Source organism: Pontibacter sp. Tf4 (genome assembly GCF_014212495.1).
In the GTDB taxonomy this organism is placed as follows: Bacteria; Bacteroidota; Bacteroidia; order Cytophagales; family Hymenobacteraceae; genus Pontibacter.
This window is the reverse complement of sequence record NZ_JACKZC010000004.1, coordinates 115,343-229,321: the sequence shown is the minus strand read 5'-3', so window position 1 is coordinate 229,321 and position 113,979 is coordinate 115,343. Positions and strand designations below refer to the sequence as shown.

General features: G+C 48.0%; 111 protein-coding genes and 1 pseudogene (1 of these 112 running past the window's edge). 58 read left to right on the top strand and 54 right to left on the bottom strand.

Features of this window, described 5'->3' with window-relative positions:
* From H7F15_RS08315 to H7F15_RS08295, 5 genes are all read left to right on the top strand, one after another.
* Positions 1-153 carry the end of a zinc ribbon domain-containing protein YjdM gene (locus H7F15_RS08315; RefSeq protein ID WP_185196509.1) on the top strand. It extends 198 nt beyond the left edge of the window, so the window shows 153 of its 351 coding nt (coding positions 199-351); the start codon falls outside the window, past its left edge; the stop codon is at positions 151-153.
* A 27-nt stretch (positions 154-180) separates the two neighbouring features.
* Complete coding sequence (locus tag H7F15_RS08310; protein ID WP_185196508.1) at positions 181-564, top strand: hypothetical protein; 384 nt, start codon at positions 181-183, stop codon at positions 562-564.
* 52 nt (positions 565-616) lie between these two features.
* Positions 617-1,459, top strand: a complete 843-nt coding sequence (locus tag H7F15_RS08305; protein ID WP_163915580.1) for a 1,4-dihydroxy-2-naphthoyl-CoA synthase — start codon at positions 617-619, stop codon at positions 1,457-1,459.
* A gap of 222 nt (positions 1,460-1,681) precedes the next feature.
* Complete coding sequence (locus H7F15_RS08300; RefSeq protein ID WP_185196507.1) at positions 1,682-2,899, top strand: OmpA family protein; 1,218 nt, start codon at positions 1,682-1,684, stop codon at positions 2,897-2,899.
* Positions 2,900-3,117: 218 nt separating this feature from the next.
* Positions 3,118-3,588 (top strand): hypothetical protein, encoded by a 471-nt coding sequence (locus tag H7F15_RS08295; RefSeq protein WP_185196506.1) that lies wholly within the window; start codon positions 3,118-3,120, stop codon positions 3,586-3,588.
* Positions 3,589-3,684: 96 nt separating this feature from the next.
* Here H7F15_RS08295 and H7F15_RS08290 read toward each other — a convergent pair whose 3' ends face one another.
* The 7 genes from H7F15_RS08290 to H7F15_RS08260 form a co-directional block, all read right to left on the bottom strand.
* Positions 3,685-4,986 (bottom strand): PAS domain-containing sensor histidine kinase, encoded by a 1,302-nt coding sequence (locus H7F15_RS08290; RefSeq protein WP_185196505.1) that lies wholly within the window; start codon positions 4,984-4,986, stop codon positions 3,685-3,687.
* Positions 4,970-6,349 (bottom strand): sigma-54 dependent transcriptional regulator, encoded by a 1,380-nt coding sequence (locus tag H7F15_RS08285; RefSeq protein WP_185196504.1) that lies wholly within the window; start codon positions 6,347-6,349, stop codon positions 4,970-4,972. Before H7F15_RS08285 ends, H7F15_RS08290 begins: the two co-directional genes overlap by 17 nt.
* A 281-nt stretch (positions 6,350-6,630) precedes the next feature.
* Positions 6,631-7,809 carry an ABC transporter permease gene (locus tag H7F15_RS08280; protein ID WP_185196503.1) on the bottom strand — a complete coding sequence of 393 codons (1,179 nt, stop codon included), beginning with the start codon at positions 7,807-7,809 and terminating at the stop codon, positions 6,631-6,633.
* Positions 7,806-9,050: an ABC transporter permease gene (locus tag H7F15_RS08275; RefSeq protein WP_185196502.1), complete on the bottom strand. Its 1,245-nt coding sequence runs from the start codon at positions 9,048-9,050 to the stop codon at positions 7,806-7,808. Before H7F15_RS08275 ends, H7F15_RS08280 begins: the two co-directional genes overlap by 4 nt.
* Before the next feature lie 3 nt (positions 9,051-9,053).
* A complete protein-coding gene (locus H7F15_RS08270) occupies positions 9,054-9,752 on the bottom strand; it encodes an ABC transporter ATP-binding protein (protein ID WP_185196501.1) in 699 nt (232 codons plus the stop codon).
* Positions 9,753-10,269: 517 nt separating this feature from the next.
* Complete coding sequence (locus tag H7F15_RS08265; protein ID WP_221627017.1) at positions 10,270-11,748, bottom strand: TolC family protein; 1,479 nt, start codon at positions 11,746-11,748, stop codon at positions 10,270-10,272.
* Positions 11,749-11,785: 37 nt separating this feature from the next.
* Positions 11,786-13,033 (bottom strand): efflux RND transporter periplasmic adaptor subunit, encoded by a 1,248-nt coding sequence (locus H7F15_RS08260; RefSeq protein ID WP_185196500.1) that lies wholly within the window; start codon positions 13,031-13,033, stop codon positions 11,786-11,788.
* Between the two features lie 285 nt (positions 13,034-13,318).
* On the opposite strand from H7F15_RS08260, the gene H7F15_RS08255 reads away from it, so the two are divergent.
* The 6 genes from H7F15_RS08255 (at position 13,319) to H7F15_RS08230 (ending at position 19,162) form a co-directional block, all read left to right on the top strand.
* Positions 13,319-13,978 carry a hypothetical protein gene (locus tag H7F15_RS08255; protein WP_185196499.1) on the top strand — a complete coding sequence of 220 codons (660 nt, stop codon included), beginning with the start codon at positions 13,319-13,321 and terminating at the stop codon, positions 13,976-13,978.
* Between the two features lie 102 nt (positions 13,979-14,080).
* Positions 14,081-15,121 (top strand): alpha/beta fold hydrolase, encoded by a 1,041-nt coding sequence (locus tag H7F15_RS08250; RefSeq protein WP_185196498.1) that lies wholly within the window; start codon positions 14,081-14,083, stop codon positions 15,119-15,121.
* 58 nt (positions 15,122-15,179) lie between these two features.
* Complete coding sequence (locus tag H7F15_RS08245; protein WP_185196497.1) at positions 15,180-15,458, top strand: hypothetical protein; 279 nt, start codon at positions 15,180-15,182, stop codon at positions 15,456-15,458.
* Positions 15,459-15,536: 78 nt separating this feature from the next.
* Positions 15,537-15,749 carry a hypothetical protein gene (locus tag H7F15_RS08240; protein WP_185196496.1) on the top strand — a complete coding sequence of 71 codons (213 nt, stop codon included), beginning with the start codon at positions 15,537-15,539 and terminating at the stop codon, positions 15,747-15,749.
* Positions 15,750-15,848: 99 nt separating this feature from the next.
* On the top strand, positions 15,849-17,441 hold the full coding sequence (locus tag H7F15_RS08235; RefSeq protein ID WP_185196495.1) for a hypothetical protein: 1,593 nt from the start codon (positions 15,849-15,851) through the stop codon (positions 17,439-17,441).
* Between the two features lie 104 nt (positions 17,442-17,545).
* Complete coding sequence (locus H7F15_RS08230) at positions 17,546-19,162, top strand: hypothetical protein (RefSeq protein ID WP_185196494.1); 1,617 nt, start codon at positions 17,546-17,548, stop codon at positions 19,160-19,162.
* 86 nt (positions 19,163-19,248) lie between these two features.
* On the opposite strand, the gene H7F15_RS08225 is transcribed toward H7F15_RS08230, so the two are convergent.
* The 6 genes and pseudogenes from H7F15_RS08225 to H7F15_RS08200 form a co-directional block, all read right to left on the bottom strand.
* Complete coding sequence (locus H7F15_RS08225; RefSeq protein ID WP_185196493.1) at positions 19,249-19,734, bottom strand: hypothetical protein; 486 nt, start codon at positions 19,732-19,734, stop codon at positions 19,249-19,251.
* Between the two features lie 112 nt (positions 19,735-19,846).
* Positions 19,847-20,602 (bottom strand): annotated as a pseudogene (locus tag H7F15_RS08220) (SDR family NAD(P)-dependent oxidoreductase).
* A 7-nt stretch (positions 20,603-20,609) separates the two neighbouring features.
* Complete coding sequence (locus H7F15_RS08215; RefSeq protein ID WP_185196492.1) at positions 20,610-21,383, bottom strand: porin family protein; 774 nt, start codon at positions 21,381-21,383, stop codon at positions 20,610-20,612.
* Entirely contained in the window at positions 21,332-22,054 is a 723-nt protein-coding gene (gene ubiE / locus H7F15_RS08210) for a bifunctional demethylmenaquinone methyltransferase/2-methoxy-6-polyprenyl-1,4-benzoquinol methylase UbiE (RefSeq protein ID WP_185196491.1), read from the bottom strand. The genes H7F15_RS08215 and ubiE overlap by 52 nt, the downstream gene beginning before the upstream one ends.
* A gap of 139 nt (positions 22,055-22,193) precedes the next feature.
* Positions 22,194-24,149, bottom strand: coding sequence for an OmpA family protein (locus H7F15_RS08205; RefSeq protein ID WP_185196490.1), 1,956 nt, complete (start codon positions 24,147-24,149; stop codon positions 22,194-22,196).
* Positions 24,150-24,586: 437 nt separating this feature from the next.
* Complete coding sequence (locus H7F15_RS08200) at positions 24,587-25,819, bottom strand: tetratricopeptide repeat protein (protein WP_185196489.1); 1,233 nt, start codon at positions 25,817-25,819, stop codon at positions 24,587-24,589.
* A 213-nt stretch (positions 25,820-26,032) separates the two neighbouring features.
* Between H7F15_RS08200 and yihA the strand changes: the two genes are divergently transcribed.
* The 4 genes from yihA (at position 26,033) to H7F15_RS08180 (ending at position 28,082) form a co-directional block, all read left to right on the top strand.
* Positions 26,033-26,638, top strand: coding sequence for a ribosome biogenesis GTP-binding protein YihA/YsxC (gene yihA, locus H7F15_RS08195; protein ID WP_185196488.1), 606 nt, complete (start codon positions 26,033-26,035; stop codon positions 26,636-26,638).
* 96 nt (positions 26,639-26,734) lie between these two features.
* Complete coding sequence (locus H7F15_RS08190; RefSeq protein WP_185196487.1) at positions 26,735-27,139, top strand: energy transducer TonB; 405 nt, start codon at positions 26,735-26,737, stop codon at positions 27,137-27,139.
* 21 nt (positions 27,140-27,160) lie between these two features.
* Positions 27,161-27,706 (top strand): DUF5606 domain-containing protein, encoded by a 546-nt coding sequence (locus H7F15_RS08185; protein WP_185196486.1) that lies wholly within the window; start codon positions 27,161-27,163, stop codon positions 27,704-27,706.
* Positions 27,707-27,770: 64 nt separating this feature from the next.
* Positions 27,771-28,082 carry a hypothetical protein gene (locus H7F15_RS08180; RefSeq protein WP_185196485.1) on the top strand — a complete coding sequence of 104 codons (312 nt, stop codon included), beginning with the start codon at positions 27,771-27,773 and terminating at the stop codon, positions 28,080-28,082.
* Between the two features lie 15 nt (positions 28,083-28,097).
* Here the strand turns inward: H7F15_RS08180 and fbp are convergent, their stop codons facing one another.
* Positions 28,098-29,102, bottom strand: a complete 1,005-nt coding sequence (fbp, locus tag H7F15_RS08175; RefSeq protein WP_185196484.1) for a class 1 fructose-bisphosphatase — start codon at positions 29,100-29,102, stop codon at positions 28,098-28,100.
* A gap of 100 nt (positions 29,103-29,202) precedes the next feature.
* On the opposite strand from fbp, the gene H7F15_RS08170 reads away from it, so the two are divergent.
* The 5 genes from H7F15_RS08170 (at position 29,203) to H7F15_RS08150 (ending at position 33,417) form a co-directional block, all read left to right on the top strand.
* A complete protein-coding gene (locus H7F15_RS08170) occupies positions 29,203-30,462 on the top strand; it encodes an aspartate kinase (RefSeq protein WP_185196483.1) in 1,260 nt (419 codons plus the stop codon).
* 203 nt (positions 30,463-30,665) lie between these two features.
* Positions 30,666-30,818 (top strand): hypothetical protein, encoded by a 153-nt coding sequence (locus H7F15_RS08165; RefSeq protein ID WP_185196482.1) that lies wholly within the window; start codon positions 30,666-30,668, stop codon positions 30,816-30,818.
* Positions 30,819-30,907: 89 nt separating this feature from the next.
* Entirely contained in the window at positions 30,908-31,681 is a 774-nt protein-coding gene (locus H7F15_RS08160; protein WP_185196481.1) for an enoyl-CoA hydratase-related protein, read from the top strand.
* 609 nt (positions 31,682-32,290) lie between these two features.
* A complete protein-coding gene (locus H7F15_RS08155) occupies positions 32,291-32,758 on the top strand; it encodes a Fur family transcriptional regulator (protein ID WP_185196480.1) in 468 nt (155 codons plus the stop codon).
* A 29-nt stretch (positions 32,759-32,787) separates the two neighbouring features.
* Positions 32,788-33,417 (top strand): peroxiredoxin, encoded by a 630-nt coding sequence (locus H7F15_RS08150; protein ID WP_163915208.1) that lies wholly within the window; start codon positions 32,788-32,790, stop codon positions 33,415-33,417.
* 77 nt (positions 33,418-33,494) lie between these two features.
* Here H7F15_RS08150 and H7F15_RS08145 read toward each other — a convergent pair whose 3' ends face one another.
* Entirely contained in the window at positions 33,495-34,406 is a 912-nt protein-coding gene (locus tag H7F15_RS08145) for a ClpXP adapter SpxH family protein (protein WP_185196479.1), read from the bottom strand.
* 122 nt (positions 34,407-34,528) lie between these two features.
* Between H7F15_RS08145 and H7F15_RS08140 the strand changes: the two genes are divergently transcribed.
* Complete coding sequence (locus H7F15_RS08140; protein WP_185196478.1) at positions 34,529-34,843, top strand: helix-turn-helix domain-containing protein; 315 nt, start codon at positions 34,529-34,531, stop codon at positions 34,841-34,843.
* 3 nt (positions 34,844-34,846) lie between these two features.
* Here H7F15_RS08140 and crcB read toward each other — a convergent pair whose 3' ends face one another.
* From crcB to H7F15_RS08125, 3 genes are all read right to left on the bottom strand, one after another.
* Entirely contained in the window at positions 34,847-35,218 is a 372-nt protein-coding gene (gene crcB, locus H7F15_RS08135) for a fluoride efflux transporter CrcB (protein WP_185196477.1), read from the bottom strand.
* A 13-nt stretch (positions 35,219-35,231) separates the two neighbouring features.
* Positions 35,232-35,663, bottom strand: a complete 432-nt coding sequence (locus H7F15_RS08130) for a VOC family protein (RefSeq protein ID WP_185196476.1) — start codon at positions 35,661-35,663, stop codon at positions 35,232-35,234.
* An 82-nt stretch (positions 35,664-35,745) separates the two neighbouring features.
* Positions 35,746-36,375, bottom strand: a complete 630-nt coding sequence (locus H7F15_RS08125) for an HAD family hydrolase (RefSeq protein WP_185196475.1) — start codon at positions 36,373-36,375, stop codon at positions 35,746-35,748.
* A gap of 116 nt (positions 36,376-36,491) precedes the next feature.
* Here H7F15_RS08125 and H7F15_RS08120 point away from each other — a divergent pair, with 116 nt between their 5' ends.
* Positions 36,492-37,736, top strand: coding sequence for a 3-deoxy-D-manno-octulosonic acid transferase (locus tag H7F15_RS08120; RefSeq protein WP_185196474.1), 1,245 nt, complete (start codon positions 36,492-36,494; stop codon positions 37,734-37,736).
* Between the two features lies 1 nt (position 37,737).
* Positions 37,738-38,661 (top strand): ribosome small subunit-dependent GTPase A, encoded by a 924-nt coding sequence (gene rsgA, locus H7F15_RS08115; RefSeq protein WP_185196473.1) that lies wholly within the window; start codon positions 37,738-37,740, stop codon positions 38,659-38,661.
* Positions 38,662-38,681: 20 nt separating this feature from the next.
* Here the strand turns inward: rsgA and H7F15_RS08110 are convergent, their stop codons facing one another.
* Positions 38,682-39,107 (bottom strand): hypothetical protein, encoded by a 426-nt coding sequence (locus H7F15_RS08110; protein WP_185196472.1) that lies wholly within the window; start codon positions 39,105-39,107, stop codon positions 38,682-38,684.
* A 215-nt stretch (positions 39,108-39,322) separates the two neighbouring features.
* Between H7F15_RS08110 and H7F15_RS08105 the strand changes: the two genes are divergently transcribed.
* The gene (locus H7F15_RS08105) at positions 39,323-40,024 is read left to right on the top strand and encodes an SDR family oxidoreductase (protein ID WP_185196471.1); all 702 of its coding nucleotides are present in this window, start codon (positions 39,323-39,325) and stop codon (positions 40,022-40,024) included.
* Between the two features lie 63 nt (positions 40,025-40,087).
* On the opposite strand, the gene H7F15_RS08100 is transcribed toward H7F15_RS08105, so the two are convergent.
* Complete coding sequence (locus H7F15_RS08100; protein ID WP_185196470.1) at positions 40,088-40,717, bottom strand: fasciclin domain-containing protein; 630 nt, start codon at positions 40,715-40,717, stop codon at positions 40,088-40,090.
* 124 nt (positions 40,718-40,841) lie between these two features.
* On the opposite strand from H7F15_RS08100, the gene H7F15_RS08095 reads away from it, so the two are divergent.
* Positions 40,842-41,300: a peptidylprolyl isomerase gene (locus tag H7F15_RS08095; RefSeq protein ID WP_185196469.1), complete on the top strand. Its 459-nt coding sequence runs from the start codon at positions 40,842-40,844 to the stop codon at positions 41,298-41,300.
* A gap of 280 nt (positions 41,301-41,580) precedes the next feature.
* Positions 41,581-42,885 carry a dicarboxylate/amino acid:cation symporter gene (locus H7F15_RS08090; RefSeq protein WP_185196468.1) on the top strand — a complete coding sequence of 435 codons (1,305 nt, stop codon included), beginning with the start codon at positions 41,581-41,583 and terminating at the stop codon, positions 42,883-42,885.
* Positions 42,886-43,020: 135 nt separating this feature from the next.
* Here the strand turns inward: H7F15_RS08090 and H7F15_RS08085 are convergent, their stop codons facing one another.
* Both H7F15_RS08085 and H7F15_RS08080 read right to left on the bottom strand, forming a co-directional pair.
* Positions 43,021-44,538, bottom strand: a complete 1,518-nt coding sequence (locus H7F15_RS08085) for a sigma 54-interacting transcriptional regulator (RefSeq protein WP_185196467.1) — start codon at positions 44,536-44,538, stop codon at positions 43,021-43,023.
* A gap of 180 nt (positions 44,539-44,718) precedes the next feature.
* The gene (locus H7F15_RS08080; protein ID WP_185196466.1) at positions 44,719-45,819 is read right to left on the bottom strand and encodes a VWA domain-containing protein; all 1,101 of its coding nucleotides are present in this window, start codon (positions 45,817-45,819) and stop codon (positions 44,719-44,721) included.
* A gap of 156 nt (positions 45,820-45,975) precedes the next feature.
* Between H7F15_RS08080 and H7F15_RS08075 the strand changes: the two genes are divergently transcribed.
* Complete coding sequence (locus H7F15_RS08075) at positions 45,976-46,350, top strand: endonuclease domain-containing protein (protein ID WP_185196465.1); 375 nt, start codon at positions 45,976-45,978, stop codon at positions 46,348-46,350.
* Between the two features lie 135 nt (positions 46,351-46,485).
* Here the strand turns inward: H7F15_RS08075 and H7F15_RS08070 are convergent, their stop codons facing one another.
* The 4 genes from H7F15_RS08070 to H7F15_RS08055 form a co-directional block, all read right to left on the bottom strand.
* Positions 46,486-47,466 carry an acyl-ACP desaturase gene (locus H7F15_RS08070; RefSeq protein ID WP_185196464.1) on the bottom strand — a complete coding sequence of 327 codons (981 nt, stop codon included), beginning with the start codon at positions 47,464-47,466 and terminating at the stop codon, positions 46,486-46,488.
* Between the two features lie 194 nt (positions 47,467-47,660).
* Positions 47,661-48,605, bottom strand: coding sequence for a glycosyltransferase (locus tag H7F15_RS08065; protein WP_185196463.1), 945 nt, complete (start codon positions 48,603-48,605; stop codon positions 47,661-47,663).
* A gap of 667 nt (positions 48,606-49,272) precedes the next feature.
* Complete coding sequence (locus H7F15_RS08060; protein WP_185196462.1) at positions 49,273-50,376, bottom strand: DegT/DnrJ/EryC1/StrS aminotransferase family protein; 1,104 nt, start codon at positions 50,374-50,376, stop codon at positions 49,273-49,275.
* A gap of 2 nt (positions 50,377-50,378) precedes the next feature.
* A complete protein-coding gene (locus H7F15_RS08055; RefSeq protein ID WP_185196461.1) occupies positions 50,379-50,786 on the bottom strand; it encodes an FdtA/QdtA family cupin domain-containing protein in 408 nt (135 codons plus the stop codon).
* Positions 50,787-51,024: 238 nt separating this feature from the next.
* Between H7F15_RS08055 and H7F15_RS08050 the strand changes: the two genes are divergently transcribed.
* Positions 51,025-51,624, top strand: a complete 600-nt coding sequence (locus H7F15_RS08050; RefSeq protein WP_185196666.1) for a YigZ family protein — start codon at positions 51,025-51,027, stop codon at positions 51,622-51,624.
* Positions 51,625-51,850: 226 nt separating this feature from the next.
* On the opposite strand, the gene H7F15_RS08045 is transcribed toward H7F15_RS08050, so the two are convergent.
* The gene (locus tag H7F15_RS08045; RefSeq protein WP_185196460.1) at positions 51,851-54,580 is read right to left on the bottom strand and encodes a hypothetical protein; all 2,730 of its coding nucleotides are present in this window, start codon (positions 54,578-54,580) and stop codon (positions 51,851-51,853) included.
* A 36-nt stretch (positions 54,581-54,616) separates the two neighbouring features.
* Between H7F15_RS08045 and H7F15_RS08040 the strand changes: the two genes are divergently transcribed.
* The gene (locus tag H7F15_RS08040; RefSeq protein ID WP_185196459.1) at positions 54,617-55,579 is read left to right on the top strand and encodes a universal stress protein; all 963 of its coding nucleotides are present in this window, start codon (positions 54,617-54,619) and stop codon (positions 55,577-55,579) included.
* A gap of 7 nt (positions 55,580-55,586) precedes the next feature.
* Here the strand turns inward: H7F15_RS08040 and H7F15_RS08035 are convergent, their stop codons facing one another.
* The gene (locus H7F15_RS08035) at positions 55,587-56,471 is read right to left on the bottom strand and encodes a RimK family alpha-L-glutamate ligase (RefSeq protein WP_185196458.1); all 885 of its coding nucleotides are present in this window, start codon (positions 56,469-56,471) and stop codon (positions 55,587-55,589) included.
* 134 nt (positions 56,472-56,605) lie between these two features.
* Between H7F15_RS08035 and H7F15_RS08030 the strand changes: the two genes are divergently transcribed.
* The 4 genes from H7F15_RS08030 (at position 56,606) to H7F15_RS08015 (ending at position 59,785) form a co-directional block, all read left to right on the top strand.
* Complete coding sequence (locus H7F15_RS08030) at positions 56,606-57,238, top strand: hypothetical protein (protein WP_185196457.1); 633 nt, start codon at positions 56,606-56,608, stop codon at positions 57,236-57,238.
* A 765-nt stretch (positions 57,239-58,003) separates the two neighbouring features.
* Entirely contained in the window at positions 58,004-58,456 is a 453-nt protein-coding gene (dtd, locus tag H7F15_RS08025; protein ID WP_185196456.1) for a D-aminoacyl-tRNA deacylase, read from the top strand.
* Positions 58,457-58,533: 77 nt separating this feature from the next.
* Positions 58,534-59,448 (top strand): hypothetical protein, encoded by a 915-nt coding sequence (locus H7F15_RS08020; RefSeq protein WP_185196455.1) that lies wholly within the window; start codon positions 58,534-58,536, stop codon positions 59,446-59,448.
* A gap of 10 nt (positions 59,449-59,458) precedes the next feature.
* A complete protein-coding gene (locus tag H7F15_RS08015) occupies positions 59,459-59,785 on the top strand; it encodes a nucleotide pyrophosphohydrolase (RefSeq protein ID WP_185196454.1) in 327 nt (108 codons plus the stop codon).
* A 320-nt stretch (positions 59,786-60,105) separates the two neighbouring features.
* On the opposite strand, the gene H7F15_RS08010 is transcribed toward H7F15_RS08015, so the two are convergent.
* From H7F15_RS08010 to H7F15_RS07990, 5 genes are all read right to left on the bottom strand, one after another.
* On the bottom strand, positions 60,106-60,840 hold the full coding sequence (locus H7F15_RS08010; RefSeq protein ID WP_185196453.1) for a 2-phosphosulfolactate phosphatase: 735 nt from the start codon (positions 60,838-60,840) through the stop codon (positions 60,106-60,108).
* Between the two features lie 94 nt (positions 60,841-60,934).
* On the bottom strand, positions 60,935-62,023 hold the full coding sequence (gene gcvT / locus H7F15_RS08005; RefSeq protein WP_185196452.1) for a glycine cleavage system aminomethyltransferase GcvT: 1,089 nt from the start codon (positions 62,021-62,023) through the stop codon (positions 60,935-60,937).
* Between the two features lie 875 nt (positions 62,024-62,898).
* Positions 62,899-64,605 carry a sodium:solute symporter gene (locus tag H7F15_RS08000; protein WP_185196451.1) on the bottom strand — a complete coding sequence of 569 codons (1,707 nt, stop codon included), beginning with the start codon at positions 64,603-64,605 and terminating at the stop codon, positions 62,899-62,901.
* Positions 64,602-64,748: a hypothetical protein gene (locus H7F15_RS07995; RefSeq protein WP_185196450.1), complete on the bottom strand. Its 147-nt coding sequence runs from the start codon at positions 64,746-64,748 to the stop codon at positions 64,602-64,604. The genes H7F15_RS08000 and H7F15_RS07995 overlap by 4 nt, the downstream gene beginning before the upstream one ends.
* 87 nt (positions 64,749-64,835) lie before the next feature.
* On the bottom strand, positions 64,836-67,376 hold the full coding sequence (locus H7F15_RS07990; protein WP_185196449.1) for a PIG-L family deacetylase: 2,541 nt from the start codon (positions 67,374-67,376) through the stop codon (positions 64,836-64,838).
* Between the two features lie 463 nt (positions 67,377-67,839).
* Between H7F15_RS07990 and H7F15_RS07985 the strand changes: the two genes are divergently transcribed.
* On the top strand, positions 67,840-68,535 hold the full coding sequence (locus H7F15_RS07985) for a hypothetical protein (protein WP_185196448.1): 696 nt from the start codon (positions 67,840-67,842) through the stop codon (positions 68,533-68,535).
* 124 nt (positions 68,536-68,659) lie between these two features.
* Positions 68,660-69,046: a DUF3221 domain-containing protein gene (locus H7F15_RS07980; RefSeq protein WP_185196447.1), complete on the top strand. Its 387-nt coding sequence runs from the start codon at positions 68,660-68,662 to the stop codon at positions 69,044-69,046.
* Between the two features lie 175 nt (positions 69,047-69,221).
* On the opposite strand, the gene H7F15_RS07975 is transcribed toward H7F15_RS07980, so the two are convergent.
* Complete coding sequence (locus H7F15_RS07975) at positions 69,222-69,413, bottom strand: hypothetical protein (RefSeq protein ID WP_185196446.1); 192 nt, start codon at positions 69,411-69,413, stop codon at positions 69,222-69,224.
* A 246-nt stretch (positions 69,414-69,659) separates the two neighbouring features.
* Between H7F15_RS07975 and H7F15_RS07970 the strand changes: the two genes are divergently transcribed.
* From H7F15_RS07970 to H7F15_RS07930, 9 genes are all read left to right on the top strand, one after another.
* Positions 69,660-71,138: an APC family permease gene (locus tag H7F15_RS07970; protein WP_185196445.1), complete on the top strand. Its 1,479-nt coding sequence runs from the start codon at positions 69,660-69,662 to the stop codon at positions 71,136-71,138.
* 56 nt (positions 71,139-71,194) lie between these two features.
* A complete protein-coding gene (locus H7F15_RS07965) occupies positions 71,195-71,836 on the top strand; it encodes a vitamin K epoxide reductase family protein (protein WP_255481142.1) in 642 nt (213 codons plus the stop codon).
* 1 nt (position 71,837) lies between these two features.
* The gene (locus H7F15_RS07960) at positions 71,838-72,224 is read left to right on the top strand and encodes an SPW repeat protein (RefSeq protein ID WP_185196444.1); all 387 of its coding nucleotides are present in this window, start codon (positions 71,838-71,840) and stop codon (positions 72,222-72,224) included.
* A 148-nt stretch (positions 72,225-72,372) separates the two neighbouring features.
* Positions 72,373-73,320, top strand: coding sequence for an alpha/beta fold hydrolase (locus tag H7F15_RS07955; RefSeq protein ID WP_185196443.1), 948 nt, complete (start codon positions 72,373-72,375; stop codon positions 73,318-73,320).
* A 64-nt stretch (positions 73,321-73,384) separates the two neighbouring features.
* Positions 73,385-74,083 carry an alpha/beta hydrolase gene (locus tag H7F15_RS07950; RefSeq protein ID WP_185196442.1) on the top strand — a complete coding sequence of 233 codons (699 nt, stop codon included), beginning with the start codon at positions 73,385-73,387 and terminating at the stop codon, positions 74,081-74,083.
* Entirely contained in the window at positions 74,035-74,283 is a 249-nt protein-coding gene (locus H7F15_RS07945; RefSeq protein ID WP_185196441.1) for a hypothetical protein, read from the top strand. The genes H7F15_RS07950 and H7F15_RS07945 overlap by 49 nt, the downstream gene beginning before the upstream one ends.
* On the top strand, positions 74,231-75,427 hold the full coding sequence (locus H7F15_RS07940) for an FAD-binding oxidoreductase (RefSeq protein WP_255481141.1): 1,197 nt from the start codon (positions 74,231-74,233) through the stop codon (positions 75,425-75,427). The genes H7F15_RS07945 and H7F15_RS07940 overlap by 53 nt, the downstream gene beginning before the upstream one ends.
* 86 nt (positions 75,428-75,513) lie before the next feature.
* Positions 75,514-76,110 (top strand): DUF2975 domain-containing protein, encoded by a 597-nt coding sequence (locus H7F15_RS07935; protein WP_185196440.1) that lies wholly within the window; start codon positions 75,514-75,516, stop codon positions 76,108-76,110.
* Complete coding sequence (locus tag H7F15_RS07930) at positions 76,110-76,328, top strand: helix-turn-helix transcriptional regulator (RefSeq protein ID WP_185196439.1); 219 nt, start codon at positions 76,110-76,112, stop codon at positions 76,326-76,328. Before H7F15_RS07935 ends, H7F15_RS07930 begins: the two co-directional genes overlap by 1 nt.
* Before the next feature lie 68 nt (positions 76,329-76,396).
* Here the strand turns inward: H7F15_RS07930 and H7F15_RS07925 are convergent, their stop codons facing one another.
* From H7F15_RS07925 to H7F15_RS07905, 5 genes are all read right to left on the bottom strand, one after another.
* Positions 76,397-76,606: a hypothetical protein gene (locus H7F15_RS07925; protein WP_185196438.1), complete on the bottom strand. Its 210-nt coding sequence runs from the start codon at positions 76,604-76,606 to the stop codon at positions 76,397-76,399.
* A 518-nt stretch (positions 76,607-77,124) separates the two neighbouring features.
* Positions 77,125-77,640 carry a hypothetical protein gene (locus H7F15_RS07920; RefSeq protein WP_185196437.1) on the bottom strand — a complete coding sequence of 172 codons (516 nt, stop codon included), beginning with the start codon at positions 77,638-77,640 and terminating at the stop codon, positions 77,125-77,127.
* A 10-nt stretch (positions 77,641-77,650) separates the two neighbouring features.
* Positions 77,651-79,318: a Zn-dependent hydrolase gene (locus tag H7F15_RS07915; RefSeq protein ID WP_185196436.1), complete on the bottom strand. Its 1,668-nt coding sequence runs from the start codon at positions 79,316-79,318 to the stop codon at positions 77,651-77,653.
* Positions 79,319-79,505: 187 nt separating this feature from the next.
* Complete coding sequence (locus H7F15_RS07910) at positions 79,506-80,459, bottom strand: hypothetical protein (protein WP_185196435.1); 954 nt, start codon at positions 80,457-80,459, stop codon at positions 79,506-79,508.
* A gap of 169 nt (positions 80,460-80,628) precedes the next feature.
* Positions 80,629-81,243, bottom strand: coding sequence for a deoxynucleoside kinase (locus H7F15_RS07905; protein ID WP_185196434.1), 615 nt, complete (start codon positions 81,241-81,243; stop codon positions 80,629-80,631).
* 181 nt (positions 81,244-81,424) lie between these two features.
* Here H7F15_RS07905 and H7F15_RS07900 point away from each other — a divergent pair, with 181 nt between their 5' ends.
* On the top strand, positions 81,425-81,601 hold the full coding sequence (locus H7F15_RS07900; protein ID WP_185196433.1) for a hypothetical protein: 177 nt from the start codon (positions 81,425-81,427) through the stop codon (positions 81,599-81,601).
* Positions 81,602-81,697: 96 nt separating this feature from the next.
* On the opposite strand, the gene H7F15_RS07895 is transcribed toward H7F15_RS07900, so the two are convergent.
* On the bottom strand, positions 81,698-82,327 hold the full coding sequence (locus H7F15_RS07895) for a hypothetical protein (RefSeq protein WP_255481140.1): 630 nt from the start codon (positions 82,325-82,327) through the stop codon (positions 81,698-81,700).
* Between the two features lie 235 nt (positions 82,328-82,562).
* Here H7F15_RS07895 and H7F15_RS07890 point away from each other — a divergent pair, with 235 nt between their 5' ends.
* From H7F15_RS07890 to H7F15_RS07875, 4 genes are all read left to right on the top strand, one after another.
* Positions 82,563-84,998: a GAF domain-containing protein gene (locus H7F15_RS07890; RefSeq protein WP_185196432.1), complete on the top strand. Its 2,436-nt coding sequence runs from the start codon at positions 82,563-82,565 to the stop codon at positions 84,996-84,998.
* A 271-nt stretch (positions 84,999-85,269) separates the two neighbouring features.
* A complete protein-coding gene (locus tag H7F15_RS07885) occupies positions 85,270-86,073 on the top strand; it encodes a hypothetical protein (protein WP_185196431.1) in 804 nt (267 codons plus the stop codon).
* A gap of 134 nt (positions 86,074-86,207) precedes the next feature.
* Positions 86,208-86,435: a CDGSH iron-sulfur domain-containing protein gene (locus tag H7F15_RS07880; RefSeq protein ID WP_185196430.1), complete on the top strand. Its 228-nt coding sequence runs from the start codon at positions 86,208-86,210 to the stop codon at positions 86,433-86,435.
* A 20-nt stretch (positions 86,436-86,455) separates the two neighbouring features.
* Entirely contained in the window at positions 86,456-86,899 is a 444-nt protein-coding gene (locus H7F15_RS07875; protein WP_185196429.1) for a DUF2007 domain-containing protein, read from the top strand.
* 50 nt (positions 86,900-86,949) lie between these two features.
* Here the strand turns inward: H7F15_RS07875 and H7F15_RS07870 are convergent, their stop codons facing one another.
* The 3 genes from H7F15_RS07870 to H7F15_RS07860 form a co-directional block, all read right to left on the bottom strand.
* Positions 86,950-88,281, bottom strand: a complete 1,332-nt coding sequence (locus H7F15_RS07870) for a RagB/SusD family nutrient uptake outer membrane protein (protein ID WP_185196428.1) — start codon at positions 88,279-88,281, stop codon at positions 86,950-86,952.
* A gap of 17 nt (positions 88,282-88,298) precedes the next feature.
* Positions 88,299-91,265, bottom strand: coding sequence for a SusC/RagA family TonB-linked outer membrane protein (locus H7F15_RS07865; protein WP_185196427.1), 2,967 nt, complete (start codon positions 91,263-91,265; stop codon positions 88,299-88,301).
* Positions 91,266-91,561: 296 nt separating this feature from the next.
* Positions 91,562-91,819, bottom strand: coding sequence for an acyl-CoA-binding protein (locus H7F15_RS07860; RefSeq protein WP_185196426.1), 258 nt, complete (start codon positions 91,817-91,819; stop codon positions 91,562-91,564).
* 154 nt (positions 91,820-91,973) lie between these two features.
* On the opposite strand from H7F15_RS07860, the gene H7F15_RS07855 reads away from it, so the two are divergent.
* Entirely contained in the window at positions 91,974-94,169 is a 2,196-nt protein-coding gene (locus H7F15_RS07855; RefSeq protein ID WP_185196425.1) for a S9 family peptidase, read from the top strand.
* Positions 94,170-94,313: 144 nt separating this feature from the next.
* Here the strand turns inward: H7F15_RS07855 and H7F15_RS07850 are convergent, their stop codons facing one another.
* Together H7F15_RS07850 and H7F15_RS07845 are read right to left on the bottom strand one after the other, a co-directional pair.
* Entirely contained in the window at positions 94,314-94,943 is a 630-nt protein-coding gene (locus tag H7F15_RS07850) for a hypothetical protein (RefSeq protein ID WP_185196424.1), read from the bottom strand.
* 77 nt (positions 94,944-95,020) lie between these two features.
* Positions 95,021-96,019: a zinc-binding dehydrogenase gene (locus H7F15_RS07845; RefSeq protein ID WP_185196423.1), complete on the bottom strand. Its 999-nt coding sequence runs from the start codon at positions 96,017-96,019 to the stop codon at positions 95,021-95,023.
* Between the two features lie 117 nt (positions 96,020-96,136).
* On the opposite strand from H7F15_RS07845, the gene H7F15_RS07840 reads away from it, so the two are divergent.
* Positions 96,137-96,637 (top strand): GNAT family N-acetyltransferase, encoded by a 501-nt coding sequence (locus H7F15_RS07840; RefSeq protein ID WP_185196422.1) that lies wholly within the window; start codon positions 96,137-96,139, stop codon positions 96,635-96,637.
* Between the two features lie 62 nt (positions 96,638-96,699).
* Here H7F15_RS07840 and H7F15_RS07835 read toward each other — a convergent pair whose 3' ends face one another.
* Positions 96,700-97,920, bottom strand: a complete 1,221-nt coding sequence (locus tag H7F15_RS07835) for a S8 family peptidase (protein ID WP_185196421.1) — start codon at positions 97,918-97,920, stop codon at positions 96,700-96,702.
* A 410-nt stretch (positions 97,921-98,330) separates the two neighbouring features.
* Here H7F15_RS07835 and H7F15_RS07830 point away from each other — a divergent pair, with 410 nt between their 5' ends.
* Entirely contained in the window at positions 98,331-99,086 is a 756-nt protein-coding gene (locus H7F15_RS07830; RefSeq protein WP_185196420.1) for a peptidylprolyl isomerase, read from the top strand.
* A 59-nt stretch (positions 99,087-99,145) separates the two neighbouring features.
* Here the strand turns inward: H7F15_RS07830 and H7F15_RS07825 are convergent, their stop codons facing one another.
* Positions 99,146-101,233 carry a M13 family metallopeptidase gene (locus tag H7F15_RS07825; RefSeq protein WP_185196419.1) on the bottom strand — a complete coding sequence of 696 codons (2,088 nt, stop codon included), beginning with the start codon at positions 101,231-101,233 and terminating at the stop codon, positions 99,146-99,148.
* A gap of 173 nt (positions 101,234-101,406) precedes the next feature.
* On the opposite strand from H7F15_RS07825, the gene H7F15_RS07820 reads away from it, so the two are divergent.
* Positions 101,407-102,288 (top strand): zinc-dependent peptidase, encoded by an 882-nt coding sequence (locus tag H7F15_RS07820; protein WP_185196418.1) that lies wholly within the window; start codon positions 101,407-101,409, stop codon positions 102,286-102,288.
* Between the two features lie 56 nt (positions 102,289-102,344).
* Here H7F15_RS07820 and H7F15_RS07815 read toward each other — a convergent pair whose 3' ends face one another.
* Positions 102,345-104,801: a S9 family peptidase gene (locus H7F15_RS07815; RefSeq protein WP_185196417.1), complete on the bottom strand. Its 2,457-nt coding sequence runs from the start codon at positions 104,799-104,801 to the stop codon at positions 102,345-102,347.
* A 142-nt stretch (positions 104,802-104,943) separates the two neighbouring features.
* Here H7F15_RS07815 and H7F15_RS07810 point away from each other — a divergent pair, with 142 nt between their 5' ends.
* Positions 104,944-105,723, top strand: coding sequence for a hypothetical protein (locus H7F15_RS07810; protein WP_185196416.1), 780 nt, complete (start codon positions 104,944-104,946; stop codon positions 105,721-105,723).
* Positions 105,724-105,857: 134 nt separating this feature from the next.
* Positions 105,858-106,148 carry a ferredoxin gene (locus H7F15_RS07805; RefSeq protein WP_185196415.1) on the top strand — a complete coding sequence of 97 codons (291 nt, stop codon included), beginning with the start codon at positions 105,858-105,860 and terminating at the stop codon, positions 106,146-106,148.
* 53 nt (positions 106,149-106,201) lie between these two features.
* On the opposite strand, the gene H7F15_RS07800 is transcribed toward H7F15_RS07805, so the two are convergent.
* Both H7F15_RS07800 and H7F15_RS07795 read right to left on the bottom strand, forming a co-directional pair.
* Positions 106,202-106,738 carry a ferritin gene (locus H7F15_RS07800; RefSeq protein WP_185196414.1) on the bottom strand — a complete coding sequence of 179 codons (537 nt, stop codon included), beginning with the start codon at positions 106,736-106,738 and terminating at the stop codon, positions 106,202-106,204.
* Between the two features lie 181 nt (positions 106,739-106,919).
* Positions 106,920-107,303 carry a hypothetical protein gene (locus tag H7F15_RS07795; protein ID WP_185196413.1) on the bottom strand — a complete coding sequence of 128 codons (384 nt, stop codon included), beginning with the start codon at positions 107,301-107,303 and terminating at the stop codon, positions 106,920-106,922.
* A gap of 67 nt (positions 107,304-107,370) precedes the next feature.
* Between H7F15_RS07795 and H7F15_RS07790 the strand changes: the two genes are divergently transcribed.
* Positions 107,371-107,742 (top strand): cupin domain-containing protein, encoded by a 372-nt coding sequence (locus H7F15_RS07790; protein ID WP_185196412.1) that lies wholly within the window; start codon positions 107,371-107,373, stop codon positions 107,740-107,742.
* Positions 107,743-108,617: 875 nt separating this feature from the next.
* Here the strand turns inward: H7F15_RS07790 and H7F15_RS07785 are convergent.
* The 3 genes from H7F15_RS07785 to H7F15_RS07775 all read right to left on the bottom strand — a co-directional run bounded on the left by H7F15_RS07785 (position 108,618) and on the right by H7F15_RS07775 (position 111,791).
* Entirely contained in the window at positions 108,618-109,667 is a 1,050-nt protein-coding gene (locus H7F15_RS07785) for a hypothetical protein (RefSeq protein ID WP_185196411.1), read from the bottom strand.
* A gap of 287 nt (positions 109,668-109,954) precedes the next feature.
* Positions 109,955-110,683, bottom strand: a complete 729-nt coding sequence (locus H7F15_RS07780; protein WP_185196410.1) for a LytTR family DNA-binding domain-containing protein — start codon at positions 110,681-110,683, stop codon at positions 109,955-109,957.
* A complete protein-coding gene (locus H7F15_RS07775) occupies positions 110,673-111,791 on the bottom strand; it encodes a sensor histidine kinase (protein ID WP_185196409.1) in 1,119 nt (372 codons plus the stop codon). The genes H7F15_RS07780 and H7F15_RS07775 overlap by 11 nt, the downstream gene beginning before the upstream one ends.
* Before the next feature lie 204 nt (positions 111,792-111,995).
* On the opposite strand from H7F15_RS07775, the gene H7F15_RS07770 reads away from it, so the two are divergent.
* The gene (locus tag H7F15_RS07770; protein WP_185196408.1) at positions 111,996-112,694 is read left to right on the top strand and encodes a tol-pal system YbgF family protein; all 699 of its coding nucleotides are present in this window, start codon (positions 111,996-111,998) and stop codon (positions 112,692-112,694) included.
* 76 nt (positions 112,695-112,770) lie between these two features.
* Here H7F15_RS07770 and rlmH read toward each other — a convergent pair whose 3' ends face one another.
* Positions 112,771-113,244, bottom strand: coding sequence for a 23S rRNA (pseudouridine(1915)-N(3))-methyltransferase RlmH (gene rlmH / locus H7F15_RS07765; protein ID WP_185196407.1), 474 nt, complete (start codon positions 113,242-113,244; stop codon positions 112,771-112,773).
* A 303-nt stretch (positions 113,245-113,547) separates the two neighbouring features.
* On the opposite strand from rlmH, the gene H7F15_RS07760 reads away from it, so the two are divergent.
* Positions 113,548-113,940 carry a hypothetical protein gene (locus H7F15_RS07760; RefSeq protein ID WP_185196406.1) on the top strand — a complete coding sequence of 131 codons (393 nt, stop codon included), beginning with the start codon at positions 113,548-113,550 and terminating at the stop codon, positions 113,938-113,940.
* Positions 113,941-113,979 lie beyond the last annotated feature (39 nt).

Genomic DNA, 113,979 nt, shown 5'->3' with positions numbered 1-113,979 from the left:
AAAGACCTGCCCGTGAAAGGCGCTCCGAAACCTGTAAAAGCCGGCACCAAAGTGAAGAACATCCGCCTGACAGATGGTGACCATAACATTGACTGCAAGATTGATGGCTTCGGCTCGATGGGCCTGAAGTCTGAATTTGTAAGAAAGGCGTAGGTTCACGCTCCTAAACTGTAAAAGCGAATGGCTTGGTATAACCTGATCTTCTTCCACGTTTTCAAGCGCTACTACAAAAATGGAAGGTATAAAAATGATATACCCTGGCTGACTGCTTCTGTTATAATAGGTGTGTCGGGTGTGTTATACCTTTTTACAATTACCGATATAATTTATTTCTATGCTAATGGAGAGATGCCTGAATCTGATGAAAAGTATTTACGTCCATTAGGCCTTTTCTTTGTAGCTCTCAACTGGATATGGTTTACTGGTGGCAAAAGATACCTGAAGATATTTGACAATTTTAAAGAAAGATACTTAAGGGATAAGTTAACCGAGACGCTATCATGGGCATACGTTTTTGGTGCTTATGTTGCATTTATTTTAATGATTGTTACGCTGAGAATGTAATATCAATTGAGCCTGAACCTATAAAAAGCTAACTTGCAGCAAAAGTAATGTTATGAGCAAAGCTAACTGGAAAACCGTAAAGGAATACGAAGATATAACCTATAAAAAAGCAGACGGCGTAGCCCGTATCGCTTTCAACCGACCAAACGTGCGCAACGCCTTCCGCCCGAAAACGGTGTTTGAGCTGTTCGATGCGTTTCTGGATGCCCGTGAAGATACCTCGATTGGCGTAGTGCTGCTTTCTGCCGAAGGGCCGTCTACCAAAGATGGCGTTTATAGTTTCTGCAGCGGTGGCGACCAGAATGCGCGCGGCTTCCAGGGCTATGTTGATGAAAGCGGCATTCCGCGCCTGAACATACTGGAAGTGCAGCGCCTGATCCGTTTTATGCCGAAGGTGGTAATTGCCGTAGTACCGGGCTGGGCAGTTGGCGGCGGCCATAGTTTGCACGTTGTCTGCGACCTTACGCTGGCCAGCAAAGAGCACGCAATTTTTAAGCAAACCGATGCCGATGTTACCAGCTTTGACGGCGGTTACGGCTCGGCGTACCTGGCCAAAATGGTAGGCCAGAAACGCGCCCGCGAGATCTTCTTCCTGGGCCGCAACTACTCTGCACAAGAGGCTTACGATATGGGCATGGTGAACGCCGTTATCCCGCACGATGAGTTGGAAGACACTGCTTACGAGTGGGCTCAGGAAATACTGGCTAAATCGCCGACATCCATTAAAATGCTGAAGTTTGCCTTTAACGCCACGGACGATGGCATGGTGGGTCAGCAGGTTTTTGCCGGCGAAGCAACCCGCCTGGCTTACATGACCGAAGAAGCCAAAGAAGGTCGAAACGCGTTCCTGGAGAAACGTAAACCTAACTTCAAGAACATCCCTTGGATCTCTTAAACTATAGTTTTCATACTATACGGAAGCCCGCTACTACAGCGGGCTTTTTTGTTGCCTTCCCTTTCTTCAGTACAACTCCAGCTTTAACACCCTTCACCCCATCAAACTATAGTTTCACTAATCAGCCAGCCATAGTTTACGGATTACCACTACACAAATTTTTATTACTATAGTTATATTATTTACATTTGTAGTTCAATCATCTAATCTTAATTACCCACTATGAAAAAAGTGTTTGCTTCTATGGCCGGTATGTTGCTGCTGGCCCTTTTCCATTTGCCAGCCCATGCCCAGTTCGACATCGGCAACAAGATCAAGAACAAGGTTAATCAGAAGATAGACCAGAAGATCGATCAGAAAATTGATAAGACTGTTGATGATGCGGTGGATGGGAAAAAGAAAATCGGCGGCAATAAAGTAGCTAAAGCAGAAACTGCAGAAAGCGGTGGTACTTCGGAAGGAACCGAAGCGGGTAAAATGAAAGCCTGGTCTAAGTTCGATTTTGTGCCCGGTGATAAAGTAATTTTTGCAGACAACCTTGCCAGCGAAGAGTTAGGCGAGTTCCCGTCGCGCTGGGACCTGAACGATGGAAATGCGGAAGTAGCTAACTTCGGGGGTGAGCAGGTAATTAACCTGGTGCGCTCTACCACCAGCATTAAACCGCTCATGAAAAAAGACCAGTACCTGCCCGAGACCTTTACAGTGGAGATGGACCTGTTCTTTGATGATGACAACCCAAACGTGGCCTACTACATTTATTTTGTAGACGACAACTCCAACTATAAGCAGGAACTGCACGGCGATTTCTGGAACGGCATTGAGATACGCGCCAACCTGGCCAGGTTTAAGACCTTCGGTTCGGAGTCGGAAGAGCTGGCAGCACAAAATATAAAGAATAAGTGGCGCCACGTAGCCATAGCTTTTAACAAGCGCAGCATGAAGGTGTACCTGGATAACCAGCGCCTTGTAAACATACCAAACGTTACCGGCAAGCCAACCAGCATGCGCATAGAAGTAGATAAACGCATAGATGCCAACACCATGGTAAAAAATGTGCTGATAGCCGAAGGGGGCAAGAAACTATACGACCAGGTTATGGCCGACGGCAAAATTGTAACCTATGGCATTAAGTTCGATGTGAACCAGGCAACTATACGCCCGGAATCTACAGGGACGCTGGCAGGTATAGCCAAACTGATGAACGAACAGCCAACACTTAACTTCACCGTAGAAGGCCACACCGACAGCGACGGCGACGAAAAAGCCAACCAGAAGCTAAGCCAGCAGCGCGCCGAAGCCGTGAAAACCTACCTGGTAGAGCAAGGCATTAAAGCCGACCGCCTGGAAGCCAAAGGTATGGGGGAATCGAAACCGATAGATAAGAACAGCACCCCGGAAGCCAAAGCCAACAACCGCCGCGTGGAGTTTGTGAAACGGTAACTATAGATCTCTGCTTTAGAGCATACACAAGCACCGCCTGCAGCTTTATAGTTGCAAGCGGTGTTGTTTTATAAAAAAACAATTTAGTATTGGATTTATAAAATATTAAGCTAACTTCATACTTGCCACCTGTATTGTGTGCTACTATAGTTGCACTACCAGAGGTACGGCCTTTATACATACTCAACAAAAGAATTTCTAATCTAAAGCTGAAAACAATGAAATACCTAACTTCCCTTCTCTTCGTGTTTCTACTGCTTACTTCCTGCAAATCCGATGACCCAGAGAAAGCTATAGTTGATACCAAGATAGAAATGTCTGTTAAAGATGCATCCGGCGCAGACATGCTTGACCCAACCAATGCGAATGGCTACAATGCCGAAGAGATCGAAATATTTTATGTTGTTGATGGAGTAAAGCAGAAAGTTAACAACACGGATATGGATCATCCAAAGGGCTTCCACATTTTTAAGCAGGGAGATACATATAGGATACGAATATTCCCGAATGCGGATTTCCATAGCAGTTTTCCGGTTACCATTGTAAAATGGAACGAAACTAACTCGGATACAATAAAATGCAATATCGAGCGCACCGACAACTCACAGATCTGCAAACAGGTTTGGGTGAACGACGAACTTGCGTGGGAAGGTTACGAAACAGAGAGGTTCATTGAGTTAGTAAAGTAGCACTTAATATAAAATCTTACAGAACGCCTGCAGTTTTATAGTTGCAGGCGTTCTGTTTTATGAGAGATTCTAAATACCGAAGCATTATTCCAGTTCTTAAAACCTAATCCAAAAAGTTGTCACTCTCTTCTCCTGATCACTTTCAAGTGAGAACGGGAAGCCATGGTTTACAAGAATTTCCCGGATCATCGTTAAGCCAATGCCTTGCCCGTACTCTTTGGTGCTGAAAAAGGGTGTGAACAGCAAGCTTCTTACACTTTCCGGTATGCCGGAGCCTGTGTCGGTTATAGTTAGTTGTGCGGGGTTGGTTTGGGTAGCTATCGTTATCTCGCCGGTATCGCCAATTGCTTCCACGGCGTTTTTAAGCACGTTTAGCAGTACCTGCTCCATCTGCTGCTGATCAAGCAATATTACCAGTGGCTGCGGTGCTAACTGAAGGGTACAGCTTATAGTTCGGCGCTGAAACTCCGGCTGCATGAGCAGGGCCAGATTGCGAAGCAAGGCGTGCAGGTCAGTTGGTGTTTTTTTAGGTTTGGGCAGGCGTACCACATTGGCAAAGTTGGCCATAAAATGACTCAGGTTGGTGTTGCGGTCTATGGCTACCTGCAGGGCATTATCAAAATCTTCGCGGTGCTCATCAGTAAGCTGTGGCGCGTAATACTGCAGCGAACCCAGTATAGAGTTTACAGCCCCCGCCGAGTTGTTCACTTCATGCGACATCATCCGGATCACCTTTTCGTAAGCCTGCCGTTCGTTCTGCAAAATCGCTTCGGTCAGTTCTTCTATTAATACAAAGTAATGCTGAAAGCCACGATCCAGGAAATGGGCGCGGTGGCAGCGATACGTCCGGATGCCATTTACCCGAAACGTAATGGAGCTGCCGGTTTGTAGTTGCGTGAGCTGTTCGGCCCATACTTTGGGCAACTGGCTTACGTGCTTGCCCAGCAAACTATTGGCAGGTTGTTGCAGGTATAGTTCAGCTGCCGGGTTTACGTGCTCTACCTGGTTATCAAAACCCAGCAACAAGATACCAGCCGGCGATGCCTGTATCAGCTTCTCCAGGAAGTAGTGCTTCTCGGCCTGTGCCACACGCTCGTGCCGCAACTGTTCAATCATGCGGTTGTACACATTTATCAACTCGTCCAGCTCCTTCTGCCCCACGCCCATAAACTTGGTGGAGAAGTCTTTGTCTTTTATGGATTGGATGCCTGCCCTGATAAGGCTGAGCGGCTTAAAGAAGGTAACGTATAGTTGCGATGTGATGTAGATAGAGCCCAGTATTAGCAACTCCATGCCAAGGAACAGGTACACGTTCTCCTGCAGCAGGAAATAAGCCATGGCCGCCAGCAGCAGGTGTATTACTGTGGCAAAAAGGATGAACTTAGTCCTGAGACTCATACGGGATGTTAAACTTATCTAACCGGCGGTAAAGGGCGGCACGGCTCAGGCCAAGAGCGCGGGCTACTTTGCTGATGTTGTTGTGATAATAATCCATCGACTTCCGGATCATGCTGGCTTCCATTTCGTCCAGGGTCATGGCACCCACGGCTGGCAGGGCTTTATCAGCGGGTTTGGAGGCACTGCGCTGTGCCTGCGCCTGGAAATCTTCGGCTTCTAGCACATCACTATCGCTTCCCAGCACCGTACGCTCCACCAGGTTTTTCAGCTCGCGGATATTACCTGGTAGCGGCTGCTCGCGTAGCCACTGCAAAGCGCTTTTGCTTATAGTTAGCCCCGGGCGGTTGTATACTTTTTTCAGGTTGTTCAGGAAGTACTGCACCAGCAACGGAATATCGTCGGCACGCTCGCGCAGGGCCGGCAGCTTTACGGTAATCAGGTTGATGCGGTAGAACAGGTCTTCGCGGAATTTACCATCGGCTACCATTTCTTCCAGGTTACGGTTGGTAGCGCACACGACGCGTATGTCAAGTTTCCGAGAGCGACTGTCGCCCAGCACTTCGTAGGTGCGGTCCTGCAACACGCGCAGCAGTTTTACCTGGCTGTTCATATCCAGTTCACCGATCTCATCCAGGAAGATAGTGCCCTTGTTTGCCATTTCAAAACGGCCTACCCTGTCGCCTTTGGCATCGGTAAAAGCACCGCGCTTGTGTCCAAACATCTCACTTTCAAACAAACTAGCCGAAATGCCACCAAGGTTCACTTTAATAAATGACTGGTTACGGCGGGCGCTGTTCTGGTGTATGGCTTCGGCAATCAGTTCTTTTCCCGTTCCGCTCTCTCCTTCTATCAGCACCGACGCATCTGTGGCCGCAATCTGCCCTATCTTTTTAAGCACTTTCAACAGGTCCGGGTCCTGGCCAACTATATTTTTGAAATCATACTGCTGATCCAGCTTCTTGCGCGTCAGGGCTTCGTCGGAACTATGGTTTTGCACTGATAAGCTGAGTGCTGTTTTAATAGCCTGTAGCAGGTACTCATTGCTCCAGGGCTTGGTAATAAAATCGGCAGCTCCCAAACGCATGCCTTCTACGGCCAGGCTAATAGAGCCCCAACCTGTGATCAAAATAACCGGCAGATTCGGGTACTGCTTCTTAAACTGTCCCAGCAGTGCCAGCCCGTCGTGGCCGGTGGTTTCTATGGAAAAGTTCATGTCCATGAGCACGAGCTCGAACGGCTGCAGCTCCGCCAGTTGAAGTGCCTCGCGTGGGTTTGCCGCTTCTTTGGTTTTAAAGCCGTTCTGTTTCAGCATCAGGCCCAGCGAAGCCCGCACCGCTGCATCGTCGTCTATGATCAGGATCATGTGTGGTGTGTTCAGAAGTATAAATATACGGTATTCTGGTGTCAGTTTTAGTTGCTATAGTTGTAACCCACCCCTTACCCCTCCAGGGAGGGGAATTTCGGTTCATGCTATAGTTTGAGCTATTGTTCTATAGTTAGCTTTGGTCATCTCCCTGCCCCCTTCAAAGGGGGACTTTTTCAGACAACGTAAACAAAATTAGAATTTCACGCATTGCTGAATGTCCCCCTTTGAAGGGGGTAGGGGGATGATTACATCAGTTGATAATTTCACCAAACTATAGTTTACTCTTCGTGCAAAGCGATGGCCGGGTGAATGGCTGCAGCCTGGCGGCTTGGCTGAAAGGCGCAAACGATGACCAGCAGGTAGATCACAAGGATAGAAATGCCCAACGCATAGTAATACACTTCCGGCTGCAGGCCCATCACATCAAGCAACACAAACTGTATGGCAAAGAAGCTTCCCAGCACCAGCCCCAGGGTAGCCAGCACCAGTATCTCCCCTAAAAACTGCTTGTAGATCTGGTTAGCTGTTGCCCCCAGCGCACGGCGCAGGCCAATTTCTGAGTAGCGTTTGTTAATGTTGTACCACAGCACCCCAAATATGCCCAGGGCCACGTTCAGGATCAGGAAAGCGCAGATAATGGCAAAAGCAACTATAGGCGTCAGGTATTCTTTCAGGTAATTGGAGCGCATCTGGTCCATGTATTTCACATCGAATTTCCAGCCAGTAGCAACGGCACCCGCTTCTTTCAGCAGTTTTTCCTCAAAGCCAGATGTTACACCCGGTTTCATGCGCAGGTATAATGTACTTGCTATTACCTGAGTAGTATCATTCAGCGATGTTGCCCTGAAGAAAGTACCATCATCTGAGTTCAGTTCACCATTAGTACGGTAATGATCTACCACCCCAATCACCGTTAATTCTGATTGCCCGGTACTTAACTTTTTACCAGTCGCAGGTTCCTCTCCGAAAAAGAACTCTTTCACATCCTGGGTTATCAGAACCGGGTTCTGGTTTGACTGTGCATCACCATCCTGAAACCAGCGGCCTTCCGTCAGGTTAAGGTCCATTGTTTTCTGGAAATCGCCTCCTTGCACAGTTACACTGTTTACGCCCCGTTCCAGGTTCTTGTACTGCAACCCAGACACAGACGACCAACCAGAATAAGCAGCGTTTCCGCTGGCTAACGCAACACTTTCGATCTCAGGCAAGGTTTGCAGCCGGCGCACCAGCTGTTCGGTTATCGTTCTGGCTTCATCTTTCGGGGTCTGGAAAGATTGAATGTTTACGTACCAGATGCGCTCTGCCTCAAAACCCATTGGTTTGTTATAGTTACGCCAGCTGTTAACCAGCACGCTTATAGTTCCGAACAGAACGATAAAAGAGAAGAAGATCGCCAGGATCATCAGGAAATTGGCTCGTCTTCGGTTCCAGACAAGTTTAAACAGATGCTTTATCATTTTGCGCCTCCTTTCAGCACTGATGCCGGGTGAAGTTTAGACATTTTAAAAGCCGGATAAACTCCGGAAAGTACACCAAAGAACAGACAGATGAGCACGCTGAACAGTAACACATACAGGTTTAACTCCAGCTGCGCATAAGGTATAAAACCACTGTTGTTGATCAGCTGCAGGGCTCCGGTCGCTAAGAGTATACCTATAGCACCTCCAATAATGGTAAGGAAAATATTCTCGAAAAGAAACTGAAAAACCAATGTATTGGAAGATGCGCCAAATGCTTTGCGAACACCAATTTCGGAAGCACGCTCCATAATGCGACTGATGTTGATGTTTACCAGGTTAAGCGTTGGGATCAGCATAAAGAAAAACATGGCCCCAAACACCAGTGTGTACAGCAAGGCAACATTTACTTCATTTTCTACAGATGATGTTATCTCCCGCACAAACCCTTCCAGGTGGGTATCTGCAAATACCTTTAACTCTGTAAAGTTCTCGCCCGGCATTAATGGAATTTTAGCCGCAGTACTATAGAACTCCTTCTTTATGTCATCAAGGTCGTCAGCATCTTTAGCCAGCAGCACAGCACAAAAGGAACCGCTATAGTTTGCATTGCCCAGGTCATCTTTACTTGTTGTATAAGGAATCCAGACATCTGAATAGGTGCTGGGCCGGATGGCCGAAACGTTCTCTACCACGCCAACTACTTTATAGCTTCTGTTGTCCAGTTCCAGCATTTTGCCAACGGCCTTTACAGTTCCAAAATTATTCAGGCTGGTGGCCTCGTTAATAACGGCTACCAGTTGTGCACCCTCAACTGCGGCATCGCCATAGGCACCGCCCTCCAGAAAATTAAAATTCATGATGCGCCAGAATTCGCTGTCGGTGTAGCGTGTCTTCATTTCCAGCTTGCGGCCACTTGTAAAATTTATTGAAGTATAGTTGCTGTTGGAGTAAATGCTGATCTTTTCGGGAGATTTGAGCGGCTTTATAAACCTGTTCAGAAAATAATAACTGGGAGCGCTGTTCATCTGAGTGCCATCTCCTGTCATGTGCAGCCTTGTTACATACAGCATCCGGTCCATGTTTTTTTCCGGCGCATGTGCCCCAAACATATAGTTTACCAAAGCAGTTACAACCATCAGCACCATAAGCGTAACACTGATGCCGAACAAACTGATGAAGGTGAAAAACTTGCGCCGCAAGAGTACCTTCCAGGCTATTTTAAAGTAATTTTTGAGCATGGCTTAAACAGTCTGTAGGTCGAAAACTTTAGAGTCGGAAACCTGCTGCCCGTCAAAGAAACGCACAAGGCGTTCGGTCTTATGCGCCATGTTCTCGTCGTGCGTTACCATCACTATAGTTGCGCCGTCCTGGCGGTTCAGGTTTAGCAGGATGTTTATCACTTCTTCTCCCATCACCGAGTCCAGGTTACCTGTTGGCTCATCGGCCAGTATAATAGCAGGGTTACCGATAAGCGCGCGGGCAATGGCCACACGCTGGCGCTGTCCGCCCGATAGTTGGTTCGGAAAGTGTTTGGTACGGGCGCTCAGGCCCACCTTATCCAGAGCTGCTTTGGCCAGTTTGGTGCGCTCTGAACCCGATACACCGCTGCGGTAAAGCAACGGCAACTCCACGTTATCGAGCACGCTCAGGTCGTTAACCAGGTGGTAGCTCTGGAACACAAACCCGATCTTCTCGTTGCGGATGTGCGCCAGTTCTTTGTCTTTGTAAGATGTAATAGATTGCCCATCAATCGTTACTACACCGGATGTAGGCACATCCAGCAGACCCATGATGTTAAGCAACGTAGATTTTCCGCAGCCCGATGGCCCCATAATGGATACAAATTCTCCCTTCGGAACCGTCAGGTTTACGCGCTGCAAAGCCACCGTTTCGATTGTCTTCGTCTGGTAAACTTTTTCGATGTCTGATAGCGTGATCATAGTTTTTAAATATCGTTATTAATTGGTAGTTATTCGTTGTTTACCCCTTCCCAGCCTTCCCCTTTTAAATAGGGCCCCTACCCCAAAAACAGGAGAAGGAGCTTGGCTATAGTTATATAGTTTCAGTTGCTATTAACCCTCTCTTTGCTGGCGCGAGTCTCCAGACTCGTGCCTTATTATGGTGTTGCGTCTCCTGACTCAACCGGCCCGGCAGGGACAAGCATGACAAAGGCTGTGGCTATAGTTTCATAGCATTCCAACCACCCTTTGCCCCTCAGAGCTACGCTCGCTACCTCCGAAATCGCTTCTCGGTAGTCTAAGGCGGAAGTTTTTCTGCTACTACTATAGTTTCAGCTATAGTTCTATAGTTGCTGCAATCCAACCACCCCTAACCCCTCCTTGTCTATGGCGATAAGCTAATCCTGTCTATGCTATAGTTATAGTTTTATAGTTACTGTTGGTCATCCCCCTACCCCCTTCAAAGGGGGACTTCTCTGTTGCTCTCCCTCCCCTGTTTTTAGGGGAGAGTTGGGGTGGTGTCAACCACCAATACCTGCTGCTTTTCAAAATCAAAAAGGGTTAACTGCCTTAAACTATAGTACGCGGACCAGAACTGGCTGAGCGCGGAGATGTAGGCGCGACGGGCCTGGTCTTTCTCTGCCAATGCAATATTGAGTTCTGTTATGCTGATGCGGCCAACGATGAAAGTACTTTTGGTAATGTTGTAGCGCTCCTGGGCAATGGCATCGGCAGCAGCAGTAGTTTCTAACCGACGTTTTAATGTGATGTACTGGTTAGCCTGCGATAGTACGGCCTGCTCAAAGGTAGCTTCTTCCTGGGCAACGGTGTGTTGCACCAACTGGCGGTTCAGGTCGGCTACTTTATAGTTGGAGCGTTGGCGGCCCCAGTCCATCAATGGCATGTTAAAGCCTACCCGTGCGCGCTGCAGGTTCTCTGGCCGGGCATACACATCCGAGAAATTTTCGGCACTGTTCGATAAACCAAAAGTGGCGAAAACACTCATGTTCAAGCCATTGTCGCCTTTGGCTTTTGCTACCAAGCTTTCAGCTTCCAGTAGGCGGCGTTTAAAGCTCACAGCTTCTTTGCGGTTCTTCTTGGCTTCGGCCAGGGCCAGCTCCGCCGAAACTATAGTTTCCGGTATGCTGTCCGGTATAGTTAGCTGCAGGGCATCGTTGTCTTTTAAGCCTACAAAAGTTTTTATAGCTAAAGTGGCGTTTTGCTCATCCAGGCTGGCCTGGTCCTGGGCAAGGCGGGCGTTCAGTACAGCCAGCTGCATTTGTAGCAGGTCGTTTTTAGACAGGCGGCCCAGTTTATACTTTTCTTCAGCAATGTGGTAAAGGGTATCGTTGTTAGCCAGATTTTGTGTAGCGATGCGTTGGTTTACCTGTGCCAGCAACAACTCAAAGTATAGTTGCGTGGCCTGCACGGCTATAGTTTCCTTGTCTTCCACGAACTGGCGCTGCGACTCCTGGTAACGCAGGGGCTCCACTTTTTTAGCCCAGGCAAATGGGTTGTAAGCGAACAGCGGCTGCTCAAAACCAACTATAGCCGGGTTGCCATTGTAGCGGGTAATCTCGCGGTCAAAATCATCGAAACGCTGCATCAGCGATGTGACAAATACGCTGCCACCCGTGGGGCTGATAAGCTGCCGCAGGGTTAAGCCAACATCCGAGCTGTTTATAGTTACAGGCTTAAAATCGGTAGTCCCGTCGGGCTGAATAACCGGTGTGTAGCTTCTGCTGAAGTCGGGTAAGGTGCCGCTCAGGCTCAGTTGCGGGCGGTAATCAGATTTGAAGCTGCGCCACTGCCAGTAACTGCTTTCCTGGTTTACGTCGGCCTGCTTTGCTGCTGCCGACTGCTGCTGCGCCAAAGAGATAACGTCCTGCAGGTGCAACACACGCACACCAGGCTGGGCTATACTTTGGCCGCAACAGAGCAGCATCACAAACACTAAACAGGTAAAAACACATTTCATAGTTTTAGTTTTATAGGTAGATAGGTTAGCGCAATTCTTAATTCTTAATTCTAATCTTCTCCGCGTGTTGGTACTCCGCCATATCCGAGATCACGATTACATCGCCAGGCTGCACGCCATTTTCCAGCTCCACAAAATCCACGTTGCTTATGCCTATAGTTGCCGATTTTCGGATGGCTTTATCGCCCTGCACCACGAACACCTGCTGGGCGGCCGTGTTGTTAAAGTAAGGTCCGTTCTTTACCCGCAGCACATCAGTTTTAGAAGCCAGTTCCACGTACACGTCCGCACGCAGATTAGGGCGAAGCAGCTGGTGGGCTTTGTCCTGCAGAGCCACATAAAAGGTAACAATGCCATTCGTAACCGTAGGCTCCACCGACGACACCACGCCCTGCATATCGGTGTTGTTGATGCGAACGATGGCGCTGCCACCCGGCTTTAACTGCCCCGCGTAAGTATCTGAAATGGTGGCTTTTACTTTGTAGCTGCTCAGGTCGGCGAGGCGGGCAATAATGTCGCCGGCGTTTACAGTGCTACCCGTTTCGTTCTTCACCCAGGTGATCACCCCGTTGTGGGTGGCGCGTACTTCGGCCTGCTCCATTTTGCGCTGCAGCTCTTCTATAGACCGGCCCTGCATGGCCAGCGTAAAGCCCAGTTCCTGCTCGTCGGCTTTCAGAAGTTCGCGCTCGGTGGCCATGTCGTGTTCAATTTCCTGAAGCTCCTGCTGCGCTATTTTTAGATTCAGTTCGGCCTGCTTCACGCTTTCTTGGGTAGTGCCGCCAATCTTTAGCAGGTACTTTTCGTCTTCGAGCTGCGCCTGCAAGCTTTTCACCCGCATCTGTTTTATAGTTAGCTGCGATGCCAGCTGGTTCAGTGTTTTGCGAAGGTTCAGGCGCAGCTGCACGCTTTTGTGCTGGTTCAGTTGCTGTTCGTCTTTCAGCTTTTCGTATGCCAGTTGGGTGTAGGCTCTATCGAGTAGCAGGATCTGGTCACCGGGTTTTACCTGCTCGCCGGCTTTTAGCAGCACCTGCTCAATGCGCGCCTGTATGGGGCTGGTAATTACCAACTCGTGCTCAGGCACCACCACTCCGCTCGCCGAAATAGTAGCTACCACCGGGCCACGCTCTACCACTGCCGTGCGCACTTTGTCGCGGCTAAGCGATGGCGTGAGTAGGCTTCGGAAACCAACTATAGCAAAGGCCAGCACCGCCAGGGCAATCCCGATTTGCCAGTAGCGGCGGCGTTTGTTGGCTTGTTTGGTAGTGGCAGATAATTCGCGGTCCATAGTTTTATAGTGTACTTTTCACCAAAACTTAGCCAACTTATATGCCAGTTATGTATATTATTGATTTACTGATAGTTACATCTTAAAACTATAGTTTTTAGCTTCTAAAAGGTGTTCAGTATTGAACAGGTGTGTTCGGTTTTGTGAACTATAGTTTGAGGTGGAGTTTAACTATAGCAGGAACTGTATTTTACTTTTACTATATTGAAGTTTGAAGTGCTATAGTTGGGTGATATCGAAGTGTAAAAGCTATAGTGCAAGTAAAAGGAAACAAAAAATTCTTCTATGGGATTTCACAAAATATCCATACCAGCCTTAACACTTTTACTTTTCAGCTGCAATCATATCACTGAGAAAAATGAAAGCATTCGAATTCCTAATAAACAGGACCAGAATGTTCAATATATTCTTAATGGTGATCAGCTAAAAAGCTTAGAAGAAAACTGCAGAAACTTCATATACTTTCTTTCCAATTCTGCTTCTTTTGATAGCACTTATAATTTAAGCTCAGAGCCTTATTTATTATATCTAACCAGCAATAAAGGTAGACCCATTATTAGTAGAATGAGTGAGCTTGAAATCAACGATTTCATAGAATTCGTGGGAGTTGATCAGAAAGAGTATATACTTAGTCAATTCAAATCAGTAGATGCTTGCTCATTCAATAATCAAAACATTGGGAGACCTATTTTAATCTCTCAAGACTCAATGGCTTTAGCATTAGATGAAGTAGGCAGGTTTAATTTCGGAAAGTTTCATAATCACTTTAAGGGTTGGCTTTATTACATTTCTCCGCCAATTTTCTCAAAAGACCAGAAGTATGTTTTAGTTAGTCATGGCTTCACTTGTGGCTCACTTTGTGGTGGTGGCTATGCTGAAATCTATGAGAAAATAAATGAAGAAGAATGGAAGAAGGTAAAAACAGTTATTGAGACCTTCTATTAAATCTTAACAAAGTAAACTAAACTTATTTTAGTTTAATATATACAACTGTCCATTTAAACTTACCTAAAAATCGCGACCCAACATACAACGATCTTCCGCCCCATGAAACACACCTTACTCCTCATCTTCCTTCTTTCTATAGTTTCAAACCTATTCGCCCAGGCAAAGCCCATTAATGAAGAAAGCTTTATAACGATTGGCGGTATAGAGCAATGGGTAACTATAAGCGGCGAAGACAGGAGCAAGCCAGTTATTTTGTTTCTGCATGGCGGGCCGGGCAGCACCATGAGCCAGTACGACGATGCCATTTACGGCCACTGGAAAAAAGAATTTGTACTGGTGTACTGGGACCAGCGTGGCGCAGGCAGAACCTTCGGCCGTAATGCCCCCGCCGAAGTAACCGAAGATTACTGGATAGAAAACCCACTGACCTTGGCACAAATGACAGCCGACGGCATCGAGCTTTCGGAGTACCTGCGCAAGCACCTGGGCAAGAAAAAGATAACCCTTATTGGTACTTCATGGGGCTCGATATTGGGCGCTAACATGGCGCTTGCCCGCCCCGATCTTTTCACGGCTTACGTTGGCCACGCACAAATTGTAAACTATACAGCCGGGTTTATAAATGCATACAACATGGTGCAGCAAATGGCACAGAAAGCTAACGACCAGGAGTCGCTGGAAAAGTTGGCTGCACTGGGAGCACCGCCTTACGAGGACGCCCGAAAAGAGGGACAGCTAATGCGCATCATTAAAAAGTATGAGAAGCAAAACTCAGTAGCAGCGCCACCAACCTGGTGGAAGCTAAAGCCTGAATACGATAATGAGAAAGATGCCCAAGACCGATATAACGGCGACGATTATTCGTTCCTGCACTTTGCCGGCCACAAACAAATGGGCATTAAACCAATGGCCGCTGATGTAGACTTTATAAAAAATGGCTTGCACTATAAGATACCAGTGTACTTTATACAAGGCGATAAAGACATCTTAACTGCACCAGCGCTAACCAAAGCCTATTTCGATAAAGTGAAGGCTCCGAAGAAAGAGTATATTCTGGTTCCTGGCGCCGCCCACGGCCACAACCAGGCGGTGATTGATGCACAATATAAAGCAGTGAAAAAGGGGTTAAAGCTTCGGTAGTAAACTATAACGAAGAAGAAAATTAACCGGCTTAGCCGAGGGATAAAGCTATCTTAAAATGCAAAATATAAGCTTTGAATTTCTTCAGATCCTGCTCTTTATTCTCATAGTTGCCGGAAATATTCTGGGGTATAAGATAAAAGCTATCTTAAGAAATAAAGGGTATGAAGTCAGTTATTGGATTCACCGTAAGGACGGTTCTAAATTTCGTGAACTGATAAAGCAGGAAGCTGACCCGACTCTGAAATCTAAATACAGGCTAATGTATTGGTCAGAGATAGCGGTGTCTATAGTGTTTGTAGCCGTTTTCATTTTGATGATCTATAACCTGCCATAACAGATTTGAATGTACAGGACTGAATTACAACTATAGATTACTTAAGTAATTACTATACCCAACTATAAACTATAACCCATGAAAGACAACTTACCAACCATTCCCCTGCTTATCGCCACTTATATCATTGTTAACCTGACGCATTACCTGGTAGGCTTTGAGTACAAACTGCATGAAGAAGGCGTATTTACCTATAAGTTTATAGTTGATGTGCTGTCGTGGGCTATAGTTTATTCTGCCCTGCAGCTCTTATATAAGAAATTAATATTCCGCAGAAACATTTCACAATAGCAGGATTCTTCCTTTCGTACAACTTTATAGTTAGCGCTGCCTGTAAACATTATATCGGAATTACGTTAGATAGCATCAGAGTTATATTCTGAACTACCTATGAAACCGATATACCTGCAGGCACTGCTTGCACTCATATTTATAAGCACCACCGGCTGCGCCCGGAAAAACTTCTACGCCAAAACGCCCCTTGTAAACCCGGCTGTTTACAAGAAATTAGAACAGGATCCGAATGCTGTTGACAGTGTAACGGTACAGGCGGGCAAACACTATAAACGCGGCTTTCTGCACCGGTTGTTCTGGGGCACGCACTACCGCAATGCCTGGAATGCCGAGGTTACCTTACCTGTATTGCACCTGAACGAAGTAAAAGGTGGCCTGAAGTTCGAGAAACTGGGCGGTGGCTTCCAGACGACCAGCATGACCCTGTCGGATAGCACGGGCTTTACTTATGCCCTGCGCTCTATCGATAAAGACCCCGTAAGCGTGGTGCCCGGCGTGTGGCGCAAAACCTTTGTAGCCAACATTCTCCGCGACCAGACATCGGCTATAAACCCCTATGGCGCCCTTATAGTACCGCCCCTGGCCGAGGCAGCCGGCATACCGCATTCTATGCCCAAATTATACTACGTAGCCCCCAACGACACCACTTTTGGCGAGCACAGCGAGCGCTTCAGCGACAACATTTTTATGCTGGAGGAAAAGTACGATGGCAAAGAAGCCATAACCCCGGCACTGGGCGATGCCGTGGATATTGTGAGCTCCAAAAAGATGCTGAACAAGCTGTTTGAAGAAGACGACCATTTTATAGATCAGCCGACCTTTGCCAAAGCCCGCCTGCTGGACATACTGATGAACGACTGGGACCGCCACGAAGGGCAGTGGGAATGGGCTGAGTACAAAAAAGGCGACAACACCATTTACCGCCCCATCCCCAAAGACCGCGACAACGTGTTCTACCGTTTCCAGGACGGCATCATTCCCTGGATCTTCAGCCGCAACTGGGCCATCCGCAAATTCGAGTCCTTTGACGAAGACATAAACGATGTGTACGCCCTGGCCATGAACTCCGAGTTTCTGGACGAGCGGGCACTGGCACAGGTAACGCGCGCGCAGTTCGATTCGGTGGCTGTGCTGTTGCAAAAGAAGATCACCGATGAAGTGATACAGAAAGCGGTAAGTCAGCTTCCGCCTTCGGTTTATGCGCTGGAAGGAGAAGATACCGCCAAAAAACTGCGTAGCCGCCGCGACCAGCTACGTGAAGCAGCTGCAGAATTTTACGAGATACTCGCCAAAGAGCCGCTTGTAATTGGCACCGACGAAGAAGATGAGTTTAAAGTAAAACGCCTGAATGATAACGAGACCGAAGTAATTGTAAAACGAAAGTCGGATGATGCCATCATTTACCGGAGAACCTTTTTCACCAACGAGACCAAAGAGATCAGACTATACGGCCTGGCCGAGGACGATGAATTTAAAGTAGAAGGTGAGGTAAACAAAGGCATTAAAGTAGTTATAGTTGGCGGCCGCGGCGAAGACGAGATAAAAGATACATCGAAAGTAAAACATGGATCTAAAAAGACCTGGGTATACGATACCGCACGCGGCACCGAAATAGAAGCCGGCCCCGAAACCAAAGACAAGACCACGAAGGATATCCGGGTGCATGCCTTTGACAGGGAAGGATTTTAGAAAGTTAGAAAGTCTTAAAGTTTGAGAGTTAAGAAGTTTTGACCTTCTGACACTTACCTTAAAATATAATGGTTTACAATACTGCTGTTTCAATAACTAAAACGTTGCAGGTACCTCGTTTGCTTTTCGGAGTGTTGTTTGCTTTGCTGTTTAGCAGTTGTCAACGCTACCCACATACCGTAAAGCAGGTAGCCTCGGCACCTGCAAACGCCGACACTATTACCAACTATAGCGATAGCACCATTACCCTGGCGGCGGGCATGCACTACAAGCGTGGCACGTTGCACACGCTGTTGTATGGCAAACATTACCGCCCGGCCTGGTACACGCCTGTGCCCGTAAAAGTGCTGGATATCGGGACTGCACATGGCGGACTGACTCCCGCGAAAATGGGCGGCAGTCGCCAGACGATGAGCCTGCGTGTTTACGACCCGGATAGCGTGGAGTATGTACTCCGCTCCATCGATAAAGAACCGGCCGGTGCCCTGTCGCCGAGATGGCAGAAAAGTTATGTTGCCAACATTGCCCGCGATGCTACCTCTGCCACCCATCCGTATGCAGCCCTTGTACTGCCCGACATGGCCAAGGCAATTGGCATTTACCATACCACTCCGGAAGTAGTGTACATTCCGCACGACCCCAGGCTAGGCGAGTTTACAGAGCAGATAGGCGGCACCGTGGCACTATTGGAACGCAGGCCCGCGGGCAACCAGCAGGATAACCCGGATATGGGCCACGCCAGAAAAGTAAAAAGTACCCGCTCTATGCTCACCGAACGCTTATCAGACAACGATACCAGAATGGATGCCCGGAATTACCTGAGAGCGCGTTTGTTTGATATGCTGATTGGCGACTGGAGCCGGCACGAAGATAACTGGCGCTGGGCTGAACTGGAGCCGGAAGATAAAGCTTACCTTTACCGCCCCGTTCCCCGCGACCGCGATAATGTGTTCTATAAGTTGCACGATGCGCCAATTCCCTGGATAACGCGCCTTTTGCGCTTTAAGCCACACTTCCGGACCTATCGCCGCAACATGCCTGATCTGGCAAAACTGAACTATAACGCCCGCCACTTAGATGCCCTCATTCTGGCAGAACTCAGCCAACAGGACTGGCAGGAAATTGCCGATAGTGTGCAAGCGGAGCTGACAGATGAGGTGATAGAAAATGCGTTCAAGGCCATGCCGGATACCATTTACAAGCTAACTGCGGCCCCGATAATGGCAAAAGTAAAACACCACCGTAACAACCTGCCTAAGTTGGCTCAGGAGTATTACCGCATCCTGGCAAAGCAGGCTATAGTTGTGGGATCAGATAAGCACGAGCAGTTTTTAATAAAGCCGCTTAGCAAAAAAGAAGTACAGGTGCAGGTATATAAAACCACTAAAAAGGGTGAGGTAAAACAATTACTGTTCGAAAGGATTTACCACACCGACGATACAAAAGACCTTATACTATACGGTTTAAATGGCAACGATCAGTTTATGCTCTCAGGAGAAAGCCCTCATCCAATAAAGATAAGCATCTGGGGTGGCGACGGAGAAGATACCTATGAGGCCACTTCTCAAAAGAAGCCAAAAGGTAAACGCATCTTTATAACAGACTCCACCTACGGCAACCATTTTAAGGCCGGCAAAGCAGCCAAAGTAAAGACCGATGATAACCTGCGCGCAAAAGATTTTACCGGCTCCGGCTGGCTGCTGCACTTTTACCTCGATTGATCTTACAATGAACTATAAACTATAAAAGAAGGGCAGCATCCTGTACAGGATGCTGCCCTTCTTTTATAGTTTAGCAATTGCTATAGTTAGCGATCTTTTTTGTTCGTATTCTGGCCACTGTCGCTGCCGCTGCGGTTGTTCTGGTCTTTGGCATTTTGTGCGCCCTGGCCCTGCTGCTGGCTTGAGGTGGCATCAGTACCACGCATGCCGCTACTGGTTGCTCCTGTACGGTTAGCCTGGTTCGAATCTCCCTGGTTAATACCTGAGCTCTGTCCCTGGCCGCTGCGCTGCTGTCCCATACCGGAACTTTGTCCGCCTTGCTGGCCACTCATTCCCGAACCCTGGCTACCGGATTGCTGGTTTCTATTCTGTCCCTGCATGCCGCCGGATTGCTGGCTGCCCTGTGGTTGGTTCTGAGATCCCTGCTGATGACTTCTATTCTGGCCCTGGCCGCTTTGCTGCTGGCTGCCCTGTTGCTGGCTACCTTGTGGCTGTTGGCTGCTGCCCTGCTGCTGATTCTTATCAGAACGCTGGTTGCCCTGCTGTCCCTGATTTTTTTGTTCGTCTTTCATAGCTTGTGTATTAATGTACTTAAATAAAACTGATGCCTGCTTCGTGCTGGCAACATCCTATTTTATACGTTTACAAGCTATTTTAGTCTGAACCGGTTAAACTATAGCTCAACTATAGATCTTTGTTCATGACGGTAGCAGAAGCCTGTGCAGCCGGCAATATCATTACTTCGGCCAGGTTTACGTGCGCCGGACGGGTAACTATAAACGCGATCAGGTCGGCAACATCGTCCGCTGTAAGTGGCTGGTAGCCCTGGTACACCGTTGCAGCGCGTGCTTTATCGCCCTTAAATCTTACTTCCGAGAATTCTGTCTCTACCGCACCCGGGTTCACCTCCGATACTTTGATGCCAGTCTGTATCAGGTCGATGCGCATGGCTTTGGAAAGGGCATCTACTGCATGTTTTGAAGCGCAGTACACGTTGCCGTTGGCATATACCTCTTTCCCGGCTATAGAACCTACGTTAATAATATGGCCTCTGCCCTGCTGCTGCATCAATGGTATCACGGCATGGCTTACATACAGCAAACCTTTCACGTTAATGTCCAGCATGGCATCCTAGTCCTCCAGCGAACCCTCCTGTATCGGGGCCAGGCCATGGGCATTACCGGCATTGTTCACCAGTACATCAATCTGCTGCCACTCGGCGGGCAACGAGGCTATAGCAAACTGTACGGCTTCTTTGTTGCGCACATCAAACAGGAGCGGCAGCACCGTGGTAGTGCCTTCCAGTTCCTGCTGTAGTTCCTCGAGGCGCTCTTTGCGGCGGCCTGTAGCTATAATGCGGTACCCTTGTTTTGCGAGCGCCACAGCAGTAGCGCGACCAATACCGGACGTAGCTCCGGTTACAAGTGCTATTTTAGACATCTCTGTTTTATTCAAAGAAAAGGATGAGCGATATGTTATGGTTGGTCTGCTTCTGCAGCAGGCGGCTATACGCACTGGTAGTTTGCTTGTGCTGGTTTATCAGCCCATGCGAAAAACGGATCTCCGGGGCGAACTTGAAGAACGGATAAAACATGTCTACCCCGAAACCATACTCCAGCGCCAGATCAAATTTGTTCACAGCCAGTCCACGGTCCGGGTTCTCGTCGCTTTTGCCGCTGCCCAGGTCTATGCCTGGCTTTACACCGGCCACAAAATACATGCGGGCATTGGAGCGGCGCTGGGCCTTCAGTTTAAGCAGTACCGGCAACTCTACCATCGTCGAGCTGATGGTCTTGTCTTCTGTCATCAGCTCACCAGTTTCCTGGGGCATGTTGGTATACTCTATGCGGCGGCTGTAAAAACCAACACCGGGCACAAAGCGGGCATCCAGGTGGTCCACAATGCGCACATTCAGTACCAGGCCTGTATAAAAGCCGGGGCTGAACTTGGCGTTCACGTTGGTAGTACCTTCACCACCTGCAGGGTCGGCGGCCAGCTGGTCGGCGTACTCCTGCGAGTGCTGTATCTGGTAGCGGGTAAGAGGGGCCGCCAGGTAAAAACCGTAATGTATCAGTTTGTCGTCGTAGCCGGGTTTGTTCAGCGTGTTTATTCTTTTCTGGGCCTGTGCTGCCGGGGCAACTATAACTATAGCCAGTAAAGCCAGTAACGCTATTTTCGTCCGGTGTAGATAGAGCTTATGCCAAATGTTAAGGGGTGCCATTGTGTCGTTTTAAATCCAACTTTCTCATAGATGTTCAGAAATGCGCGCCCGTCCGGGAAAGCCTGCACCGACTCGGGCAGATACGTGTAAGCGGCATTGTCTTTAGAAACGATCTTACCTATCATAGGTAGTATGTTCCGGGAATAAAATTGGTATAATTGTTTCATCGGGAAGCTGCGCGGGTTACTGAATTCCAGCACCACGGCCATGCCGCCCGGTTTTAATACGCGGTACATCTCCGACAGGCCTTTCTCCAGGTTCTCGAAGTTACGCACCCCAAAGGCTACGGTGATGGCATCAAAGGTGTTGTCTGCAAAGGGCAGGTTCTCCGAATCGCCGTACTGTAGTTCTATCTTATTTGCCAGGCCCTTTTTTGCTATTTTCTCACGCCCTACAGCCAGCATTCCTTCCGATATATCCACACCCGTAATTTTATCCGGGTTAAGCTTCAGTGTTTCGATGGCGAAGTCGGCGGTACCGGTGGCAATATCCAGCACCTGTTTGGGTTGGATCGGCTTCAGCATGCTTACTGCTTTTTTACGCCAGATAATATCGATGCCAGCACTCAGGAAGTGGTTCAGAAAATCGTAGTTACCGGCAATGTTGTTAAACATTTTAGCTACCTGCGATTTTTTGTCTCCGTTCTGGTCTTTATAAGGTACTACAGCCATAGTTGCAATTAAAAAGTAATCAGGCAAAAATACGCTACCTGCAGTTATAATACACGGTTTAAATAAAAAAACAGGCCGGGCAAATACCCGGCCTGTCGTGTTACAGTTTGTTCAGGTCCTTTATAACCCGAAACTATAGTTATTGTTTTGCTGGCTGATCAGCTCTTTCCAGCACTCTAAACTCTGTTCTTCTGTTCAGCTGCATGTTCTCGGCCGATGTGTTTGGCACAGCCGGACGGCGCTCGCCGTAGCTAACTGTTACTAAACGTCTTTCAGAAATGCCTTTGCTCTTCAGGTACTCGTAAGCGGCAACGGCACGGTTCTCACCAAGTTTCATGTTGTACTCATCGCTTGCACGCGAGTCGCAGTGGCCTTCGATGCTAACATTTACCAGCGGGTTCGCTTTCATGTAGGCTACTACTCTGTCCAGCTCGTTCACTGACTCCGGACGCAGGTTGTACTCATCCGTATCGAAGTAGATCGGCTTCATGGCCAGTACACCGGCGCGTGTGGCAGTGGTGTCTACGTAATCAATGTAGAAGTTACGAACTATAGTTGTCGTGTCGTTCAGCGTCATCGGCACTTCCAGTTCTTCCGTCGTAATCAGTTTACCGTCTTTAGATACCTGCACCTGGAACGTACGACCAGAAAGAATATCTACCTGGTAGAAAGCAGAGTCAGGACGGGTAACATCACGGTAAGAGATCGGGCGCTTATCTGCCTGCAGACCGTTAAAGATCAGCTCTACACCTGGTATGGCAAGGCTATCAACTTTAGAGAACACCTGGCCCTGCACACGTACGTTGCGGATATAGTTGATGGTGTAGATATCTTTCTCGCCGTAGCCGCCAATTCTGTAAGACGACAGGTACGCATAGCTGCCATCCGGGCTTAAGCGGTAGTAGGTATCATCATCCGGCGTATTTACAGGAGCACCCATGTTCACTGGCTTGGCCCAACGTCTTGCTACAGAATCATATTTAGAGGCAAAGATGTCGTAACCACCCATGGTGTTGTGGCCTGTGGATGCAAAGTATAAGGTACCGTTGTGTTCAGAGTAGTAAGGGCTGTCATCATCAAACGGCGTGTTTATAGTTGAGCCGATGCTTTTTGGAGCACCCCAGCTGCCATCAGCCTGGCGCTTCGATACATAGATGTCCAGGTCGCCGTACTCTGAGTAGGCACTGGTAGAGAAATACAGGGTCTGGCCGTCTTTTGTGATGTAGGCATCAGACTCGTAGTGCTTTGTATTGATGTTTGGACCAATGCTTTTCGGCTCGCCCCAGGTACCATCGGCCTGGCGCTCAGCAACCATAATGTCGCCGTTATTATCAGCACGGTAAAGCAGCAGCTTGGTATCATTGTCAAACAACTGGATAGAGGCATCGTGGCTTGGGCTGTTCAGAGCTCCGGCTACGCGCTTGGTCGGCGACCATTCGTCTTCCCCTATTCTGGTCGTCTCAAAAATATCTTCGTAGTATTCGCCATCGCGGGCCGGTGTACCACCGGTAGCCTCCGAGCTGCGCGACGTGTACAGCAGGTAGTTATCGTCAGACGAAATTACAGGGCTGTGCTCTGAGTACGCTGAGTTTACAACGCCGCCCAGGTTTTTCACAAAAATATCTTTCGGGTTAGCCACTTCGCGCTTCGCATTGTTTGCATGCTGAATCAGCATGGCTAATTCTTCGCGGCGCTCCTCATCGCGGCGGCGCAGGTTTTTCTGAGCTTCTTTAAAGTGCTCGATCGCACTGTCAAAGCGGTAGTTAATGTGGTCCGCACGGCCTAACCAGTAAGAAAGGTCACGGTCTACATTAGGCTTTATTTTCTGCGCTCTGTAAAGGTAGTCTGCTGCCTTTTCCTTGTCAAAGGTCATGTAGCTGATACCGGCGTAGTACAATGCCTCGGCATTGTTAGGGTCGTTGGCCAGCACCTGCTCGTAAAAAGGAACTGCCGCTCTGTAATTTTCTTTTGCAAAAAGCTTGTTCCCGCTTCTAATCAGCTTTCTGTTGCTTTGCGCCGAGACTGTAAAAGTCACCAGGCACAACAGTGCCAATAGCAAAGAAAATCGTGAAAACGATTTGGCTAAGTGATTCATGTTGTAAAGGTTTGTTATACTTTTTGTTGTTTGGACTGATCTGTAAAACTTCAGGGTAAGCGTAAGTGCGGCACTATGTACCATTATTTCGCATCTATACGAGCAATATTAAAATTAGTATATGGAAGTATAGATTTATCTGTGAGTAATTGTATTAATCATCAAAGATGCCGCATGCAGCCATTGTTGCCATACGCCGGTAAAGGATGATGATCTCGGAAATCAAAGCCAATTACTATAATATTACTTATATACAATTGAATTAAGGCAAATATATAAAAAATATGGTATTCATATATGTTCAGGTATTGATTTATGTTTATTTCACAAAAAAAGAGCCGGCAACTATAGTTCCGGCTCTTTCTGCGAAGACTTTCTAAAATCAATTTTATTAACCGGATCTGAACATATGTTTCTACTGAAATATGCCCGGCGGGTTACTGTGCCAAGAAAAGTATCTGGTAAATATCCAGCGCGCCCATACCATCAGGTCTGTCTGATGAAAAATAAGCAGTAGTGCGGCCCTTATTCAGGGTAAAGTAAAGGTCGTCGTGCGGCGAGTTGATCGGGTAGCCTACGTTGCGGGCCGGTTGCCACTTGCCATCGCGCATCTCTGATTTAAAGATATCATAGCCGCCCATGGTATTATGTCCCCGCGAACTGAAGAACAGGGTTTTGGTCTGGAAATCTACAAAAGGGGCTTCTTCGTCGTAAGCCGTGTTCACGCTGGCTCCCAGGTTAATGGCTGCACTCCAGGTTCCATCCGGAAAGCGCTGGCTCACATACAGATCCAGTCCGCCAAAACCACCCGGCCTGTCGCTGGCAAAAAAGGCATATTGTCCGTCTTCTGTTATATGTACCGAGGACTCGTTGGCAAGCTGGTTAAGCGGTATCGGCATAGGTTTGGGGTTTACCCACGAATTTTTTGACTCATCGTAGCTGCGCAGGCCATCTGCCGGAGAATAGGTGTACAGCACTTTGCCGTTTGGCGAAACAGTAACTATAGCATGTCCCGCCTTGGTGTTGGTAGCAGGCAGATACTCTTTAGATGTTTGCCAGTTATTGTTCTTTTTGTTTGAGATGCGGATCTGTTCGGGTCCTTCAGGAGCCTTGTGAGAGGTAAACAGCAACACCGAATCGTTAATGGCCAGCACCGGCGAGAATTCTACATCTGCTGAGTTAATGCCTGCGCCCAAGTTCACTACCTGCGCTACCGAAGGCTGCTTCAGCAAATCCATCCCTGCCTTGCATTCCTCTATCCGCTTCCGGATCACTTCCACATAGTTCCAGTCGGCACGGCCGGTTCCGTAAATTTCCTGCTGGTAGTATTTTATGGCCTCCTCAAACTCGTAGTTCTGGTGCAGGGCTTCTGCCAGGTTCACGATCACCTTCTGCCCGAATTGCGGGTTTAGTTTGTTCACTTTGTCCAGGCACAGGCGGGCTTTGCGTGGCTCGCGCATCTCCAGGTAGCTGATGCCCAGCTTGTAAAGTGCCTGCACATTTTCCGGTTCCTTTTCCAGCACCTTCTGGTACCATTCGGCAGCTTCCGCAAAGTCGGCTTTGGCGTAGGCTTTATCGGCGCGGCGCATGTTGGCATCCGGGGTAGCATCAGGCAGCACCATGCTACTCAGTAACACAAATGCAAGCAGCAGGCATACATACCGTACCATAGCAGGGCGGAACCTATACTGTAAACCGGATGCGTGCGTTAGAGACGCAAGGCACGACCAAGAAAAAGGCATATACTTCATGTTTGGCAAATTAAATGTACCTTTGTTAATGCTTATGTTCCTGTACTCAGTTGCTTAAGTTAACAGTTTTATACATTTCGAGACCCCTATATTACAAATATCCGGGTTTCATACCAAATCAGAAGCTGCGGCATGGTTATAAAAGAAGCAAAATTTTTAATGAGCAATACGCGGGTAGAGCAATGCCCCGCACCTGATAAGCCGGAATACGCTTTTATCGGCCGTTCCAACGTAGGCAAGTCGTCGCTTATTAATATGCTTACCGAGCAGAAAGGCTTAGCCAAGACATCGGCACAGCCGGGTAAAACGCAGCTTATAAACCACTTCCTGATTAACGACACCTGGTACCTGGTAGACTTACCCGGTTACGGCTATGCCAAGGTCAGCAAGGGGTCGCGCCAGGACTGGCGCCGGATGATCAACTATTATTTTCAGAAGCGCGAAAACCTGGCCTGCGTATTTGTCCTCATCGACTCGCGCCACGAGCCCCTGAAACAGGACCTGGAATTTATAGAGAACCTGGGGGAACAGGGCGTGCCGTTTGTGCTTGTTTTTACCAAGGCTGATAAGCAGTCTTCTGTTAAGACCGACTCAACTATAGCTGCCTACAAGCGTACACTGCGACAAACCTGGGACGAGCTGCCACGTATTTTTGTAACTTCATCAGAGAAACGCCTGGGCCGCGACGAATTGCTGAACTTTATAGATGAAGTAAACATGCAGGTGCAGCAACAATAGTCCTATAGTTTGTTTGCGTATGATTTTTGCTTGATCAAAACTCGAATGCCAGACAAACGCTATTTTTAATGTTGAATTTTTTAATCTTTGTTTCTTATGAAAACTAAATTTTCGTTTTTGTTTCTTTTATTTGCCTTTGTGGCACTAACCGCTTCGGCGCAGACCGAGACCGGCACCGAAAAGCAGACTGAGAAACCAGCTTACTGGATGCCATCTAAAGTATTGCCTGCTGCAGAGCACTACAAAGGCGGCCAGGAAGCCATGTATGAGTTTATCGCAAAAGAACTGAAGTACCCGGCCCTGGCCAAGCGCACCCGTGTGCAGGGCGAGTGTATTATCGGGTTCACTATAAATGAGGATGGCTCTACATCAGGTTATAAGCTATTGCGCAATGCAGGCGCCGGCACCGGCGAGGAAGCGATGCGCATTGTAAGGTTGCTTAAGTTTAACGCACCTGGCTATGCCCTGAATGTTAGTATCCCGATCATGTTTAAACTATAACTATACGTTTTTATTCGTACTATGCCAATTGATCTAAGACAAGTTGCAGCCATTTCCGGCATGAACGGCCTGTACCGCGTAGTGGCCCCAACCCGTACCGGTGTTATCGTAGAATCTTTATCTGACAAGCCGCAGCGCTCTATAGCGCAGGCCCGCCAGCGCATGTCGCTGCTCGATGAGATCTCGATCTACACAACTGATGAAGAAACTACTGTGCCTCTGGCTGACGTGTTTGAACGCATCAACGAAAAATACGGCGACAAACTGCCCCTGAGCGAAAAACCGGACGACAGCGAGTACAAAGCCTTTCTGGAATCCGTTCTTCCTGATTTTGACCAGGAGCGCGTATACCTGTCGGACATGAAAAAGCTGGCTAACTGGTACATGATCGTAAGAAAGCATGTAGGTTTTACAGCCCCTGAAAAAGCAGAAGCCAAAAAGGAAGACGCTAAAAAGGAAGAAGGCAAAAAAGCTGAACCTAAGAAAGCGAAAGCTGAAAAGGCTGAGAAAGCCGAAGCCAAACCTGCAGAAGGGGAAGCCAAAAAAACTAAAAAGAAAAAAGAATAACCAACTGAAAAGGCCTTCTGCAACAGAAGGCCTTTTTGCTTATATTACCTATAGTTTATAGTTTATGGAGTATGCATTTATAGTTCTTGCCGGCACAGCCCAACACCTCCAGCGGTATTTCGAAACAGATAACCTGCCGCACGCCCCAACTATAGCCCAACTGGAACAGACACTGGCACCTGCCGTGCTGCACCTGCTCCGCCACGACCTGAACCGCCTGCTGAACATACTGTACCGCATTGATGTGGAGGAGCGCCAGGTAAAACAGGCCATGCTTGCCCCTACCGAAGAAGATGTTGCCTTACAGATAGCCCGTATAACAATAAAGCGGGAACTGCAAAAGGCGCAGACCCGCTTTATCTATGGTGCTAATTAGCAGCTGAACTATAGTTTAAACCGCTACTTCACTTTTCATAAAAGCCTCCACTTTATCTACCATCTCTGTAGAACCGATTACCAGCGGGCAGCGCTGATGCAGCTCCGTTGGCTCTAATTCCATTATACGACGGTTGCCATCGGTGGCTTTTCCGCCGGCCTGCTCAACTATAAACGCCAGGGCATTGCACTCATACATCAGGCGCAGTTTGCCGTTTGGTGCTTTGGCTGTAGATGGGTAAATGTAAATTCCGCCTTTCAGCAGGTTACGGTGAAAATCTGCTACCAGCGAGCCAATGTAGCGTCCTGAGTAACCGTTTTCCTTGCAATAGTTCAGGTAGTTTTTAATGCCTTCCGGGAAGCTGTTCACACCGCCTTCGTTGCAGGAATATACCGTACCGGTTGCCGGTGTTTTGATATCCGGGTGCGACAGGAAGAACTCGCCAAGCGACGGCTCATAAGTAAAGCCGTTTACGCCGTTCCCGGTCGTATATACCAGCATGGTAGATGAGCCATAAATAATATAGCCGGCTGCTACCTGCTGCGTGCCGTTCTGCAGGCAGTCTTCCAGGGTTCCGTCGCAGCCTGTTTCTGATTTTCTTCTGTAAATAGAGAAGATCGTACCGATCGATACGTTCACGTCGATGTTAGATGATCCGTCCAGCGGGTCGATGGCCACAATGTATTTGCCTTTGGTGTTACCAGTCTGGATGATCTCTTCTTCTTCCTCTGAAATGATCGCGCATACCTCACCGCCGTTACGCAGCGCTCTGATGAAGCGGATGTTGGCAATCACGTCCAGTTTTTGCTGTTCTTCGCCCTGCACGTTCTGCTGGCCAAAAGCTCCGGTTACATCCAGCAGGCCGGCACGGTTTATCTCGCGGTTCACAATTTTACCTGCCAGGGCAATATCGCGCAGCAGCTGCGAAAGCTCTCCGGTTGCATACGGAAAATCTTTCTCTTTTCTCATAATAAACCTGTCGAGCGTGGTGCCTACAGGTAATGCCAGATTGAAGTTCATAGAAGCAGAAGTTTATACTTATATATGGATGTACAAAAATATCATTTTTTGATTCATAAACGAAGGCTACCTATTTTTACGAGGTATAATCCTTAACTGAATGAAAGTTTTCAAATTTGGAGGTGCATCTGTGAAAGATGCAGCCGCTTTCCGGAACCTGGCGCACATTGTGCAGCACTATGGTGGCAGTAACCAGTTGCTTATAGTTGTATCGGCCATGGGCAAAACCACAAACGCACTGGAACAGGTCTTTGACCTGGCTTACCACCAGCAGGACCATTCCCCGGCGCTGGAGCAAAGCCGCCAGTATCATCTCCAGATCGTACAGGCCCTGTTCCCGGATGCAGCCAGCCCTATATACGAAGAGTTGGAACACCTGTTCTCTAAACTGGATAATACCCTCCGCCACCTGAACAAAGCAGCCGGTTACGACCAACTGTATGACCAGACCGTAAGCTACGGCGAGCTGCTGGCCTCTACTATTCTGCACCATTATTTAAAGTCGCAAAACCTGAACAATACCTGGGTAGACAGCCGCAAATACATACAGACCGACACCACCTGGCGCGAAGCAAAAATAGACTGGGACTGGACCGAACGCCTGGTAAAACGCGACCTGCCTGCTATACTCAACGAACAGCTTATAGTTACACAGGGTTTTTTAGGAGGCACGAACAATGGCCTTACTACCACTCTCGGCCGCGAAGGTTCTGATTTCAGCGGAGCGATATTTGCGTATTGCCTGGATGCAACAGAAATGGTTATCTGGAAGGATGTGGAAGGGTTGCTGAACGCTGACCCGAAATACTTTACCGATACGATCCGCTTTAAAGAGATATCCTATCAGGAAACAGTAGAAATGGCCTACTATGGCGCCTCTGTCATTCACCCAAAAACGATAAAGCCGCTTGCAAACAAGCTGATACCGTTGTATGTAAAATCGTTTCTGAACCCTGCCGGCGAGGGCACCAAAATATGCGACTGCCGTTACGAAAAGCTGGCACCGGCTTACATCGTAAAACAGAACCAGTGCCTTATCTCTTTCAGCGTAAAAGATTTTACCTTCATTTCAGAGAAAAACCTGGGTACTATTTTCAATGCGCTGTCGGAGCTGCGGTTAAAGATAAACCTGATGCAGAACTCAGCTATTTCGTTCTCGGTGTGCACCGACTGGCATGAGCAGCGCATCCAAACCTTACGAAAAACCCTGCAGGATGAGTTTGTGATACACTATAATTCGGGCCTCACTTTGTATACTATAAAGAACTACGATACCGAAAGCATGAACAACGTTTTAGCCGGCAAAAGCGTACTGCTGGAGCAGCGCACACGCACAACTTTCCAATTTGCGAGCAAATAGCATAAAAACAATTTAATTTTTTTATATTTGCTTCTGGAGTTGCAAAAGTTCCTTTAAAACTACAGTTTATAAATATATAAACTTCGTATATAAGAGCCTATGCCACCTTTTTATATGTGCTTTTTATGCAACCAGTAGAGCAAGTTAACAAGAACTTCTTTTTCAAATTATTTTTACTCTGCGGGTTGTTATACCTAGGGTTTGTGCTGAAGGTACCCCATTTTGTGAAACCGGTAAAAGCCGGAGACATAAAGCCACGTTATGCTTCCCCATCTGAAGAGCACGAATCAAAGCAGATAAAAAAACTTTACTACCAACTGGTATCTGACAAGGAGCCTGAAGAAGTAGCCATATAAAAACTATAAGCCTGCCACTGCAGGCTTTTTTTATGCCCTTGCTGCAAAAACCTTTAACTTAGCCTGCATAAAAAGACTAACAGATAACTATGGAATTTATACTTGTAACCCCACAGGCACAGCCGCATGTTGCCTTAATACAGCTAAACCGCCCCAAAGAACTGAATGCCCTGAACCTGCAGCTGATGGGCGAACTGCGCGATGCCCTGAAAGAGCTGGACGAGAACGATGAGGTGCGTGCTATCATCATAACAGGAAACGAACGTGCCTTTGCTGCCGGTGCCGACATTAAACAGATGGCCGGTAAAACAGCCATCGACATGCTAAACATCGATCAGTTCTCGACCTGGGACCAGATCCGTAAAACCAAAAAGCCAATTATTGCAGCCGTTTCTGGTTTTGCGCTGGGTGGCGGTTGCGAACTGGCCATGACCTGCGACATGATCATCGCCTCAGAAACTGCCATGTTCGGTCAGCCTGAAATTAAGATCGGGGTAATGCCGGGCGCTGGTGGCACGCAACGCCTGACCAAAGCCATAGGCAAAGCCAAAGCCATGGAAATGGTACTGACCGGTAAGTTTATGCCCGCCGAAGAAGCCGAAAAACAAGGTCTGATAAACCGTGTGGTACCAGTTGAGCTATATTTAGATGAAGCCTTTAAACTGGCAGCCGAAATTGCTAAAATGTCACCTGTAGCTACTAAACTGGCCAAGGAATCTGTAAACCGCTCTTTTGAAACGCAATTAGACGAAGGCCTGCACTTTGAGCGCAAGAATTTCTATTTATGCTTCGCCTCCGAAGACCAGACCGAAGGCATGAATGCTTTTGTAGAAAAACGTGCACCAGAATTTAAGGGAAGATAGGCTATAGTTTAGGAGTTAGAGAGTTTAGGAGTTTAAGAAGTTAAAAGTTTGGAAGTTAGAAAGTTGACTATGTCGCCAGTTTGAACGCAGTGGTAACTGGTGGTTAGGCTTGGCAGCCAGTTTGTAACTGTCTTTGCTTTGCAAAAGCAAGACTAACTATAGCCGCAACTATAGAACTATAGTTTTGCCTAAAGTCACATGCTGGCGCAGATCTGTGATCTGTGACTTATCTATTATGTTGGATCAGTGATCCAACTGGGCGGGACACCCAACTATAGTTTGATGCGAGCGAGGACGCTTGCGCCATAGGAATTGCCTTTACAACTATCGCTCAACTAATAAATGTCAACAAACTATAGTTTCCTGCTCACGCAGAAACACAGTTACAACCTGGATTTATAGTTGGTTACAGGTTGCTCACTATTAAACCTACGGCAATCCCGTTCAGACCTATAATTCTATAGCTGAGACGCAACGTATTGCGTCTCTACATTTTCAACTCACTAACTCTGAAACTCCTAAACTTTCTAACTTCCAAACTTTTTAACTTTCAAACTTACTTCTATCTTTGCAGGAACTTTTCCTAAGTAAGAAACATTCTTATCTGGTATGCAGCATAAACTCACACGAGACGAAGTACGACAGCGCCTGACAGATGGTGGACTAAAAGCCACACACCAGCGCATTGTGGTATTTGAGTCGGTGATGGAGTTGCATGGGCACCATCCTACTGCCGAAGAAGTGCATCAGCACCTGCGATCGGCAAATCCTACCATTTCGCTGGGTACAGTTTACAAAACACTGGATACGTTTGTGGAGACCGGCCTGATCAAAAGGGCACTCTCGGAGAAAGGTGGCAAGCGCTACGATGCGAACACGCATGTGCACAACCACATCTTTTGCAGCAAAACCAAAGAGATCGTTGATTTTGAGGACGAAGAACTGGAGCAGCTACTGACAGACTTTTTCAGCAAACGTAAGCTTGACAACTTCGAGATCAAAGGCTTTTCGGTGCAACTGACAGGAAATAAGGTGGAGCCCGATAAACAAATCAGTATTACACGAGTTTCTAAATAGATTATTAAAACCCTAAAAATTAAATAAACATGGCAGTATTAGTAGGTAAAAAAGCACCTTCTTTTAAAGCAATGGCCGTTGAAAATGGCGAGTTTGTAGAAAACTTCTCTCTGGAGCAGTACATTGGTAAGAAGCACGTAATTTTCTATTTCTACCCAATGGACTTCACTTTCGTTTGCCCTACCGAGATCATCGCGTTCCAGGACAGAATGGAGGAGTTTGAGCGTAAAAACGTTGCTGTAGTTGGTTGCTCTACTGACACACATTTCTCTCACTTTGCATGGCTGAACACACCACGTAACCAGGGTGGTATCGAGGGTGTAAACTACCCGCTTGTAGCTGATGCTTCTAAAACAATTGCTCAGAACTACGATGTATTGGCTGGTCACTACGAGTACAACGAAGAAGGCCAGGTAGAATTTGTTGGTGAGCCGGTTGCTTACCGTGGTCTGTTCCTGATTGATAAAGAAGGTGTAGTTCGTCACCAGGTTGTGAACGACCTTCCGCTTGGTCGTTCTATCGACGAGGCACTGCGTATGGTTGATGCCCTTCAGTATTTCGAAGAGAAAGGTGAAGTTTGCCCAGCAAACTGGTCTGAAGGCAAAGAAGCTATGCAGGCTACGAAAGAAGGTGTATCTAACTACCTTGCAAAGCACTAAGCTTTAAAAGTAACTTATTGATAAAAAAATCCCCGGCAGTTTTGCCGGGGATTTTTGTTTTATGATTATAGTTCAGCTTACTGCTTCAGCCACAGCGCACCGTTCTTAGAAGCATATTTGCCAATCTTACCTTCTTCGTATAGATTCTGCAAATGCACTTCCGCTTCGCTCTTTTTCATGCCAGCCAGTACAGCAAACTCCTTCGTGGTAAGCGTGCTATAGTTGGCAAACAGCGAAGTGTAATCAGTATCATACTCCATTTTGGTTGCCTCCGGATGTAACTGCAATAGCGCCTGCTCATATTGCTCGTAAGGTCTTGAGCCATACACCAGCACGCGGTTATCGTTCTCGTCCGACACAAAAATGGTCGGGAAGCCTCTCACCCCCAGCTGGCGCGCAATAGTTAAATCCTGCTGGAACAGCTCTACTGCTTTGCCTTCAAAATCAGTTTTCAGTTGCGTTACATCCAGGCCGGTTTGCTCAGCAGCAAGAGCCAGGTTATCCCAACGGGCAATGTTTTTCTTCTCCAGGAAGATCATCTCCTTTATTCTGCGCAGGAATTTCACAGCTTTTTCTTCGCCTTGTAACTGGGCTGCTTTAAAAGCTATAGATGGCGGATACGATGATGGCAGCGGATCTTCCAGCCACAGATCGCCGTCTATTGGCATTTCGTAATGGGCGCCGGCTTCTTCCCAGTGCTGGGCTACGCTGGCAGGTCCGTTCACATCGCGGCCACCGTACGTATCCCAGCTCCTAAGCAAGCCACCCATGCGGTATTCTACTTCAAAATAAGGTCCGTACTCCAGTGCCAGCTTCTTCAGTTGCGGATCGATGCCCCAGCACGAAGAACAGATTGGGTCGGTGAAGTATAAAAGTTTGATCGGTTTCTTAGTAGCGGCGATATTGGTATCTTCTATAGTTACTTCTGAATTTGGTATTTCGCAGATACCGGTTTCCATATCGCAATGCATTTGTGGTTTCGTCTCCATGGTTTTATTTCTCGTTAAACATTGTAAAAATTAACCTGTTACCTTAGTAGCTAACAGGCTGTATTGAACTACTTTTACAAAGGTCGAACTATAATCAGGGAGAGTCAATTAGTCAAAAAAACATGACTACCAACAATTTTTCACAAGGCGACGCGAGTTGTCCCGCCGAGAACATTTTAAAGCAATTATCCGGAAAATGGAAACCGCAGATCTTTAGATTGGCGCTGGAAGGGCCGGTGCGGTTTAATAGTTTGCTGCGCCAATTACCGGGCTCCAACAAACAATCGGTGGCTACAGCGCTGAAGGAAATGGAAGAAGCAGATATCCTGGTGAAGACTATAGTTCATGAAAAACCGCTGCACATTGAATATACCCTGTCGGAGAGAGGACAGGCAATGGTGTCGGTTTTCAGAAGTATGGAAGGTTTCCTGAACTGATTTTTACGCCAGCTTAACCAGCCACAGTCCAATAAACGTTGAAAGCAATCCGAGCAACACGCTCGCCAGTACATAAATGATAGCCGGCCAGTACTGTCCGCCTTGTAGCAGGCTTATCGTTTCGCCGGAAAAAGCGGAGAACGTGGTAAAGCCTCCTAATACGCCGGTCACCAGAAAAAAGCGCCATTCATCTGATAAAGTACCTTTTGCAAAAAGCCCAAACACCACCCCGATCAGGAAACAGCCAACTATATTCACTACCAGCGTACCAACCGGAAATTGGGTCAGGCTTTTTGATTGTATAAGCTGCGATAACAGGTAACGCCCTACGCCACCTATAAAACTGCCTGCCCCAATCGCCAGTAGTATCTTCATGGTAAACTATAGTTTAGTGCTTTTGCTCATAGTCATAGTTCACCATCCAGTTAATACCGAATTTATCGGTGAACATACCGAACAGCGCACCCCAGAATGTTTTATTCAAAGCCATCGTTACCTGGCCACCAGCAGATAAGCCATCGAATAAACGCTTTGCTTCGTCTTCGTTATCGGCGTTTATAGAGATAGAGAAGTTGTTGCCCATTACAGTGGCATGACCAAACGCTTCAGAAGAATCTGATCCCATTAAAGTAGTTTCTTTGCTGATCGGCAGGGAAATGTGCATGATCTTATTGCCTTCTGATTCCGGGATCGGGTTTTCGGAAGGCATGTCTTTAAAGCGGCCTACGTACGGGAAATCTCCACCGAAAACAGATCTGTAAAAGTTGAATGCTTCCTCGCAGTTGCCTGCAAAGGTCAGGTAAGGGCTGATTGATGCCATAGTATAGTTTATAAGGTTAGATGATCGTTCTGTTTCCAAATATAGAACAATTAATATCTTTCCCAATCAGCTAAACTATAGTTTAGGCTTGCTTTTTATAGGGCTTCAGTTTTCCGTCTTTTACCAGCCAGGCTTTGTCAGCTTGCTTTACAATTTCTTCTTTATCGTCGGAGTAGGCTTCTACAATTCTGTACTTCTGGCCTTTAAAATGCTGGTCTAAGCGGGCAATTTTTTCTTCTTCCTTGCAGGCTTTGCCATCTACCAGGTACGTGTTGTCGGTATAGTTTGCCTTCGTCCCGAAAAAGCCATCAATCTTATATAGTTTAAACAATGGCTCCACGTAAATTTCCAGCCCGCCGGTAGCACAGAAAACCTGTACACCATCCTTCTTCAGCTTATCCAGTCGTTCCTTTATTTCCTGGTTAAAATTCTCCGGGTATTCCTGCTCCCAGAACTCTTTGGCGTATTCTTTTACTTTTTTGGGTGGGATGTTATCCAGGTAATCAAAGAAGTTCTCCTTAAACTCCGTTTGCCTGATCTGGTGCATTTTAAGCAACGCTTTGTAGTAGAGCATCTGGACATAATAAGCGAGTTTGTGCGGCTTTTTGGTGCTGATGAACTTGAAAAACTCGTCTTTGGAGCTCTTGTTATAGAAGGTCTTGTTCAGGTCGAAAACTGCTATTTTAATTTCCTGCGCGTTGCTATCTGCCATTTTGGGTTTGCTGTTTAGGGTAAGGATTGTACGAAACTATAGTTGCCAGAGATGGCGCCGGGCTAAACTATTGCCGCCTAAACCGCTATATTTGCAGCAGAACACAACCTATAGTTTTGAAACTACTCTACGACATCGGGCTGAAAGCTTACAACGGACTACTGACCGTAGCGGCACCTTTTAACCAGAAGGCAAAGCTGATGCTGCAGGGCCGCGACAGGCAGTTTGAGAGGTTACAGGAGGCGTTTGCTGGCAACACAGCACCGGTAGTGTGGTTTCATTGTGCTTCGCTGGGTGAGTTTGAGCAAGGCCGCCCGGTTATCGAAGCGTTTAAAGTCGAATTTCCGGAGTACAAAGTACTGCTAACCTTCTTCTCTCCTTCTGGTTACGAAGTGCGCAAAAACTATAGTGGGGCCGATTTTATCTTTTACCTGCCGCTTGATAGTGCTGCCAATGCCCGGAAGTTCATAACTATAGTTCAGCCGAAGCTGGCGGTGTTTGTAAAGTACGAGTTCTGGCATTATTACCTGCAGGAACTGGAGCAGCGCCATATTCCGATACTTTCTATTTCGGCTATTTTCCGTCCGGACCAGGTTTTTTTTAAGCCATATGGCGAGTTTAACCGCAACATGCTGCGCCGTTTCACGCATATCTATACACAAAACAAACAATCGCTGGAGCTGCTGCAAAGGATTGGTATTACCCAAACAACTATAGCCGGCGATACGCGCTTCGACCGTGTACTGCAGACTGCCGCCACTATAAAACCGATTCCTATAGTGGATGCCTTTACTGCCGGGCAACAGGTATTTATGGTAGGCAGCAGCTGGCCTGCCGATATTGATGTTTTACTTCCGCTTATCCAGAAGTATAAGTCAACTATAAAATTCATCATCGCGCCGCACGAGATCCATGAAAGTGGTATAGCTGCTTTAATGCAAACTATATGCGAAGGTGCTGTGAGGTTCTCTCAGGCTGATGCCCAAACTATAGCCAACTATAGCGTGCTGGTGATCGATAACATCGGGATGCTGTCGGCGCTCTATAGTTACGGCACGTACGCTTACATTGGTGGTGCTTTTGGCAAAGGACTTCATAACACATTAGAGGCTGCCGTATTTGGGTTACCGCTGTTTTTCGGGCCTAAGTATGGTAAGTTTCAGGAAGCGGTGGATCTGGTAAAACTAGATTGTGCTTTTCCGGTGAATAATGCCGATGAGCTGCTGGCTGCTTTTGAGAAGGTACATACCACACCCGGCGCTAGACAAACTATAACCGACACCGAAAAACAATACGTACAAGAGCAGGCAGGCGCCACCACACAAATTATGGCCGACATACAGCGCCTGTTAAAAAGATAAGATGAAAGGAGTTGTAGTTAAATCGACTGGATCGTGGTATTTGGTTCGGGATGCGGAAGGCAAACTGCACCGTGCCCGTTTGCGCGGTAAATTCAAGATAAAAGGCCTGAAAGTAAGCAACCCGCTGGCCGTTGGCGATCGCGTAGAATTTGACGTGGAAACGACAGGTGAAGACACGGCTGTAATTCATAAAATAGAAACCCGCGAAAACTACATCATCCGCCAGAGCACGCACAAAACAGCTTACTCGCACATCATCGCGGCCAACCTGGACCAGGCCCTGCTTATCGTTACCCTTGTTTCGCCGCGCACATCGTTTGGTTTTATAGACCGTTTTTTAGTCACCGCCGAAGCTTACGACATCCCGACGATACTGGTGTTTAACAAAACCGATTTGTACGATGAGGAGATGCGCGATTACCAGCGCCAGATCAGCCACATGTACCAGCAGATCGGCTATAGCAGCATCACGGTTTCGGCTAAGACTAACGAAGGAATTGAGGAAATGAACAGCCTGCTGCACGGCAAAACAACCTTACTTTCGGGCCACTCCGGTGTAGGAAAATCCACGCTTATCAACCTTATAGTGCCAGATCTGGAATTGAAAACTTCTGAGATTTCTGACTTCTCGGATAAAGGCGTGCACACTACCACGTTTGCAGAAATGTTTGAGATCGATAACGAGACCTTTATCATCGACACGCCAGGTATTAAGGAGCTGGGTATAGTTGATATCTCTAAAAACCAGTTAGGCCACTATTTCCCAGAGATGCGCGAGCGTATGAACCAGTGCCGCTTCAACAACTGCACCCACTTTAACGAACCTGGCTGCGCTATAGTAGAGGCAGTCCGCCACAACGAAATTTCGCTCACCCGCTACGAAAGTTACCTGAGCATGCTGATGGGAGACGATAACAGGAAGTAAGAGTTTAGGAGTTAGAGAGTTCAGGAGTTTTGTGTAGTGTTATCCTGCAGCCATTCTTTTGCGGTTGCCTCGTCGTTAAATTCCTTGTAAACCAGGCTGGTTTCAGGTAAACTCTGCAGATCCGCTACAAGCCCTTTCACAAAGTTTTCGCGGTTCAGGTTCGTGGTGCCTAAACGGGCTATGCGCTCCAGCCGGGTTTGTACCAGGTTCTTTGCAAAGTTTACATTTAGCTCCACATACTCCTCATCCGACACAGCAACCACATCCTCACGGGCATCAATCAACAGCCTTTTAATATCATAGCTACGGATCTTCTCTACCAGAATCTGCATACTATACCTTAACTCAGGACTTGTAGCGGTATCGCTTGCAAGCCACTTTACTACCAATGTATCGAAGCCCACCTCATAATTTAAAACGATAAGGCCATCTTTATGCAGAATCATGTATGCGGAAACGTAAGGGTAAGAGAAAACAGAGGTGTAATATAAGGAATTATAGTTAACCAGAAGCCTTCGCTTACAGCTTAGCCACAGTTTTAGTTTGGGCCGTAGTTGTTTATTATGTACAAAAACAGAGCCTGCCTATAGTTACTCACCTCATCCTTATAGTTTGCGCTGCCGTTAACCATTTATATGTCAGAAGATTAACAACTATAGCTATGAAATTGGACAACGCGAATATTCTGATAACCGGCGGCACGCTGGGCATTGGTCATGCCACCGCCGACCTGTTGATAAAACATGGGGCTAATGTGGCCATAACCGGCCGCGACGAGAAAAGAACCCATAAAGCCGCCCGCTCGCTTGGCGCATTTCCTATAGTTGCGGATGTGGCTGATTACGGCGATGTGAAGCATACGTTCACAACTTTCATGAATGAGTTTGGCCACCTGGATGTGCTGATAAACAATGCCGGTATCGGAATTTATAAACCGCTGGATGAACTGACGATAGCCGATTTTGAGCAGGTGTATCGCGTAAATGTTTATGGAGCGGCTATGATGGCAGCTTCGGCCGCTAAAATTTTCAAGAAGCAGAACTATGGCAACATCATCAATATCGGCTCTACGGCTGCAACCAAAGGTGGCGAGGGCGGTTCGGTGTATGCCTCATCTAAAGCAGCGCTACGCAGCATGACCCAAAGCTGGCAGGCTGAACTCCGGAAATATAATGTGCGGGTGATGCTGATTAACCCAAGTGAAGTAACCACCGCTTTTGGCCGCGAAGACCGGGAGGAGCGCCACGCGCAACCGAACAAGTTACGCGGTCAGGAAATTGCCTGGGCTATAAAAAGCGCTCTGGAAATGGATAACAGGGGTTTTATTCCAGAACTGGCTGTGTGGGCAACCAACCCGTTTTAAACTATAGACAGGCCTTAGTGCCTCCGGAGTACTTATCTATAGTTGCTTAAACTATAGTTCCGGTTACAGATGCTGCTCCTTTGGTAACAGCACTTTGTCCACTATATGCATGACGCCGTTGCTGCTTTCCACGTCCGAAATGATCACTTCGGCACCGTTTATTGTTACGTTTTCCTGCCGTTTTGATACTTCCAGTTCCCCGTTGGCCAGCGTTTTTATCCTGGAACCATCCTGCAGCGCGGTGGCATCAAGTTTTCCGGCCACAATGTGGTTATTCAGCAACGCTTCCAGTTGCTGTCTGTTCCCTGGCTTGGTCAAGTCTTTCAGGGTATTACCGGGCAGTGCCTCGAAGGCTTTGTTAGATGGCGCAAACACCGTATAGGGACCTGTATTGTTCAGGGTTCTCAGCAAACCGGCCTTCTTTAAGACTAAAATAAAAGTAGAGAGTTCCGCTTTGGATTGGGCATTCTGTGGTATGGTGAGCGAAGATGGCACCTCCCCGTTTCCGGCGGCAGATGCTATATTCACCTGGTCGGTCTGGGCGAGCCTGCTGGCGGCCGAAGCATTTGTATCCTGCTGTTCTGCTCCCTCCTGCCGGGTATTCTTTTCCTGGTATTTATCGGGACCACAGCCTGTAAGTAAGGCAAAACATACAGGCAGGCTCAGCAGATAATGTTTTAAGCATGTCTTCATAAGTAAGTGGTAGGGGCTGGTTCTCCGGCTGGCCAGTAAGCTAAACTGGAGTTTTATAGTCTTCTTAAACTATAAATTGCGTACTTTTGTTTTTGACCGATGTTTAAACTTAACGCATAAACGCATGAAAACTGCAGAGATCCATACAGGTAAAGGTGTCATGAAAGTAGAGTTCTACGAAAAGGACGCCCCCAAAACAGTTGACAACTTTATAAAACTTGCCAAAGACGGCTTTTACGATGGCCTTACGTTCCACCGTGTAATTCCGGATTTCGTGATACAGGGTGGTTGCCCTAACTCGCGCGAAGGCGCCAAAGGCATACCTGGCACCGGCGGCCCGGGCTATAAAATTGACTGCGAACTGACAGGCGAGAACCAGTACCACGACCGTGGCGTGCTGAGCATGGCACACGCAGGCCGCAACACAGGCGGGTCACAGTTCTTTATCTGCCACAGCCGCAAAAACACAGCCCACCTCGACCGTAACCACACCTGCTTCGGTAAAGTAGTAGAAGGCCTGGATGTGATCGACCAGATCAAGGCAAATGATAAGATCGAAAAAATTGTAGTAACAGAGGAATAATCCCTCAGCAACTATAGCACAGAAGCCGCTCCCCGCACAGGAGCGGCTTTTTTGTACCAAACTATAGCCCGTTTATTACACTCACAGAAGCAATGTTTTCATAATTCCAACAAAGTATAGCCACACCCAGTATTTACTTTTAAATTAAGATCGCAGGAAATACGGCACCCAAAGGGCACATCTGCTTTGCCACGCCGGCTATAGTTGGTACCACTCCTGCCTTGTCTGAAAAACTGGAAAGTTACTGCTGCACAAAAGCGGCTTTCACAACAGATACAACATGAGAAAACTTGCACTTCACTGGCAGATACTAATCGGTATGACCCTGGGCGTACTCTGGGGGATGTTTGCCAGCGGCTTCGGCCTGGTTACCTTCACCCTCGACTGGATACAGCCTTTCGGCACCATCTTTATAAACCTGCTGAAGGTGATTGCAGTGCCCCTGGTGCTGGTATCGCTTATTACAGGCGTGTCCAGCCTCAGCGATATCAGCCGGCTTTCCCGCATCGGTTCCAAAACTATAGGTATCTATCTTTTTACAACGGTACTGGCTGTCTCGCTGGGCTTGGTGCTGGTTAATATATTTGAGCCGGGAAAAGCATTCTCGCCCGAGAAACGGGAAGAGTTCCGGGAGCAGTTTGCCAACACTACTTCCGAAAAATCATCCGACGCTGAAACCGTGAAAGAACAGGGCCCGCTGCAGCCATTGGTAGATATTGTGCCCGGCAACATTTTCGGTGCCATGACCGACAACGGCAAAATGCTGCAGGTTATCTTTTTTGCGCTGCTCTTCGGCATTGCCCTCATCACCATCCCTCCCGACAAAGCCCAGCCGGTAAACGACTTTTTTGAGGGCACGAACATGGTGATTTTGCGCATGGTGGATTTTATAATGAAAACAGCGCCTTATGGCGTATTTGCGCTGCTGGCAGGTCTGGTTGTAGAGTTTGCGGGCAACGACCCCGGCTCGGCGGCAGAACTGTTACTGGTGCTTGGCTATTACTGCATTGTGGTAGTGTTGGGGCTGGCTATTCTTATTTTTATAGTTTACCCTTTACTGTTTACAACGGTAGGTAAAATAAAGTACAAACAATTTTACAAGGCGATATTCCCGGCACAGATGCTGGCTTTCTCCACTTCGTCGAGTGCCGCAACGCTACCTGTTACCATGGAGTGCGCCGAAAGAAATCTTGGCATAAACCGCGAGATCAGCAGCTTTGTGCTGCCCCTGGGAGCAACTATAAACATGGATGGCACCAGCCTTTACCAATCGGTAGCGGCCGTATTTATTGCACAGGCGTATGGGATGCACCTTGATCTGATGACGCAGTTAGGAATTGTGATGACAGCAACACTTGCCTCGATAGGGGCGGCTGCGGTGCCGGGCGCCGGTGTGGTGATGCTGGTTATTGTACTGCAACAAGCTGGAATACCAATAGAAGGTATTGCGCTCATACTCGCCCCGGACCGACTGCTTGATATGTGCCGCACCACCGTAAACATTACCGGCGATGCGACGGTAGCTGCCATGGTTGCCCGCACCGAAGGCCAGATGCACCCGGTTACAGAGATAAGAGTAGAGTAGCGTACAGCAAAGCCCTCATCGTAAAAGTAATTTTCACGGTGAGGGCTTTGCTTGCTTCATGTTTAAATGTGAGGTTGTCTTTTTACAAAGGATGAGACCAACTATAAGCTTTCATGTTTTAGTAGCCTCATAACCTTAAAAATCATCTTCTTCCTCTTCGCCAAATTTTGGCATCGTGAACATACCGCTGAGCAGGTCTTTGAATTGCAGCCCGGTGCTCAGGCGGCTTTTGCTTAACTGGCTGTGCTCTGCTAAACCGTGCAGGGCAAATTCCATCATAAACAGCTTTTCATCGCCTTTCGTGTTTTTCTGGTGCGCATCAACCAACTCCTCCAGGCCGGGCACTCTTTTCAGCGCTTTCTTATAGTCTGCCGCCGATGCATCATTCAGGATGTCCACAGTATTGCCGTCGCCAAACCAGTCTGTTATCGTTTTGTAAGGATTGGCCTGCTTGCTTTTCTTCACCTTGTCCGGATCCGGGAAATATTTCAGGAACTGCGTACGGATGGCTTTGCCCATCAGCACCTGCGCCACATGCCCTGCTCCTTCCTGCTCTCCTTCATACACCAGCTCTACTTTACCTGTTACAGATGGAATTGTATTCAGGAAATCAGCAACACGCACATAGGTTTTGTTTTCGCCATTCAGTAAAGCACGGCGTTCGGCAGCACTCAGCAGGTTCTCATAAGCCGAAATGGTTAAACGCGCTGATACACCGCTTTTCGGGTCCACATACTCACTTTCGCGTGCTTCAAACGCTACCTGCTCTATCAGATCGCCGATAATGTCGTTGGTTTGTACGAGTTTTTCCTGCTCGTCTTTAATGTGTGCTTCCTGCTGGGTAATTTTCTTACCTACTTCTATAGTCTTAGGGTAATGCGTGATGATCTGCGAATCGATGCGGTCTTTCAGTGGTGTAACTATAGATCCACGGTTGGTGTAGTCTTCTGGGTTAGCCGTGAACACAAACTGAATATCCAATGGCATGCGCACTTTAAAACCACGGATCTGGATATCGCCTTCCTGCAGAATATTGAACAGCGCTACCTGGATTCTTGCCTGAAGATCGGGTAGTTCGTTAATCACAAAAATCCCGCGGTGTGAGCGCGGTATTAACCCGAAATGGATGACGCGTTCATCAGAATAAGGCAGCTTCATAGTAGCCGCTTTTATAGGGTCTGCATCCCCGATCAGGTCGGCTACTGATACATCAGGCGTTGCCAGCTTTTCGGTGTAACGGTCCTCGCGGTGGAGCCAGCTAATGGGTGTGTCGTCGCCGTGTTCCTGTATCAGGTCTTTGGCGTGGCGTGAGAGCGGTTGCAATGGATCATCGTTTAGTTCAGAGCCCTGCACAACGGGTATGTACTCATCCAACAGGTCTATCATCTGGCGGGCAATACGGGTTTTGGCCTGTCCGCGTAAGCCCAGCAGGTTAATGTGGTGCATCGAAAGGATTGCCCGCTGCATGTCCGGAATAACAGTTTCTTCATAACCCCAGATGCCCGGAAAAACATCTTCCTTGTTCTGCAGCTTTTTGATCAGGTTCTGGCGCAGCTCCTGCTTCACTGACTGCGGTTCGTAGCCGGTTGCTTTCAGTTGCCCCAGTGTTTTTATATGTAATAGCTTATCGGCTGGTATGTCTTTATACTCCATTGTTTCAGTTATCAGTTAACCACTTATCAGTAAGCAGTTTTAATGGTTAAATGGTTGATGGTTAAATTGTTGATCTTCTTGTGTAAACCCACCCCTAACCCCTCCAAGGAGGGGAATTTATACTTCCTAAATTTATTCCTTCTCAAACTCTTACTTCTCTAACTCCCAAACTCTTAAACTCTAAAAGCTTTTCTTTCTGTTTCGGCCGTAGTCCCGGAAAACCAAGTGGCCGAGGCCTTTGAGCGAACTATAGTATGCCTGCCCGTTATTCACTTTGGTAAACTCATCTACGAATTGCTGCAGGTAGGGGTCCGATGCGATCATAAAGGTGGTGATCGGGATCTTCAGACGGCGACACTGGGCAGCCAGGTTCAGCGTTTTGTTCACTACTTTCCGGTCCAGGCCGAAGCTGTTTTTATAGTAGTTCAGACCGATCTTCAAGCAGGTTGGCTTCCCGTCAGTGATCATGAAGATCTGTTTGTTCGGTGTTTTCCGTTTGCGCAGAATGTCCATGGCCAGCTCTAAACCCGCAACCGTGTTGGTGTGGTAAGGCCCCACTTCCAGATAAGGCAAATCCTTCACTTCTATTTGCCAGGCATCATTCCCGAAAACGATGATATCCAGCGTATCTTTCGGATATTTCTGTTTCACGAGCTCGGCCAGCGCCATTGCTACTTTTTTGGCTGGTGTAATGCGGTCTTCGCCATACAGGATCATAGAGTGCGAAATATCGATCATCAGTACTGTAGAAGCCTGTGTTTTGTGCTCGGTTTCGGTTACTTCCAGGTCCTGCTCCGTTAACCTGAACTCGCCTAAGCCGTGGTTTACCTGCGCGTTGCGGATAGAATCGGTCATGGAAATCTGTTCTAGCGCATCACCAAACTGGTACTCGCGGCGGTCGGTGCTGGCTTCGTCGCCGATGCCGGTGTGTGGGGTAGCATGTGTACCCTGCCCGCCTTTTTTCAGCTTCCCGAAGATCTCTTCCAACGCACTGCGACGTATGCTCTGTTCACTCTTGGCAGTTATTGTGAAACTACCGCGTTCCTGCGGGTTCTCATCGAGGTAGCCCTTGCGTTTCAGGTCTTCTATAAAATCTCCGATGCCGTATTCGTCGCTGGTCAGGTTGTATTGTTTATCCAGGGAGCTGAGCCAGCTGAGTGCCTCGCCCACATCGCCGGAACTGATCGTTACCAACTGCAGAAACAGCTTCAGTAGTGTCTCAAAGTCGGGCTTGCTGTCTTCCGGCGGAATGTATTCTGCAAATCTGTACCCTAAAGCCATAGTTTGTAATAAGTTGTATAGTATAACAACGCTGCAGGCGTTTTGTTAGTTTACCTTCCCCCGGCCCCTTCCTAAGGACAGGAAGGGGAGATTAGCATTTGACCTGCAATTGGAACTGCTTTCTCCATAGTTGTTGTTCGTGGCTCAAATATTCGTATGAGAAAAGATCAGCTACACAGTTTACCCCATCTAAAGGAGCAGCGAACTGTACTTCGGAACTCGATGACATTTGCGGAGCAAGTGCTCTGGCAGGAACTTCGTAGCTGGAGAATGTCAGGCAGAAAGTTCAGACGCCAGCACAGTATCGAGAACTTTATAGTTGATTTTTATTGCGCTGCAGAGCGTTTGGTGATTGAAATAGATGGTACCGTACACGATACCCCGGAAGCAATTGCAAATGATAAGCTAAGAGATGAAAAGCTTCGCAATTGGGGCTATGCAGTACTCCGATTCCGGAATGATGAGGTGCTGGAGAATTTAGAAGCAGTGAAGGATAAAATAACATCCTTTCTAAAAGTTACATCTTCCTAAGTACAGTGAATTTTTTAATTTGTATTCCCCACTTTTATGCTCCCCTTCCTGTTCTTAGGAAGGGGCTGGGGGAAGGTAAAAAGGGCAGGCTACTTTCGTAACCTGCCCTTTTCTATAGTTTAGTTCAACTCCTTCTTAGTCAGCTATCCAGCGGAACTTGTATTCCAGCTGTGGTACTTTCATACGCTCTGCTACGCGCTTTAAACGGGCAGGTAGCGCCATCACATAGTCACGGGCACGCTCGCCAGCTTCATTCAGGCCAGTCAGGGTTTCAATTTTCCATTCTTTGATCAGGCCTTCCAGGATGTCGGTATAATCGGCAGATGTATACACGCCTATACGCTGGGCCGCATCTGTAAAGTGACCAAATGTCTTACCAAGGTCAACACCAAGTTCGCGCATGTAGTGAGCCGGCATTACAATCTTCTTGCGCATCATGTCTTCAAAAGCCAGCATCATTTCGTTTGTATCGGCTTCAAAAATTTTACCTACAAACGACTTGTAAGCTTTGGCATGGCGGGCTTCGTCGGCAGCTACGTGACCGCAAAGTTTAGCCAGTACGTTATCGCCTTCGCGCTTCGCGATCTGGGCCACACGGCGGTGCGAAATGTTAGTAGCAGTCTCCTGGAAGGATGTATACACAAACGAACGGTACGGGTCATTATCGGTCATCAGGTCAAAACCGTCCGCAATCAGGTACTGCGTTGATGCTTCCATTTCGCGCATGTTGATGCGGCCGCTCAAAAACAGGTAACGGTTCAGAATATCGCCGTGGCGGTTTTCTTCTGCTGTCCAGGCGCGGTTCCAGCGCATCCAGGGTCCCTGTGGGTCGCTTGGTAAACCATCGATCGTCATCAGCCAGCTCTCGTAAGTTGGGAGCGCTTCTTCTGTAATTGTGTCGCCTACTAAAACAGCAAGCAGGTCATACGACAATTCCTTGGCACGTTCGCGCAGTTCTTTTACTTCTGTTAAAAAGTTATCAACTGTTGAGTCTGGTAAAAGGTCGGCAGGCTGCCAGCTATCTTCCACTGTTTTCAGGAGTTCAGTGATTTTTTCGCCGACAAAATCTTCCATCCATTTTATTACTTCTACACGCGAGGAAAGTGCTGTGATCATACGTAGGTGCTTATTTTAAAACTCAAATATACAGATTAATGCCGGAACTATGGCAGCCGCTTTAACAATTAGTTAATCAGGTTGTTGGCCAGCCGCATGCTTTAAACTAATATGTACGCGAAAATCCCGAAATGTTTATCATATTAATCTCAGAAAGAATAGCACAAAAAAACTGACCAGCGCAATCGTTTCGGTTATTTCCCGTACCGGACCTTATAGTACAGTCGCCTGATAAAACTCAACGATAACTTCCTGTCATTCAGCATCTTGACAAAACCATAAACTACGCTATAGTTTGGATGCAGTTGCTGAAGCAGCTCCAGAAACTGCGCAGCTTCCGGAAAATGATCGGTAAGGTAGGCGTGGCGGATCTCGTACTTCAGCAGTTTTACAAGTGCAGCTTTTTCTTCGTCTGTTCTGATCAGATCCGCAGCTTTTTGGCAGACCTTTAGTGTGGAGCGCAGCATTTTACCATCCGAACTATAGTATCGTTGCGAAAGTGATGCAGCATGCAGTCTGCGCTTGGTGGTTACTTCCGGCAGGTAACTGTAGTTCCAGTTGCGGGAGGACCGCACCCAGAAATCAAAGTCCTCATAGGCCAACGTTTCGTCGTAGCCATTCAGTTCTTCCAGCACGGTGCGCCGCATCATCATGGTAGGCGGACAAATAAAATAGCGTTCCAATACTTCCTGAAACACATTGCCTTCCGCAGCTGGTCTGTATTTATGGCTATGCAGGTAAAGATGGTTGGATCGATCGTTGATGTACGCGGCGTCGGAATAAACCACGCCAAAGTTTTGGCCCAGCTTCCGGAATTGGTTTACCTGCTTCCCAACCCTATCCGGCAGCAGCACGTCGTCAGTCGCAAAATCGATCACAAATTCACCTTTCGATTCGCGCCAGCCTGTGTTAAATGCTTTGGTATTGCCCACATTTTTACCAGTGCTGATATACCTTAGCTGCGGATTCCGGCGGCAATATTCCTCAATGATAGCCGGACTGTTATCAGTACTGCAGTCATCCACTATAATCAATTCCAGGTTGTCATACGTCTGCACTAATACCGAGTCCAAGGCCTCTTCCAGGAAGCGCTCGTGGTTGTAGCAAAGGCAGATGATGGAGACAAGTGGTTGGGACATGGCTGCTAAAATAAGGATTTATAGTTATTCTATAGTTGCTGTTTTTAGTTGTAAAGCCAGTATTGTCATTTCGAGTGTAGCGAGAAATCTATCTCAGCCTATAGTTACTTCATTGCCATCCCGAGCGTTAGCCGAGGGATCTTATGTGTCCTTTAGTTCTATAGTTGGCTCTGCTTACTGCTGGAACTAAACTATCCTTCCAAAATTCCTTTATTCCTGGGAGCTCTAAGAACCTACAGTTTTATAGTTTCGTTGGCTCCTTCCCGGGCCGGGAGGCCCCGTCTTCGGGCATCGCGCGGTGTACATTTCCTTTGCTCGTACCTCGCAATGCCTTGCGGCACCAGAAATCTACAAGGCGCTCAACCCAAAGACTGATAGCAATTCGATAGTCAATGCCTTAGCTATAGTTGATGTTTTAGCTCTTAGCTTGGGCAGATCGGTTTTCTCCTGGTTATAGTTCCAAAGGGACAGGTAAACCTGTCCTGTTCGTGGTCTGTAACTATAGAATTATAGCTGAAACTATAGCAATATCAGAGTTCCCCTCCTTGGATAAGGAGGGGCAGGGGTGGTTTGATTACCGCAATTATAAAACTGTAACTTAAACTATAGCCACAGCCCTAATCCTGTAAATCCTTTAATCCTGAAAATCCTGATTCAGAAAAAAAATTCAGACAAAAAAAGCTTTTACACTTCTGATAACATGCTCCTGTTCTGCTTCTGTCATGCCGGGGAAGAGGGGGAGGCTCAGGCTGGTGGAGGCCAGTTCTTCTGTAACCGGGAAATCGCCCGGCTTATAGTTCAGGAAACGATAGGCTGGCTGCAGATGAATGGGAACCGGGTAATGGACTGCTGTCTGGATACCTTGCTGTTGCAGATAGTTTCTCAGTTCATCTCGGCGCGTTGTACGGATGTTGAAGATGTGGTAAACGTGGCTAGAGTCTTTGGCCGTTGCCGGCAGAGTAAGTGCTGCTATAGTTTGCAGTTCCTGCTGGTAGCGCTGCGCCAGCAGTTGCCGTTCCTGGTTCTGCTGGTGCAAATAAGTTAATTTCACGCTTAGCACGGCCGCCTGCAGCGTGTCCAGCCTCGAGTTTACACCGATAAGGTCGTTGTGGTATTTTTCCTGCTGGCCATAGTTACGGTATTTTCTGATGTAGTTTGCCAGGCCCGGATCGGATGTTACAACTGCGCCGCCGTCACCAAGGGCACCCAGGTTTTTGGTGGGGTAAAAACTGAAAGCAGCTGCATCGCCAAACGTGCCTGCAAACTGGTTTTTATAGGTTGCTCCGTGGGCCTGCGCCGCATCTTCTACCAGCTTTAAACTATAGGCTTTGCATAGTTGCTGTAATGCTTCCATTTCGCAGGGCTGGCCGTACAGGTGCACCGCAACTATAGCTTTGGTCTTGGGTGTAATGTGCTTCCCGGCTGTGGCCGCGGTAAGGTTATAGGTTTGTGCGTCGGGCTCGGCAAATACAGGTTTGGCCCCAAGGTGGACTACGGCATTGGCAGTAGCAATAAAAGTATTGGCTGGTAAGATCACTTCATCTCCTGCCCCAACCCCAACTGCTCGCAGCGCCAGTACCAGCGCATCAAATCCGTTGCCTACCCCAATAGCGAAATCAGCACCCAGAAACCTGGCAAACGCATGTTCAAACGCTTCTACATCCGGCCCCAGTATAAACTGTTGCTCCCGCATAACTCGCGCTACGGCCTGTTCTACCTGCTGTGCCAAGCCTTGCGGCCAATCCCGGAATGCTACGTATGGTACCTGCATTGCTATAGTTTCCCGATCAGCTTTTTAAACATGTCATAGTCCCGCAGGTAGTCCTGTTCGTCGTAATCGGTGCTGGCCAGGCAAAGGGCTATAGTTCCCTCTGTAAAGGTGAGTTCAGTCCAGCACATGGCGGGTATGTACAACCCTTCGGCTGCCGACGATAATACAAACTCTTTTATGCCGCTGCTGGTCTCGGCTGTTACCTTTATAGTTCCGTTCAGGGCTATCAGCACTTCGCGGGTAGTTTTGTTGGCATGATGTCCGCGTACCCGTTCCGGTGGAGTGCCCTGTATCCAGAATACCCGTTGTATGGCAAATGGCAGCTCCCGGGCAAACTGTGTGGACGTAAGAATCCCCTCGGCAGCAGTGCCTGCCTGCTCAAAAGAAATAAGGTAAGGAGTTTCAGCCAACAGTTTGCGGTTAAAGTGTAGCTGCAAATAAATCTAAATTACGCTAAATTGCTAATAACCGTGGCCAGAGCTTTCCTGTGTTTTATCTGCTAAATACCGGCGTTGTAACGGGCAACGCACCAGGCTATAGTTTATCAGGCGGGAAGTACTCAAAAAATCCCTGACCAACTATAGCCACAGCAGTACCGACACTTATCCTGACCTTGTTTCAGGAAAATGTTGCAAATTTGTTCTGATGATGCAGGACACCTACCGAACTATAGCCGAACCCACCGAGAGTATTTATAAGGAAAAAGGCAGTAAATTCCTGGCTTTTGCTTACCCCGTTTACTCCGAGGACGATATAAAAGAGCACCTGGCCGAGCTGCGCAAAAAGTACTTCGATGCCCGCCACCATTGCTACGCCTATATTTTAGGAGCCGATAAAAGCCGCTACCGTGCCAACGACGATGGCGAACCCAACCACTCTGCCGGTGACCCTATCTTGGGCCAGATACGTTCTGCCGATCTGAGCAATGTACTGGTGGTAGTGGTGCGCTATTTTGGTGGCACCAAATTAGGCGTAAGCGGCCTGATAAATGCCTATAAAACCGCTACCGCCGACGCCCTTGCCAAAGCCACTATCATCGAAAAACACGAGACCGCCTTGCTGCACATCCACTTTGGCTACCCCCAGATGAACGACGTGATGAGCCTGGTAAAAGACTATAATCTGTCCGTACGCCAGCAACAGTTCGAGCTTACCTGCACCCTGACCATCGAAGTAAGAAAACAACTTCAGCAGGAAGTTACCGCCAAACTCGAAGCCATAGACGAAGTGAAAGTGGAGGAAGTTTAGGAGTTAAAGAGTTTGAGAAGTTAGAAAGTTGACAATGTAGAGACGCAATACCTTGCGTCTCCGCTATGAAACTATAGGTCTCAACGGGGATTTTCTGAACTATAGAACTATAGCAAAGGCAGTGATTTCCCTTCTTGAGAGATTGAGATGGGTTAGTTTACAGCTAACTATAGCTTAACTATAGTTAGCGCAACTACACTCATCAACCTTCCATTCTTACCTCCTTTTACCGCTTTAACCGGAAATTTATTTTCTGAAGCTCTTTGCGATATACCTTGTAGAGCGAATAGGTATTTTCGGCTTCGTTGTGGTAAATGGTTACCGGCTGGCTGCTGTCCAGAGACCTGCCCCCGATCAGTTTGCCGGTAGCATCATACAGGTAAGTTTCCTGTGGACCAAGTTCTGTGATAGCAAAAATCACATGGCCGCCCCCAAAATTAAAGTATTGCACCACCTTAGGAGCCGATGTCACAAATCGCTTCTCGAACAATAGCTTCTGCTCCTGGTCAAAAATGGCTACTTTCCCGAATTCCTGCCGGGCAAACACATAGCTGTTGGCCTTTCCGTTTTCGTCCTGCACCAGCTCGAACATGGCACTTTTGCTTGGGCGGGGTAGTTTTTTTCGTTGTAGCTCGCGGCCCTGCAGGTTAAAGGTCACCACATCGCCGTAGCGGGTTATAGTTGTAAGCTCGGTGCGCCGCATGTCTGCCCCTGTTTTGGTTACCACTGCCCCCGAACTTACCGGCGACTTTAAACTGAACGGAAAGCCCTGGTAGGCATCGCCGTTGCGGTTAAGGGCATACACAAACCCGTTTTCCAGCAGCGCCACGATCACATCGCGGTTACCGACCAGCAACTGCTGTGGTGCGGCTGCCAGCTTATAGTCCAGGCTGCGTGGCTGCCAGCCCTGTATGGCGTTGCCCCGTATGTCGTACATGTACAGATTGCCCAGTTCATCATCGGCCAGCAGGTTATAGTTGCCGCTACGGTTATAGTCTATAATGGTCAGGCGTTGCAGGGCCAGGGTGTCGGTCAGGTTAAAAGGGAAGTTCTCCAGCGGCTGTCCCTGCCTGTCGAGGGCATGCAGGCGGTTTTCGGTAGCAAAAAGGTAGCGCAGCCTCGCATCAGGCCCTAACGGCAATTGTTTTATGCTGCCTTGCACGGTGCTGCTCAAAGTATCGGTCCAGGTGTGGCGGCCATCGGCGGTAATGTTGTGCAACACATAAGCTGAATCCTGCACAATAACCTCAGGAGTGCGGTCCACTACATTCTGCACGGCAAACGGTCTTGATATTAACCTGCTGCTGAACGGCAACGAGAAAATCTCGGTAAAACTGCTTTCCGAATTGGCGCTGCTGCGCTCCTGCTTCCAGAGCACAAGGCTGGTATAATACTGATTCTCGACACGCGCGTACTGCAGCCCAACGTGGTTAAATTTCCGGATGAACGAAGATGCCTGCAGCAGGTCTTCCCGCTCCTGGTCAGTAGTATAGCGGCCCAGTATGTTCCAGGCGTTTACTGTGTTCAGGAAAAGGCTGAAGTTGGCTTCCTGCAGTACCTGCTCCTGAAAGGCCTGTTGTGCCTGCGACTTACTCCATACTTTTTCAGCCAGTATATCATCTATCAGCGAACGGGCCGTGCTTAGCTCATCCGTAAACAGCACGTAATCTTCCAGTTGTACGGCATAAACCTGCTCAAACCCTAAAAACAGTTCCCCGAACATGCGCCCGGGCAGCTCTGCTACGGGCATCTGCTGTATCACAAAGCCGCCGTAACGGCTGCCATGCAGGGTGCCTTTGTAAGCGGACTTCGCCTGTGTGGTTAGTTGGTTCAGCAGCTTGTTTACCCGTGCTTTGTTCCCCATGCGGGCATACACAACTTTTTCGGGGCTGGTACGGATGCTGGCCGCCTCCAGGTAAGCCAGCGCCAGTTCCTGCCTGAAACTGATGGCCAGGCTGTCGATGGTGGCGTCGTAGGGCGTAGGTGGTAGTTTGGTTATAGTTTGTTTTACCCGGGCCACCTGCTGCACGCCAAAATGGAAAAGCACCGCCGTGCGCACCGACAGGTAGTCTTTTACCAGCAGTGGTTTTGGTTTTACAGCCAGCAGGTTGTTGTGCAACGATGCCTTTAACGGTTCCGGATTTGAGAATCCGTTCAGGGATATTTTATCGTTTTCGAGCTTGAGCTGCAGCATACCGTTGCGGCACAGGCTGCTCAGATAACGCACCTGCGGCATGATATCATCTTTCAGAAACAGGTGCAGCAGGTCTGGTACCTCGCGGTTATTCACAAACACGTTGGCATACACATCCGGCTGGGTCAGGTAGTTGGTGTTCCTGTAATCGGCGGCTATAGAGGTTGGCTCATCCAGCGCAGCGCGGCGCACCACTTCCTGTATCAGGGCGGCCGAAGAGCTGAGGATAATGTTGTTATGGTAAGTAAAATAAGTAAAATGCAGGTTCAGGGGCTTGTAGGTTACCTCCGTCAGCAGTGCATCGTTGTATTTGCGGGATTTCTGCTCAAAGCTGGGGTGCTTTGCCATGTTTTCGGTCAGGGTGCGCAGAAAGCGGTGCTCGCCCACTGATGTTACCGGCACATAAAAAACAAAACTCAGCTCTTTATCAGCTGTAATGTGTGCCGAGGTAAGGATGTTCTTCTTATCCAGAAAGCGGGAAAGGCGCTGGCGGCCCGGCGAGATGCTGTCGAGCAGGGCCATGTTCTCCTGAAACTCCTGCACTACGGGCAGCACTTCCATGCTCTGCCATAGTTCGGTCTGGTTTAGGTGTGCGGCCAGGGCCTCGTGGTTGTTTGTTTCCACAACTATAGCTGCACTCTCAGGCACAATTGCCCAAAGGTCTACCTTCTCGCGGGAGGCTTGCCAACGGCTAAAGCCATAGTAGGCCAGCGACGCCAGCACCACAAAACCGATAAAGTAGAAAAACAGGTGTTTCAGCATGAAATGCGATATCTGACCACAAAAATATATTATTTTTTGGAACCACCGTTTTTCGCAGCCTTTGTTACGTGGTTTGAGCCAAACTATAACGGTGTGCCGCTACGTATACTCTACCCTAACTTAACTGCGCTGCTTATGTTCAGAATTCTGGTACCTGTTGACCTTACCGAGAACGCCACAAAGGTCTGCGATTTTGCCCTTGCCTTCAGCCGGCATGCCTCGCACACCCAAATGGTGCTGTTACATTGCTACCAGGACTACCTGGATGAGTCAACTACAGGAAATGCTTTTTCGGACCCGGCCAGTGCCTCTGAGCTGGTAACAGACCGTGTGCTGCTCCGCAACCAGCAGGAGGCCGAAGAAAAACTGGACAAACTATACCTGGCCATCCGCAAAACCCACCGGCATCTGCAACTGGAGCGCGTGCTTATGTATGGCCTTCCGGAAGAATGTATAAAAGAAGAAGTGCAGCGCTTTAAACCGGACCTGCTGGTAATGGCCACCAAAGGCGAATCCAACATAGCCCGTACATTTTTCGGCACCGTATCCACCAATATTATCAAAGAAGTAACAGTGCCTGTACTTACCGTGCCTGCTACCTACGACAACACCACCATTAAGCGCGTGCTTTACGCCACCGATTTCGACAAATCAGATACTGCGGCGCTTAACACCCTGCAGCAACTGGTACAGCCTTTCGGGGCGGTTATAGAATGCGTGCACGTAGCCGATGAGCCAAACAGCAGCGAACAGGCGGAACTGGAAGCCCTACGCCAGAAACTACAGCAGACTGCCACCAGCAACCTGAACTATACCTTACTGGACGGCGCCGACGTGGCCGATGCGCTGCAACGCTTTGTAACCGAACAGGCCATTGATATGCTGGCACTTACCACACGATCGCGCACCCTGCTGGGCTCCCTGCTGAACCCCAGCCTTGCCAAACGTATGGTACTGGAGTCGCAGGTGCCGTTGCTTATACTACATGCCGCCGAGTAAACTATAGTTAGCGCTGCAGTTGTGCCAGCAGTGCCTGGTAATAGCGCTCCAGGCTGCCCTCCGAAGTACCCAGAAACAGGAACGGCTCTATCAGCTCCAGCTCCATCAGCACCAGGTGGTTATTCAGCACAACACCATCTACACGGGCATACAGGCAATCTTTTGCAAATTTATCTACAATGTGCTGGGCTGTGGCCTGCAGTACAGGTGGTGGCGTTGGCGTGTGTATCGTGCCTCCAAAAAAGTGCTGTACCCTGAAGTCGCCGGGCTTGGCTGTTTTAAGTACCGTATGGCTATAGTTGCCGTTAAAAAACAGAAACGACCACTCGCCATGGGTTTTAATTTCTTCCAGGAACGGTTGCGCCAGAAAAGGCTCCTGCTGCAGCAAGGTGTTTATTTCCGGAGCTTTGGCAGTGGCTTCATCTATGGTAAGGGCGAAGGTATTTTTGGCGCCACCGCTTACGCGTGGTTTTACAATGATCTTTTCTGATTTCAGCGCTTCAAAAGTTGCGGCAGCATCAAATGTACTGCCCTGCTCCAGCCACACGGTGGGTACTATGGTTATGCCCTGCGCTTCCAGGTCTTTAAAGTAGCGTTTGTCGGCATTCCAGCGCAAGGTTTTTACCGGGTTCAGTACATTGCAGTTCTTTTCTTCCAGCAGATCCAGCCAGGCATAAAAGGCATCTATCTTATCAAAATAATCCCACGGCGATTTAATGATAATGGCATCAAAACGGCTCCAGTCCACCTGCGGATCATCCCACACCTGCCATGACACGGGCAGGCCTTTGCCTTGTAAAAAACGGTATAAACGCTCGTCTTCGGAGTCGGCGTTGGCGGTATAGTTGCCCAGGCTCTGGCAGGTTACAAGTGCGATTTGTTGTATTTGCATTTTTGTATCATCTTTGCTGCGAAATTATACTCTGGGCAGCGCAGAAACTATAGGCGAAGGCACTTTTAAACAAAACTTTAAAGTGCGTGGTTCTCGTATGTAAGGTATAAACTTTACCCTTTTCCCCTGACACCATGCGCACGCTGCTCTGCCACAGTATACTACACCGGTACGCCCTGACCGTGCGCCTGCTGGCATTGGTGTTATTTGTAAATCCGGTAACCTGGGCCTGCACCTCCGACCAGCCCCGCACAGAGTTTGGCTCTCCTGTTTCCCGTGCTTCCGGCGATACCACAGCTGCCCGCTCTGCCCGGCGTGCTCCGGCTGCTACGTCGTTTTTAGGAAATCCTTTTATTGCCAGCGCCACTCAAAGTAATTCGCTCAGCGCTTATTTTAACAGAATACAGGGCGACTTCTCGCTCGAAGCAGATCCGATCGAGAACCTGCACCGCCCTACTGTAACCGATACCATTTACACGATCCGTTTCGGCGAGTCGATGCTGGAGCTTTATGCGCCTACCCAGTCCGGGAAACTGCTGCTGCAGGTTGCCGATATCCGTGACAACAGCATTACGCTCCGGAACAACCTGCGCGTAGGCCTGCCGCAGGAAGAAGTAATTGCCCGCCTGAAAGCACAGGACGTAGCGCTGCAGCAAACACCGGATAAAATTGTAGCTTCTACCCGCGAAGGCGCCCCGATTACCCTGTATTTCTTCCTCAAAAACGGCAAGGTTTCGCGTATTGTTTATGAGGGGTATGTGGATTAGGATTCAGGCTATCTGATCAGCTACCTGTTGCGATTATAGTTCAATCTTTTCATTCCAATCGTCAGCCGGGACTTCTTTTCGTTCCTATAGTCTACTATTGTCATGTCGAGCGCAGTCGAGGGATCTTATATGTCCTATAGTTCATTTCAATTATTGTCATTTCGAGTGTAGCGAGAAATCTATCTCAGCTTATAGTTTGTAGTTCTATAGTTAGCTATAGTTGCAACTTGAAACAAGCCATAGTTCTATAGTTGCCTCTAATCCTGGGAGCTTTATGAGCCTATAGTTCTATAGTTTGCTTGGCTCCCTCCCGGGCCGGGAGGCCCCGTCTTCGGGCATCGCGCTGCTGCCTTCTTGCTACCCTCGTGCCTCGGGTTGCCTGCGGCACCGCAACAAGTCAAAGGCGCTCAACCCAAAGACTGATATCATATTCGATAGCTTTTTCTTTGGCTATAGTTGTCTGGACTTGCTCTTTGTTAAAGCAGATCGGTTTTTCCCGTGGTCATAGTTCCGTGTGGACAGGTAAACCTGTCCTGCTCGTGGTCTGAAACTATAGAACTATATTTTGTGAAATGGCAGTATCAGAGTTCCCCTCCTTAGATAAGGAGGGGCAGGGGTGGTTTGAACCACTGAAACTATAGAACCATAACTTAAACTATAGCAGACAACCCAAATCCTGATCCAGACAACCTGACAAACCTTTTACCTTTTAACAATCCAAGCTTATCTTTGCCAACAATCATCACGTAACAAACATCAATCTAAATGCGGGCAGTCATACAGCGGGTAACACAGGCTTCGGTAACGATAGACAAGCAGGTAAAAGGTGAAATAGGACTGGGTTTGCTGGTACTGGCCGGCTTCTGCCCTACCGATACCGAGGAAGACCTGAAGTGGACAGCCGGTAAAATTGCCCAGCTTCGTATCTTCAGCGATGCCGACGACAAGATGAACCTGAGCGTACAGGATGTAAACGGGGATATACTGGTTATCAGTCAGTTTACTTTATTTGCCAATACTAAAAAAGGCAACCGACCGTCTTACATCAACGCTGCCCCGCCAACTATAGCTATACCACTTTACGAGAAATTTATAGTTCATCTGGAAGCCGCCTTAGGCAAAAAAGTACAGACCGGTGAGTTTGGTGCCGACATGAAAGTTGCGCTCCTGAACGACGGCCCTGTAACGATAACGATTGACTCCCAGAACAAGGAATAAAATTAGTCTGGGTAGTCGCTATCAGATCTGCAGAAATACGTATATTCAACTATAGTTATACGTTAACTGCATCTCTTATGAAAGCCTCAGCCAGTATCATCCGCCTGTTTATACTTGCCTGCTGGCTTGTGTTGCTTCCGGGCATTTTCCTTACTGCCAGCGCCCAGACCGACACTACTGCCACCCAAACCCAGCCGCCGCAACGCTGGGTAGTGGAAACGAAGGATGGCTCGGTTTACCAGGGCATATTTCTGAAACAGGACGGGCTGGGAATACATTTACGAACTGAAAGTGCCGGCGACGTCATCATCCCCATCGACAAGGTTAAGAGCTACCGCATTTTAGAGGAGCGCAACTATAAAAACGGGGAATACTGGTACGAGAACCCGAATTCCACGCGCTACCTGTTCAGCCCCTCAGCTTATAGTTTGCGCAAAGGCGAGGCCTACTACCAGAACACGTACCTGGTGCTCAACTCGTTTAACTATGGCGTTACAGATAACTTTACCATCGGTGGCGGTTTCGAGCTGATCTCTACTTTTTCAGGGGAGCCTACTTTTTTCTTCACTCCGAAATACACTTTTAAACTTACTGATAAATGGCGCGCCGGAGGTGGCGTACTTTACCTTACCTCTACCCTTGCCGATGACGGTTTTACAGGCGTTGGTATTGGCTATGGCATCGTAACCTATGGCAACACTGATAATAACGCTACCTTGGGCATGGGCTATGGCTTTGTAGATGGCGACCTGGCCAGCAAGCCCATTGTTACCCTAAGCGGCATGACGCGGGTAAGCCGAAAACTTGGGCTGGTTACGGAGAATTGGTTTGTGCCCAGCGAGGACATCAGCGGGGGTATCTTTTCGTATGGTTTACGCTTTATGGGCGAGCGCATTACCGTGGACCTGGCTTTCCTGAACAATGCTGATATTGCTGAAAGTGTAGCCATTGGTGTGCCCTATGTTGATTTTGTGGTTAAATTCGGGAAATAAAAACCTGAGCATGACCATACAAGACGCACAACAGCTGGTAGATAACTGGATAAAAGAGAACGGCGTACGCTATTTCAGCGAACTGACCAACATGGCTATCCTGACTGAAGAAGTTGGCGAAGTAGCCCGCATCATTTCCCGCCAGTACGGCGAGCAGTCATTCAAGCAAAGCGATACCGGCAAAGACTTAGGCGATGAACTGGCCGATGTTATGTTCGTACTTATCTGCCTTGCCAACCAGACCGGCATAAACCTGACCGAAGCCATGGAAAAGAACCTGGCTAAAAAAACACAGCGCGACAGTGAGCGTCATAAACAAAACCCGAAGTTAAGTTAGTAAGTTAGAAAAGTGTAAGTTAGAAAGGTATGAGCTGTAGAGACGCAATACCTTGCGTCTTATTCATGACCGCGACACTCTACACCGCCCTCGCTCGCGTCCCGCGAGTGTAAGCTATCTTGTGGCGTCCCGCCACGCTATTATCCGGTTTTAAACTATAGCTGCAACTATGAACTATAGTTTAGCGCGGCCAGAGTCCGCTGGTAGCTCACACTCGCGGGACGCGAGCGAGGGTAACGGTTATGTGGCAGTTGACGGAAACAAAAAGGGAAGTATAACTACAGTTACACTTCCCTTATTACTTTTTAACTTATACTTTTCTAACTTTCTAACTTTCTAAGCTCCCCAACTGCCAGGTCAATTAGCCTGTCACCTTTCCAGACCGGTAGCACGTTGTACTGGTCGTGCAGCAGGCAGAACTCCACATCTTTATGGATTTCCAGGTTCTCCAGGCGGCGCACATGCGATGATTGTCTTAAAAAGCCAGCCAGGTCATGTTTAGCGGCATGGTACAAGTGGAGCGAAGCCAGGGTAGCATCGTTCTCAAAAGTGAAGCTATCTTGTAGTCTTTCTGCCAGCGCACCGGCATAAAGCGTATCTTCCAGGTTAAATTTGCCTTTCCAGCCGGCACATACTACCAGCACATCCAGTTGCAGTTCTTTCAGATGGTCGGCGACAGCCTGAAGGTTCAGGAAAGAACCAACTATAATTTCATCGGCATCCATGGATAAATGGATAGCGCGGGTGCCGTTGGTTGTGGTAATGGCTATAGTCCGGCCCTGTATGTTGCCATCCATGTACGCGAACGGCGAGTTGCCCAAGTCAAAACCTTCTGCTTTTACACCGTCACGCTCGGCGGCAATCAGGCAGCCCTTGCCCGCATAGGCCTGGCATTCTTCCAGCTTCATAACCGGAATAATATCCGCAGCACCATGTGCAAAAGCGGCCACCATCGTTGAAGTAGCACGAAGTATATCCACAGCCACAACGGCTTTTCCCTTCAACTCATACAAGTGCAACAGCTCCGGGCTGAAACACACATCTATACTTGGCATTTTATTTTAGATATTAGATACTAGAAGTTAGATATTAGATTAAAACTTTTAAAAGTCTAAATTCTAATATCTAACTTCTAGTATCTTAATTAAATTACTTCTTAAGAATCGGCAGTTTAACGATCTGGCCTTTCATGTCTTTGTTACGCACACGGATAAAGATCTCGGTGCCCGGCTTGCTGAACTCAGTCTTCACGTAACCCAGGCCAATGCCTTTGCCCATTGATGGCGACATAGTACCAGATGTTACTTCACCGATCTGCTCACCTTCAGCGTTCACGATCTCGTAGTGCGCTCTCGGAATCGCTTTTTCCAGCATCTCGAAACCAACCAGTTTGCGCTGCACACCGGCTTCTTTCTGAGCTTTCAGGTTCTCCGAGTTTACAAATTCCTTATCGAACTTCGTGATCCAGCCAAGGCCAGCTTCCAGCGGAGAAGTAGTATCGTTGATATCGTTACCGTACAGGCAGAAGCCCATTTCCAGGCGCAGTGTGTCGCGGGCACCTAAACCGATCGGCTTAATGCCATGTTCCTTACCTGCTTCCATAATAGCATCGAATACACGCTTGGCATCTTCGTTCTTTACATAGATTTCGAAACCACCTGAACCAGTGTAACCAGTAGCTGAAACGATCACATCGGGCACGCCGGCAAACTCGCCTTTATCAAAGGTATAGTAGGTCATGCTGCCCAAGTCCAGCTTCGTAAGTGGCTGTAGGGCTTCTACCGTCTTCGGTCCCTGCACCGCAAACAGCGACATCTCATCTGAAATGTTCGTCAGCTTCGCGCCGCCTGTGTTATACTTATTGATCCACTCCCAGTCTTTGTCGATGTTAGAGGCGTTAACCACCAGCAGATAATCTTCATCACCCATGCAATACACCAGCAGGTCATCTACAATACCGCCCTGCTCGTTCGGGAAGCAGGAATACTGGATTTTGCCTGGCGTTAGTTTAGAAGCATCGTTAGAGGTAACACGCTGAATCAGGTCCAGCGCGCCCGGTCCCTGCACCAGGAACTCGCCCATGTGCGACACATCAAAAATACCTACAGCATTACGCACTGTGTTATGCTCTTCTAAATCTGAAGAGTAACGAACTGGCATGTTATAACCGGCAAAAGGCACCATTTTAGCGCCAAGTGCTTCGTGTACATCGTTTAAAGCTATTTTCTTTAATTCCATGATCTTATTCTTAACTCAAGGGGTTATATAGCAAAAGTAACTAAACTTTTTTATCTCTGACGGCTGAAATATGAATTTGTTGATGGCCCGCTGTAGAGGGTTGTTTTAATAGTTAATGAGCTTTGGTTCTATCCTTAATTTGTGATAATCGCGAATTATAGTAGTCTTGCCTCATTTGTCATTCTGAGCGTTAGCCGAGGGATCTTATGTGTCTTATAGTTTCCATTATTGTCATTTCGAACAGCGTGAGAAATCTATCTCAGCTTATAGTTGGTGCTCAAGGGCTATAGTTCTATAGTTAGCTTTGCCTACTATTTGAGACAAGTCTTCTCTTTCATAGCCACTTTCAATCCTGAGAGCTTTATGAGCCTATAGTTTTATAGTTTGGTTAGCTCCCTCCCGGGCCGGGAGGCCTCGTCTTCGGGCATCGCGCTGCTGCCTTCTTGCTATCCTCGTCCCTCGGATTGCCTGCGGCACCGCAACAAGTCAAAGGCGCTCAACCCAAAGACTGTGATCATACTCGATAGCTGCTGCTTTGACTTTAGTTGCTGTGCTTGCTCTTAGCTTGAGCAGATCGTCTTTTCTCGTGGTTGTAGTTCCTTGGGGCAGGCTGCGCCAGCCTGTTTATGATATGTACCTATGAAACTATAGTTGAATCTATAGTAGTAGCAGAAAGTCCCCCTTTGAAGGGGGCAGGGGGATGACAAACGCTAATTATAGAACTATAACTTAAACTATAGCGAAGGTAGAGTTCCCCGCCTTAGATAAGGAGGGGTTAGGGGTGGTTGGACCATGCTAACTATGAAACTATAGTTCCAACTATAGCCGATCCTAAAACACATCAAATCTCCACTAATCTGCGTCCAAACAACCAACTATACCTGTATCAGCTCTTTCTCCTTCTTCCCGATCATGTTTTGAAGTATGAACCCAAACAGGATCACAGCTACGCAGCCGATAACGTTAAACCAAAGGAAGGCAATATCGGTGAAGTAGAAACAATATAGTACGACCAACTCGGCGAGGATGGCTGCGAAGAAAACCGCGTTACCTTTGATCTTCTTAAAGTAGAAAGCCACCAGGAAAATGCCCAGTATAGTTCCGTAGAAAATAGAGCCGATGATGTTTACGGCCTGTATCAGGTTATCGAGCATGGATGCAAACGTTGCAAACAGGATAGCTATAATGCCCCACCCAACCGTGAAAAGTTTAGATGCCGTTACATAATGTGCCGGAGAACCACTCTGGTTTACAGACCGCTTATAAATGTCTACCACCGTAGTAGATGCCAGCGCATTCAGTTCAGATGCGACCGATGACATGGCCGCTGAAAAGATTACTGCTAGCAGCAAACCTACCAACCCTGCAGGTAAATACTTCATTACGAACGAAATGAAAACGTAGTCGGTGTCTTTGGTTTCGGCATTGGGCACGGCTTTGGTGATGAGCGCTTTTACATCTTCGCGCACTTCCTTACCGGCAGTATTCAGGTTCTCTACCTGGGCTTCGGCAGTGGCGATGGCAGCGGCATCGTCTGCTTTTAGGGCAGATACAAGCCCCTGCATGGCCTGTTGTTTCTCCTCAAAAATAGAACTATAGTTTGCCTCCAGGGTTCGTAACTCGTCAGCGTGTTGGGTAGCGTATACCTTTGTTTTAGTGCCCTCGTTAAAAAACACTGGCGGCTGATTGAACTGGTAAAACACGAAAACCATTACGCCGATAAACAGGATCAGGAACTGCATCGGGATCTTCAGCAGGCCGTTGAAAAGTAATCCCAGCCGGCTCTCCCCTATCGACTTGCCACCCAGGTAACGTGCTACCTGGCTTTGATCGGTTCCGAAGTACGACAAGGCCAGAAACAGACCACCCGTAATACCCGACCAGAAGTTGTACCGATCGTCCCAGTCGAATGAGAAATCCACTACATTCATTTTGCCCAGCGAACCCGCCACATTCACAGCATCTGTAAAACCAACATTCTCCGGCAGGTAACTGACCACCATGATTCCAGCAATGATCATCCCGCCCATCATCACGGCCATCTGCTGCTTTTGCGTAACGCTTACCGCCTTCGTCCCTCCCGACATGGTATAAATGATCACAACCACGCCCATTACCAGGTTGGTTATAGTTAAGCTCCACCCCAATACAGTACTTAAAATAATGGAAGGCGCATAAATGGTAATACCTGCCGCCAGGCCACGCTGTATCAGGAAAAGTACTGCCGCCAGCGAGCGCGTTTTCAGGTCGAAACGGTTCTCCAGAAATTCGTATGCTGTGTAAACATTAAGCTTATAGAAGATGGGAATAACCGTGATGGAAATGATGACCATGGCAATAGGCAGACCGAAATAGAACTGCACAAAGCGCATCCCGTCTTCGTAGGCCTGACCGGGCGTAGAAAGGAAGGTGATCGCGCTGGCCTGCGTCGCCATAATAGAAAGACCGATGGTCCACCACTTCATGGAGTTGTCGCCTTTCAGGTAGCCTTCTATATCTTTACTGCCACGGGTTTTCCAGATACCGTATATCACAATAAAACTTATAGTGCCCAGCAGCACGATCCAGTCTAAAGGTCTCATTCGTAGTATTTCGTGATGGCATAGAACAGAAGAATCATAAAAGCCAGGTTGCCCAGCACCAGCCAGTACATCCCTTTCCAGCTCTTAAAAAAAGGCGGTTTTTCAATTGCCGGTTCTTCGTCTACAGGGTGATTGTCTTTCATATTTTGTTTTGACAAAGGATTTGTGACAATAGACAAAGGACACAACTATAGCTACAGTCTTTTGTCCATTGTCTAAAAGTCTTTTGTCTATTTTACACTCGATTTAGCAGCATTTCCGGAGCCGTCGTGTTTGCCCAGCGAGATCAGGTTTACGAACAGGCGGTACGCACCCGGCACACCAGCCGGCAACTCTCTAAACCAGGAATATCCGGTATAGATATAGTTGCCTTTGCCGTATTTGGCTACCAGCAAACCGCCATCGCGGGCAGGCTCACCAGGGTCGTTCGATGACAGGATAGCTTCGTATTCCGTGCTCCACTCGTTCGGGAAGTACAGGCCGCGCTCCTGCGCCCAGCCTTCAAAATCTTTTTTGGTGATCTTGTTTGGTGTGTTCAGCACCGGGTGGTTTGGCTTCAGGAAACGTACTTCAGCATCTTCTACGGTAACTCTGTCGCGGGATAATTTTAACGGATAAGGCCCTACATTTGGCAGCACCAGCGCGTGGTTGGTGTTGTACTGCACAATCAGGTTGCCGCCATTTTTCACGTATTCCAGTAAAGTTGACTGATGATGCTTTAGCCTGTCGACGGTATTGTAAGCACGCACACCTAATATAATGGCATCAAATTGCTGCAGGTAGTTCAGGCGCATGTCGCTGTCTCGGAGCATGGTCACATCGTAACCGATCTGGCGCAGACTGGTCGGGATGTCGTCGCCGGCACCCATCACATAGCCTATCTTTTCACCGTTCTTTTTCAGGTCCAGCTTCACTATTTTGGCCATCGCATCCGGGAAAGTAGTTTGCGCCGGAATGTGGCTATAGTTGATTTCGTTCAGGCTCTGGCTATAGTTCTGGCCGTCTATTGTGGCTACGGCTTTCAGTTCAACTTCGCTCTGGTTTTTAGGTGGCGTTACAGTAAAAACGGCGTTCTGCTCTGCTCCTTTGGTTTTCAGGTCGAAGGCTATAGTTGCAGGCTCCGCTTTCCAGCCTTTTGGTAATTGCAGCGCTACCTTGCCAGCTATAGTTGCTTTGCCAGCCTTTACGCGCACATTTACCTGCTTCGGTTCCTGGTCGGCAAACATGTAAACGCCTTCGGCTATATTTACAAAAACAGGTGGCGTAACTATAAACGGACGGTATACTTCGCCATCCACCGGGTCGGTGCGTTTGTAAACAATAGGAACTGCTACCTGCAGCGGCTCGCCGGCTATAGTTAAGTTAAACGTTACTTCAGCAGCAGGATCATTCTCAGGCTTGCCGATATTTTCAAACCCATCCACAGCAAACATACCCAATGTGCCCGGCTTGCGCAGCCAGTAAGGTTGTGCGTAAGTCATTGTTGCCGGCAGTTTTATAGTTGCACTATACTTTACCGGTTCGTTGGATTTGAGCTGATGCTGCAGTGTGGTATCTTTTTTGGCGAAACTATAGTTGATGGCATTTATAGTTACCGGTGTAGCCGAACGGTTTATAGCCTCAATGTTAAAAGCCAGCGACTGCCCGGGTGCAGCAGAGAAATCAGACGCGGCAACTTCCAGGTACAAGCCCGTCGCATCCTGTATCAGCTTATTTATAGCTTCCGTTTTCAGATTTTTCCAGTGGCTGTCTGGTAGTTTCTGTAGTTCTTTTCGGGCAGCAAGCAGGGTCGGGACTATAGTTGCAGGCTCGGTTGGCTTAAAGGTGTCAATGGCCTTCTGGATGAGTTTTTCTACTTTGTCGCCACCTTTTACGCGAGCCCAGGTGGTATTTACGCCTTCCAGCAATTCTTTTTCAGCTTTATCGCCTTTGGTGTGCTGCAGGTATTCTAATGATGTACCGCGAGAAGCCGATGCGCCAAAACCCTGGCTTTTGTGCATGCTGCGGCTGGCGGCGGCTATCTCACCATGCGATTCGCCCAGCAACGGATTATAACCACCCACATCTACTTTCAGCAGCTTATCTACATATTTATCAAATTCGGCCTGGCTGCCAAAAGACCACACACCCGTGTTCCAGAGTAAACGCTTCGGTTGCCAAACCTGCACGTACTTTAGTTGCTCCGGAAAGCGTTTTGGATCAGCGGCTGCAGTAAAGGCTTCTTCAGCTAAAATGGCGGAGGCGGTGTGTTGCCCGTGCCCGGCACGCTCGTCCGGCGGGAAGCGCGTGATCATCACATCCGGTCTGAACTTGCGGATCACCCACACCATATCAGCCAGTACCTGCTCTTTGTCCCAGATATTAAAAGTCTCGTTGGCATTTTTAGAGTATCCAAAGTCGTTGGCGCGGGTAAAGAACTGCACTCCCCCATCGGTGCGGCGGGCCTGCAACAGCTCCTGCGTTCTGATAATGCCTAAGTCTTTGCTTATTTCCGGGCCGATCAGGTTCTGGCCGCCATCGCCGCGCGTAATAGACAGGTAGCCGGTGTTGTATAGTTTCTCGTTACTGAGGTAAGTTATCAGGCGGGTATTTTCATCGTCGGGGTGAGCGGCAATGTATAATACGGAGCCAAGCACATTCAGCTTTTTAAGCTCATGCAGGATGTCTGCCGATGATTTTGCTTCCGGCGCCTGGGCCTTAGTTTGTAAGCTGGCGAAAAGCAATAAAATAATTGGCGCACACCAGCGTATAGTTCTACAGAAAGATATCATAGTTCAAATCGCAATAGGTATAGCGTATAACGGAGCAGCTATAGTTAGTAAGGTAAAGCTAAACATTTTGAGTGGTTTTATTTATTTTAACCTTTATTTACCTGACAGAAAGCAGAAACCAACAGCCACATAACACTATGCACAATACAATTTAAACCTGGGCTAAGAACCTGCTTTGTTCTCTTCTTAATATTTTATCATATTTTTCACTTCTAACAACATATCCTGTACCAAACACTGCGTTTATATTAGAAGCATTAAATCAAAAAATAAAATAGTACATAATATTGCATGAATATATTTCGGAATATATATTTGTAGTACCCAAAGAAGTTTTGGAATTTTTTTAATTACTTTGTGATTACTATTTCGAGAACACAGGATAACTGGTGAACGTATAGGCCCTGATACCTGCTTTAGAGCAACAACTATATACAACCTGCTTCCGGTTAGTTTACTTTATATGGCAAACCAGCATGACGCTAAGATAGAAGACTTTGCATCAGACTATCTTAAAAAACATTACACCCAACAGTGCTCTTTATCCAACATCCTGGTCAGCCATTCCGAAAAAACAAGGCGTGGTGCCAAAGCTGATGGTATCCTGGTTTTTAAGAAAGATCTGAATGAGGTTTTTGTAGCCAGCGTCAGCATGGAGCAGGCATCTGCCCTTACAACGCTGCTGGTAAACTTTAAAAAACAGGGATTGGGCCTGCTGCGTTTTGTTACGCCTCTGCTGGTAGCTGCCGGCTGTTTTCTGCTGGGCAAAAGCATAAACAACCTGCTGGTAATGCTGGTAGCCCCGGTTATAGTTGCCCCGCTTGCGTTTATGCTGCACTCGTACCTGCAAAAGAAATTCTACATCCGTCAGGTTGAGAAAATACTGGATAACGTAAGAAGCATCCCGGCCGACGAACACTGGATCGGCTTATCAGTAAGCAGCCTTGTGTTCCGCAAAAATCAACTGGCAAATATCCTGCTGAGCCTCTGCGCCGAAAAAGGGATAGGCCTTATTACAGTAGGGCAGCGCGCCAAGGTGGTATTGATGCACAAACCGGACCGCACCAACTGCCGCCGCAGCGATTTCCTGACCTATTACGAATCAGAAGAAAATATTCGCAAAGCCGTACTGGGCGACCACGTACTGCGCGTAGCCTAACCAAGAAGATCCTCACAAAAAGCCCCGGGTTTCTCCTCAGACGAAACCCGGGGCTTTTTATATAGTACAAATGCGAAAGCGCTTGAATTAGCGTGCTCTTTACTTTACAACTATACCGATACCCATGACCCGCAGTTTTGCAACTATAAACCTGTGCCTTGCTTTGCTCCTGCTGGCAGGCTGCCGCGGCAAGGAACCCAAGCGCATGCCCGATACACTGCCCGACATTTACGGAACGATCACAAAAATTTCAGAAGGGAGAGAAAATATGCCGCAACTGCACGTTAGAGCAGCCGACACCACGGCAAGCGGTTACCCGGAAGCCAGCATAACCATAGACAAAAATACCCTGATAGAAGATAAGGACGGCCAGCACCTGAAAGCAGCTAACCTGCAGCAGGGGCAGCTTGTGGAAGTGTGGTTCGGAAATGAAGTATTGGAGTCGATGCCGGTGCAAACAACTGCCAAAGCCATACGGGTAGACCTGCAAAACCCGCAGAGAACAAAGTAACTATAGTTTATTACCTGCGGCTGGCCTTCCTGTGCCCGGCACAACGTACAGCTGCGCCCAAAAGCTTTATATAATCGGAAAGGCCAGCACCTCAACCCTGTTTTCCGGCAATGCCCTGCGTATTGCTACGGGACTATAGTTTGCCGGATATGGCGGGTTTATAAGATACGTGCTACTATAAGCCGGCTAAGGATACAGGTCTCTCCCCTACGATCACTACCGTATCAAGAGTTATAGTTGCAACAGGCTCTTCTACGTCAGAAATAACTACAGTAGCTGGAGCAGCTGGTTTTACAACAGATGCCGCATCCTGGCAGGCAAAATTAAAACCAACGAAACAGGCGGATAAAAGAACGATAATTTTCATGGCTGTATTTGTTAAGTGTGTTACGAATGATACAAAGATATTATACAGTACTATGTAATGCAAGCTACTGTTGCATACTTTACTACTAATTTATACCAACAACTTGTTTTTGTCCGTGAACGGCCTGATCTAACAGATGAAAATTTTAAGCTGAAATAGCAATTTTAGACGGATTCGTCCCCAATTTCTTATCCTGTGAGCTGCTCAGTTTATTATCCCCTATCTTTACAGCCATTTTTATTTTTTATGAAGAAACACCCCACACAACAATCTGCCACCGAAGCACAGGACACCAGCAGCGGCTTCAAGCGCGAGATCACCCTCTTCGATGCGATCATGATCGTGACGGGCGGCATGATCGGGTCAGGAATTTTTATAGTTACCGCCGATATTTCGCGCACAGTGGTTACGCCTGCCAACATGCTGCTGGTCTGGGCTGTATCCGGGTTCTTAACTATAGTTGGTGCTATCAGTTATGGCGAGCTCTCGTCTATGTTCCCGAAAGTGGGCGGGCAGTACGTGTACCTGAAAGAGGCCTATAACAAACTGGTGGCTTTCCTGTATGGCTGGGCACTGTTCCTGGTAATACAAACCGGTGTAATTGCCGCCGTAGGCGTAGCTTTTGCCAAATTTACAGGGGTGGTGTTTCCCTGGTTTTCAGATGATAATATTTTGTTCACAGTAGGCAGCTTCCGTTTTAGCACGGTGCAGTTGCTGGCCATTGTCAGTATCATTTACCTTACCTACATCAACTCCAGGGGCGTAAAAAGCGGCAAACTCATCCAGAACATCTTTGGCAGCACCAAACTGATCGCGCTGTTCGGGCTGATACTGGCTGGTCTGTTTTTCGGCGTGAACGAGACAGCCATTCAGGCTAATTTCTCCGATTTCTGGGGAGCCCAGACTGCCACCGATGGTTCTTCTGTATTTCCCCCAACCGGTATAGCGCTTATCACGGGCATCGGTATTGCCATGGTTGGCGCGCTTTTCTCTGCCGACTCCTGGAACAACATCGGCTTTTCCGGGGATGAAATCGTGAATCCGAAACGAACTATAGTTTTAAGCATGGTGATCGGATCGGCGCTGGTTACGGGTATTTACCTGCTTATAAACCTGGTATACCTGCTGGTACTGCCCATGCACGGAAGTGCGGAAGCGACCGATGTCATCGGCCAGGGCATTACCTTTGCCAGCAACGACCGCGTGGCAACCGCTGTCGCCGAAATAGTGGGCGGCCCAAAAGCTACCTTTGCCATTGCCTTACTGATCATGATCTCTACGTTTGGCTGTAACAATGGCGCTATCCTTTCCGGAGCCAGGGTATATTATGCCATCGCCAAAGACGGGTTGTTTTTTAAAAAGATGGGACAGCTGAATAAGAATGGTGTACCTGCCGTGGCCTTATGGCTGCAGTGTATCTGGGCCTGTATGCTTTGCCTGTCCGGTTCCTACAATCAGTTGCTCGACTACGTAATTTTTGCCATCATGCTGTTTTACATCCTGACCATTATCGGGGTGTTTATACTGCGCAGCAAACGGCCGGACCTGCCACGCCCTTACAAGGCATTTGGCTACCCGGTGCTGCCGGCTATGTACGTCATCCTGGCATCGGCTATCTGTATCATCCTGCTTATTTACAAACCGCTTTACACCTGGCCGGGCCTTATTATAGTTGGGTTAGGCATACCGGTGTATTATTTCTTCGGTAAAAAGTTTGCACGATAGTATCCCCGGTTTCCTGATACCGGCGAAAGAGCCCGCTTTGCAAAGAGCGGGCTCTTTTGCATTTAAACCTGCAGCTGCAATTCCGAACACAGGGCTGTGGCTCACGTAGTTACTACATTACAATAAACAGAACGATGACCGACACCACCGATGCGATACCACCTGGCTGGAGCTATAACCCTGCTAGTTGGTCACAGCGCCTCCCCATTGTAGGCATGGCTATAGTTGGTTTTGCCATTGCCATGTACCTGGGCCTGTTTCAGTTAAAAGTAGTACCTACCGTTTGGGAGCCTTTTTTTGGCAACGGAAGCCAGAAGATCCTGACCTCCCCTACTTCACAGCTTCTGCCTGTGCCTGATGCCATATTGGGTGCCTTTGGTTATTTTATGGATGCCGTTGCCGGCATTGTTGGGGGTAAACGTCGCTGGCGCACCATGCCCTGGATCGTGGTGCTATTCGGTGTGTTTGTTGGTCCGTTAGGGATGATCAGTGTGTTGCTGGTGGTACTGCAGCCCGTGCTGTATGATGCCTGGTGCACTTTATGTCTGGTAACGGCGGCAATCTCGGTGATCATGATCGGCCCTGCCATGGACGAAATGCTGGCCAGTTTGCAATATATGAAACGGGCAAAAGACGCCAATATATCGTTGTGGAAAGTTTTCTGGGGTTATAAAGAAGTACAAGGTAAAGTAATTTAATATGTGGGCACAGGTAATAAATGCACTACTGGGAATCTGGCTGACGGCCTCGCCGGCTATACTGGGCATAGAAGATAAAACCATCTCGAACAACGCGCATATTGTTGGACCTGTTGTCGCGTCGTTTGCTATTATAGCCTGGTGGGAAGCTACGCGTGTGGTACGCCTTTACAATATACCGCTGGGTTTCTGGTTATTGCTTGCCCCGTGGGTATTAGGTTATGATCAAATGTCTGTCATTATAAACGACATGGTAATTGGAGCAGCTATAGTTTGGCTGAGCTTTGTAAAAGGCAACATAGAAGGCACATATGGCGGTGGCTGGTCGGCCATCTGGAAAAAAGACGCGCTGCACACCATCGAAGCCCGCCGGACACCAAGAGTATAGTTAGTTTAAGAGTTTAAGAGTTTGTGAGTTAGAAAGTTGGGAAGTTAGAAGGTTAGATTGTGAGAAATTTTTAAGTTTGATACTGAATGAATTGAAGTACATCACTCACTCATTCAAAATTCACCAATCACTTATTCTAACCTAAACTATGAAATTAAGGACCATATATGTGGTGGCCGCTACAGTTGGCATACTGGCGGTTGCTACAGCTTTCCTCATTCGCTCCGACATTCCCGCAGAAGCGCTACAGGCAAACTATAGTTCACCCTCATCCCGCTACTTAACGATAGATGGCGCCAACCTGCACTATCGCGACGAAGGCCGGGGCACACCGATTATCCTGCTCCATGGCACGGCTGCCTCCCTTAACACCTGGGATGGCTGGTCAACAGAGCTTAGTAAAAATTACCGCGTGCTGCGTCTCGACCTGCCCGGCTTCGGGCTAACAGGCCGCAACCAGACCGATACCTATAGTATAGCTTATTACGCTGATTTGCTCCTGCACTTTATGGATAGCCTGAACATTGACAAGGCGCATATAGCCGGCAGCTCTTTAGGCGGACAGATCGCTTTTGATTTTGCGGCAGATCATCCGGAGCGGGTACAGAAACTGATCCTGATATCGCCAACCGGTGTCACCAACGCCAACGACAAAAGCATTTCCATGCCATTCCTGATGGCGCAGACACCGGTTCTGAAACACTCGCTCAAATACATTACACCCCGGTTTATAGTTGAAAAAAGCCTGAAAGAAGTATACGGCGACGATAGCAAGCTCACTGACCAGACTATAGATTTGAGCCATGCTATGTTGTTAAGAGAAGGTAACCGCGAAGCGTTTATTGCCCGCATGAATACTGTAGATGTTGACAACCTACATAAACTGGCACATGTACAAGCGCCAACTTTTATACTCTGGGGCGAAGCCGATGCCTGGGTGCCGGCTACCGATGCCGCACATTTCCAGAAAACCATAAAAGGTGCGCAACTTAAACTATACCCGGGTGCCGGACACATACCGATGGAAGAGCTGCCAGAAGAGACTGTGCAGGATGCCTTACAGTTCCTGAACTCCGATCTTGCGCTTACCAACTAAAATTTAAAGCCCTGCCAACTATAGTTTTGGAACAAGTTATAGCTGGCAGGGTTATAGTTTATAGATGAGCAAAATATATTTTATCAGCGGGTTAGGAGCCGATTGGCGCATGTTTCAGTTCCTGAAATTGCCGGAGTACCTGCCACAGCAGCAGATTAACTGGATAGAACCCCTATCTATAGATGAGTCGCTCCAGTCTTATGTGCACCGCCTGATAGACCAGATCACCGAGCCGGAACCGATACTGGTCGGCCTGTCGTTTGGTGGGGTGGTTGCCATAGAGCTAAGCAAGATTCTGAAACCGCAGGCCACGATTATTATCTCCAGCCTTTCCACGCACTATGACCTGCCCTGGTACTATAGATTACTAGGTAAAACAAGGCTGCAAAAGTGGCTGCCCTTTGGCTTAATGAAATCCGTGCACCCACTGGCACCGCTCTTTTTTGGGGCGCATACCAAACCGGAGCGTAAACTACTGAAAGAGGTAATCTTAGAGATCGATGAGAAATTTCTGCGTTGGTCGTTGAGCCGCCTGCTGGACTGGAAACAGGAGCAAGCCATTCCTGGTCTGATACAGATCCACGGTACTTCAGACATCGTACTGCCTTGTTGCCCACGCCCCGATATGATCATAATTCCGAAAGGAGAACATTTGATGGTGATGCACCGAGCAGATGAAATTAGTGCTATCTTGAGCAAAATTTTAGAACAGCAATGGACAAAAGTAAATACATCGCCAGAACCGCAGACGGCCAGGAAGTAGAGCTGACACAGGCAACCATTATCAGGAGCAACAACCTTTACCCGTTCGGGCGCCACAACTACGCCATTTACGAAACGCCGGATGGCAGATTTGTGAAAGGCATGAACAACGGCGAGCGCGAAATCATGCTTACCTCTTATGAACTGATTGAAGAGAGCGAAGCCCGTAACTATAGCCACCCTTACTACAGAGAAGACTAAGCCCATGCAGTTCAGTTTCTGGGAGCAGGATACCTATTTCAGTAACATAGATGTGCTGGTAGTAGGCAGCGGCATAGTTGGCCTGAATGCTGCACTGCATTTAAAAACCACCCAGCCAAGGCTAAAAGTAATGGTGGTGGAACGCGGTTTGTTGCCCACTGGCGCCAGCTCAAAAAATGCCGGATTCGCCTGCTTTGGTAGCCCAACTGAATTGTTGGAAGACCTGGCCCGCCACACCGAAGACGAAGTTTTCGGCCTGGTGGAGCGCCGCTGGAAAGGCCTGCAACGTTTGCGCCGCAACCTTGGCGATGCAACGATAGACTATAACCGCTGGGGCGGCTACGAATTGTTTGAGCCCGCCCAGCAGGAACTATACGAGCAAAGCATCGCCCAACTCCCCTACCTGAACAAGCACCTGCAAACTATAGTTGGCGAACCTGCCATTTACCGGACTGCCGACGAAAAGATCGATGTGTTTGGTTTTAAGGGCATCAGCCACCTGATAGAAAGCACCGCCGAAGGCCAGATAGACACCGGTAAAATGATTCTGGCGCTGACACAAAAAGTACAGTCGCTGGGCGTGATTATCCTCAACAACCTGGAAGTACTGCAACTGCACGACGATGGCAAAACTATAGTTGCCACTACCCACAGAGGCGTTAACCTGAAAGCCCGCGCTGCTTTGGTTGCCACCAATGGTTTTGCCAGACAGCTTTTGCCAGACCTGCCTGTAGTTCCGGCACGCGCACAAGTACTCATTACCAAACCTATAGTTGGCCTCAGGTTAAAAGGCACTTTCCATTTCGATAGAGGCTATTACTATTTCCGGAACATTGGCAACCGCGTGCTGTTCGGCGGCGCCCGCAATCTCGATTTTATTACTGAAGAAACCACCGAATTTGCCCTGACCGACCTGATCCAAAACCGATTGGATGAGCTGCTGCAACAAGTTATATTACCCGAAACGCCTTACGAAGTAGAACAACGCTGGAGCGGCATTATGGGCATGGGGCCAGCCAAAACAACTATAGTTCAGCCAATTTCAGAAAGGATCAGCTGCTCGGTAAGGTTAAGCGGCATGGGCATTGCCATCGGCTCGTTGGTTGGTGAGGAAGGCGCTGAACTGGTAATGCAGCAACTATAGTTACCTTATTGTTTATTTATCGTAATTCAATAATTTTTTATTGCTTTTATAGTTATGATCCCTATATTTGGTTAAACTATACAGCTATGAAAAAGAACAGACTATTGAACTCGGCCTTGTTTATCAGCAATGTACTGAAGTATATTTTTATACTTTTAATTGCTGCCATGACCTTCGTGTTAATACACTGGCACTTCTCTCCCTCTACGTATAAAAATATAGCTATAGTTATAGATAAAACCGGCGATACAAGCTATATCTGGGCAAATAATGCTTATCTGGTTGCACCTGATGCAACCAATCCGAAGATCAACTCTAATAATAAAGAGTGGATCCAGCTCACACAAATAAATCAGCAATCCCTATACACACACTATGTGCAAACTGCCGGATACTTTATACTACTGATATTAATCATTAACCAAATAACCAATATTATAGGATCAGTTAAGATTCTGGAAACCTTCAGGCGTGATAACTGTAGTGCGTTCAGAAAAATAGGGTTTTACTGCTTGGCTATAGCTTTGCTTACCTTTTTTAAATGGTACGAGATCGAAAGCAATTACTTTATGAGCGTTTCACTCAAGCCTATACCATTAAGTTTTGCACTTGGCGCATTTATACTGGCCGAAATCTTTAAAGAAGGAAATAAACTATACGAAGCCGAGCAGCTTACCATATAATGCCTATAGTTGTAAATCTGGATGTGATGATGGCCCGCCGTAAGATGTCGTTGAACGAACTGTCGGAGCGGGTAGGGCTGACGCTGGCAAATCTTTCTATCCTTAAAACCGGTAAGGCCAAAGCCATCCGGTTCTCTACACTCGAAGCCATTTGCGAAGCATTAAATTGTCAGCCTGGTGATATTCTGGAGTACCGCCCAGATGAAGATGACCGTTAACCTATAACCATAAAAAAGGGAAGTTGCTTTACGTAACTTCCCTTTTTAATAGGTGCTGATCGAACCTGTTAAGCTGTTATCCATTGATGTCTGGTGGTTTGGTTAAGTGGCATTCTTTTCTGAGAAATTTCTTTCTCCGCTTTGTAAAATTGCTGGTACTCTTCTTCGCTCAGTTCCTCGCGCAGGGCAATATGAAAACTGGCCAGTTCGGGATACAATCTGTTCCGCTCCTGCCTCTCCTGCGGACTTTCGGCATTGAAATCATAAAAGCTTTTCATCAGATGTTAAAGGTTTAATAAGTTGATTTTTAGTTTGTTGAACCAGTTAATACTCCAATGAAAAGGGATTTGTTTTATATATAGCAGACAAATAGATAGCAATTGCAACTCAACCTTATTAAAGTTCTATAAAGCGCCTATCGCACCGCTGAAATGGTTTGGCTATGGCCCTTTACAGGAGCAGGCTGCGCGCCCGCGGCAATAGACCCCAGCAGGAAAACGGCTACTAACAGATAAGCGATCAACGTTTTTGCATTTTTCATAACTCACTTTTTTAAAATTCGGCTGCTCTTCTCCTCTATTCAACACTTTACTTTCAGCCGGCATCTCCTTTGTTTCAAGAGCTGTGCCAGATTTTACATATCGTCAATTTTGTTTTTTATATCTAACTGATAATCAAACTATAAATTCACATACAAACTATAGTTATCAATTTAAACTATAGTTTAAAGCGACAGGCCAAAACAAAAAACGCCCGACCTGATGGCCGGGCGTTTTCTTTTAGTGTAATGCTATCTTTAGTCTAAAATGTTGCGCAGAAAAATTGGAATAAACACAATGATCAGGATGGCGGCCTGGTGTTCCGACACGGCTTTCAGGTACAGGCTTGTACTTACCAGCACCTCCCGGCTCAGCTCCGACACCGAATCTGCTACACCAATTTCGCCTTTGCCAAAACTGAACGTGGGCTGCTTAAAACTGATAATGGTATGGCCAGTCGCGTCCTGCACGGTGCGGTTATAAGAGAAAGCCTCACTTTTCAGGGTATAGGTTTCGCCGGTACGCAGTTGCACCGTTGTTTTCCCGAACAAGGATGCCCTTGCCTGGCCTATTTCCTCGCCGTTGTAAACTATAGTTACATCCTGCTCAAACCATCCCCGGTTCCTGAATTGGATGGTAACCTTTTCAGAAGTATAGGTCGCATCAAAACCGGTCCAGCTTTCAAAGGCAAGTTTCCCTACCGTATGCTCCGGCGACCTTAGCCCGAACTCACGTCCCGACCAATCCAGTTGTTTCCAGTGCAGCACATGCATAAGACCAGGCTTATTTTAAACCGAGCACTTCGGTGCCCTGTTCAAACACCACATCTACCGGTATATTGGCTTTGCTCAGGCGATCGAGATCGGCCTGCAGCTTGGCATCCACCAGCCCCTGCTCGTTCAGTAGTTTGCCTACGCCTGCATAATCGCCGTTGCCCTGCAGCGTCAGTATCTTCTCTGACAGCTTGTTCATGGCTTCGCGCATTTTGGTATAGTTTACGCGGTAGCGGCCGGTTGCTTCGTCGCGCTCAAAGGCGCCGTTCTCTTTAAAGAAGTTGAAGCGTACCATGTTGGCTTTGCCGTGCGCGCTGGAGGCACCAAAACGTACCGAACGGAAAATACCAGCCAGGAAGGTGGTGTAATAATCTTCGAGGCTGCCTTCCACTTCGCCTTTTTCGTGCAGCTGCGTGATCATGTACAGACCTAAAATATCAGCTTTACCTTCTTCCAGGGCAGAGGCATGCTCTTTCAGGGCTTCGCGAACGGTACCTTTGCCATTTATCGTGTTTTTAATGCCGAGTCCGTGCGCTACTTCGTGGAACATGGTGTTGCCAAAAAAGGCGTCGAAGGTGACGTGCTTCTGCTGGTCCTCTACTATAAGCTCATCCGCTATCGGCATCATAATTTTATCGAACTTGGCACGCATGGCGTTCTTGAGCTGCAGGCGGCGAGTACCACGTTTTAGCTGTACTTCTTCGTCGTTTGGCAGGTTAATGGCTATCGTTTTGCTGCCCGCGTTGCTGTCGCCGCCATAAAATACCACATCGTAAGCATTCAGGTCAGAGTCGGTGCCCGGGGTTTCTTTTTTATAGTTGGCTGCTACCGGCAGGCCACGCTGTAGTTCCGGCAAAAAGGCTGCATACTTGGCCAGTCGTTTGCTCCAGTCCTGGTCTTTAATCAGCACATAAGCTTCGTGGGCAGCTTTGTAACCGAACAAGGCATCCTCATACGTTTCAATCGGGCCGATCACCACATCTATGGTGTTGTTCTTCATATCCATCCATGCCAGGTCGCTTGGCTGGTAGTTGTCGTTCAGCAGGGCATCGGCGCGCAGGGTCAGGTATTTTTTAAGACCGGCGTCTTCGGCCAGCGCAGCCGCCTGCTTCAACAGGTCCGATGCTTTTTTAACCTCCTCCTTAAACTGTACATGGTACGGCACCGTGATCAACTGGCCATTGGCATCGCGGCGCACAAAGGTGTACAGGCTGGCCTTGTCTTTCAGAGTAGCTTTTTCAAATTCTTCCTTGGTCATGTCGGCCGGGTAAAAGTTAGATCCTGCCGGCTTTGGTCCTACTCCTTCTATAAAAGGCTCGTTATTGTTCAGGCGGTCCCAAGGGCCATAGTTTATTTTTACAAAAGCCTTTGCATTGTCGTTGTCCAGCGCAGCCAGCAGCGAGTCGCCTCTGCCGTAAGCCTCGTACCAGAACAGCTTGTCCATAATCTTACCGGCCTCAATCAGCAGCGGAATCATCTGGCGCTCTTTTTCGGTGAGCTTGCTCATGTCGGCGGTCAGGCGCACGGTGGTATACATATCCAGTTTCTGTTGCAGGCTGTCGCCGAGTTGGGTAGTAGCTGTTTCGGTGGTAGTGCTGCCGTCTTCTGTAGTGTTACTGGTACACCCAACTGTAGCAACAGCCAGGGCAGAGGCAAATAATAAATGGCGTGGTTTCATTATAGTTTTATTTGTTAGAGAATGGAAGATAGTAAATTTATAGTTGTCGTTAAAATCAGCGGGGGCTTGTTTGGTAAACTATAGCTTAGCCTGCAACTATAAACTATAGCCATAGCTGCAGGTAACTAAATAAAAAAGAGATGAAGCCTGTCACCTCATCTCTTCTAACTATAATTCCGGACAGATTTTACTCTCCCTCCTCACACTTAATGTTGTCCCCGATGTATCCGGCAGCGGCTTTGGCTGCGGCATTGCCGGTTGGCATATCAACGATACTATAAGAAGTCAGCTTATTCAGCGTGCTCAGGTAAGCATCTATAGTTGCCAGCTCGGCAGCATAAGCATTGGCAGAAATGTAGCCCATTTGTCTGTTCAGCAATACAGTGGCACCCTGCGAGAAAGCTGCTCTTGCATCCTTAAGGCCTCCGGCGCTGTTTCCGTTTGGTGTCATAATAGCAAGGCCTTCCGCTTCTGTATAGGTATAACCACCCAACGTAACGGTTTGTCCGTTCCAGCTTCCTGCTTTATGGAAAGCGCCCTGGCCTTCGCCGCACAGGTCCATCACGTCGCAACCCGGCCCGCTTACAGTAGTTGTATGGCACGCATTGCTGATCCTTGTCCAGACGGTAGCTGACTTCACCTGAATGGCCTGGCTTAGTGTAAACCGGATGGTGTAAACCCGGCCATCGGTCAGTTTCTCCTGGAAATCGGATAACCTCAAATAGCCTGTCACTGCCGACATATCGCAGGCACTGCCATTTCCTTCTTTAAAAGATGGAGCCAGCGACTGCACAAGAGAGCCGGTAACAGATGCAGAAACAACATTGGCACTTGTTAAAGCAATCTGCTGATCGTCGCAGCCGGTAAGTGTCAGCAAAAGCGAACCGATATTGGCCACATTGCCCTCAGCTGTTTTCTGTACTGTAAACTGCCAGGTTTTACCATCGGTAGTGCTCAGCGCTGATACAGTAACCGGGCTGGTAAGGCTTGCAGCTTTAGCGGCATCCAGCGAGGAACTGCTAAAGTCGGAGGAAGGGGTAACATTTTCCATGTCCTTGGAACATGAGAACATAAGCAATACGGCGCCTAGGCCAATGCTTACTTTTGTGAGTGCTTTCAGCATTTCTCTTATAAATAACATGTGTTATCGGATATGCAATAGTACTAAAAAAGCATCAAATAGTTACAAATAAATATTCAAATATTTATACAGCATAATTATCAGTTATACCCGCCCCGGAAACTATAAAGCCGCTGCCCTCCCCTATGGGAAAAGCAGCGGCTTTATAGTTGGTTTTGTAAGCTATAGTTTAAAACAGACCGAAAAGCTCCACCTGTATTTTTTCAATGATTTCGCCCAGGTCTTCGGGGTTTGCCACAAAGTCCAGGTTGTTCACGTCTATCACCAGCAGTTTGCCTTGTTTATAGTTGGCCATCCACTCGTTGTAATGCTCGTTCAGGTTGCGCAGGTAGTTTATGCTGATGCTGCTTTCGTAATCACGGTTACGCTTTTCGATCTGCCCGATCAGTTTTGGCAGGTCGGCTTTCAGGTAGATCATCAGGTCCGGTGCTTTTACCATGCTGATCATCGACTGGAAAAGGGCAAAATAGTTCTCGTAATCGCGGGTGCTCATCAGCCCGGACTGGTGCAGGTTTTTAGCAAAGATGTGGGCATCCTCGTAAATGGTGCGGTCCTGTATCACGCTGCGATCGGTGGCTTGTATCTGCTGCACCTGCCCGAAACGGCTGTTCAGGAAAAACACCTGCAAATGGAAGGCCCAACGCTCCATATCTTCATAAAAATCCTTCAGGTAAGGATTGTTCTCTACTGCCTCCAGGTACAGGTCCCACTTAAAATGCTGAGACAGTTTAGTAGCCAGGGTTGTTTTGCCGGCGCCAATATTGCCGACGATCGCAATGTGCATATTAAAACTAAAATTTGGTAAAAGCTGAAAACAAATGTAGCAGATTTTGCTTAGATAGCAGTTGCACAATATAGGTAGTTTATAGTACAAAATACACAATCTTAAAAACACTCTTTTCAGGGCAAATCCAACCGAACAGGCAGGCCGGCGTACACTTCAGGAGAACCAAATTCTGAAAGCTATGACGAAGGGACACAACCAAAGCCACCACAAACAGCATGGCACAATGCCGGCCAACTCGGTGAGGAAAGATGAAAACAGGCAGTTGAAAGAGCAGCAGCAAGATAAAAGCCCGGACCAGGGCCGCAATAAAGCCAAAGACCAGTCGGGCGGCACCAAAGGACAGAACGCCATTTAAAATAAAATGCCCCGGTAACGCTATAGTTGCCGGGGCATTTTGTTTGATTTTACTGGCAGGGGCAGTGCCCGCCTTTACAACTATAGTACCTATAGTTTAGCGCTTCTCGCGCATGTCGTTATATTTTTCCTGGGCGTCGCGGCTCTTTTTAAGCGTGGCAAACTCTACCTGTAGGGCGGCAATCTTTATCTTATCACTGTTGCTCAGGTTATCCAGCACTTCGGCTTTGCGGCTGTTCAGTTCCCCAAACACAAACTCGGCATATTCCCAGTCGCGGAGGCTCCAGTTACGGCGGTGGGCACGGGTATAGTCTGTAAGGCGGATGTAGGCGTTGCGCATGCCGGCTGGTTTTATAGCTCCAATGCGGGTGGTGCCGGTCATAAGCTGTTCCCAACGCTCCAGTTCGCGGCCGTTCAGGTTCACAGATTCTGCTTCGTTGCGCTCCTCCCAGGCATTGTAGCGGCTCTTCAGGGCATTGTACTCCTCTTTGTCTTCCGCCGACAGCTTCTCTTTATTTCTATCCAGCCCCGATGTCAGGCTTCTGAACTCCTGTTTTATAGTTGGCCACTCGGCCCGGGTCACACTGTCAGCCTGTGCCGATTTTTTCCGCATCCAGGTACGTAAATCCTGCAGGTCCTGCTCCAGTTGTGATGTTGTCTGCGCCTGCACACTTCCTATAGTTCCGGCCAGTAACGCAGCCATCAGGTATTTCTTCAAGGTTTTCATAACACAAAGTATAATCTCCAATGATAACACCGGATTGCGTGTAAATATTATGCCAAAACTATATAACTGCCAGCAAAAACAGCATAACCGGCACCAGGCTGATTTAACAGCAAGTTAACAGAAATTGTACTATCCTTTACTACCCGATTACGTTTAATGAAGAGAACACCAACTACCTGTACCCACAAAAAAGCATTAATTATAGCTTTCAGGCTATTAAAACCATATTCGCCCTATGAGCAATCCAAGAAGCCGTTTCCATGAAACTGTTGTCTCTATTACCAACAAAGATGAGATTATTCTGAGTGCAGATAAATTTCCATTCAGAACTACGCTCAGTCTGTCGCCGCTGGTGGCCTACTGGGAAAAGAAAGTGAATACCGACCCCAGCTGCAACATTGCCCGCGTGCAGGAACTGGCCGGCCTGTTGCGCAAAACACCCGCCCTGCTGCAACCCGTTGAAGATATTTCGCTCATAGAGCAGCACATCAGCACCGTGGACATCCTAATGGAAGAGATCTTCCCGAGTGCCTTATGGGAAAATGACCTGCGCGCCACCGTGGTGCCGTTCCACTTCGAGAGTTTTTATGCCACGCCGCGCCTGGAAGAGCTGAAGCTGCTGGGCGGCAACTATAGCGAGAAACTGGATATCGATAACAAGACCCTGCTTTTCCGGCAGACACTGACGGCCTATACCATTATTCTGGACAAGTTTTACAACGCCAATTTTGAGGTAGACAAGCCCTTTATTTTTACCATTAAAGATAAGTTTACCCAACTCGAGCGCCACTATAAACTAACTATAGACCTGAAGTTTATGGACGTGAAGCTGAAAGGTGAACTAAAACCCCTTAAGCCGCAGGAAATAAACTACCTGATAAACCGCTACAACAATCTGGACCTCTGGATGCAGAAGCTGCCGCCCGAGAACTTTGAGTTCAGCGGCTTTGCTATTTACGACTTCACGGACGTAACCATGGAGCAGACCATTTCCTCGCTGCGCTACGATCTGCTGGAGCAAAACACCGTTACCTCCGAAGAAAGTTACCAGGGACTGCAGCAAAAACTGCGCGTGCTGTTTGGATTGCCCGGCATTAAGTTCGGGATGGCTTCGTGCCCGGCCATGCAGGAGTTCGACACCTCGTATGCCCGCAAGATATGGAATGGCCTGGTACTGACACAAGAATGCGACCTGCGCCTCTCGGACCTGCGCGGCTCTATTTACGAACCTGTTATCAAACACGGCCACACTATTATAGTAGAGGACCTGAAGCTGTTCACAAGCCCTACCCTTGTCGAGCAATTGTTGTTGGATAAAGGTGTGCGTAACCTGATCATAGCGCCGCTGCAGTACGAAGGCCAGATCATTGGTTTGCTGGAAGTAGCCTCGCCTATTCCCGGTGAGCTGAATGCCCTGTCCATTATCCGGCTGAAAGATGTGCTGCCCCTGTTTGCCCTGGCCCTGCACCGCGGCCTGGAAGAGTTACGCAGCAGCATCCAGAACATTGTAAAAGAAAAGTACACAGCCATACACCCGGTAGTAGAGTGGCGCTTTACACAGGCAGCCATTAATTTCCTGGAGAAGATGGAACGCAACGCCACCGCCGAGATAGAGCCGATCGTGTTCCGGGATATTTACCCGCTGTACGGCGTATCGGATGTGCGCAACTCGGCCATTGAGCGCAACAAAGCCATACAGGGCGACCTGCTGGACCAACTGGTACTGGCCAAGGAAGTGATACTGGCTGCGAAGGACAACCTGCCACTGCCTATCCTGGATGAGCTTATTTTCAAGATCGATAAATTCTCGCAGAACATCGTGTCGGAGCTTGGCCCGGATGATGAGGCACAGGTGCTGGAGCTGCTGCGCCTGGAAGTGGAACCACTGTTCAATCATTTCCTGCAACTGAACCCTAACACTGAGAACGCGATCAGAAAATACAAGAACGCCATTACCAACCCGTACCATGTGGTTTACAACAAGCGGCGCGCGTACGAAGAGAGCCTGTTCCTGATAAACGAAACGATCTCCTCGTTCCTGGACCGCGAAGAAGAAAAAGCGCAGCAGATATTTCCGCACTATTTCGAGAAGTATAAGACAGACGGGCTGGAGTATAATATCTACATCGGGTCGTCGCTGCTGAACAGTGGCAATTTTGAAAGCATCTACCTGAAGAACATGCGGCTGTGGCAGCTGATGCTTACCTGCGAAATCGCCCGCCGCATCCAGAACCTGCGTGCTACCTTAAAACTTCCGCTGGAGATCGCGCAGCTCATACTCGTGCACAGCGACCCGATCTCGATCCGCTTCCGGCTGGATGAGAAGAAATTTGACGTGGACGGAGGCAGCAATATCCGGTACGAGATCATAAAAAAACGACTGGATAAGGCCACCGTGCGCGACTCGGAAGAGCGCCTTACCCAGCCTGGAAAAATTGCTATAGTTTATACCCAGCAGAAAGAAGCAACAGAGTACATGCGCTACATCGAGTTTTTGCAGTCGGAAGGATATGTGGAGCAGGATGTGGAGTTTCTGGATGTGGATGAGATGCAGGGAGTGCAGGGACTGCGCGCCATACGCGTATCGGTAAGCTTTAAAGAGCAGTTGCGCCACGACATAGATGCCGGCGATGAGCTCCTGAGTATAGCCCAGAGTGCAAGTCTTAATTAATTAAATCCAACACCCTTAAATAGGTAAAATTATATATTAATTGTATTTTAAATTTTTTTGTAACCTTTTTAAAAATTTAATATTAACAATCAAACAGCTGTTTATCAGAACATTATAAACTATTAAACCAAAACAAACACAACACTACAATCGTGTTTTTTATTATTTTTTATACACAAGTGCAATTATTCTTTCAGTTTTGCCGTTTTCAATCCAACACCAGCTTAGGTAACTGGTGAAATTAGTTTTCACGTTTTCAACTTTTAGCCAAATGAAATTGAAAAACAGAATTATGCCTGCCATGCTATTTTTCGGCGTGGTGGCGTTCTCATCTTGCGATGACAGAGACAAAACAGCGCTTCAGCCAACAATGGAGCAGGGCGCTATTTCCCATGTAATGGCCGACTCATCAGAGATCACCTCTTACAACTATGCCGGGAAAGAACTTACCCAGATAAACCACTACGACAAAGAAACCGGCGACCTGGAGTCTTTCGAGAAGTTTATCCGCGATAACAAAGGGAATGTAATTAAAGCTACAACCCACGCCGGCGATAACCACGCTGTGCTTTCAGAGCAGGCTTTCCGTTACAACGAGAAAAACCAGCTTACCCAAACCACAACTGCTTACTACAACGGCAGCAACCTGGAGTACAACGCTATTACCACGTTCGAATATAACAGCAAAAAAGAGTTAGAGAAAAAATCGGTGCTGGAAGGTGCTGATGAGAAATCAGCTAAGCTGAAGTCATACACAACATACGAATCGCTTCCAAACGGCAACATAGGCCAGGAAAAACAATTTGTAGTGGATGGCAAAGGCACTGGTAAACTGTTCTCTACCACTACGTATTCTTACGACACGAACCAGAACCCATTCTTTAACCATGCAGAGCCAGGCGCCGAAGCCAGCCCGAACAACATGACGGTTGCCTCTACACTGGTGCATGGCAGCAAAAAAACGTATCGTTACAGCTATACTTACAAGTATGATGAGCGCGGCTACCCAACCAGCCAGACCGTTACATCGCCAACCGGTAAGTCTGAAACATACACGTACCTGTACAGCAACTAAGCTGCGCGTACTACATTAGTTTAAACAAGAGCGGCTGCGGGAAATACCTGCAGCCGCTCTTGTTTTTATACCGCCCTGCTGCGCTGTAAACCAACTATAAATGCCTATATTTGCTTTACACCTAACCTATAGTAATGGCAAAAACAAAGATCACAGTAAACAGCAACGGCTCGCTGCGTGTGGAAGGCGATGATTTTGAGATCGTAGATAAAGAAGGAAATGTGTATGGCTTAGGCGGACGCACACTGGTTTCGATCTGCCGCTGCGGCCTATCCCAGAATAAACCTTTCTGCGACGGCTCTCACAAAGGCCACTTTGAGCACGATGCAAAGGCATTTGACCTGCCGGAACGCAAGCAGTAATTATATTTCAGTAGAACACTATGGCAGAGCGTTTGGTAACTATAGCCAGCTTTAACGAGCCCACCGAAGCCCACATTATGAAAGGCCGCCTGGAAGCCGAAGGCATCCTGTGCTTCCTCAGCGATGAGCATATTGTGGGGGCACAGCCTTTTTATTCGGTGGCAGTAGGTGGCGTAAAACTAAAAGTTACCGAGCAGGATGCAGAAGAAGCCCGCCATGTCCTTAACCGGATACAGGGCGGCGACAACGAATACCTGCTGGACGACAACATAGAACTGGCCCCGCCCATGCAGGAACACGTGGTAGTTACCACCTGCCCGCAATGCGGCTCCGACCACATTGCCGAAGAGAAGTATAACAAGACCGTATTTTCGCTGAGTTACCTGTTGTTTGGCTTTCCGCTTCCGTTTATCAGCCATAAGTACAGATGCTATAACTGCGGCCATACCTGGAAACTGAAATAAAAAAGGAGCCTGACCGGGCTCCTTTTTTATTGAACTATAGTTTAGCTGCTTTAAAAAGCTTCTTCTATAAACGGTTTCGGAAAAGTGGTCCATACATCGTCTCCCGGTCGGTCTAAGGGCAATTCATTCAGGCGGCCATACCGGCGCATATCTACCCAGCGGTGCCCTTCAAAATACAACGAGTAACGGCGCTGCTCCAGCATTTCATCGATCAAAGCGGCCTGGGTTACCGACCCAGCGTAGGGCCCAAGGCCATGGCCCTGGCGGATAATATTCAGCGCTCTTACAGCTTCCAGAGTATTACCTGTCTGTATGTTTGCTTCTGCATAAATCAGAATCAACTCCTCGTTCCGGATGATCGGGATCGGATCGGTGTTGGTTTTATACAAGGCCACATCGTACTTTCCGGTTAAACCGTCCAGCGATGCCGCCTCTTCCCGCTCCAGCACTTTCGATCTCCTGTCATCATTCGGGGCAATATCAGCAATAAAACTGGGGTGGGCTATCCTTATCTCACCTGATGAGTTAGGCGCTACAAATACCGGATTCAATACATCTCCGGATGAGGCACTGAAGACGTAATAGACACCTTTATTGAAGTCGGTATTCAATTCAAGAAAAGAGTCTTCCAGAAAACCCAGCGCATCTTCAAATTCTTCGTTGTAAACAGCCACACGTGCAGCAAGCGCACGATTGAACTGGAGAAAGCCTGCCGGATCGTTGAACCCGGCAAACCCTTCGGATAACGAAAAAGGAAATTCCTCACCGGCGGCAGCAAGGTGCCCTGCGCCTTCTTCCAAAAGCAATGCTATAGAGTCCAGGGCGGCACTACGTTCCACAAAAGGACCCAGGTTATCAGGGTCGTCCACATCTATTCGTATGCCTGGCTCCCACATCATGGTCAGGTTCATCAGCAACTGGTGGGCTTTTATAGTTTTGGCAAACCCCAGGTACCCCTGCCGTTGTTCCTCTGTAATAAGTGTAGTATTAAATACCGAAGCAATCAGGATGTTGGTGTTTTTAACAACACGGTAGCGGCCAGCCCAGGGGTTGGTTGTGTAAAATGTGTTGTTATCCAGCACCGAGCTGCCTTTCCCTAACAGATCGGCAGTAAAACGTGGGTCAGCACTGGAGAAGCGGTAATGCTCCCGCCCGATTACCCCCATGTTATCATAATATGTTCCCAGAAAATTGCGCATTCCGGCCTCCGTACCCACTACCAGGTTGTTCAGATCATCTACAGTAGCATTATTAAGTACCGATTCTACAGTTGGGTTATTGGGGTCCGGAATATTATCTACTTCGCAGCCCTGTAGTACAAGTCCGGTTGCCAGCCATACCAGCATCGCCTGATACTTTATTTTAAATATGTAACTTTTCATAAAACTCAGATTAAGAATTAGAAGCCAATTGTAAAGTGCAGGAAGTATCGTTTAGAGGATGGGAATGGCGTTACATCTACACCAGTGGAGAGACCGTTACCACCGAAGTTCGATACCTCAGGGTCGTAACCATCATAATCTGTTATAGTAAACAGGTTGGTAGCCGATGCCCCGATCCTGACCTGGCGTACAATTCCTTTGGTTGCGCCCTCCAGAAAAGCTGTTGGCAATGTATAATAAAGCCCCAACTCGCGCAGACGCAGGTATGATGCATCTTGCACAAACGGCTCAGCGCTAACACCCAGCGCCGCAGTACGCTCCGCTGCATTCGGTACGCCGTCTCCATCGTCATCATCATCATAGTCAAACGAAGTGCCACCAAGGTCTGTCAGCAATTGCGTCAGGTTTATGTTATCGCCGCCCTGCTTCCAGTGCAGCAGGAACGAAAAGGTCAGGTTTTCTTTAATGGTAAAGAAGTTATGGAAGTTCATCTGGAAATCAGGCGCAGCATCTCCTAAAACTACTACCCCTTCTTCGCCTTTTATACCTTTTATCTGGGTGGCTGACTTTCCTTCTTCTATAAAAAAGGTACCGAGCGTGTTACCAAAACCACCCAGCGGGAAAGGCGGTACATCCAGTTCTGTGATCTCGGAGTTATTGACCCAGTAACTTGTTCTGGAGTTCCATTTAAAACCAGGCAGGTCGAATGGGGTGGCGCTTAAGGCAAGTTCTACTCCACGGTTGCGGAGCTCGCCACCGTTTACCACTCTTGTCGAGAAGCCCGAAGAACCCGGAACGTTCTGCACAAGAATAAGATCTGATACTGTTTTTATATAGTAAGTTGCCTCCAGTATAACCCTGTCCTGCAGCACCCCAATGTCTACGCCTGTTTCAAATTCTTTCTGACGCTCCTGTTTTATATCGGCGTTGCCGCGCTGTATCGGAACTATAATACCCGGACTGCCACCTATATTAAACGGCGAAAACGAGGTATACTTGGCTCCGAATGGCGGAAATCCACCTGCTTCGCCGTAGGCTGCGCGCAGTTTCAGCATGTTCACACTTTCTCTGGTCCAGAAATCGAAGTTGGCAAGGTTTATAGCCAGCGAGAATTTAGGGAAGGCTACAAACTCGTTTACATCGGCGTTATTAGAGGATTTATCCAGGCGCAGGCCGGCAGTAGCAATGATGCGGTCTCTGAAGTTAACCTCTTCCTGGAAGAACAAACCCTTGTTACGCACAGGCAGTTGGGTCTGGTCCACGGTTACTGCACTCGACTGGTCGAGATTGGTCTGGGAGCCGATGAGTTGGGTAGCTATAGTTAGCACCTGATCCTGGTTAAAGTTTTCGCGGGTGGCGCCTATAGTTGTTGTGAAATTCAGATTATCATCGCCTAAGCTCAGGTCATTTACCAGAAATGCAGCAAAGTTTGTGTTCAGGTTATAGTTATTGCCCTGTATAGAGGTACCCTGGTTGCCGTTCTGTTCAAACTGCAGTATTCTCGGGAAGATGGCTACGGTCTTGAGGTTATAAAAATCAAGCCCTGCTCTTATTACAAGTCTGGTACTGCTTACAGTTGTGTTGTACAGGTTGGTATTTAGAGTTAACCCACCCAGGAAGCGATCTACATTCTCCTCATTCGTCATCAGGTCGCGGGTCTGCAGGAAGTTGGATGCCGCAAAGGGGTTATCCGGGTAAAGGCCGCTTTCGTCCCGGAACAGATCCGCAAAACTTGGCGTGCTCGATAGCGCCACCCCGAAGGAAACACCGGCGTTGTCGTTGTTGGTAAGTCCCCGCTTTGCTATGGAGTTAACATAGTTTGTGCTCAGGCTAAAATCAAATCGCTCAGAAATCTCATGGTCAAGGTTGAAGCGCAGGGATTTCTTCTCATAGCCGGTACGTTTAACTATCCCTTCTTCGTCCTGTATCAGACCGCCTACATAAAACTGTGTCTTCTCGCTACCTCCGCTTATATTCAGCCGGGTATTATACAGCATGCCCTTATTGCCATACAGTTCCTCCTCGTAATCTATCAGCCTGCCGGCATCGCGGGCAGCAATAAACTGCTCAACAAGATCTGGCCGGTCTTTATAAGTCGATATTACACGCTCTTCGGTAAATGTGCGCACCCCTAATAAATGTGCCGCTTCCGTAAAGCCAACATCCTGCGAAATATCCACCAGGGTTTTGCCAGAAGTGCCGCGTTTGGTCGTAATAATTACCACACCTGCTGCGGCCAGTGAGCCATAAATAGCTGCCGCCGACGCTCCTTTCAGCACTTCTATAGTTTCAATGTCATCCGGGTTTATATCGGCGATGCGGTTAGAGGCGTTATCCTGGTTTGAGGCATTTCCCTGGTTGGCTGCAGCTGTTACCACATTCAACCCTCCGGAAATTGTGGAGTTGTCAACTATAATTCCATCAATAACATACAGGGGTTGCGCATTACCAAAAACCGATGTTACCCCGCGTAGCCTCATGGCAATACCCCCACCCGGCGCACCCGAGTTGGCCACTACGTTAGCACCAACCAGCTTTCCACTTATAGCAGCATCCATAGTTTGCGGAGATGTAATTCCGGTTAGCTCGCGCGTATTCAGCGTAGATACCGCATTGGCCGCATTGGTACGCTTTACAGAAGTAGCCAGACCTGTTACTACCACCTCGCTAAGGCTGGTGGTTTTTTCTGTTAACTGCACATCAAGTGTAGTGATGGAGGGTGTAACAGTGATGGTGCGGGATTCATAACCGATATAGGAAAAGGTCAGTCTGCCTTGCTCTGTTGGAAGCGTAATGGAATAGTTACCATTAACATCAGTACTGGTTCCGGTGGTAGTACCCACCACCACTACAGCTACACCAGGCAGGGCCATGCCAGAGCCGGCATCAGTTACTTTACCGCTTACAGTTGCTTGCCCATACGCTGTTACAGACACCAACCAGAACAATAAAGCCAGAAGCTTTAATGGGTAATGTTTTTTCATAGCAAAAAAATTAAAAGTGAGAATTAGTAGGCGAAACAGGCAGAGAGGGAGATGCAGGGCACGCCTGATGCCAGCATAGTATTTATACGATAATCATTATTTAAAGTATAATTATACCAATAATAATACACTTTAAGTAATATATTTATATAACTATAGCTATATCACAGGCCTTAATCAGCCTGTATTTGTGTACCCTGAAGACTTTGACCAATGAAAGAACTGAGGAAGAAAAGAGCATAAAAAAGCCGTAACCCAGGGCTACGGCTCTTAAAAAAAACGGAAAGTAAAATGGCTTACTTAGAGGTCAGTTCGTTCACGAATGCGACGTACTCGGCTCTGGCCTCTTCCTGGCTTTTGCCTTCCAGCTTTTTCCAGGCATCCCACTTGGCAATGTTCTTAAAATCAAACCCACCGGGGCGCTCTGTGTTCACATCTCCTTCAGAGCCTTGCTTATATAGCGCGTATAGTTTCAGAAGCACGTCGTTAGAGGGACGTTCTGTCAATGTTTTAGAGCGTTCTGCTGCTGCTTCAAATTCCTGTTGTGTAGCCATAGTTAATTTGTATAGTTTGTAAGGTGTTCCAAATTACTAAAAAAGTAGTATGCAAGCATAACATATAATGGTTTTATTTTTTCCTACAAACTGCGTACATTTAGTTGCCGCCATGCAGGCTGCGATCCAAATTAAACTATAGCAAATGTTAACTATGAAGAATCTGAAACCGGCAGCCGCCTGTGTGGGTACGCTGCTTACGGCTTCGCTTGTGGTAGCCACCGGTTGTTCGTCCAGCAACACCACCGCTACAACTGCTACCAACACGCCTACTACCGAGCAAACTACTACAACTATAGCCGAGCCACAGCCGCCGGTTGCCAAAAAAGTACCGAAAGAGCTTACCCAGCACGGCCACACCCGCATCGATAATTATTACTGGTTAAACCAGCGCGAAGACCCGGAGGTAATTGCCTACCTGAACGCCGAGAACGCCTATACCAAACAGATGCTGGCCCACACCGAAGACCTGCAGAAGAAACTTTACAATGAGATCGTAGGCCGCATCAAGCAAAACGACGAATCGGTGCCGTTTAAGGATGATGGTTACTGGTACTACACCCGCTACGAAGCCGGCAAGGAATACCCGATATACGCCCGTAAAAAAGGCACCCTGGATGCTCCTGAGGAAATAATGGTGAACGCCAACGAGCGTGCCGAAGGCCTGAGCTATTACGCTGCCGCCGGCATGAACGTAAGTCCGAACAACCAGCTGCTGGCTTTTGGCGAAGATACCGTAAGCCGCCGCAAATACACCATCCGCTTTAAAGACCTGAAAACCGGCAAGTTTTTACCTGACCAGATCCCGAACACGACCGGCGCCGCAGTATGGGCCAACGACAACAAAACGGTATACTATACCATGAAGGATCCGGCCCTGCGCTCTTACAAGATCTTTAAGCATACACTGGGCACACCATCGTCGCAGGACAAGGAAGTGTACCACGAAGCCGACGAAACCTTCAGCACTTATGTGTATAAGACCAAGTCTGATAAGTACATCATTATCGGCAGTGGCAGCACCTTGTCTAACGAATACCGTTACCTGGATGCCGATAACCCGAATGGCACCTTTAAGGTAATTCAGCCACGCGAACGCGGCCTGGAATACAGCATCGATCATTTTGGTGATAAGTTTTACATCGTTACCAACAAGGACGGCGCTACCAACTTTAAACTGATGCAGACACCGGTAAGCAAATCCGGCAAAGCCAACTGGAAAGACGTGATTCCACACCGCGCCGATGTGCTGCTGGAAGGTATCGAGATATTTAAGGATTACCTGGCCCTGCAGGAGCGCAAAAACGGCCTTACCCAGATCCGGGTGATGAAGTGGAACGACCCGAAAACCGATTACTACATTGACTTCGGCGAGGAAGCTTACACCGCCTACATCAGCGTAAATCCGGACTTCGACAGCAAGGAACTGCGCTACGAGTATAGCTCCCTTACCACGCCAAACTCTACCTACGATTATAACATGCAGACACGGGAGAAAGAGCTGCTGAAGCGCCAGGAAGTGGTAGGTGATTTTGACCCGGCCCGCTACGAGTCGCGCCGCATTTATGCTACTGCCGATGACGGTACCAAAATTCCGATCTCGCTGGTGTACCGCAAAGGCCTGGAGCGCAACGGTAACAACCCGACCCTGCTTTACGCTTATGGTTCGTATGGCAACAGCATGAATCCGGGTTTCAGCTCGGTGCGCCTGAGCTTGTTGGATCGTGGTTTTGTGTATGCCATTGCCCACATACGCGGTGGTCAGGAAATGGGCCGCCAGTGGTACGAGGATGGTAAAATGCTGAAAAAGAAGAACACCTTCACCGACTTTATCGACGCCTCGGAATACCTGATAGAGCAGAAATACACCAACCTCGACAAACTGTTTGCACAGGGCGGCAGCGCCGGCGGCCTGCTGATGGGTGCAGTTGTAAACATGCGACCTGAGCTATACAAAGGCGTAATTGCAGCCGTACCGTTTGTGGATGTGGTAACCACCATGCTCGACACCAGCATACCGCTAACCACTGGTGAGTTTGACGAATGGGGCAACCCAGCCGAAAAGCAGTACTATGATTATATGCTGTCTTACTCGCCGTATGATAACGTAGAAGCCAAAGCCTACCCGAATATGCTCGTAACCACCGGCCTCCACGACTCGCAGGTGCAGTACTGGGAGCCAGCCAAATGGGTTGCCAAGCTTCGCGATATGAAGACCGATAACAACATGTTGCTGCTACATACGAACATGGAAGCCGGACACGGCGGCGCTTCCGGCCGCTTTGAGCGTTACAAGGAAACCGCCCTGCAATATGCGTTCTTACTCAACCTGGTAAATCAGAATCAATAAAGACCAGTGATTAAGGGGATTATTCTGATTTTTAAGATTTCCTCCTGACATTGACATAAAAAAAAACAGCCGGTGCTAAACTATAGCACCGGCTGTTTTTTTTATGTCATTTCGAGTGTAGCGAGAAATCTATTTAGGATATCCTCAATTATGCTTTTTCTTTAACAATGTTATAATCAAAGCTAACAGAGAAATTAAGAGAGCAGCATAATTAATATAGTTTTTTTGATCTACTTCAGGTTCAGGCTCAGCTATAGAATTTCTGTATCCAACTAAGAGTGCATACTCATTTATCCAGTTCTTTAAATGAAGAGGTAAGGTTTTCGGATAATGAGCTTTTGCTCTTTCTTCCTGTTCTTCTTCACTTATGTTTTCTCCGGGCATAGGAGGAGGTGGCGGTGGATTTGCTCCTAGGCCTGTTAGACTTCTGGTCAGTGAACACATATCCAATTCAATTTTACCATTTCCTCCGACTGCAGCATACACAATCCAAAGGCCATCTTCTGGAGCATATGTACATGTATTTGTCATTTCTCCATAAACTGTATCGCCCTTGATTTCTCCTTTAAATATATCAAGTGCCTTCATTGCGAACTGGTCTCCTTCAGATGAAATAACTTCACCAATGAAAATCAAATCAGCTTTGCCCAAATGCTTCTGAACAGTAATTGGTTTCCAGTTTTCACCATCTAAAGGAGCACAATCACAGGCATGAGCAGCAATACTAAGAAGGAGTGCAACTGTTAAAAGTAATAGTTTCCAAATGTAGCTCATAAATAATCCCAGATAGATCTCTCCTTTTGTCGAGATGACAAAATAGTAATCCTAAAATCTATCAAATCTTAAAAATCTTAGTTCACGCGTACTATAATTTTCCCGAACTGTTTGCCGGCTTCCATGTAGCGCATGGCTTCTTCAGTTTGCTCCAGTGTAAACACACTATCCACTACTGGTTTTACTTTTTTATCGCGTACAAAAGCTACCATGTTGGCAAAGTCTTCGTTGGTGCCCATAGTGCTGCCGTGGATGGCCAGTTGCTTCCAGAATATCTCAGCAGGGTTTATTTGTCCGATCATGCCGGTGGTGCCGCCGTACATACCAATCCTTCCGCCTGGTTTAGCCAGTTTTACCAGTTGCACGAAGCCTTCACCGGCAGCGCCATCTATGCTCACATCAAAGCCACCAACTATAGCTTTCAGCTCTTTGCCCCAGTTCTCTTTTTTATAGTTGATGCCGCCGGTAGCGCCCAGTTTTTTAGCTGCCTCTATTTTCTCATCCGAGCCGGATGTTACCCAAACCTCGGCGCCGGCTGCTACGGCAAACTGTACCGCAAACAGCGCTACGCCACCACCGGCACCTGTTATCAGCACCTTCTCCCCTGCTTTAAGGCCGCATTTGGTAAACATGGCACGGTAAGCGGTAACGCCGGCCAACGGCAGGGCAGCGGCTTCTTCCCAGGTCATGTGTTCCGGTTTTTCGTGCAGGTTGGTGGCGCGTACGTTTACATACTCGGCAAAGGTGCCATCCTGGGGCATGCCCAGTACTTTAAAATCCCTGCCATGTGCATCCGGGTTATCGCCCCAGTCCGACGACGGATCTATGATCACTTCTTTTCCTATCCAGCTTTTATCCACGCCCTCGCCTACTTCGGTTACAATGCCGGCACCATCAGAGCCCAGTATAGTGGGGTACTCTTTTGTAAAATAGCGGCCATACTGGATGTACACATCGCGGTGGTTAAGCGCGGCAGCTTTTACCTGAACTATAGTTTCGCCGGGGCCGGCCACAGGTTTTTCTTTTTCAATCAGTACAAACGGGGAATTTATCGCTTCCAGGTATATTGCTTTCATAAGTAAACTATAGTTTGATATTGGTACAAAGGTATCATTTACAGTATAACCACAAAGTAACAACAGGGTTGGCATTTTTACCGGCAGCCCGTAACTTGCAACTATAGCAACAGCAAAATGAGCAACTACCTTTTCCGGACAGCCACCACAGCCGACATCCCAACTATAGAAAAACTGGCGTCGGCCACCTGGGAGCCAACCTATAGCCCCATTCTCAGCAAAGAGCAGATAGACTATATGTTTGGCGTGATCTATACACCCGAAGCACTGCAGGCACAGATGCAGGAAGGCCAGACTTTTATTCTGCTGTACCAAGGCGCGCAGCCACTCGGATTTGCCAGCTATAGTTTAAAAGATGCTGAAAACAAGGGGTACAAACTGAACAAAATCTACTTGTTGCCGGAGTGCCAGGGAAAAGGACTGGGCAGACTACTGCTAACCCACGTGGAAACTATAGTGAGGGAGCTGGGCGGCAGCACACTGGACCTGAATGTGAACAAGTATAACCAGGCAAAAAAGTTTTACGAACGCTGCAGGTACCACGTGCACCACGAAGAAGATATCCCGATAGGCCCCTACTGGATGAACGACTTTGTGATGCGCAAACATTTAAAATAACAAAAGGCAGCCTTCCGGCTGCCTTTCGCAAACTTTAAACTTAAGCAAACAAATTTCTATTGTTATCTATGTGCAATAGGGTCAGGGTTACCATCTCTGTCGCCAGACACGTAGCCATCGGTAGCAATATTGCCTAACAGCAGCAGACCAGCTACGTGCGGAGACGCCATAGAAGTACCGCTGATCGTGTTATAGCCGCCACCTTTCCAGGTAGATTTGATGCTCACGCCAGGTGCGCAGTAATCAACCGGTGGGTTGCCATAGTTAGAGAACGACGCAAAACGGTCGCCGGAATCCATAGCTGAGATGGTGTATACGTTCTGGTGGTTAACACGTGCCGGAGAGGAGTTGTTGGCATGCGTGCTTTCGTTACCGGCAGCAAGGGCAAACTTGATACCTTTACCAGCTGCACTCACGATAGCAGCATCCAGCGCGTCAGAAGTAGGACCGCCTAAGCTCATGTTAGCCACATCGCCTGATTTACCATTAGCAGCAACGTAGTCTACACCAGCTATAACGCCTGAGTAAGAACCACTGCCACGGCTATCGAGCACTTTAACGGCAACTACAGTGGCACCATGCGCTACGCCCACAACACCAATGTTATTGCCCTGGATAGCACCAATAGTACCTGCTACGTGCGTACCATGGCCGTTTCCATCGTCAGCAGAATCAGCATCCTTGCCTTTGGTGAATACAGTGATGCTTCTGGCTACATCTACGTTCAGGTCTGGGTGGTCCAGGTCTATACCAGAGTCGATAACCCAGGCAGTTTTACCGGCACCGCTGGCATAGCCAACACGGGTAATACCGTAAGGAATTTCCTCACCGGTAGAGCCGCCACCGCCAGTTCCTGGCTTGGCAAGTGCTACAATTCTGTCCTGTTCAATGTAGGCCACGCGCTCATCGCCACGCAGTTTTGCCACATCGGCTGGTGTTAATTTTGCTGCCACACCAAATATAGCCTGGCCATACGAGTGCTCAATCTCAAAATCAGCTACATTGTTATCACCGAAAACCTCCACACCAGTCTGGCGGGCCATTTCAACGCGCTGGGCATATGTTTCGGTGCCGCTCATTCGCTGGGCACCTTTGTTAAATACAACTATGTATTGTCCGTCAATCAGGGCACCGTTCTGGCTGTTCTGAGAAATAGAATCCTGTGTGGCTACGGCATCTACAGGGTCGCTGTCGCAAGCGGTAAATGTGCAGGATACGGCAGTTACGGCCGCACCAAACAAAACGGAGCGCAATGCAGCTCGCATTTGTAAAGTGTTTTTCATGATGTTTTAAGGTGTTAAAGTGTAAGTAAAAAAACTAAATTAATCCGGATTATAATGTAATATATTGAATTACCGATACATATGCAAATTAAAATATAGTATTGCCTTATAAAACTTTTAAAAAAGTGCCTTCAGGCGCTTCAATCCAAAACTATAGTTAACACAGGATATATCAGATTCTCTGTTTTCCGGGCGATGTTGTTACACCTGCCTGAAAGCCAGCCTCACCATTGGCCGGCAATCTCCGGAAACATAGCGTGTTATACCCCGTTTGATAGTAAAGTTGTTACATACTAATTTCAGATTATAACTATAGTACAATTAAGCCAAAACGCTAACACACTATACACAGCCGGAAATAACTATAATTTTGTATATTCAACCATCAAAACATCTAAAACCCTACACCCGTGAAGCATCTGAAACTTTCTTTAAAAAGTATAGCCCTGTTTTTCAGCATTTTGCTGGTAGCTGCCTGTAACCAACAGGAGAACCAGGCTTCGGAAACAGAACTGACAACCAAGAGCACAGAAGAACCGGCCCTGGAACAACTGACCTCCGAAAATGTAGTAGAGAAACTGACAAAGTACGGACAGGAGCACCCTGATACCATTGCCGTGATAAGCACCCGCTACGGCGACATTAAACTGCGCCTGTATAAAGATACGCCCCTGCACCGCGCCAATTTTGTGCGGCTGGCTAAAGCCGGGTTTTATGACCAGGGCGAGTTTTACCGCGTCGTGAAAGACTTTGCCATACAGGGCGGCGACTCTGATAACCGCACCATGAAACAAAGTGCCTACAAAATACCGCAGGAGTTTAAGCGCGAGCACATCCATAAAAAAGGAGCCCTGGCTATGGCCCGCTATGGCGACGAGCGCAATCCCGAAAAGGAATCATCGTCGCATAACTTTTACATTGTGCATGGCAGCCCGGTGCCACTGAGCGAGCTCCGCTCCTGGGAAAAGACCCACGGCATTACCTACACCCCGGAAGAGATAAAGATCTACACAACTATAGGCGGCGAACCCTCTTTAGATACAGAATATACCGTTTTCGGGGAAGTGCTGGAAGGACTGGATGTGGTGGATAAGATTGCAAACGAGCCCGTGGACGGCAGCAAATGGCCAAAGGAAATTATACCGCACAAAATTAAAGTGATGTAAAAACAAAAAGCTGCAGCCGTACCCCGACTGCAGCTTTTTTTTATAGTTAAACTATAGTTTTACCAGATCTTAACGCGGTTATTCTCTGCCCGGAACATATTATCGCCCTGCTCACAACCAAAGGCTTCGTAAAACTGCGGCATGTTGGATACCGGCCCATTCGTACGGAAGCGGCCCGGTGAGTGCGGGTCCGTCAGGATCTGCTGGTTCTGTGCTTCATCGCGCATATTTACACGCCAGATCTGTGCCCAGGCCAGGAAAAAGCGCTGCTCTGGTGTAAAGCCTGCTATCTTGCCCGGGTTCTTGTCTTTCAGGGCTTTCTGCAGGGCAGTGTAGGCAATGTTCAGGCCACCAATATCGGCAATGTTTTCACCCATCGTTAGTTTACCGTTTACGTGCAGGTTATCGAGCACGGTGTAGCCGCTGTACTGCTCATCCACCATCGCGGCGCGGGCGTTAAATTTCTGCAGGTCTTCTTTGGTCCACCAGTCTTTCAGGTTTCCTTCAAAGTCGTATTTGGCACCCTGGTCATCAAAGCCGTGCGTTAGTTCGTGGCCGATCACTGCGCCCATGCCGCCATAGTTCACTGCGTCATCAGCTTCAGGGTCGAAGAAAGGTGGCTGCAGGATGCCGGCCGGGAACACGATCTCGTTCATGCTCGGGTTATAGTAGGCATTAACCGTTGGCGGCGACATAAACCATTCCGTTCTGTCTACCGGCTTTCCGATCTTACCTACATTCTCGCGGAAGGCGAACTGGCTGGCACGCATCACATTTTTGGCATACGAGGCGCGGTCCAGGTCCAGGCCGCTATAGTCTTTCCACTTATCCGGGTAACCGATCTTTACGGCAAAGGCTTCGAGTTTTTGCAGGGCCTGCTGCTTGGTAGCGTCGCTCATCCAGTCCAGGTCGCGCACGTGCTCCCTAAACGCCTCCTGCAGGTTGTTCACCATTTCGAGGGCTTTCTGTTTGGCCTCCGGCGAGAAGGTTTTCTGCACATACAGCTGACCAAGCGCTTCGCCTAAAGCGGCATCGGTGGCACGCAGTACGCGCTTCCAGCGTGGCTGCATTTCCCTGGCGCCGCTCAGCACTTTGCCATAAAAGTTAAAGTTCTCCTGCACAAAATTCTGGCTCAGGTACGGCGCCATAGTTCGGGCCAGATGCCACTGCGTATAGGTTTTCCAGTCAGCTACGGGTATGCTTTTCAGCAGGCTGTTCAGTTCCTTAAAAAAGGCCGGTTGCCCTACTATAATTTCTTTCGCCGATTGTGCGCCCAGCCCTGTCAGCAGTTGTGTTACTTTCAGGTTCGGGTTCTGTTTTGCAAATTCCTGAACAGTGGTTTTGTTATAGTTGGCGTAAGGGTCGCGCAAGTCTACGCGGGTTCTGGATGCTTTGGCCAGCCGTGTCTCCAGATCCATTACCGTTCTGGCTTTCTTCTGTGCAGCGGTGGCATCATCGCCCAGCAACCGGAACATGTTCTGCAGGTGTTTCAGGTACTCGGCCTGTATCGTTTTAGAGCGCGCATCGTCTTTCAGGTAATAATCCCGGTCGGGCAGGCCCAGGCCGCCTTGTGTGGCCCATAGTGCGTACTGCGTGCTTATCTTATCATCCTGGGTAACATACATGCTGAAGTAACCGCTGATGCCTTTCGTTTTCAGATCGGCAACCGTTTTAAGCAGCTCGTCGGTGGTTTTGGCAGCAGCTATACGCTCCAGTTCTGGTTTAATGGGAGTAATTCCTGCCGCATTTACCGCTACGGAATCCATGCCGGAAGCATAAAAATCACCTGCCAGCTGGGCAGCAGTACCTTGGGCCGCCGTGGTGTTGGAGGCAGCTTCGGCCAGGAGCTCGCGCAGTACGGCGTTATTTTTTTCGGCCAGCTCGTTAAAGGATCCCCAGCTGCTTTCCGATGCCGGTATCTGGTTGTTCTTTACCCAGCCGCCGTTGGCATACTGGTAAAAGTCCTCGCAGGGGTTTACGGTGGTATCCAGGTTTGCCACATCCAGGCCGCGCCCCATGTTCATTTCAGTAGCGGTGGTTGCGGTGGCCGTGGCGGTGTCGTCGGGGTTGGTGGTAGAAGAGCTGCAGCCTGACAATAAACTGCCGGCGAGCACAGCAGATGAGAGGAACAGATGTCTATTTTTCATATAGCTGTTGTTTGGTTTCCGAATCAGAAAAACTCCACGTTAAATACTAAAGTTAAGCATTATAGTTGCCTCAGGATGCAGCGACAAGCCGGGCTTTTTTGAAACGAATCTGACAATTCTGTATTTTGTTTCAGATGTCGTTGCAAGTACTTATATTCAGGCAAACGACGCCTATGCTCCTTTTCTTCAGACTTATACTTTTTGCGCTGCTGGTTTACTTTGCCCTCGCACCGGACATCACGTTGGCAGAGCTCCTGATAGCGGCCATAGCCTATTTCGGGTTTGAGTTTAATATCAGAAGGCAGCAGCATAAAAAAGCAGTGACAGTGGCAGCAGATGAGATCAGGGCAACCCTCCGGCTGCACCCTACGCTGTACTATAACCGCTTACAAGAGGCGCAAAAACAGGAATTTGAGGCGCGGGTGATCCGGTTTATTGCTCAGAAAACATTTATACCACGTGGCCCCGGAATGGATGTAACGACCGAAATGCAGATGAAGATTGCCGCCTGCGCGGTGCAGCTCACATTTGGCTTGCCGGAGATCCACTTTTCGCATTTTAAGACCTTTCTGCTCTACCCCGAACGGTATTACTCCACTATTTACAAGCAGTACCATTGCGGCGAGGTAAACATGCGCGGCATCATCGTGCTTTCGTGGCGCGATTTTGAGACCGGCAACTATAACCCTGCTGACGGACTGAACTTAGGACTGCATGAAATGGCGCATGCCCTGCACCTGGAGAATGGCATCCCGAACGGAGAATACGACTTTCTGAACCGGGAATACCTTTACCACTGGGCAACTGTTTCAGAAACGGAACGCGAGCGACTACAGACCGATAAAAGCATTTTCCGGCGTCTTTCCTCGGCCCCGGATACACACGAGTTTTTTGCGGTAGCCGTAGAGCTGTTCTTTGAGCTGCCACTGCTTTTAAAACAGGAACACCCCGGGATCTATAGTTCGTTAGCCAACCTCTTAAACCAGGACCCGGCAACCGGCGCACAACATGCCGCTGCACCTCCGCACCACACGCAAACTATAGCAACCCTGTAAAACAAAAGTCCCCGGCTAAACTATAGCCGGGGACTTTTGCAAACTATAACCTATAGTTACTGCACCTGTCGGTTCTTCACATAGGTATTCAGCCAGGTATCCATTTCCCACAGCATGTGCAGGATAGATTCTTTGGCGGCATAACCGTGGCTTTCGTGTGGCAGGAACACCAGGCGTGTGGTAGCTCCGTGGCCTTTCAGGGCGTTGTAGAAGCGCTCGCTCTGGATCGGGAAGGTGCCGGAGTTGTTATCGGCCTCGCCGTGAATGAGCAGGATCGGTGTTTTTACTTTATGCGCAAACGAGAACGGCGACATACGGTGATACACTTCCGGCGCCTCCCAGTACGTACGCTCTTCCTGCTGGAAACCAAACGGTGTTAAGGTACGGTTGTACGCACCACTGCGGGCAATACCTGCTGCAAACAGATCGGAATGCGCCAGTAAATTTGCCGTCATAAAAGCGCCGTAAGAGTGACCGCCCACCGCTACACGCTTCGGATCCACCACACCCATGCTTACTACTTTGTCGATAGCGGCTTTGGCGCTGGCTACCAGCTGTTCGTTATAGGTGTCGTTTGGTTGGGCATCGCCCTCTCCTACAATCGGAATATCGGTTCTGTCGAGTACGGCGTAGCCTTGCGTAACCCAGAACAGCGGCGAACCAGAGCTGATACGCGTAAACTCATACGGAGAACTTTTTACCTGGCCGGCAGCAGCTGCATTCTTAAACTCGCGCGGGTAAGCCCACATAAGCATAGGCAGCGGCGCATCGCCTTTCTTAAAATCCTTCGGCAAATACAGCACAGCTGTCAGTTTCACGCCATCGTTACGCTCGTACTGCAGCAACTCTTTCTGCACGCCTTCCAGTTGCGGCGTAGGGTGCGGGAAGGTGGTTACCTGCGTCAGTTGTTTTTTGCCAAGGTCGCGCACAAAGTAGTTCGGCGCATCTTTCTCCGACTCTCTTCTGGTAATGATCAGCTTTTTGTCCAGGTCAATGATATCAACAGGGCGCTCGTAGTAAGGGGCTTCGGAGCGGAACAGGATGTTGGCCTTCTTCGATTTCAGGTTAAACTCGCTCAGGAACGGACGGTTACCTTCCGGCGAGCCTCCTTCGGAAATCATGTAAATGTGCTGGCCTTTTTTATCAGTCAACAGTACGCTGCGGCCATACTTGTTTTTGGTAAATACCGGCGAGCCCGGATCAGTGTAACCATCTTCGTAAGATCGCTCGATCAGTACGGTTGCTTTGCCAGGCTTGGCCGGGTTAACCATAGTGGTGCGCTCTGTACGGGTCTTCCACCAACGCTCGTTTACCAGCGCCATGTTTTCGCCCCACTGCACGCCACGGTATCTGTATTTTGTTGCCGCCAGCTTAGTTGGCTTTGCAGCAAATGGCGCATCCAGGGTATACACCGCATCGCGCTCTGCTACTTCCTTGTTTGCATCGCCGCCGTCCAGTGCTTCGGCCCAGTACAGGGTAGCCGGTTTATCAGGGCGCCAGCTATAGTTGCGCGGGCCTTTTGCCACGGCATCAAACGCGATCGGAATGTCTTCGGCTAAGGGCAGCTGCGCCAGTTGTTTTACCACTTTGCCATCACGGCTCCATACTTCTACACTGTACGGGAAGTAGTAATGCGGCACCAGGTACGAGTAAGGTTTCTGTATAGTCTGCACCAGCAGGTACTGCCCGTCCGGCGACACATCCATGCTCTTTACAATACCGGCCTTCCCGATCGGTTGCTGCTTCCCGTCTATCGTTACCAGCTTCAGTTGGGTCTGCATGTAGTAATCGAACAGTTGCTCGTCGTAGCGGTTTTTCAGCAGGTCCTGGTAGGTGCGCGATGGCTTTACTTTTCCGATGTTCTGCTGGATGGTTGGCCCGGCCGGAGCCAGCGCACGTTGCGGCATCTGACCGCGGTTCTCATCTATAAACTTAACTACCAATGATTTGCTATCGCTTGTCCACTCAAACGGGCTGCCGCTGTAGGCATCGTTTATGGTAGCGTTGGTCAGTTTCTTTGCCTGTTTGGTGCTGATGTCGGCAATCCATAGTTCGATGCCGTTCTCCAAGGTGTTGGTAAAAGCAATGTACTTTTCGTCCGGAGACCAGGTGATGTACGACAACCGTGCGTTTTGCGGCAGCCCTGCGATCTGGGTTTCCTGGCCGCCGTTTACCTGCTTTACCTTTATATTACTGATGGAGGAACCACGGCTCTGGCCATTGGTGGCAGGATTGATGCGCAGGCCAGCCAGGCGGCTCTCAGGCTGAGCCAGTTCTTCAATACCCGGGTAGCCGGGGCGCTCCAGCAACAACATCAAATCGCCTTTGGCATTAATGCTGACCGATGGCGTAGCAGGTGCTTCAATGATATCGGCAATGGCCTGGGGCGGACGCTGGTACGAGATGCTCAGGTCCTGGCCGCCCTGTGCCAGTGCTACCGGTGCAGGCGAACCACCCCACAGCAGCAGGCCCAGAAGCGCCATACCCGCCGTTTTGGTTTTGTAGAGTTTCATGTCAGATAAAGATTAAGATTAGTTTGTGTAGCTTAGATGCACCCTGAAGATAAAAGTTTAATCCGGATCTGAAGCTTTAAATTAAATATTAAAATATGGCAATATATTTGCTTAGCATAAGCTACACTAACCCTACTCCCACATGAAAATCAAGAACTTAGTACCCGCCCTGCTGATGATCCTGTACGCAGTACATGCCCAGGCCCAAAACCAACACTATACAAAACTGGAACTGAAGCCGAAGGAAGTTTTTATAGTTGGCCCCGGTAATGTGCTGCTGGTGGATACGCTGATCATGCACGACAAAGCAACTATAAAATTCTCGCCGTCCAGCCCCGGAACTCTAAAAGCGAATGTTGCTTACATAGGCAGCAAATGCACCATCAGCTCGAGAGGGGAAGATGGCCTGCATACGCGGAAGAACAGGCCGGGCACCCGTGGCAGCAACGGCGGCGACCTGGATATAACCATGCACTTTCAGGAACTGAGCAGCCTGCTGATAGATACCCAGGGCGGCACCGGAGGCAATGGCCTGCACGGCAAGAACGGCAGGCCCGGCACTCCCGACCGCAACGAAAAGCGAATTGTAAAAGGCAACAAAGGCGTAGATATTGTTACCTATGAACTGGTGCCCGGCATACCCGGTACCGATGGCAAAAATGCCACGCAGGGCTACATAGGCGGCAATGGTGGCAACATTACCTTTACCTATTCCACAGCCGCGTTTATACCGGTATTCAATCATGCGAATGCCCCGCACAGCATAACGCTGCTGCACACTGTTGGCGACACCGGCAAAGACGGAACACCGGGCAAAGGTGGCTTTAACAGCAAAGACGGCGAACTGATCCTGGAGAAAAAACCACAGGCTACCGACGGACAGATCCGGCTGGTGAACGCCAACTATACGGCCAGGCCTTAACTAAACTATAGTTTACACCTGGCACCTATAGTTTAAGGATCTGAATTCAGGAACTATAAACACACAACTATAGCTGGATTTTCATCTTTTTCTGCCGTATCTCTGTATAACCTATTTACAAGCATTGATACTACATGAGCAAAAACTTTCAGACACCCGACAAAGTGATTTATGTGTGTACGGGCAGCAAATGCAAGAAAAAAGGCGGCAAAGAGAACGGGAAGGCCCTGCGCGAAATGATAAAAGAAATGGGCCTGAAAGGACGCGTAGAAGTTGTAAAGACCGAGTGTACCGACCGCTGCGACTTTGCCCCGGTCATGTGTTTTCAGCCGGACAATTACTGGATGCACCATGTTACGGAAGCACAGGCCCGGGAGGCATTTAAAGAACACATCCTTAACAAACCAGATAACCTGGAGCCATAAAAAAAGCGCCTTTGCGTATAATCACAAAGGCGCTTTTTTATTTGCTATAGTTACTATCCGTCGTAGGTATCTTCGTAGGTTATTTTTGGTACGCGCTTATCTATTTCGTACTGGCCGGTACCTTCCTCGCCAATTACATCAAACAATTCCAGGGCTCGGCGGGCTACATACTCTTCTTCTATCTGCTCTTTCAGGAACCACTGCAGGAACGAGAAGGTCACATAATCCTTGGCTTTCTGGCAACGGTCGGCAATGCGGTTAAACGACTGGGTAACGGCAATTTCCTGCTGCAGCGCCAGCTCAAACACGCTTCTGAAAGATTCGAACTCGATCTGCACGCCTGTAATGTCCGGCGACACGGCACGCCCACCCATATCGGATACATATTTGAACAGCCGCAACATGTGCTCGCGCTCTTCATCCGACTGCTTTTTAAAATAACCGGCACTGAAGTCAAATCCGTTGCGGTCGCACCAGGCGCTCATGGCCAGGTAGGTCGCCGAAGCATCTGCTTCCATTTTGATCTGCTCGTTCAGTACTTTCTCAATTTCCTCTGTAAGGGATGTTCTAAGTCTTAATAAGTCCTTCATAAAAATATGGGGCTTTTACTGGTGATGGATGGTTATAAATCAGGTATAAGGCATCCTTTATGCATACTTAAATTTAGGGATTATGTTCTGATCTGAAAGCCTCAAAAGCAAATATGGAAGCAGTCTAAATAAAAAAGCACGGTCTCCCGTGCTTCCTCTATGTTGTAGGTAACAACCTGTGTTATACGGCCTGGGCGCTGAGGCACTCGTGCAGCATGCTGTTTAGTTGCAGCGTAAATTTTGCGCCGCCCAGTAGCTCCCGGAAAGCAAAAATCTCCGACACGGTAAGCACATATAGTTTGTCGCAGCCGCAAACCGTTATCAGTTCATAGTCGGAGCAGCGCAGCGGGTTAGTGGCCATGTTGCCAAGGTCGATGCTGTCTACCGCTTTTTTAAGACGAAGGAAGGTCTCTACTTTCAGGATGGTTACAGCTCCGGCAAAATCTACCAGCAGGCGGTTACGCTTGTCGCACTGGTAAACGGTTCCGGCTTCGGTCGTAAAAATCTCCTCCAGGGTTGTGGTAATCTGTGGCTTCTCTCCTAACTTCACTTGCGGCTGATTCATGATGCTACAAATGTAAACACTATTTAGAATCAGTCCAAATTAATTTAACTGATCTTTATCATCCCTCATGAAAAGCATAGAAAAAGTAAGCCTGGCCGCTAAATTTGGTCAGATACCGGATTTCTGGAATCCGAGGATTGCCGGTGAGCTGAACGGGCAACAGGTAAAACTGGCAAAGTTTAAAGGAGAATTTGACTGGCACCACCATGCGCACGAAGACGAGTTTTTTCTGGTTGTAAGCGGTAGCTTCGAGATGCACCTTCGCGACAAGGTAATTACCCTGCACCCGGGTGAGTTTATTGTGATTCCGCGTGGTGTGGAACACAAGCCGGTTGCGCCTGTAGAAGCAGAAGTACTGCTTTTTGAACCGGCCTCCACCATAAACACCGGCAATTTAACCAACAGTGAAAAAACAAAGGCTGACCTGGAGCGGCTATAGTTTGTCTGAATCAGGATTTTCTGGTTTCCGGCTTTGGCTATAGTTGGAACAGCTTTAGTTTTATAGTTGAGGAATTACACACCCCTACCCCTCTCAAGAGGGGAATATCTGTCCTTGCTATAGTTGAAGTTTTAGTTTTATAGTTGCTGTTGGTCATTCTCCTTCAAAGGTGGACTTTTAGACATAGCTATGGTTGCAGCTATAGTTCTATAGTTGCGCTGGTCCAACCACCCCTGCCCCTCCTTATCCAAGGAGGGGAACTCCGATACTGCCATTTCAAGAACTATAGTTCTATAGTCTCAGTCCATGAGGCGGACAGGTTTACCTGTCCCTACGGAAATACAACCACGTGTAAAACAGTTTTACTATAACCAAGAGACAATAAGCAAACTATAGCCAAAGCAGCAGCTATCGAATGTGATTTCAGTCTTTGGGTTGAGCGCCTTGTAGATTTCCGGTGCTGAAAGCATTGCGAGGTACGAGCAAAGGAAATGTACACCGCGCGATGCCCGAAGACGGGGCCTCCCGGCCCAGGAGGGAGCCAAGTGTACTATAAAACAGTAGGTAATTAAAGCTCCCAGGATGAAGAGCGACTATAGAATGAAGGCTTGGTTCGGTTAGTAGGCAAAGTCAACTATAGAACTAAAAGACATATAAGATCCCTCGACTTCGCTCGGGATGACAAAGAAGCAACTATAGTTTGAGATAGATTTCTCACTTTGTTCGAAATGACAATAATGGAAACTATAGGACAAATAAGATCTCTCATAATTACGCTGGCTTTTTTCGTCTCGCGTCTCAAGAGTGCTCGATAGTACAAAAGATGAAACTATAACCTATCAAACTATAGCCAACACACGTGAAGATGAGATGAACTATAGTTTATCATTTGCTAAAACAGGAGCTTTTACAAGAATCGTTTTGAGGTTAAGCCTTACCAAATCCCCCATACACTTACACTTCAGAAACTCATCTGATTTATGATGCTCTGCTAACTCCTGCCTCAGCTGGGCAATTTTTTCAGGTGTCGAGATGGTGTCTTTCCGCATGCAGTCGATGAGGTCTTTGAGGCGGTAACGGGCTGATTTCAGGCGGCGGAACATGAGGGTGCGCTCCTCGTTCTGGTACTGGCGCACCACATCCGGTTTCAGCAGTTTCAGCACCAGGTCCACGATCACGTTGTTGTCTTTGAAGAATTGTGGAAGGTACATGGTTTTCTTGCCTTCGTAACTCTGCTGGTCGAAGTCGATGGGGCGCACGCGGTACTGCTCGTCTTCAAAATCAGGGGTCACATCTACCACATAGTTGTAAGAGCGCATGTCGCCGAGGAGGCGTACAAAGCAGCGCTCGTTAAACTTTACAAACTCCTTGGCAATACGCACCTTGTTAGCCGATTTGCGGTTGATGTAGTCTTTGATGAACGCATCGCCGGGAATGCCGGCAATGTGCTCCTCTATCAGTGAGTCTTCGTCAACGAGGTAGTTTAAGCGGCCCGGCGACAGGATGTGCTCCAGCTCCAGCCCATAAATGCGCGAAGCATCGGCACGCTTCACGTAAAAGTAGTCGTAGTTGTCGTTTAGCTGGTTCATGATCTGCACCCGGAACGGGTTGGAGTTCCCAAACGTGCAGTAATCTATCCGCGACACATACAGGTGCTCCATCACCGACATATCACCATCCGTTTTCAGCAGGGCGTAGATCATGGTCAGGCCTTTGTTCAGCTCCTGCTGGCTCTGTTGTTCATACATCACGGTCTCCCACAACGTATCCGCCCCTTTTGTATCGAAGTACGGGAACGAATCGGTGTAGTGCAGCAGGTCCTCGTAGTGCACAGGCAACTGCGTTTCGCGGTCGTAGGTACGCAGGTATTTGCGCAGGCCCGCGCTAACCGGGTAAAACAGCTTCTTTTTGGAGATGGTGTTCAAGTTAATTATGAATTACGAATGACGAATTAAGAATGGTGGTGTGTGCCGGGAACTATACTTTGATTGCCGAACTATAGTTTGGACGCACCTGATAAGATACGCAAACTATAGCGAAGTGTAAACTATAGTTTGGGGAGTTGCTATAGTTATAGTTCGGATACAACTATCAATGAAAAAGAAAAAAGGGCCAGAGGCCCCAACTATAGTTCGACACGAGCGAAGACGCTCGCGCCATCTTACTTGTCCTTAATTTCTAATTTTTAATTTCTAATTCATAATTCTGAAATCTACGCTTCCAGCAGGTTGTTTTTGCCGAGTATCTGCAGCACTTCGTTTTTGTAGAGGCGGCCGATCGGGATTTCGGTTTTGCCAAGGTCTACGGTGGTGGCGGAGAAAGCCTGCACTTTATCGAGGGCGATAATGAACGAACGGTGAATGCGCAGGAATTTATCGGCGGGCAGTTTCTCTTCTAAAAAACTGATCTTCTGGTAAGAAATGATCTCTTTGGTCTCGGTCTTAACGCGGATATAGTCTTTCAGACTTTCGATGTACAGGATATCCGAGAGCATCACTTTCACCATTTTCTTATCGGCTTTCAGGTAAATAAAAGCTTCTTTGTAGTCTGGTTCGGAGGTAGCTATAGTTGCGGCTGGCCGGGTTTCCTGCTGTGGTGTTACTTTGGCAATGGCCTTCAGGAAACGGTCGAACGAAATGGGTTTCAGGAGATAATCCACGGCATTCAGTTCGTAGCCCTCTACGGCATAATCGCGGTAGGCGGTGGTGAAGATCACCTTCGGCGGGTTTGGCAACGACTTCAGAAAATCGATACCGGTCAGCTTGGGCATCTGTATGTCCAGGAACATGAGATCAATCTGTTCGGTTTGCAGGCAGTTATAGGCTTCCACGGCGTTGTTGCAGCGGCAAACCAGCTCCAGGTTATCCAGGCGGTTGATGTAAGTTTCCAGCACATCCAGGGCCAGCGGCTCGTCATCCACTATCAGGCATCTAATCTTCATAGGTTCTATCGCTAAGGTCTAACTCAAGGTGAACGGCGTATACCTCCGGATCGTCTTCCACCTCTAAACTATAGGCATCTTTGTACAGTAGCTCCAGGCGGCGCTGCACGTTTTTAAGGCCAATTCCCGATGCCATTTCTTTGGCTGTGCGCTCGGCCGCTTCCGATTTGCAGTTCTCTACGCGCAGGCTCAGGTGGCTTTGCTGCACTTTCACGTCAATGCGTATCCAGGCATTTTCGGTTTCGGTGCTCACCCCATGCTTAAACGCATTTTCTACAAAAGGTAACAACATCATGGGGGCAATTTGTTTTCCGGCTATAGTTCCGGTCTCGTTAAAACTGATGTCCACGCGGTTGCCGTAGCGCATCTGTTCCAGGTCTATGTAGTTACGGATGTAGTTCAGCTCTTTCTCCAGGGCCACTTTCTCGGCATTGGCATCATACAGCATATAGTCCATCAAACCCGACAGCTTTAAGACCATTTCCGGAGCGTTGTCTGATTTTTTAAGCGTAAGCGAGTACAGGCTGTTGAGCGTGTTGAACAAAAAGTGCGGGTGTATCTGCCCTTTCAGGAATTTGAGTTCGGCCTCCAGTTTATCCTGCGACAGCGTGCGGGTTGCCTGCTGGTGCTGGTACCAGTTACGCAGCAAAACTATAGTTGCCGATATAAGCACCAGGTAGTTGATGTTCACAATGTTTTTTACAAAGCGGTACAGTGTCAGGTTGTCCTGGGTGCAGGTGGTGGGGCAGATAAGCGGGTGAATAAGGAAAGGCAGCAACACGTACTGCATCAGCCCGGCAATGGCGCCCGTCAGCAGGAACAGGTATACAAAAAACTCGAGGTAGCGCTTGGCCAGCAGAAACTTGGGCATCAGGTAGTACATGTTAAAGTACACCAGCGCCACCTTAAAGGGCAGCTCTACCAGTTCCACCATAAAGGCGTTGTAGTAATCATCAATATAGCTGCCATACAGCAACCCGAAAAAAACCACATACACCACCCAGAAAGCGAGGTGCAGCAACATTGGGTTCCGGAGGCTGCCACGCAAATCGGGCAGGCTCCAGGCAGTGCTACCAGCTACCGTTCCCGGACTCAACTTTACTTCCATGTTACAAAGGTAAATGTTATGCTGCACGCCTGCACCCGGCACGCAACGCTTTTAGACAACCGGCCAACCTATAGTTACCAGCAACAAACTATACCTGCCCAACAGCATTTTAAGCAAAAAGATTTAAAGCGGCCCGGGCTTTATAATGTTCTTAACTAAAATTACATTTGTTTATCAAAATAACCTTTCCTGACCATTGCACAAATGAAACCAACAAGCTTGATATCTGCCCTTTTTATAGTTGTTTTTGCCATAAGCACGTCATTTGCTCAGAAAAAACAGACTTTGGCTGACAGTCTTTACAATGAAGGAGTTACTTTTTACAGCCAGAATCAATTAACTGAGGCAGTAACGAAATTTGAAGAAACTATATCGCAAAACCCAAAGCATAAAGATGCCCTTTTTAACCTGGCTGTCATAAGTCTGGGCGCTGGTGACAGAGAGAAAGGTGTCAGCTATCTGCAAACCTGTGTACGACTTGGTGACAGAGAAGCTGCCAGCATGTTGCGCGATAAATTAAATGTGCAGATCGCCTATGCTGACACAATGTATTTTGAAGATATTGAGGTTGGCCCTAAAATTATAGTTAAGGGCGTAGCAGAAGACCTTTTTATACCTGGTGATATAAACCCCGCTCTGAGGCACGAAATATTAAAAGGTATGAAAGGTTCTAAACTAATAAGTAAGGACGCTGGCAAAAGCAGGCTCTATGCTCTGAATTTATTTATCAGGGAGAATGGCACTATAGACGCCGAAGTGTTGAACCATGACAGCAAGATGGTGCAACGTGAAGTTTCCCGCATATTACAAAGCATACCAAACATTATCGCCCCGAGTCATAATGGTAAAAATGTTACATTAAAAGGCTTTGTTATACCCATAAGAGTAACCAATCTTAAATAGATTTTCGTCCGTTTAGCCAAGCAAAGCTTATTCACAACTATAATAAAATCATTCTTAAAGGCTCCAGAACTATAGTTTAGTTGTTGTGGTACTTCTCGCCGCGCAGAATAGTGAAACCGCGGTATAGTTGCTCGGTAAAAAACAGGCGTACCATCTGGTGGGTGAAGGTCATTTTAGAAAGCGCCATTTTCTCGTTGGCCCGGTTATAAACAGCCTCCGAAAAACCGAAAGCCCCGCCAATTACAAAAATAAGGTTGGTGGTTACAGAGTTCAGTTTTTTCTGCAGAAACGTCGCAAATTCGTTGGAGGTAAACATCTTGCCCTGCTCATCCAGCAGTATCAGGTAATCGCCTTCCTGCACCTTCTGCAGTATCAGCTTGCCTTCTTCGTCTTTCAGCTTATCCGATGTAAACTTGCCGCCCTGCTTTATATCGGGTATAACTATAAACTCGAACGAGTGGTAATGCTTCAGGCGTTTCAGGTACTTATCTATCCCTTCTTCCAGAAACTTTTCGTCGGTTTTGCCGATGGCTATTAATTTGATCTTCATTGCTTGCGCCGGTTTCCGCGAAGGTCGGGAGATTGGCAGGATTTTACAATTCAGCTTTATCCTATTCAGCCATACCTCCCCTGATTTATACTTCCTGTAATTATATAGTTTGGCCTGTATATAGTATATTCGGTAATCCGACTCCGTATTGCCGCCGGATTTGGTTGTGTAAATGGAATAAACTTCTGCTATACTATAGTTAGGTTATTTAGGAGAAATAACTTTAAGATAGGTAAGTATTTAAATGAAAAACAAACCCTATATCCCTACAACTTATTTGATACAGTTAACAACAAATTAAGAATGCAAATCATTAAGAAGGCTTATTACTACTCTTATTGTATATTAAATGGTTTTGCCAGAAACATGTATGATGACGGTTACTCCACTTACAAAGCAGTATTTCTTTTAGTTGCTATACAGGTAATGTGGCTAAGTGTATTGTGTAAATATTGGGGCTTGACAACCGACTATAGCCCTTATTCTACTTTTAATATAGGAATGGGAATAGTCCTTTATAACATTAACTATTATCTAATAAAAAAGAACTGGGGATTGTCAAACCCACCTGAAGAATATGCTTCCTTTTCTATTCCTACAAAACTGATTTGGTGTGCTTTTTTAATGGCCTTGGGCGTTGCTGGACTTTTCTTCAATATGTACATAAATCATGTCCTTGACCTTCCTGTATACTAAAAGGATTAATCAAACATTTACAACAAGACCTAACAAGCC

What these genes read in the sequence shown, in the direction of transcription:
- H7F15_RS07810 (WP_185196416.1), top strand. Translation starts at nt 104,944, where the DNA reads ATGAAAATCAAGAACTTAGTACCCGCCCTGCTGATGATCCTGTACGCA.
- H7F15_RS07850 (WP_185196424.1), bottom strand. Translation starts at nt 94,943, where the DNA reads ATGAGCTACATTTGGAAACTATTACTTTTAACAGTTGCACTCCTTCTT.
- H7F15_RS08170 (WP_185196483.1), top strand. Translation starts at nt 29,203, where the DNA reads ATGAAAGTTTTCAAATTTGGAGGTGCATCTGTGAAAGATGCAGCCGCT.
- H7F15_RS07950 (WP_185196442.1), top strand. Translation starts at nt 73,385, where the DNA reads ATGAGCAAAATATATTTTATCAGCGGGTTAGGAGCCGATTGGCGCATG.
- H7F15_RS07870 (WP_185196428.1), bottom strand. Translation starts at nt 88,281, where the DNA reads ATGAAAAGTTACATATTTAAAATAAAGTATCAGGCGATGCTGGTATGG.
- ubiE (WP_185196491.1), bottom strand. Translation starts at nt 22,054, where the DNA reads ATGGCTGTAGTACCTTATAAAGACCAGAACGGAGACAAAAAATCGCAG.
- H7F15_RS07835 (WP_185196421.1), bottom strand. Translation starts at nt 97,920, where the DNA reads ATGAAAAACACTTTACAAATGCGAGCTGCATTGCGCTCCGTTTTGTTT.
- H7F15_RS07980 (WP_185196447.1), top strand. Translation starts at nt 68,660, where the DNA reads ATGACCCGCAGTTTTGCAACTATAAACCTGTGCCTTGCTTTGCTCCTG.
- H7F15_RS07935 (WP_185196440.1), top strand. Translation starts at nt 75,514, where the DNA reads ATGAAAAAGAACAGACTATTGAACTCGGCCTTGTTTATCAGCAATGTA.
- H7F15_RS07760 (WP_185196406.1), top strand. Translation starts at nt 113,548, where the DNA reads ATGCAAATCATTAAGAAGGCTTATTACTACTCTTATTGTATATTAAAT.
- rsgA (WP_185196473.1), top strand. Translation starts at nt 37,738, where the DNA reads ATGAAAGGAGTTGTAGTTAAATCGACTGGATCGTGGTATTTGGTTCGG.
- H7F15_RS07970 (WP_185196445.1), top strand. Translation starts at nt 69,660, where the DNA reads ATGAAGAAACACCCCACACAACAATCTGCCACCGAAGCACAGGACACC.
- H7F15_RS08090 (WP_185196468.1), top strand. Translation starts at nt 41,581, where the DNA reads ATGAGAAAACTTGCACTTCACTGGCAGATACTAATCGGTATGACCCTG.
- H7F15_RS08260 (WP_185196500.1), bottom strand. Translation starts at nt 13,033, where the DNA reads ATGGACCGCGAATTATCTGCCACTACCAAACAAGCCAACAAACGCCGC.
- H7F15_RS08275 (WP_185196502.1), bottom strand. Translation starts at nt 9,050, where the DNA reads ATGCTCAAAAATTACTTTAAAATAGCCTGGAAGGTACTCTTGCGGCGC.
- H7F15_RS08240 (WP_185196496.1), top strand. Translation starts at nt 15,537, where the DNA reads ATGAAAGACAACTTACCAACCATTCCCCTGCTTATCGCCACTTATATC.
- H7F15_RS07865 (WP_185196427.1), bottom strand. Translation starts at nt 91,265, where the DNA reads ATGAAAAAACATTACCCATTAAAGCTTCTGGCTTTATTGTTCTGGTTG.
- H7F15_RS07875 (WP_185196429.1), top strand. Translation starts at nt 86,456, where the DNA reads ATGGCAGAGCGTTTGGTAACTATAGCCAGCTTTAACGAGCCCACCGAA.
- H7F15_RS08095 (WP_185196469.1), top strand. Translation starts at nt 40,842, where the DNA reads ATGAAAACTGCAGAGATCCATACAGGTAAAGGTGTCATGAAAGTAGAG.
- H7F15_RS07990 (WP_185196449.1), bottom strand. Translation starts at nt 67,376, where the DNA reads ATGATATCTTTCTGTAGAACTATACGCTGGTGTGCGCCAATTATTTTA.
- H7F15_RS08270 (WP_185196501.1), bottom strand. Translation starts at nt 9,752, where the DNA reads ATGATCACGCTATCAGACATCGAAAAAGTTTACCAGACGAAGACAATC.
- H7F15_RS08180 (WP_185196485.1), top strand. Translation starts at nt 27,771, where the DNA reads ATGGAGTATGCATTTATAGTTCTTGCCGGCACAGCCCAACACCTCCAG.
- H7F15_RS08100 (WP_185196470.1), bottom strand. Translation starts at nt 40,717, where the DNA reads ATGAAGACATGCTTAAAACATTATCTGCTGAGCCTGCCTGTATGTTTT.
- H7F15_RS08250 (WP_185196498.1), top strand. Translation starts at nt 14,081, where the DNA reads ATGAAACACACCTTACTCCTCATCTTCCTTCTTTCTATAGTTTCAAAC.
- H7F15_RS07845 (WP_185196423.1), bottom strand. Translation starts at nt 96,019, where the DNA reads ATGAAAGCAATATACCTGGAAGCGATAAATTCCCCGTTTGTACTGATT.
- H7F15_RS08045 (WP_185196460.1), bottom strand. Translation starts at nt 54,580, where the DNA reads ATGCTGAAACACCTGTTTTTCTACTTTATCGGTTTTGTGGTGCTGGCG.
- H7F15_RS07885 (WP_185196431.1), top strand. Translation starts at nt 85,270, where the DNA reads ATGAAATTGAAAAACAGAATTATGCCTGCCATGCTATTTTTCGGCGTG.
- H7F15_RS08125 (WP_185196475.1), bottom strand. Translation starts at nt 36,375, where the DNA reads ATGGCAGATAGCAACGCGCAGGAAATTAAAATAGCAGTTTTCGACCTG.
- H7F15_RS08305 (WP_163915580.1), top strand. Translation starts at nt 617, where the DNA reads ATGAGCAAAGCTAACTGGAAAACCGTAAAGGAATACGAAGATATAACC.
- yihA (WP_185196488.1), top strand. Translation starts at nt 26,033, where the DNA reads ATGGTTATAAAAGAAGCAAAATTTTTAATGAGCAATACGCGGGTAGAG.
- H7F15_RS07910 (WP_185196435.1), bottom strand. Translation starts at nt 80,459, where the DNA reads ATGTTATTTATAAGAGAAATGCTGAAAGCACTCACAAAAGTAAGCATT.
- H7F15_RS08105 (WP_185196471.1), top strand. Translation starts at nt 39,323, where the DNA reads ATGAAATTGGACAACGCGAATATTCTGATAACCGGCGGCACGCTGGGC.
- H7F15_RS08035 (WP_185196458.1), bottom strand. Translation starts at nt 56,471, where the DNA reads ATGCAAATACAACAAATCGCACTTGTAACCTGCCAGAGCCTGGGCAAC.
- H7F15_RS08200 (WP_185196489.1), bottom strand. Translation starts at nt 25,819, where the DNA reads ATGGTACGGTATGTATGCCTGCTGCTTGCATTTGTGTTACTGAGTAGC.
- H7F15_RS08085 (WP_185196467.1), bottom strand. Translation starts at nt 44,538, where the DNA reads ATGGAGTATAAAGACATACCAGCCGATAAGCTATTACATATAAAAACA.
- H7F15_RS08295 (WP_185196506.1), top strand. Translation starts at nt 3,118, where the DNA reads ATGAAATACCTAACTTCCCTTCTCTTCGTGTTTCTACTGCTTACTTCC.
- H7F15_RS08030 (WP_185196457.1), top strand. Translation starts at nt 56,606, where the DNA reads ATGCGCACGCTGCTCTGCCACAGTATACTACACCGGTACGCCCTGACC.
- H7F15_RS07825 (WP_185196419.1), bottom strand. Translation starts at nt 101,233, where the DNA reads ATGAAAAATAGACATCTGTTCCTCTCATCTGCTGTGCTCGCCGGCAGT.
- H7F15_RS08245 (WP_185196497.1), top strand. Translation starts at nt 15,180, where the DNA reads ATGCAAAATATAAGCTTTGAATTTCTTCAGATCCTGCTCTTTATTCTC.
- H7F15_RS08190 (WP_185196487.1), top strand. Translation starts at nt 26,735, where the DNA reads ATGAAAACTAAATTTTCGTTTTTGTTTCTTTTATTTGCCTTTGTGGCA.
- H7F15_RS07800 (WP_185196414.1), bottom strand. Translation starts at nt 106,738, where the DNA reads ATGAAGGACTTATTAAGACTTAGAACATCCCTTACAGAGGAAATTGAG.
- H7F15_RS08285 (WP_185196504.1), bottom strand. Translation starts at nt 6,349, where the DNA reads ATGATCCTGATCATAGACGACGATGCAGCGGTGCGGGCTTCGCTGGGC.
- H7F15_RS08205 (WP_185196490.1), bottom strand. Translation starts at nt 24,149, where the DNA reads ATGAATCACTTAGCCAAATCGTTTTCACGATTTTCTTTGCTATTGGCA.
- H7F15_RS07780 (WP_185196410.1), bottom strand. Translation starts at nt 110,683, where the DNA reads ATGAAGATTAGATGCCTGATAGTGGATGACGAGCCGCTGGCCCTGGAT.
- H7F15_RS07790 (WP_185196412.1), top strand. Translation starts at nt 107,371, where the DNA reads ATGAAAAGCATAGAAAAAGTAAGCCTGGCCGCTAAATTTGGTCAGATA.
- H7F15_RS08185 (WP_185196486.1), top strand. Translation starts at nt 27,161, where the DNA reads ATGCCAATTGATCTAAGACAAGTTGCAGCCATTTCCGGCATGAACGGC.
- H7F15_RS08290 (WP_185196505.1), bottom strand. Translation starts at nt 4,986, where the DNA reads ATGAGTCTCAGGACTAAGTTCATCCTTTTTGCCACAGTAATACACCTG.
- H7F15_RS07895 (WP_255481140.1), bottom strand. Translation starts at nt 82,327, where the DNA reads ATGAAAACCTTGAAGAAATACCTGATGGCTGCGTTACTGGCCGGAACT.
- H7F15_RS08300 (WP_185196507.1), top strand. Translation starts at nt 1,682, where the DNA reads ATGAAAAAAGTGTTTGCTTCTATGGCCGGTATGTTGCTGCTGGCCCTT.
- H7F15_RS07840 (WP_185196422.1), top strand. Translation starts at nt 96,137, where the DNA reads ATGAGCAACTACCTTTTCCGGACAGCCACCACAGCCGACATCCCAACT.
- H7F15_RS08160 (WP_185196481.1), top strand. Translation starts at nt 30,908, where the DNA reads ATGGAATTTATACTTGTAACCCCACAGGCACAGCCGCATGTTGCCTTA.
- H7F15_RS08050 (WP_185196666.1), top strand. Translation starts at nt 51,025, where the DNA reads ATGCAGGACACCTACCGAACTATAGCCGAACCCACCGAGAGTATTTAT.
- H7F15_RS08225 (WP_185196493.1), bottom strand. Translation starts at nt 19,734, where the DNA reads ATGAAAGACGAACAAAAAAATCAGGGACAGCAGGGCAACCAGCGTTCT.
- H7F15_RS08065 (WP_185196463.1), bottom strand. Translation starts at nt 48,605, where the DNA reads ATGTCCCAACCACTTGTCTCCATCATCTGCCTTTGCTACAACCACGAG.
- H7F15_RS08060 (WP_185196462.1), bottom strand. Translation starts at nt 50,376, where the DNA reads ATGCAGGTACCATACGTAGCATTCCGGGATTGGCCGCAAGGCTTGGCA.
- H7F15_RS08015 (WP_185196454.1), top strand. Translation starts at nt 59,459, where the DNA reads ATGACCATACAAGACGCACAACAGCTGGTAGATAACTGGATAAAAGAG.
- H7F15_RS08080 (WP_185196466.1), bottom strand. Translation starts at nt 45,819, where the DNA reads ATGGCTTTAGGGTACAGATTTGCAGAATACATTCCGCCGGAAGACAGC.
- H7F15_RS07815 (WP_185196417.1), bottom strand. Translation starts at nt 104,801, where the DNA reads ATGAAACTCTACAAAACCAAAACGGCGGGTATGGCGCTTCTGGGCCTG.
- gcvT (WP_185196452.1), bottom strand. Translation starts at nt 62,023, where the DNA reads ATGGAATTAAAGAAAATAGCTTTAAACGATGTACACGAAGCACTTGGC.
- H7F15_RS08000 (WP_185196451.1), bottom strand. Translation starts at nt 64,605, where the DNA reads ATGAGACCTTTAGACTGGATCGTGCTGCTGGGCACTATAAGTTTTATT.
- H7F15_RS07890 (WP_185196432.1), top strand. Translation starts at nt 82,563, where the DNA reads ATGAGCAATCCAAGAAGCCGTTTCCATGAAACTGTTGTCTCTATTACC.
- H7F15_RS07955 (WP_185196443.1), top strand. Translation starts at nt 72,373, where the DNA reads ATGAAATTAAGGACCATATATGTGGTGGCCGCTACAGTTGGCATACTG.
- H7F15_RS07985 (WP_185196448.1), top strand. Translation starts at nt 67,840, where the DNA reads ATGGCAAACCAGCATGACGCTAAGATAGAAGACTTTGCATCAGACTAT.
- H7F15_RS08130 (WP_185196476.1), bottom strand. Translation starts at nt 35,663, where the DNA reads ATGGCATCAATCAGCCCTTACCTGACCTTTGCAGGCAACTGCGAGGAA.
- H7F15_RS07770 (WP_185196408.1), top strand. Translation starts at nt 111,996, where the DNA reads ATGAAACCAACAAGCTTGATATCTGCCCTTTTTATAGTTGTTTTTGCC.
- H7F15_RS07775 (WP_185196409.1), bottom strand. Translation starts at nt 111,791, where the DNA reads ATGGAAGTAAAGTTGAGTCCGGGAACGGTAGCTGGTAGCACTGCCTGG.
- H7F15_RS07795 (WP_185196413.1), bottom strand. Translation starts at nt 107,303, where the DNA reads ATGAATCAGCCGCAAGTGAAGTTAGGAGAGAAGCCACAGATTACCACA.
- H7F15_RS08140 (WP_185196478.1), top strand. Translation starts at nt 34,529, where the DNA reads ATGACTACCAACAATTTTTCACAAGGCGACGCGAGTTGTCCCGCCGAG.
- H7F15_RS08235 (WP_185196495.1), top strand. Translation starts at nt 15,849, where the DNA reads ATGAAACCGATATACCTGCAGGCACTGCTTGCACTCATATTTATAAGC.
- H7F15_RS08265 (WP_221627017.1), bottom strand. Translation starts at nt 11,748, where the DNA reads ATGAAATGTGTTTTTACCTGTTTAGTGTTTGTGATGCTGCTCTGTTGC.
- H7F15_RS08070 (WP_185196464.1), bottom strand. Translation starts at nt 47,466, where the DNA reads ATGATCACAGCACTTTCCTCGCGTGTAGAAGTAATAAAATGGATGGAA.
- H7F15_RS07945 (WP_185196441.1), top strand. Translation starts at nt 74,035, where the DNA reads ATGGACAAAAGTAAATACATCGCCAGAACCGCAGACGGCCAGGAAGTA.
- H7F15_RS07880 (WP_185196430.1), top strand. Translation starts at nt 86,208, where the DNA reads ATGGCAAAAACAAAGATCACAGTAAACAGCAACGGCTCGCTGCGTGTG.
- fbp (WP_185196484.1), bottom strand. Translation starts at nt 29,102, where the DNA reads ATGAACTTCAATCTGGCATTACCTGTAGGCACCACGCTCGACAGGTTT.
- H7F15_RS07995 (WP_185196450.1), bottom strand. Translation starts at nt 64,748, where the DNA reads ATGAAAGACAATCACCCTGTAGACGAAGAACCGGCAATTGAAAAACCG.
- H7F15_RS08150 (WP_163915208.1), top strand. Translation starts at nt 32,788, where the DNA reads ATGGCAGTATTAGTAGGTAAAAAAGCACCTTCTTTTAAAGCAATGGCC.
- rlmH (WP_185196407.1), bottom strand. Translation starts at nt 113,244, where the DNA reads ATGAAGATCAAATTAATAGCCATCGGCAAAACCGACGAAAAGTTTCTG.
- H7F15_RS08075 (WP_185196465.1), top strand. Translation starts at nt 45,976, where the DNA reads ATGAGAAAAGATCAGCTACACAGTTTACCCCATCTAAAGGAGCAGCGA.
- H7F15_RS08010 (WP_185196453.1), bottom strand. Translation starts at nt 60,840, where the DNA reads ATGCCAAGTATAGATGTGTGTTTCAGCCCGGAGCTGTTGCACTTGTAT.
- H7F15_RS07820 (WP_185196418.1), top strand. Translation starts at nt 101,407, where the DNA reads ATGCTCCTTTTCTTCAGACTTATACTTTTTGCGCTGCTGGTTTACTTT.
- H7F15_RS07960 (WP_185196444.1), top strand. Translation starts at nt 71,838, where the DNA reads ATGTGGGCACAGGTAATAAATGCACTACTGGGAATCTGGCTGACGGCC.
- crcB (WP_185196477.1), bottom strand. Translation starts at nt 35,218, where the DNA reads ATGAAGATACTACTGGCGATTGGGGCAGGCAGTTTTATAGGTGGCGTA.
- H7F15_RS08110 (WP_185196472.1), bottom strand. Translation starts at nt 39,107, where the DNA reads ATGATTCTGCATAAAGATGGCCTTATCGTTTTAAATTATGAGGTGGGC.
- H7F15_RS08020 (WP_185196455.1), top strand. Translation starts at nt 58,534, where the DNA reads ATGAAAGCCTCAGCCAGTATCATCCGCCTGTTTATACTTGCCTGCTGG.
- H7F15_RS07860 (WP_185196426.1), bottom strand. Translation starts at nt 91,819, where the DNA reads ATGGCTACACAACAGGAATTTGAAGCAGCAGCAGAACGCTCTAAAACA.
- H7F15_RS07855 (WP_185196425.1), top strand. Translation starts at nt 91,974, where the DNA reads ATGAAGAATCTGAAACCGGCAGCCGCCTGTGTGGGTACGCTGCTTACG.
- H7F15_RS07975 (WP_185196446.1), bottom strand. Translation starts at nt 69,413, where the DNA reads ATGAAAATTATCGTTCTTTTATCCGCCTGTTTCGTTGGTTTTAATTTT.
- H7F15_RS08145 (WP_185196479.1), bottom strand. Translation starts at nt 34,406, where the DNA reads ATGGAGACGAAACCACAAATGCATTGCGATATGGAAACCGGTATCTGC.
- dtd (WP_185196456.1), top strand. Translation starts at nt 58,004, where the DNA reads ATGCGGGCAGTCATACAGCGGGTAACACAGGCTTCGGTAACGATAGAC.
- H7F15_RS08280 (WP_185196503.1), bottom strand. Translation starts at nt 7,809, where the DNA reads ATGATAAAGCATCTGTTTAAACTTGTCTGGAACCGAAGACGAGCCAAT.
- H7F15_RS07930 (WP_185196439.1), top strand. Translation starts at nt 76,110, where the DNA reads ATGCCTATAGTTGTAAATCTGGATGTGATGATGGCCCGCCGTAAGATG.
- H7F15_RS07905 (WP_185196434.1), bottom strand. Translation starts at nt 81,243, where the DNA reads ATGCACATTGCGATCGTCGGCAATATTGGCGCCGGCAAAACAACCCTG.
- H7F15_RS08255 (WP_185196499.1), top strand. Translation starts at nt 13,319, where the DNA reads ATGGGATTTCACAAAATATCCATACCAGCCTTAACACTTTTACTTTTC.
- H7F15_RS07925 (WP_185196438.1), bottom strand. Translation starts at nt 76,606, where the DNA reads ATGAAAAGCTTTTATGATTTCAATGCCGAAAGTCCGCAGGAGAGGCAG.
- H7F15_RS08155 (WP_185196480.1), top strand. Translation starts at nt 32,291, where the DNA reads ATGCAGCATAAACTCACACGAGACGAAGTACGACAGCGCCTGACAGAT.
- H7F15_RS08310 (WP_185196508.1), top strand. Translation starts at nt 181, where the DNA reads ATGGCTTGGTATAACCTGATCTTCTTCCACGTTTTCAAGCGCTACTAC.
- H7F15_RS08215 (WP_185196492.1), bottom strand. Translation starts at nt 21,383, where the DNA reads ATGGCACCCCTTAACATTTGGCATAAGCTCTATCTACACCGGACGAAA.
- H7F15_RS07920 (WP_185196437.1), bottom strand. Translation starts at nt 77,640, where the DNA reads ATGCATGTGCTGCACTGGAAACAACTGGATTGGTCGGGACGTGAGTTC.
- H7F15_RS07900 (WP_185196433.1), top strand. Translation starts at nt 81,425, where the DNA reads ATGACGAAGGGACACAACCAAAGCCACCACAAACAGCATGGCACAATG.
- H7F15_RS07915 (WP_185196436.1), bottom strand. Translation starts at nt 79,318, where the DNA reads ATGAAACCACGCCATTTATTATTTGCCTCTGCCCTGGCTGTTGCTACA.
- H7F15_RS07805 (WP_185196415.1), top strand. Translation starts at nt 105,858, where the DNA reads ATGAGCAAAAACTTTCAGACACCCGACAAAGTGATTTATGTGTGTACG.